This window comes from Paenibacillus sp. JJ1683 (assembly GCF_053006485.1).
Window position 1 is genome coordinate 4,094,112 of sequence record NZ_CM129820.1, and the last position, 115,343, is coordinate 4,209,454.

90 protein-coding genes and 1 pseudogene (2 of these 91 cut by a window edge) are annotated in these 115,343 nt (G+C 44.2%); 31 read left to right on the plus strand and 60 right to left on the minus strand.

Annotation, left to right across the window (positions count from 1 at the left end; genetic code table 11):
* From ACUC6J_RS17545 to ACUC6J_RS17555, 3 genes are all read left to right on the plus strand, one after another.
* A protein-coding gene (locus ACUC6J_RS17545; protein ID WP_025365518.1) for a hypothetical protein crosses the window boundary here: on the plus strand, window positions 1-86 show its end. Its footprint begins 94 nt before the window's first position; only the last 86 of its 180 coding nucleotides appear in the window; its start codon lies beyond the left edge, outside the window; the stop codon is at window positions 84-86.
* A 90-nt stretch (window positions 87-176) separates the two neighbouring features.
* Window positions 177-365: a hypothetical protein gene (locus ACUC6J_RS17550; RefSeq protein ID WP_025365519.1), complete on the plus strand. Its 189-nt coding sequence runs from the start codon at window positions 177-179 to the stop codon at window positions 363-365.
* 363 nt (window positions 366-728) lie between these two features.
* The gene (locus ACUC6J_RS17555; protein ID WP_025365520.1) at window positions 729-968 is read left to right on the plus strand and encodes a GNAT family N-acetyltransferase; all 240 of its coding nucleotides are present in this window, start codon (window positions 729-731) and stop codon (window positions 966-968) included.
* Window positions 969-1,067: 99 nt separating this feature from the next.
* On the opposite strand, the gene ACUC6J_RS17560 is transcribed toward ACUC6J_RS17555, so the two are convergent.
* The 3 genes from ACUC6J_RS17560 to ACUC6J_RS17570 all read right to left on the minus strand — a co-directional run bounded on the left by ACUC6J_RS17560 (window position 1,068) and on the right by ACUC6J_RS17570 (window position 3,502).
* Complete coding sequence (locus ACUC6J_RS17560) at window positions 1,068-2,240, minus strand: MFS transporter (protein ID WP_025365521.1); 1,173 nt, start codon at window positions 2,238-2,240, stop codon at window positions 1,068-1,070.
* Between the two features lie 78 nt (window positions 2,241-2,318).
* Window positions 2,319-2,597, minus strand: a complete 279-nt coding sequence (locus tag ACUC6J_RS17565) for an ArsR/SmtB family transcription factor (protein ID WP_016821820.1) — start codon at window positions 2,595-2,597, stop codon at window positions 2,319-2,321.
* Between the two features lie 167 nt (window positions 2,598-2,764).
* A complete protein-coding gene (locus ACUC6J_RS17570) occupies window positions 2,765-3,502 on the minus strand; it encodes an SDR family oxidoreductase (protein WP_016821821.1) in 738 nt (245 codons plus the stop codon).
* Between the two features lie 258 nt (window positions 3,503-3,760).
* Here ACUC6J_RS17570 and ACUC6J_RS17575 point away from each other — a divergent pair, with 258 nt between their 5' ends.
* The gene (locus ACUC6J_RS17575; protein ID WP_025365522.1) at window positions 3,761-4,690 is read left to right on the plus strand and encodes an AraC family transcriptional regulator; all 930 of its coding nucleotides are present in this window, start codon (window positions 3,761-3,763) and stop codon (window positions 4,688-4,690) included.
* Window positions 4,691-4,787: 97 nt separating this feature from the next.
* On the opposite strand, the gene ACUC6J_RS17580 is transcribed toward ACUC6J_RS17575, so the two are convergent.
* Entirely contained in the window at window positions 4,788-5,432 is a 645-nt protein-coding gene (locus ACUC6J_RS17580; RefSeq protein ID WP_025365523.1) for a hypothetical protein, read from the minus strand.
* Window positions 5,433-5,517: 85 nt separating this feature from the next.
* On the minus strand, window positions 5,518-6,555 hold the full coding sequence (locus ACUC6J_RS17585) for a LacI family DNA-binding transcriptional regulator (protein ID WP_016821824.1): 1,038 nt from the start codon (window positions 6,553-6,555) through the stop codon (window positions 5,518-5,520).
* A gap of 341 nt (window positions 6,556-6,896) precedes the next feature.
* On the opposite strand from ACUC6J_RS17585, the gene ACUC6J_RS17590 reads away from it, so the two are divergent.
* Window positions 6,897-7,949 carry a 2,3-butanediol dehydrogenase gene (locus ACUC6J_RS17590; RefSeq protein WP_016821825.1) on the plus strand — a complete coding sequence of 351 codons (1,053 nt, stop codon included), beginning with the start codon at window positions 6,897-6,899 and terminating at the stop codon, window positions 7,947-7,949.
* A 169-nt stretch (window positions 7,950-8,118) separates the two neighbouring features.
* Here ACUC6J_RS17590 and ACUC6J_RS17595 read toward each other — a convergent pair whose 3' ends face one another.
* A complete protein-coding gene (locus tag ACUC6J_RS17595) occupies window positions 8,119-10,113 on the minus strand; it encodes an AraC family transcriptional regulator (protein ID WP_080690745.1) in 1,995 nt (664 codons plus the stop codon).
* Window positions 10,114-10,446: 333 nt separating this feature from the next.
* Here ACUC6J_RS17595 and ACUC6J_RS17600 point away from each other — a divergent pair, with 333 nt between their 5' ends.
* Both ACUC6J_RS17600 and ACUC6J_RS17605 read left to right on the plus strand, forming a co-directional pair.
* Window positions 10,447-11,790 (plus strand): amino acid permease, encoded by a 1,344-nt coding sequence (locus ACUC6J_RS17600; RefSeq protein ID WP_016821827.1) that lies wholly within the window; start codon window positions 10,447-10,449, stop codon window positions 11,788-11,790.
* A 7-nt stretch (window positions 11,791-11,797) separates the two neighbouring features.
* The gene (locus tag ACUC6J_RS17605; protein ID WP_025365525.1) at window positions 11,798-12,967 is read left to right on the plus strand and encodes a VanZ family protein; all 1,170 of its coding nucleotides are present in this window, start codon (window positions 11,798-11,800) and stop codon (window positions 12,965-12,967) included.
* A gap of 129 nt (window positions 12,968-13,096) precedes the next feature.
* Here the strand turns inward: ACUC6J_RS17605 and ACUC6J_RS17610 are convergent, their stop codons facing one another.
* The 7 genes from ACUC6J_RS17610 to ACUC6J_RS17640 form a co-directional block, all read right to left on the minus strand.
* Window positions 13,097-13,750, minus strand: coding sequence for a nitroreductase family protein (locus ACUC6J_RS17610; protein ID WP_016821829.1), 654 nt, complete (start codon window positions 13,748-13,750; stop codon window positions 13,097-13,099).
* A gap of 50 nt (window positions 13,751-13,800) precedes the next feature.
* Window positions 13,801-14,193 (minus strand): MarR family winged helix-turn-helix transcriptional regulator, encoded by a 393-nt coding sequence (locus ACUC6J_RS17615; RefSeq protein WP_026065410.1) that lies wholly within the window; start codon window positions 14,191-14,193, stop codon window positions 13,801-13,803.
* Between the two features lie 283 nt (window positions 14,194-14,476).
* On the minus strand, window positions 14,477-15,853 hold the full coding sequence (gene gdhA / locus ACUC6J_RS17620) for an NADP-specific glutamate dehydrogenase (RefSeq protein WP_019688217.1): 1,377 nt from the start codon (window positions 15,851-15,853) through the stop codon (window positions 14,477-14,479).
* 418 nt (window positions 15,854-16,271) lie between these two features.
* Window positions 16,272-17,663 (minus strand): threonine synthase, encoded by a 1,392-nt coding sequence (gene thrC, locus ACUC6J_RS17625; protein WP_447249202.1) that lies wholly within the window; start codon window positions 17,661-17,663, stop codon window positions 16,272-16,274.
* 215 nt (window positions 17,664-17,878) lie between these two features.
* Window positions 17,879-19,222, minus strand: coding sequence for a TldD/PmbA family protein (locus ACUC6J_RS17630; protein ID WP_025365528.1), 1,344 nt, complete (start codon window positions 19,220-19,222; stop codon window positions 17,879-17,881).
* 3 nt (window positions 19,223-19,225) lie between these two features.
* On the minus strand, window positions 19,226-20,620 hold the full coding sequence (locus tag ACUC6J_RS17635) for a TldD/PmbA family protein (protein ID WP_025365529.1): 1,395 nt from the start codon (window positions 20,618-20,620) through the stop codon (window positions 19,226-19,228).
* A gap of 420 nt (window positions 20,621-21,040) precedes the next feature.
* Window positions 21,041-21,166 (minus strand): hypothetical protein, encoded by a 126-nt coding sequence (locus ACUC6J_RS17640; protein ID WP_447249203.1) that lies wholly within the window; start codon window positions 21,164-21,166, stop codon window positions 21,041-21,043.
* 248 nt (window positions 21,167-21,414) lie between these two features.
* Here ACUC6J_RS17640 and ACUC6J_RS17645 point away from each other — a divergent pair, with 248 nt between their 5' ends.
* Window positions 21,415-21,642, plus strand: a complete 228-nt coding sequence (locus ACUC6J_RS17645) for a helix-turn-helix domain-containing protein (RefSeq protein ID WP_019688222.1) — start codon at window positions 21,415-21,417, stop codon at window positions 21,640-21,642.
* Window positions 21,643-21,934: 292 nt separating this feature from the next.
* On the opposite strand, the gene ACUC6J_RS17650 is transcribed toward ACUC6J_RS17645, so the two are convergent.
* The 5 genes from ACUC6J_RS17650 to ACUC6J_RS17670 form a co-directional block, all read right to left on the minus strand.
* Window positions 21,935-22,957, minus strand: a complete 1,023-nt coding sequence (locus ACUC6J_RS17650; protein ID WP_025365531.1) for a reverse transcriptase family protein — start codon at window positions 22,955-22,957, stop codon at window positions 21,935-21,937.
* 253 nt (window positions 22,958-23,210) lie between these two features.
* Complete coding sequence (locus ACUC6J_RS17655) at window positions 23,211-25,289, minus strand: retron Eco8 family effector endonuclease (protein WP_447249204.1); 2,079 nt, start codon at window positions 25,287-25,289, stop codon at window positions 23,211-23,213.
* Window positions 25,290-25,450: 161 nt separating this feature from the next.
* Window positions 25,451-27,421 carry a UvrD-helicase domain-containing protein gene (locus ACUC6J_RS17660; RefSeq protein WP_019688225.1) on the minus strand — a complete coding sequence of 657 codons (1,971 nt, stop codon included), beginning with the start codon at window positions 27,419-27,421 and terminating at the stop codon, window positions 25,451-25,453.
* 5 nt (window positions 27,422-27,426) lie between these two features.
* A complete protein-coding gene (locus ACUC6J_RS17665) occupies window positions 27,427-29,274 on the minus strand; it encodes an ATP-dependent nuclease (RefSeq protein WP_019688226.1) in 1,848 nt (615 codons plus the stop codon).
* Window positions 29,275-29,909: 635 nt separating this feature from the next.
* On the minus strand, window positions 29,910-30,959 hold the full coding sequence (locus tag ACUC6J_RS17670) for a helix-turn-helix domain-containing protein (protein ID WP_025365534.1): 1,050 nt from the start codon (window positions 30,957-30,959) through the stop codon (window positions 29,910-29,912).
* Between the two features lie 271 nt (window positions 30,960-31,230).
* On the opposite strand from ACUC6J_RS17670, the gene ACUC6J_RS17675 reads away from it, so the two are divergent.
* On the plus strand, window positions 31,231-31,956 hold the full coding sequence (locus tag ACUC6J_RS17675; RefSeq protein ID WP_019688228.1) for a hypothetical protein: 726 nt from the start codon (window positions 31,231-31,233) through the stop codon (window positions 31,954-31,956).
* A 702-nt stretch (window positions 31,957-32,658) separates the two neighbouring features.
* On the opposite strand, the gene ACUC6J_RS17680 is transcribed toward ACUC6J_RS17675, so the two are convergent.
* Window positions 32,659-34,899 carry a right-handed parallel beta-helix repeat-containing protein gene (locus tag ACUC6J_RS17680; protein WP_025365535.1) on the minus strand — a complete coding sequence of 747 codons (2,241 nt, stop codon included), beginning with the start codon at window positions 34,897-34,899 and terminating at the stop codon, window positions 32,659-32,661.
* A 200-nt stretch (window positions 34,900-35,099) separates the two neighbouring features.
* Here ACUC6J_RS17680 and ACUC6J_RS17685 point away from each other — a divergent pair.
* A pseudogene (locus tag ACUC6J_RS17685) lies at window positions 35,100-35,351 on the plus strand (phenolic acid decarboxylase); the annotation flags it as partial.
* 171 nt (window positions 35,352-35,522) lie between these two features.
* Here the strand turns inward: ACUC6J_RS17685 and ACUC6J_RS17690 are convergent.
* Entirely contained in the window at window positions 35,523-35,690 is a 168-nt protein-coding gene (locus ACUC6J_RS17690; RefSeq protein WP_017426816.1) for a hypothetical protein, read from the minus strand.
* A gap of 594 nt (window positions 35,691-36,284) precedes the next feature.
* Here ACUC6J_RS17690 and ACUC6J_RS17695 point away from each other — a divergent pair.
* Both ACUC6J_RS17695 and ACUC6J_RS17700 read left to right on the plus strand, forming a co-directional pair.
* Entirely contained in the window at window positions 36,285-39,287 is a 3,003-nt protein-coding gene (locus ACUC6J_RS17695) for a YwqJ-related putative deaminase (RefSeq protein WP_447249205.1), read from the plus strand.
* On the plus strand, window positions 39,277-39,750 hold the full coding sequence (locus ACUC6J_RS17700) for a toxin-antitoxin system YwqK family antitoxin (protein ID WP_447249206.1): 474 nt from the start codon (window positions 39,277-39,279) through the stop codon (window positions 39,748-39,750). The genes ACUC6J_RS17695 and ACUC6J_RS17700 overlap by 11 nt, the downstream gene beginning before the upstream one ends.
* 125 nt (window positions 39,751-39,875) lie before the next feature.
* On the opposite strand, the gene nfi is transcribed toward ACUC6J_RS17700, so the two are convergent.
* Window positions 39,876-40,553, minus strand: a complete 678-nt coding sequence (nfi, locus tag ACUC6J_RS17705; RefSeq protein ID WP_447249207.1) for a deoxyribonuclease V — start codon at window positions 40,551-40,553, stop codon at window positions 39,876-39,878.
* An 816-nt stretch (window positions 40,554-41,369) separates the two neighbouring features.
* On the opposite strand from nfi, the gene ACUC6J_RS17710 reads away from it, so the two are divergent.
* Window positions 41,370-41,729 (plus strand): putative zinc-binding protein, encoded by a 360-nt coding sequence (locus ACUC6J_RS17710; protein ID WP_013311396.1) that lies wholly within the window; start codon window positions 41,370-41,372, stop codon window positions 41,727-41,729.
* A gap of 621 nt (window positions 41,730-42,350) precedes the next feature.
* Window positions 42,351-43,778, plus strand: coding sequence for a pyridoxal phosphate-dependent decarboxylase family protein (locus ACUC6J_RS17715; RefSeq protein WP_447249208.1), 1,428 nt, complete (start codon window positions 42,351-42,353; stop codon window positions 43,776-43,778).
* 275 nt (window positions 43,779-44,053) lie between these two features.
* On the opposite strand, the gene ACUC6J_RS17720 is transcribed toward ACUC6J_RS17715, so the two are convergent.
* The 4 genes from ACUC6J_RS17720 to ACUC6J_RS17735 all read right to left on the minus strand — a co-directional run bounded on the left by ACUC6J_RS17720 (window position 44,054) and on the right by ACUC6J_RS17735 (window position 48,012).
* Window positions 44,054-45,559 (minus strand): alpha/beta hydrolase family protein, encoded by a 1,506-nt coding sequence (locus ACUC6J_RS17720; protein WP_447249209.1) that lies wholly within the window; start codon window positions 45,557-45,559, stop codon window positions 44,054-44,056.
* Between the two features lie 179 nt (window positions 45,560-45,738).
* Window positions 45,739-46,263: a VOC family protein gene (locus ACUC6J_RS17725; RefSeq protein ID WP_447249210.1), complete on the minus strand. Its 525-nt coding sequence runs from the start codon at window positions 46,261-46,263 to the stop codon at window positions 45,739-45,741.
* 50 nt (window positions 46,264-46,313) lie between these two features.
* Window positions 46,314-46,940: a type 1 glutamine amidotransferase family protein gene (locus tag ACUC6J_RS17730; protein WP_447249211.1), complete on the minus strand. Its 627-nt coding sequence runs from the start codon at window positions 46,938-46,940 to the stop codon at window positions 46,314-46,316.
* A gap of 109 nt (window positions 46,941-47,049) precedes the next feature.
* Window positions 47,050-48,012 carry a helix-turn-helix transcriptional regulator gene (locus ACUC6J_RS17735; RefSeq protein ID WP_447249212.1) on the minus strand — a complete coding sequence of 321 codons (963 nt, stop codon included), beginning with the start codon at window positions 48,010-48,012 and terminating at the stop codon, window positions 47,050-47,052.
* A 324-nt stretch (window positions 48,013-48,336) separates the two neighbouring features.
* Between ACUC6J_RS17735 and ACUC6J_RS17740 the strand changes: the two genes are divergently transcribed.
* Both ACUC6J_RS17740 and ACUC6J_RS17745 read left to right on the plus strand, forming a co-directional pair.
* Window positions 48,337-51,579: an EndoU domain-containing protein gene (locus ACUC6J_RS17740; RefSeq protein ID WP_447249213.1), complete on the plus strand. Its 3,243-nt coding sequence runs from the start codon at window positions 48,337-48,339 to the stop codon at window positions 51,577-51,579.
* A gap of 18 nt (window positions 51,580-51,597) precedes the next feature.
* Entirely contained in the window at window positions 51,598-51,900 is a 303-nt protein-coding gene (locus ACUC6J_RS17745) for a hypothetical protein (RefSeq protein WP_113049977.1), read from the plus strand.
* Between the two features lie 402 nt (window positions 51,901-52,302).
* Here ACUC6J_RS17745 and ACUC6J_RS17750 read toward each other — a convergent pair whose 3' ends face one another.
* The 9 genes from ACUC6J_RS17750 to ACUC6J_RS17790 all read right to left on the minus strand — a co-directional run bounded on the left by ACUC6J_RS17750 (window position 52,303) and on the right by ACUC6J_RS17790 (window position 62,080).
* Complete coding sequence (locus tag ACUC6J_RS17750; protein WP_193191258.1) at window positions 52,303-53,184, minus strand: carbohydrate ABC transporter permease; 882 nt, start codon at window positions 53,182-53,184, stop codon at window positions 52,303-52,305.
* A gap of 56 nt (window positions 53,185-53,240) precedes the next feature.
* The gene (locus ACUC6J_RS17755; RefSeq protein ID WP_330720542.1) at window positions 53,241-54,122 is read right to left on the minus strand and encodes a carbohydrate ABC transporter permease; all 882 of its coding nucleotides are present in this window, start codon (window positions 54,120-54,122) and stop codon (window positions 53,241-53,243) included.
* Between the two features lie 26 nt (window positions 54,123-54,148).
* Window positions 54,149-55,492 carry an extracellular solute-binding protein gene (locus tag ACUC6J_RS17760; RefSeq protein ID WP_447249214.1) on the minus strand — a complete coding sequence of 448 codons (1,344 nt, stop codon included), beginning with the start codon at window positions 55,490-55,492 and terminating at the stop codon, window positions 54,149-54,151.
* A gap of 136 nt (window positions 55,493-55,628) precedes the next feature.
* Window positions 55,629-56,429: a response regulator gene (locus ACUC6J_RS17765; RefSeq protein ID WP_447249215.1), complete on the minus strand. Its 801-nt coding sequence runs from the start codon at window positions 56,427-56,429 to the stop codon at window positions 55,629-55,631.
* Between the two features lie 2 nt (window positions 56,430-56,431).
* Window positions 56,432-58,192: a cache domain-containing sensor histidine kinase gene (locus tag ACUC6J_RS17770; protein ID WP_447249216.1), complete on the minus strand. Its 1,761-nt coding sequence runs from the start codon at window positions 58,190-58,192 to the stop codon at window positions 56,432-56,434.
* Window positions 58,193-58,466: 274 nt separating this feature from the next.
* The gene (locus ACUC6J_RS17775; protein ID WP_016821892.1) at window positions 58,467-58,910 is read right to left on the minus strand and encodes a HEAT repeat domain-containing protein; all 444 of its coding nucleotides are present in this window, start codon (window positions 58,908-58,910) and stop codon (window positions 58,467-58,469) included.
* A gap of 153 nt (window positions 58,911-59,063) precedes the next feature.
* Window positions 59,064-59,405 carry a cupin domain-containing protein gene (locus tag ACUC6J_RS17780; RefSeq protein ID WP_016821893.1) on the minus strand — a complete coding sequence of 114 codons (342 nt, stop codon included), beginning with the start codon at window positions 59,403-59,405 and terminating at the stop codon, window positions 59,064-59,066.
* Between the two features lie 74 nt (window positions 59,406-59,479).
* A complete protein-coding gene (locus ACUC6J_RS17785) occupies window positions 59,480-60,730 on the minus strand; it encodes a PTS ascorbate transporter subunit IIC (RefSeq protein ID WP_025365550.1) in 1,251 nt (416 codons plus the stop codon).
* Between the two features lie 333 nt (window positions 60,731-61,063).
* Entirely contained in the window at window positions 61,064-62,080 is a 1,017-nt protein-coding gene (locus tag ACUC6J_RS17790) for a substrate-binding domain-containing protein (RefSeq protein WP_257126198.1), read from the minus strand.
* A 337-nt stretch (window positions 62,081-62,417) separates the two neighbouring features.
* Here ACUC6J_RS17790 and ACUC6J_RS17795 point away from each other — a divergent pair, with 337 nt between their 5' ends.
* Window positions 62,418-63,611: a glycoside hydrolase family 5 protein gene (locus ACUC6J_RS17795; RefSeq protein ID WP_031462009.1), complete on the plus strand. Its 1,194-nt coding sequence runs from the start codon at window positions 62,418-62,420 to the stop codon at window positions 63,609-63,611.
* A gap of 390 nt (window positions 63,612-64,001) precedes the next feature.
* Here the strand turns inward: ACUC6J_RS17795 and ACUC6J_RS17800 are convergent, their stop codons facing one another.
* Entirely contained in the window at window positions 64,002-65,432 is a 1,431-nt protein-coding gene (locus tag ACUC6J_RS17800; protein WP_318300650.1) for an aldehyde dehydrogenase family protein, read from the minus strand.
* Between the two features lie 180 nt (window positions 65,433-65,612).
* On the opposite strand from ACUC6J_RS17800, the gene ACUC6J_RS17805 reads away from it, so the two are divergent.
* Window positions 65,613-66,275, plus strand: coding sequence for a TetR/AcrR family transcriptional regulator (locus tag ACUC6J_RS17805; protein ID WP_447249217.1), 663 nt, complete (start codon window positions 65,613-65,615; stop codon window positions 66,273-66,275).
* Between the two features lie 153 nt (window positions 66,276-66,428).
* On the opposite strand, the gene ACUC6J_RS17810 is transcribed toward ACUC6J_RS17805, so the two are convergent.
* Together ACUC6J_RS17810 and ACUC6J_RS17815 are read right to left on the minus strand one after the other, a co-directional pair.
* Window positions 66,429-67,010 carry an NAD(P)H-dependent oxidoreductase gene (locus ACUC6J_RS17810; protein ID WP_447249218.1) on the minus strand — a complete coding sequence of 194 codons (582 nt, stop codon included), beginning with the start codon at window positions 67,008-67,010 and terminating at the stop codon, window positions 66,429-66,431.
* A 74-nt stretch (window positions 67,011-67,084) separates the two neighbouring features.
* Window positions 67,085-67,669, minus strand: coding sequence for a TetR/AcrR family transcriptional regulator (locus tag ACUC6J_RS17815; RefSeq protein WP_025365554.1), 585 nt, complete (start codon window positions 67,667-67,669; stop codon window positions 67,085-67,087).
* 246 nt (window positions 67,670-67,915) lie between these two features.
* Between ACUC6J_RS17815 and ACUC6J_RS17820 the strand changes: the two genes are divergently transcribed.
* On the plus strand, window positions 67,916-68,587 hold the full coding sequence (locus tag ACUC6J_RS17820) for an oxidoreductase (protein ID WP_447250305.1): 672 nt from the start codon (window positions 67,916-67,918) through the stop codon (window positions 68,585-68,587).
* 39 nt (window positions 68,588-68,626) lie between these two features.
* On the opposite strand, the gene ACUC6J_RS17825 is transcribed toward ACUC6J_RS17820, so the two are convergent.
* Window positions 68,627-69,250 (minus strand): DUF4183 domain-containing protein, encoded by a 624-nt coding sequence (locus ACUC6J_RS17825; RefSeq protein WP_447249219.1) that lies wholly within the window; start codon window positions 69,248-69,250, stop codon window positions 68,627-68,629.
* A 449-nt stretch (window positions 69,251-69,699) separates the two neighbouring features.
* Here ACUC6J_RS17825 and ACUC6J_RS17830 point away from each other — a divergent pair, with 449 nt between their 5' ends.
* A complete protein-coding gene (locus ACUC6J_RS17830; RefSeq protein ID WP_016821903.1) occupies window positions 69,700-70,113 on the plus strand; it encodes a DUF4183 domain-containing protein in 414 nt (137 codons plus the stop codon).
* 123 nt (window positions 70,114-70,236) lie between these two features.
* Here ACUC6J_RS17830 and ACUC6J_RS17835 read toward each other — a convergent pair whose 3' ends face one another.
* On the minus strand, window positions 70,237-70,974 hold the full coding sequence (locus ACUC6J_RS17835; protein WP_025365557.1) for a cyclase family protein: 738 nt from the start codon (window positions 70,972-70,974) through the stop codon (window positions 70,237-70,239).
* A 399-nt stretch (window positions 70,975-71,373) separates the two neighbouring features.
* Between ACUC6J_RS17835 and ACUC6J_RS17840 the strand changes: the two genes are divergently transcribed.
* Complete coding sequence (locus ACUC6J_RS17840) at window positions 71,374-72,657, plus strand: pectate lyase family protein (RefSeq protein ID WP_016821905.1); 1,284 nt, start codon at window positions 71,374-71,376, stop codon at window positions 72,655-72,657.
* A 145-nt stretch (window positions 72,658-72,802) separates the two neighbouring features.
* On the opposite strand, the gene ACUC6J_RS17845 is transcribed toward ACUC6J_RS17840, so the two are convergent.
* The 5 genes from ACUC6J_RS17845 to ACUC6J_RS17865 all read right to left on the minus strand — a co-directional run bounded on the left by ACUC6J_RS17845 (window position 72,803) and on the right by ACUC6J_RS17865 (window position 83,783).
* A complete protein-coding gene (locus ACUC6J_RS17845) occupies window positions 72,803-73,870 on the minus strand; it encodes an ABC transporter ATP-binding protein (protein WP_016821906.1) in 1,068 nt (355 codons plus the stop codon).
* 213 nt (window positions 73,871-74,083) lie between these two features.
* Window positions 74,084-75,463, minus strand: a complete 1,380-nt coding sequence (locus tag ACUC6J_RS17850) for a sensor histidine kinase (RefSeq protein WP_016821907.1) — start codon at window positions 75,461-75,463, stop codon at window positions 74,084-74,086.
* A 2-nt stretch (window positions 75,464-75,465) separates the two neighbouring features.
* Window positions 75,466-76,176 carry a response regulator transcription factor gene (locus ACUC6J_RS17855; RefSeq protein WP_016821908.1) on the minus strand — a complete coding sequence of 237 codons (711 nt, stop codon included), beginning with the start codon at window positions 76,174-76,176 and terminating at the stop codon, window positions 75,466-75,468.
* Window positions 76,177-76,357: 181 nt separating this feature from the next.
* Window positions 76,358-76,843: a hypothetical protein gene (locus ACUC6J_RS17860; protein WP_447249220.1), complete on the minus strand. Its 486-nt coding sequence runs from the start codon at window positions 76,841-76,843 to the stop codon at window positions 76,358-76,360.
* 157 nt (window positions 76,844-77,000) lie between these two features.
* A complete protein-coding gene (locus tag ACUC6J_RS17865; protein ID WP_447249221.1) occupies window positions 77,001-83,783 on the minus strand; it encodes a WIAG-tail domain in 6,783 nt (2,260 codons plus the stop codon).
* A gap of 189 nt (window positions 83,784-83,972) precedes the next feature.
* On the opposite strand from ACUC6J_RS17865, the gene fabV reads away from it, so the two are divergent.
* Together fabV and ACUC6J_RS17875 are read left to right on the plus strand one after the other, a co-directional pair.
* Complete coding sequence (fabV, locus tag ACUC6J_RS17870; RefSeq protein WP_447249222.1) at window positions 83,973-85,160, plus strand: enoyl-ACP reductase FabV; 1,188 nt, start codon at window positions 83,973-83,975, stop codon at window positions 85,158-85,160.
* A gap of 297 nt (window positions 85,161-85,457) precedes the next feature.
* Window positions 85,458-85,610 carry a DUF1540 domain-containing protein gene (locus ACUC6J_RS17875; RefSeq protein ID WP_017426780.1) on the plus strand — a complete coding sequence of 51 codons (153 nt, stop codon included), beginning with the start codon at window positions 85,458-85,460 and terminating at the stop codon, window positions 85,608-85,610.
* 73 nt (window positions 85,611-85,683) lie between these two features.
* Here the strand turns inward: ACUC6J_RS17875 and ACUC6J_RS17880 are convergent, their stop codons facing one another.
* Window positions 85,684-85,986: a hypothetical protein gene (locus tag ACUC6J_RS17880; RefSeq protein ID WP_447249223.1), complete on the minus strand. Its 303-nt coding sequence runs from the start codon at window positions 85,984-85,986 to the stop codon at window positions 85,684-85,686.
* Between the two features lie 93 nt (window positions 85,987-86,079).
* Window positions 86,080-86,451: a DUF4190 domain-containing protein gene (locus tag ACUC6J_RS17885; RefSeq protein WP_016818700.1), complete on the minus strand. Its 372-nt coding sequence runs from the start codon at window positions 86,449-86,451 to the stop codon at window positions 86,080-86,082.
* Between the two features lie 221 nt (window positions 86,452-86,672).
* Here ACUC6J_RS17885 and ACUC6J_RS17890 point away from each other — a divergent pair, with 221 nt between their 5' ends.
* Window positions 86,673-87,260: a hypothetical protein gene (locus ACUC6J_RS17890; protein ID WP_016818699.1), complete on the plus strand. Its 588-nt coding sequence runs from the start codon at window positions 86,673-86,675 to the stop codon at window positions 87,258-87,260.
* Window positions 87,261-87,268: 8 nt separating this feature from the next.
* Here ACUC6J_RS17890 and lpdD read toward each other — a convergent pair whose 3' ends face one another.
* The 5 genes from lpdD to ACUC6J_RS17915 all read right to left on the minus strand — a co-directional run bounded on the left by lpdD (window position 87,269) and on the right by ACUC6J_RS17915 (window position 98,154).
* Window positions 87,269-87,619, minus strand: a complete 351-nt coding sequence (gene lpdD, locus ACUC6J_RS17895) for a prenylated flavin chaperone LpdD (protein ID WP_102998994.1) — start codon at window positions 87,617-87,619, stop codon at window positions 87,269-87,271.
* A gap of 185 nt (window positions 87,620-87,804) precedes the next feature.
* Window positions 87,805-93,318 (minus strand): S8 family serine peptidase, encoded by a 5,514-nt coding sequence (locus tag ACUC6J_RS17900; RefSeq protein WP_447249224.1) that lies wholly within the window; start codon window positions 93,316-93,318, stop codon window positions 87,805-87,807.
* Window positions 93,319-93,875: 557 nt separating this feature from the next.
* Complete coding sequence (locus ACUC6J_RS17905; RefSeq protein WP_447249225.1) at window positions 93,876-95,501, minus strand: S8 family serine peptidase; 1,626 nt, start codon at window positions 95,499-95,501, stop codon at window positions 93,876-93,878.
* A gap of 515 nt (window positions 95,502-96,016) precedes the next feature.
* Window positions 96,017-97,795: a SulP family inorganic anion transporter gene (locus tag ACUC6J_RS17910; protein ID WP_447249226.1), complete on the minus strand. Its 1,779-nt coding sequence runs from the start codon at window positions 97,793-97,795 to the stop codon at window positions 96,017-96,019.
* 29 nt (window positions 97,796-97,824) lie between these two features.
* Window positions 97,825-98,154 (minus strand): ArsR/SmtB family transcription factor, encoded by a 330-nt coding sequence (locus ACUC6J_RS17915; RefSeq protein ID WP_016818694.1) that lies wholly within the window; start codon window positions 98,152-98,154, stop codon window positions 97,825-97,827.
* Window positions 98,155-98,708: 554 nt separating this feature from the next.
* On the opposite strand from ACUC6J_RS17915, the gene ACUC6J_RS17920 reads away from it, so the two are divergent.
* The 3 genes from ACUC6J_RS17920 (at window position 98,709) to ACUC6J_RS17930 (ending at window position 102,867) form a co-directional block, all read left to right on the plus strand.
* Complete coding sequence (locus tag ACUC6J_RS17920; RefSeq protein WP_017426773.1) at window positions 98,709-100,166, plus strand: RtcB family protein; 1,458 nt, start codon at window positions 98,709-98,711, stop codon at window positions 100,164-100,166.
* Window positions 100,166-101,449 carry an AAA family ATPase gene (locus tag ACUC6J_RS17925; protein WP_017426772.1) on the plus strand — a complete coding sequence of 428 codons (1,284 nt, stop codon included), beginning with the start codon at window positions 100,166-100,168 and terminating at the stop codon, window positions 101,447-101,449. The genes ACUC6J_RS17920 and ACUC6J_RS17925 overlap by 1 nt, the downstream gene beginning before the upstream one ends.
* A 257-nt stretch (window positions 101,450-101,706) precedes the next feature.
* Window positions 101,707-102,867 carry an MFS transporter gene (locus tag ACUC6J_RS17930; RefSeq protein WP_330720525.1) on the plus strand — a complete coding sequence of 387 codons (1,161 nt, stop codon included), beginning with the start codon at window positions 101,707-101,709 and terminating at the stop codon, window positions 102,865-102,867.
* Between the two features lie 83 nt (window positions 102,868-102,950).
* On the opposite strand, the gene ACUC6J_RS17935 is transcribed toward ACUC6J_RS17930, so the two are convergent.
* The 3 genes from ACUC6J_RS17935 to ACUC6J_RS17945 are packed head-to-tail and all read right to left on the minus strand — an operon-like array spanning window position 102,951 to window position 105,255.
* Entirely contained in the window at window positions 102,951-103,703 is a 753-nt protein-coding gene (locus ACUC6J_RS17935; RefSeq protein WP_447249227.1) for an amino acid ABC transporter ATP-binding protein, read from the minus strand.
* A gap of 14 nt (window positions 103,704-103,717) precedes the next feature.
* Complete coding sequence (locus tag ACUC6J_RS17940; protein WP_016818689.1) at window positions 103,718-104,386, minus strand: amino acid ABC transporter permease; 669 nt, start codon at window positions 104,384-104,386, stop codon at window positions 103,718-103,720.
* A 17-nt stretch (window positions 104,387-104,403) separates the two neighbouring features.
* Window positions 104,404-105,255, minus strand: a complete 852-nt coding sequence (locus ACUC6J_RS17945; protein ID WP_167438596.1) for an amino acid ABC transporter substrate-binding protein — start codon at window positions 105,253-105,255, stop codon at window positions 104,404-104,406.
* A gap of 279 nt (window positions 105,256-105,534) precedes the next feature.
* Between ACUC6J_RS17945 and ACUC6J_RS17950 the strand changes: the two genes are divergently transcribed.
* The gene (locus tag ACUC6J_RS17950; protein WP_025365568.1) at window positions 105,535-106,827 is read left to right on the plus strand and encodes an MFS transporter; all 1,293 of its coding nucleotides are present in this window, start codon (window positions 105,535-105,537) and stop codon (window positions 106,825-106,827) included.
* Between the two features lie 127 nt (window positions 106,828-106,954).
* On the opposite strand, the gene ACUC6J_RS17955 is transcribed toward ACUC6J_RS17950, so the two are convergent.
* Window positions 106,955-107,212: a GlsB/YeaQ/YmgE family stress response membrane protein gene (locus ACUC6J_RS17955; protein ID WP_013372531.1), complete on the minus strand. Its 258-nt coding sequence runs from the start codon at window positions 107,210-107,212 to the stop codon at window positions 106,955-106,957.
* 297 nt (window positions 107,213-107,509) lie between these two features.
* Here ACUC6J_RS17955 and ACUC6J_RS17960 point away from each other — a divergent pair, with 297 nt between their 5' ends.
* Both ACUC6J_RS17960 and ACUC6J_RS17965 read left to right on the plus strand, forming a co-directional pair.
* The gene (locus tag ACUC6J_RS17960) at window positions 107,510-107,773 is read left to right on the plus strand and encodes a YkgJ family cysteine cluster protein (RefSeq protein ID WP_174822001.1); all 264 of its coding nucleotides are present in this window, start codon (window positions 107,510-107,512) and stop codon (window positions 107,771-107,773) included.
* A gap of 35 nt (window positions 107,774-107,808) precedes the next feature.
* Window positions 107,809-108,765 (plus strand): acetylxylan esterase, encoded by a 957-nt coding sequence (locus tag ACUC6J_RS17965; RefSeq protein ID WP_447249228.1) that lies wholly within the window; start codon window positions 107,809-107,811, stop codon window positions 108,763-108,765.
* 139 nt (window positions 108,766-108,904) lie between these two features.
* Here ACUC6J_RS17965 and ACUC6J_RS17970 read toward each other — a convergent pair whose 3' ends face one another.
* Window positions 108,905-109,228 (minus strand): DUF3817 domain-containing protein, encoded by a 324-nt coding sequence (locus tag ACUC6J_RS17970; RefSeq protein WP_447249229.1) that lies wholly within the window; start codon window positions 109,226-109,228, stop codon window positions 108,905-108,907.
* 153 nt (window positions 109,229-109,381) lie between these two features.
* Here ACUC6J_RS17970 and ACUC6J_RS17975 point away from each other — a divergent pair, with 153 nt between their 5' ends.
* Window positions 109,382-110,386: an LLM class flavin-dependent oxidoreductase gene (locus ACUC6J_RS17975; RefSeq protein WP_016818684.1), complete on the plus strand. Its 1,005-nt coding sequence runs from the start codon at window positions 109,382-109,384 to the stop codon at window positions 110,384-110,386.
* Window positions 110,387-110,665: 279 nt separating this feature from the next.
* On the opposite strand, the gene ACUC6J_RS17980 is transcribed toward ACUC6J_RS17975, so the two are convergent.
* The 4 genes from ACUC6J_RS17980 to ACUC6J_RS17995 all read right to left on the minus strand — a co-directional run.
* Window positions 110,666-112,285, minus strand: a complete 1,620-nt coding sequence (locus ACUC6J_RS17980; RefSeq protein WP_019688272.1) for a cellulase family glycosylhydrolase — start codon at window positions 112,283-112,285, stop codon at window positions 110,666-110,668.
* Window positions 112,286-112,726: 441 nt separating this feature from the next.
* On the minus strand, window positions 112,727-112,978 hold the full coding sequence (locus ACUC6J_RS17985) for a hypothetical protein (RefSeq protein WP_013372537.1): 252 nt from the start codon (window positions 112,976-112,978) through the stop codon (window positions 112,727-112,729).
* Between the two features lie 164 nt (window positions 112,979-113,142).
* Entirely contained in the window at window positions 113,143-114,903 is a 1,761-nt protein-coding gene (dhaK, locus tag ACUC6J_RS17990; protein ID WP_016818682.1) for a dihydroxyacetone kinase subunit DhaK, read from the minus strand.
* 1 nt (window position 114,904) lies between these two features.
* A protein-coding gene (locus ACUC6J_RS17995) for a glycerol dehydrogenase (RefSeq protein WP_016818681.1) crosses the window boundary here: on the minus strand, window positions 114,905-115,343 show its end. Its footprint extends 695 nt past the window's final position; the window shows 439 of its 1,134 coding nt (coding positions 696-1,134); its start codon lies off the right edge, out of view — the gene reads right to left on this strand; the stop codon is at window positions 114,905-114,907.

Genomic DNA, 115,343 nt, shown 5'->3' on the forward strand with positions numbered 1-115,343 from the left:
AGGAAAGAAAAGAAAAAAACTTTATCCAAAGATGGATTTGGCGACAAAAGAATAAGAAGCTTATAGCGCAGAAGTTTAAATCCTAGGAGATACAGCAGCAGCTCTTTGTAGCAGTTTAATTTTCATAGCATAAACAAATACGTTAGATCAAACCTCATTTTTAGGGAGGCAGAGCCATGATTGAGCAGCTAGTCCCATACGATGATCTATTAAATCACAATCCATTTTTGATTGATGAAGTTCGATATAATTTGCTTCATCGAATATGTGAATCAGAAGAATCCACATGCCATAAAATATCTGATGGAAATATGATTTTCGCTCAATCACCCGGACATAAGGCAGCAAATCATCGGCAACCATAAATTAACCTATATCGAAGAACTCTTACATTATTTAGAAGGAACCAACCTATCCGGTTTATGTGGTGATGTCGAAACAGCCGAGAAGTTCGCACATGCTTACGCCGAGCGGCATACTGCTCAGGTACATACTCATATGGTTATGGAATCTTATTTCTGTCCTGAATACAACAAACCTACCGGCGTTGAGGGGATTATACGACAAGCCACTTCAGAGGACGTACAGGTAGTTGCCCAGCTTCTAGCAGGTTTTTCAAAAGATGCTTTAGGCCGTTCAGTTGATCCGACTAGTCAAATATCAGCTCCGAAGGCAGCGATCAAGACAGGGAATTTATATCTTTGGATTGTAAATAGTATGCCGTGTCCATGGCTAACATTGCTCATCGTTCTCCGAGGCATGGCCGTATTAATGCTGTTTATACTCCCCCTACCTGGCAGAAAAAAGGTTTTGCCAGCGCAATTGTATCAGGGTTATGTTCCATTTTAAAAAATGAGCAGCTAACCCCCTTGCTTTACGCAGATGTAAAAAATTCAGTTTCCAATCAAGTTTATAAAAATATCGGTTTTAAGGAAGGCGGCAAAATCACGGATATTGCGTTTGAATAAACGCTCATGCTGCATGAGAGCATATGATACTCTTTCAAATCAAAGGAGGCGCAATGTCACCTTCATCACTGGGCCTCCCTCTTCACTTACCTATACTCTTTATTCCGTAACACCCACTTGCGTGTGAACTGAGGATTTTCGTGAAAGTAAATATACAGCTACCATGGCGATAGCGACACCAGCTGCTCCAAACCAAGGGATGGAAGCCAGCGAAACCTGACCAACAACTACACCGCCAATTCCGGCTCCCGCTGCCATAGCAAGCTGCATGGTAGACTGGTTGAGACTCAGCATCACACCGGAAGATTCCGGTACGAGAGTGACCAAGTTATATTGTTGAGTAGGTCCGGTTGTCCAGGCTGCGAACGACCATAGAATCAATAAAGCAAATACTGCCATCAAAGAATGAGCGGCAAAAGGAAGTAAGAGTAAGGAAATACCGTGCAACATCATGCCCCCTAATAATGTAAAGGGTATACCCTTTTTATCCGCACTGTATCCACCAATTTTTGACCCGATTAGACTGGCAATTCCGAAGGCGAGTAATACTGAGCTTAGCATATCCTCTCCTACACCTGATACATTCAGCAAGTACGGTGAGATGTAAGTATACGCGAGTGAATAACCTCCTATCCAAAAAAAGGTAATGCCTAATCCCAAGGCAACTTCAGGCTTTTTCAGAAGTGCAAACTGCTGCAGTAAAGGGATCGGTTGATCTCCTTTCAAGCGAGGGATTGTCATAGCGATAACGATCAAGGCAATAATCCCCGCTAAAGCGATGCCGAGAAATACGGTTTTCCAGCCATATGCAGAAGAGATCATTCTCCCAAGCGGCACACCTATAATCAGCGAGGCTGTAAAACCCATAGTGACTGTAGCAATAGAACTGGCCTGCTTGCCAACTGGGGCTATTTTTGCAGCAATGCTCAGTGCAGTAACCACGACCATCCCCGCCCCGAGGGCCATCATAATACGTGCGGCAATAAACATACCAAAACCAGGCAAGACAAAGGAGAGCATATTGGCTACTGCAAATAATCCTAAGGAACTCAAGAGCAGGTTGCGTCTGTCCCATTTAGCGGTTACTGCCATCAGAATCGGCGTGCCTATCGCGTAAGCAAGAGAAAAGACGGTAATCAACTGGCCCGCTGCGGACACCGTAATCCCCATGGTTGTCGCAATCTGATCCAAAATACCTGAGATAATGTACTCAGATGTACCTACCAAAAAACTGACAATGGCCAAAATGTACACCTTCCACGTGCTCTGCATTTTAAAAAACGCCTCTTTTCTTTTAGTATTTTTATATTTTTGTATTTTTACAAATATCGAAATTAAGACTAAAAAAAATTATGTCAACAGGAACGGGGCATATTTCTGTGCTGCTTCCACATCCAAGCTGTAATAAATAAACGTCCCCTCTTTGCGGTATGTGAGCAGTCCCGATTCTGCCATTTGCTTCAAATGGTGTGATAGCGTTGAAATCGCTACACTGTTCAGCTTCTCGCCCAGTACAGAGCAGCATTGATCACTTTCCTCTTTTAGCAGAAGTGCTATCTTGAGACGAGTCGGTTCTCCAAGTGCTTTATATATTTTTACAGCTTGCTGCATCTCTGTTGTCTCTTTCACCCTGTTCGTCTCCCTTCGGTTCCAGTCTTAATTTCGATGTTTGTCGAAATTAACTTAACACAAACATTGGTAAAAGTAAACCCGCATAAAATAATCCCCTATCCATAAAGGATAGAGGACCAAACAATCTGAATGCAAAGATAAACTACGGATTTCATTTCATGGCGTTAATTCGTGCTTGCCGTGGGTCTGACAATGATTTCATTCACATCTACATCCGCAGGCTGCTCCATGGCATACACAATGGAACGAGCAATGGCATCCGGCGAAATCGAAATACGGCGGTATTCTTTCATTCCCTGCCGAGCCTCTTCATCTGAAATACTGTCGGCAAGCTCGGATTCGGTTACTCCCGGTGATACCAGCGTTACACGAATATCCCCACCAACCTCCATACGCAACCCCTCAGAAATCGCCCGGACTGCATACTTCGTTGCGCAGTATACTGCTGCAGTCGGCGTTACACTATACGCGCCAATAGAAGCAATATTGATAAACTGACCAAATCCTTGTTTTTTCATGATGGGAAGCCCGGCCGCGATCCCATGCAGAACGCCTCGTATATTAACATCAATCATGCGGTCCCATTCTTCTACTTTCAGGGCTTCCAATTTTGAAAGAGGCATCACTCCTGCATTGTTCACAATGACATCCACACGTCCAAACCGTTTTTCAGCGTACTTAATGAACGCTTCCATCTGCTCCCTTTGGGTCACATCCAGTTGCATATAATCAGCCGATCCCCCTTTTGAACGAATTTCGGAGGTAAGAGCCTCCAGTCGTTCTGTGCGTCTGGCTCCTAATACAACATGAGCCCCATGTTGAGCAAGTAAACGAGCAGTAGCTTCACCGATTCCACTGCTTGCTCCTGTAATAGCTGCAACTTTCCCTTTAATATCTAACATGCTTATTCCTCCTTTAGTTAAGAAATTATTGAAGTAGATGCTTTCCCTTTTCACATGTTTATTGAGCATTGTTTCTACATCTTTATTATGAGACGATGGTGATTGGAGATGGTAGAAGAATCAGAGCAAATTATTGCCTAATCCTCCAAAGACACTTAATATGAATTCAAATCCATATCGAAAAACAAAGCGCATCTCAAAGTAAATTTGTCCACTGAAGAGTGAAGATTACTACGGTGTAAAAAAGGGAGGGGCATAGTGAAAGCAACCGAAATTGAGAGTTCTACCACGGAAAAGCAAGCCGAATTGACCAGTCTCATAGAACAATTTACAAGTCACGACGGAGTTCACGCTACAGATATCCCTTCACTTTACTTCGTCCGAAGTTCGACTACCACCGTTCCAATTTATCAGGTCCATGAACCCGCCTTATGCATTGTGGCTCAGGGAAAAAAAGTCGTGATACTCGCAGAGGAAAGTTACTATTACGGCACATCCGACTACCTTGTGGTTTCGGTAGATTTACCAATTTCCGGGCAGGTGATACAAGCCTCAGCAGAAGCCCCGTATTTGTGCTTCCGGCTCAATTTTGATCCGCATCAAGTTTTGGATCTGATCAGGGAAGCTGCTTTTCCTACTAGCCCAATACCTGATTCCAGGCGAGGCTTGTATGTAAGTCAAACCAACTCCCTACTGCTGGATGCCGTGGTAAGGCTCGTACGTCTTTTGGAAAGACCGCAGGATATTCCGGTGTTGGCTCCATTAGTTATACGTGAGATATTGTATAGGATTTTACAGGGGAAGCAGGGAGAGTCCTTAAAACAACTGGTCATGACTGGTAGCCATTCAAACCGGATCGCAGAAGTCATAAAGCGAATTAAACAAGATTATGATAAGCCGTTGCGAATTGATGAATTGTCCCAACTGGCTAATATGAGTCCTTCGTCGCTACATCGTCATTTTAAAGAGGTTACAGCTATGAGCCCAATGCAATATCAAAAACAATTACGTCTGCAAGAGGCCCGTCGCCTGTTGTTATCTGAATCAGCAGATGCGGCAGATGTCGGTTTTCAGGTAGGCTACGAAAGTCCCTCTCAATTCAGTCGTGAATACGCTCGCTTGTTCGGCCTCCCTCCTATTCGTGACATCAAGCGCTTGCGTGTAGATCAGGATCACCTCCAATCATAATCGCAGGATGTACAAACAGCACAAAAAAGCTGCCTCGGGTAGAGAAGCAGCTTTTCATTTTATATACTTCTAGGCAAAGCTCATCACTCATTCAGCATCAGTACGGATTATCCAGCTTGGCGAACAGAGCACGAATAACATCCTTCTCTGCCGTAGTAAGCTGTTGTCCTGCCTGCCATTGTTGAATCTCTTTCTTGACTTCCTTCGGGTCTCTATAGCTGAGAGCATACCCGATGCCCCCTATACCTTGTACGCGGTTGGTTTTGTCCATATTTGCCAATGCTCGGATCATCGTAGTTTTGTCCCTTGTAAACAAATCTTCCATAAGATTATCGTATTCTTCAGTTAGCGCTCCATCCAAGCCAGCAGTGCCCTTGATCACATTCGGGAAACTTTCCGAAGGAACCAAAGCGCGCTGTTTATAGAGATAATCAATGATTTCCATGCTTTGATGTTCACTAATTTCGTTCATCTTCCCCCAATGGATACCTGCCAAATGGTCCGTAATATGACGTACTTTTGCTTCATCACTGAGGGATGAATCCTTATAAAAGGACAGTACAAGTTCCTCTTTACTTTGCTGGGTATGCTGCGTAGTGGTTGCACTGGCCGCACTTTGCTTGGGCTCCTCATTGCTTGCTCCAGACGGCGACGCAGGGTCAGCATGGGGAGTACATCCTAGGATTACAGCCAGCAATAATGTAGTACAAGCTCCAGAAACGAACACGCTACCTTTTGACATGAATCCACTCTCCTATCCATATCTATTACGCCTGCAGCCATTCATCCATGGTTATAACGGAATAGGGTTCAGAGCTAGACTTACTTTACTCGTCATGCCCAACCGTAGGCTTACGGATCACGGAGACGCTGGATTCCCTGACAATCAGGCGAGGCTCAAACTGTATACGCTCATAATCCCCCACGGTCTGTTCCTGAATTCGCTTAAGCAGCAGTTCCGCAGCCAGGCGTGCCACCTCTTCCCCCATGATAGAAACTGAGCTGATCTGCGGGGTCGTTACCGTAGCCCACAAATTGTTATCAATACCGACCACTGCAACCTCTTGCGGTACTTTTACACCCAAATCCTTAAAGCGGTTTACGATTCCTATGGCCACCATATCATTAACTGCATAAATCGCATCCGGCATATTTTTCAAGCTGTAAAAATAATCGGCTGCCCGTAGCCCGGTCTCGAAGGAAAAGTCATCGCCAAAATACACCAGTGAAGGGTCCACATGCTGGAGAGACTGCTCATAAGCAAAGTATCTCTCTTCGATTTTGTCCTTCGCCGCACCTGCATAAGCAATTCTCGTTCTTCCGATTTTAAGCAAATGCTCCATCACAAGTCTTCCCTCTTGCCGGGCCAGACTGACGATATCCGCTTTGACGTCTTCACCCAGCTTCTTGCCATAGTTAATAATAGACACGGGAACGTTCGCTTTGTTAATCAGATCAACCAACATTTTGGGATACGCCAGCGGCATAATGATGAGCCCGTCTACATGCAGCTTCTTAACCTCACGCACCGTTTCAAGCTCCATTCTGGCATTCCCGGCCGTATTGATCTGCACGACACGATAACCGTGCTGCTTGGCAGCCTGTTCTACGGACCAAGCAATCTCTGGAATGATGGCGTTCCGGATATCTGGTACAGCCAGCGCAATTTGGCGTGTCTGCCGCACCTTTAGACTCTGAGCTGAAGTGTTAGGCGTAAAGCCCATTTCTTCAATCACTTGCAAAATAAATGCCTTCGTCTTGGGGCTGATGCCCTCGCTATCGTTAATAGCCCTGGAGACAGTCGCAATACCGACCCCTGCCCGCTTGGCTACATCCTCTATGGTTACTTTCTTTTGCTCTGACACACCCAAAATCCTTTCACGCTCGGAATCGTTTTCTCTCTATGAACATAAACTCTCTAATATAGATATTATACCACAGAATGGGTCTCTAAAAATTGAATTCGTTTTCTTCTAGTCTCTTCCTCGCCTGAATAATTCGTAAAAACTCTTTTGTACAGAGCAGTAAGTCAAATATAGCGCCATAGTCACAAGTGATTATATTCACAAAAAAATCAAGTGCTTTTTGCATTAATTTGGTTTGACAATGTGTAAAAATTGTGACATATTATTTTTCGGAAACGTTTCCTTATTCATTCACTTTTATAGCAGCAATGATCATATATTCATCAAGGAGATGACAAGACATGCAAGCATTGAGATGGCATGGAGTAAAAGATTTACGTTTGGAAAACATTGAGCAACCCGCTGCTCTTCCGGGGAAAGTAAAAATTAAAGTAGAATGGTGTGGCATTTGCGGAAGTGATCTTCACGAATATGTAGCAGGACCGATCTTCATTCCTGAAAACGCTCAGCATCCACTGACTGGCGAAAAAGCTCCGATTGTGATGGGACATGAATTTTCTGGACAAGTCGTTGAAATCGGTGAAGGTGTAACCAAGATTCAGGTTGGCGACCGTGTAGTCGTAGAACCGGTTTTTGCATGTGGAGAATGTGATGCATGTAGACAAGGCAAATATAACCTTTGCGATAAAATGGGCTTCCTCGGTTTGGCAGGCGGCGGCGGTGGATTTTCTGAATATGTCGCAGCTGACGAGCACATGGTTCACAAAATTCCAGAAAGCGTATCCTTCGAGCAAGGCGCTTTGGTAGAGCCTTCGGCCGTTGCTTTGTACGCTGTACGTCAAAGCCAACTGAAAGTCGGCGACAAAGCTGTCGTGTTTGGCGCTGGTCCTATCGGATTGCTGGTTATTGAAGCGTTGAAAGCTTCGGGCGCATCTGAGATTTATGCAGTAGAGCTTTCCGAGGAGCGTAAAGCTAAAGCTGAAGAGCTGGGTGCTATTGTGCTTGATCCTAAAACTTATGATGTTGTGGAAGAACTGCACAAACGGACCAACGGTGGCGTAGATGTAGCCTATGAAGTCACTGGAGTACCTCCTGTGCTGACTCAAGCGATTGAATCCACTAAAATTAGCGGACAAATCATGATCGTCAGCATTTTTGAAAAAGAAGCTCCAATCAAACCGAACAATATCGTTATGAAGGAACGCAATCTGACTGGTATTATCGGCTACCGTGATGTATTCCCGGCTGTCATCAGCTTGATGGAAAAAGGGTATTTCCCTGCTGACAAGCTTGTGACCAAACGTATTAAGCTCGAAGAAGTAATCGAGCAAGGTTTTGAAGGTCTCCTGAAAGAAAAAAATCAGGTTAAAATCCTGGTATCTCCGAAAGCCTAATATCGAAAAAAACAGATGTCTGCCCTGTGCAGGCATCTTTTATTATAAAACCAGGTTGCACGGCAAGCGTCCATGTAAATGAAAAGACAAAACAGCGCTCTCCTACTATGGTCTCTGCCGTGAAGTAAGAATAGCGCTGTTTTATTATAATCTAGATGATTGAGTTACATTATTTCATTACATTTTTCAGAACATCATCAATCATTTGACTGTTTGCGATTGTACCTGTATACAGCCAGCTGGAATCCTTGCCAAAGTCGTATACATGGCCTTCTTTGACTGCCGGAATTCCTGCCCAGACTGGATCTTTAATAATCTCATCCTTGCTCACATTTTTGCTGTTCACGATAAAGATATAATCAGCGTTCAGCTCAGCCAATTTTTCCAGGGATAAATTGCTCCAGTTCGCCTTGGCCGTTTTGGAAATTTCCTGTACGACCTGTGGAATCTTGAATCCCAAATCCTTGTACAATACATCACCGCTGGATAAATTCTGGTTCACCACATATACGTTTTTATCCGTTACCCACAATGCCGCAGCCGTTTTTTGTCCTACCGTCTGACTGAGCTTGGCTTTCGCCTCTGCTGCTTTTTTGTCGTAATTGCTTAATGCCTGCTTCGCTTCACTGCTCTTATTCAGCACCTCACCCACGGTCAGCAGCTCTTGGCGCCAATCATTATTCATATTACTGCCCACAACGTAGGTTGGAGCAATTTTGGAGTATTGATCATATTTGTCGCCTTCCACCATGCTCGCACTGTCCATAATGATCAAGTCAGGCTTGAAGTTCAGAACCGCCTCGAACGGAAGATCTGAAGCGATGGCAGGAACATCTTTCAGTTCTTTTTGCAGGTAAGCTTGAACTGAATTTTTACCCACCGACCATTGGGCTACCGGTTTAACACCCAACGCCACCAGATGATCCTCCAGATAAGAAGCGAGCACACGCTGAGGCTGAGCCGGAACCTTCACCTCATGCCCAAGTGCATCCTTCAGCAACCTTTCCTGTGATGCTGGTTCTGCTGATGTATTATTGTTCCCTTGCGAAGCGCCATCGGTTGCCGCAGGACTGGATGCGCCTGAGCACGCGCTCAGCAGCAGGGTAAAACTAAGCAATACAATAAATGCCATGGAATGCTTTGTGTTTCTATTCATTTGTAAAATCCCTTCGTCATGGTTTTGATAATGATTATTATCCTCAATACCAGTATGCAGGGCACCACCTGTTGAATCAATGGAACATTCAGACAGGCTTGATGGATTATCCAGACGCATATCACTAACAAAAGCAGATGAATATAAGCTGTCCCGATAATGAACCGGGGATACGCCAGTATATTTTTTGAATGCCCGGCTAAAGAAATAGACATCTGAATACCCCACACTCACAGCAATATCCTGCAAAGTGGCATCCGTCTTCCGTAAAAGCTCCTTCGCCTTGTCCATCCGTAATTGAATCAAGTACGTAATCGGGCTACTATCCGTTTGTTTTTTAAATAACCGGGTCAGGTGTCGCGGACTACATTCCAATAATCCGGCCAAACGTTCCAGCGTGATGGACTCCGCATAATGAGCCTGCATAAATCGAATTGCCTGTGCCACCACGTCTCGCGTAGAAGTCCGAGTCTGCGATTCCTGCAATTGGCGCATACACTCATATGCAAAATCATAGAATCGACCCTGCGCCTGAACTTTGGATAACGCCTCTTGATCTTGCCAGGCGTCGGCCAGTAGTTGCAGCTTTTGATATAGTATAGCCGGATAGGGCGGTATGAAACCATAAACTGATGAAGGTTGGTGATACACTGTGTGTCCTGATAAAGAAGTCGCTTTATATAGTACAAGAATATATTCGATCCCGCATGATGAAGGCTTTACATTCAAGTCAAAACCTTTGCTGCCATGCAGTACATATCCTGAATGGGATGCATCCTTCCAATCATCATCCAAATGCACGCTACCCTGTAGCATAAACACAAAAGCATGCGCTGGGAGACGATATAATTGAACCAGCTCTTCCGCTTCCAGTCGAATGTGCCGGACATCCATGACACGGATCGACGAATGAAGCCATACGGACAGCAGCTTGTTCAGCTCATCAGCTTCATGCCCCTTGCTCATCCCGGAATGAGAACCTGTCTGCTTTTGCCGATCCTGCTTCACGTATCAAAGCCTCCACTTCATAAATTCATACTTGTTTCCAAACCAACCTCATTATATATCATCCTTTACTTTGGCTACCATGAAACAATTATTCCCGCGCGAAACAAGGTGAATATAACATAAAGACAGAATGATATCGATATTACAACAAATCGTCAACAATATCATTCTGCCTCTGTTTCTACATTTTTTCCTCTATCTATTTTAATCTCCCTACCAGATCCTATTTCTTTCATTTCCTAATTGGATATTTTCATGTAGTATAAGTCTAATTGAAGTAACCCTGCTTGGGCTATGCTGAAGCTGTACACTATGATGAAGGAGGATTTCATATTGAAATCAAATGAAGCAACTTTACACAAAAAGCTTCGACCACGGCATATTACCTTTATGGCTATGGGTGGAGTCATCGGGACGGGTATTTTTAAGGGTAGCACCGAAACGATTAGCTTGGCAGGACCTGGAGTTATTTTATCCTATGTCTTCGCAGGACTGCTGCTCTTGGTCGTTATGGGTGCGATTGCCGAGATGGCTACCGTCTACCCCAACATGAATATGAAGGATTTTATTCGCAAAGCTTTTGGAGAACGACTTTCTTTTATTATCGGCTGGTTGTATTGCTTCATGTGGCTGGCTGTCTGTGTCATTGAGGTCATTGCCGCGGGAAGCTTCCTGCAATATTGGCTGCCAGATGTCCCTCTATGGCTCCTCAGTTTAGCGAGTGCGGCTTTCATTATTGTCGTCAACATGCTGAGTGTCGGCGGTTTAGGGGAGCTGGAGTTTTGGCTGGCAGGCATTAAAATTGCCATGATTATTATCTTCATTGCCTTGGGTGGCTGTATACTGTTTGGGATTATCCCCACTGAAACTCCACCTTATTTAAGCAACTACGCTCAGCACGGCGGGTTTTTCCCCAATGGCTGGCTGGCAATCTTTTCGGCATTGCTGGTCGTTACCTTTTCTTACGGAGGGTCTGAGCTGATCGGATTGACGTTGACGGAGACTGAAAATCCAGAAAAGGTACTGCCTAAAGTGGTTAAAAGCTTTATTCTTCGCGTTGTTTTGTTCTATACGCTGCCTATTCTCATTATTTGTGGCTTGATTCCCTGGAACCAACTGGATGCAAGTACCAGCCCGTTTGTACAGGTATTGTCTTCTGTAGGGCTTCAAGGCTCAGCTCATGTCATGAACTTTATTCTGATCACTGCTGTACTGTCAGCCGCCAATTCGGGAATTTACGGGGCTACACGCATGCTCCATTCGCTGGCGATTAATGGAGAAGGTCCCAAGTCACTCGCTCGCCTGTCTTCAAATGGAGTTCCGGTGAACAGTCTCAAACTGTGCGCGGTCATCCTGATTGTTGGCTCCATGGTCGCATACGTCGCTCAGGACGGGCTGTTCCGTATTTTGATGGCTGTACCTGGCTTTGTCGTGCTGCTCGTCTGGAGCTGCATCTGCCTGTCCCAATTGAAACTGCGCAAATCTTATCCAGTGGAGCCTACCTTCAAGATATGGGGATTCCCTTATGTGACGGCGGTTACGGTCGGATGCCTATGGGTCATTGCCTTCCTGTTCTTGATTGACCCGCAAAATCGGATTAGCATCAGCGTATGCGTGGCTTTCATGGCATTTTTGGTCATCTGGTCTTTGGTGAAGTTCCGGAGAAAGCAGGCTTAAACAGCTCATGATTCAATCTTATCTGTTTCCCGTTTCATATGCTTTTCTGGCCTTCCCTGTTGCTGCGTTATTGTTTACACTTCCGTTCCTTATCGTGCAATATCGCAGACATGGCTATATTCACAAGGCTAGAGCGTGGCTGCTTTACTTGATGCTTTTATACTTGATGAACGCCTTCTTTTTAGTCATACTACCGCTTCCGGCATCGCGTCATAATGCAGCTTTGGCCGGGGGAGCTTTGCAGTGGATGCCCTTGCAGTTCGTGCAAGACATCATAAGAGAAACATCCGTTTCACCTGCTCATCCTTCCAGTTATTTGCATCTGCTGAAGGAGCGTGCTTTTCTGCAAGTGGTTTTTAACGTAATGATGACCATGCCTTTCGGTATGTTCTTACGTTATTACTTCCGTGCACGATGGGGCTGGTGTCTGATTCTGTCCTTCATCCTGTCTCTCTTCTTTGAGGTGACACAGCTGACAGGATTGTACGGATTTTTTGACCATGCGTATCGTGTATTTGACGTGGACGATCTGATGGCCAATACTTTGGGCGGTATGCTGGGCTTTCTGCTCGGCGAATGGTTTTCACGCTTTCTTCCCCGCTTGGAGCATCTGGACAAGCATGTGGACATTACAACCAAACGGGTGTCCTATACGAGACGAGGAGTAGCCTTCTTAGTGGATTCTATCCTTTGGACAGGGTTACTCGGCATGATGGAGTCCCTGCATGTATCTGCTGCTTTCTGGATTTCCAGCGGGATATACTTTATGGTGGTTCCTTACCTGACGAATGGACGGACTCCAGGGAAATGGCTGGTACGTATTCATCTTACAGGGAGAGGAAAACGAGTTTCCCTGTGGGAGCTCATCAAGCGGTACAGTCTCTTGTACTGGTTGTATTTTGGACTGAATTACGTACTGGGTGGACCTGTGCTGCGGTCTCAAGTGTCCCCTTGGGTAAGTGTGCTGATCGGTCTTGTGCTATTGGTGTTGAACGGATGGTTCTTTCTCCATCTGGTCATACGCCTGTTCAAGAAAGCACCGTTATTTTATGAGGAGCTTAGCCATACTTCTCACCAGATTATATGGCCCAAGCGCGATCATCCACCTCAGAATGACACTGCTGACTATGGACAGACGCCGGGAGCGAATATAGGTCAAGGATCACCCGAAGACTAAAGGACGTCATCAATTCCCGAATCAGCGTTACATCGAGCAAATAAAAACAGGCGGAGCAAAGGAATGTCCTTTGCTCCGCCTGTTTTTTATGTTGCGTATATTTTTTGGTGCGTATAGATATAACTTAACTTATTTCCACTGTGCAATTTGATCAATCGGCAAACGTGTGGACGGGTGCCCCTCGTTGATTCCTTTACCCATCGAAATGAGCATAACAGGAACATAACGATCTTTGTCCATACCAAAGGCCTCGGCAATTTGATCCTTTTCATAACCACCGATAGCGTTGGTATCGTAGCCATGAGCGCGTGCCACCAGCATAAGCTGCATAGATACCAAACCACCGTCGATCAGGACCGTTTCTCTGTTCACAACTGGATCAAGCGCAGCAAAATGGGCTGTTACTTTTTCCTGTTGCATTTCTTTAATGTCTTGTGGCATATAGCCCAGTTCTACAGCTTCTCCGAAGATTTGTTCGAAATTATCAAAGTTGTTCAGATCCCCAAACACAGCGATTACAGCAGAAGATGTCTCCACTTGACGTTGGTTGAAACGAGCCAATGGTGCCAGGGTTGCCTTACCTTCTGGGCTGTCAATCACAAGGAAACGCCAAGGTTGCAGATTAATGGATGATGGTGCACGTGTAGCTTCCGTCAAAATCTCAGTCATTTCCTCGCGGCTGATCTTCACGGACGGATCGTATACTTTTACCGAACGGCGTCCCAATGCGATTTCTTTAAAATCATTCGTTTTTACAATATTGGATGTATTCGTATTACTCATTCCAATCTCTCCTTTGTTCCTCTGTGGGTAAATGTAAAATTACAATGTTGTCAGTCCATACTGGATATATGACTATTCATCACTTGCAGCATATCAGCTAGCTGCTGCCGCTGGGTCTCGTCGAAGCTCTGTAGCAGCTGAGCTACAAACTGCGAGCGCTCCTGCTTAAAGATGACAATACGCGCACGCCCATAATCGGTCAGGCTTACCAAGGTAACCCTGTTGTCCTCTGGCTTCGTGCGTCGTGTGACCATTCCTGTCGCTTCCAGTTGCTTCAAATGACGCGTAACGGCTGCAGCGTCAATGCCAACCTCTTTTTGCAGCAGCGTTTGACTAATCTCCTCCACTTGATACAGCTTGCATAATAGCTGCAATCTGGATGCGCTGACTCCTGCACACCGCTCGAACTTGGAGCTAATCTGCTTGTTCAGTAGCAGCAGCATATCAAAAATATACTCAGCCTCGGATGGTGTCTGGGTGATATCAATCTCTCCTCCCTTTAGCATATCGCTGGGCCTCGTGATCCAACCTTTGATCCATCAATTATTGATCTATCAAGTAATATACATCCTCTTTAGCAATAAATCAAGTCCCTGAGAAAAATAAAGTGCCTCATGCCAAATAAAAGCTGAGCGACTCACACGGAGCCGCTCAGCTTCAATTTTGCTTTTATTAGCTAGGTTATTCAATCATTGTACAATGGAGAAAAGGAATTGTGACGTTGAGTTAGATAATTCCGTGAGACAGCATAGCATCAGCCACACGCACAAATCCGGCGATGTTCGCTCCGACCACCAGATTGCCTGGCACGCCGTATTCCTCAGCCGCCTTCACGCTGTTAGCATAGATATTTTTCATAATATCATGCAGCTTGGCATCCACTTCCTCAAAGGTCCATGACAGGCGCATGCTGTTCTGCGACATTTCGAGCGCCGAAACCGCTACTCCACCTGCATTGGCAGCTTTGGCTGGTCCAAACAGAACTCCGTTCTCCAAAAATACTTCAATCGCCTGTAGCGAGGACGGCATATTGGCACCTTCACCGATTGCTTTTACGCCATTGCTTACCAGCAACTGTGCTGCTTGCTCGTCGATTTCATTCTGTGTCGCACATGGCAGTGCGATGTCGCATGGGATTGACCAGATTCCAGAGCAGCCTTCTGTATAGATTGCGCCTGGACGCTCTTTCGTATACTCGCTAATCCGCAGACGATTCACTTCTTTAAGCTGCTTCACCAGCTTGAGATCAATACCGTCTGGATCATAGATATAACCATTCGAGTCACTACATGCCACGACTGTAGCACCGAGCTGCTGTGCTTTTTCAATCGCATAAATGGATACGTTCCCCGAGCCCGACACAACAACACGTTGTCCTTCAAAGGACAAACCTTGAGCTTGCAACATCTCGTTTACAAAATACACACAACCGTAGCCAGTTGCTTCCGTACGTGTGAGACTGCCTCCGTAATGAATCCCTTTACCCGTCAGGACGCCGCCTTCGTGTCCTCCGCGAATCCGCTTGTATTGCCCGAACATGTATCCGATCTCACGGCCGCCTACACCAATATCCCCTGCCGGAACGTCGGCATCTGGGCCGATATATTTATACAGCTCCGTCATAAAGCTTTGTGTAAAACGCATCACTTCGTTATCTGATTTACCTTTGGGGTCAAAATCCGAACCGCCTTTACCGCCACCGATAGGAAGACCCGTCAACGCATTTTTGAAAATTTGCTCAAAGCCCAAAAATTTGACGATACCCAGGTACACAGATGGATGGAAGCGAAGTCCACCTTTATAAGGACCAATCGCACTGTTAAACTGTACGCGGAAGCCACGGTTGACCTGTACATTGCCTGCATCGTCTACCCAAGGTACACGGAAGGTGATGACACGTTCTGGCTCCACCAGCCGTTCCAAAAGCCCCTGCTGCATATACTTAGGATGCTTAGCCAATACCGGAATTAGCGAATCCAAAATTTCTTTGACGGCCTGATGGAATTCATTCTCATGAGGATTGCGCGCGATAACCTTCTCAAAAACGGACTGCACATATTCGGCTGCTGCTTGTTGACTCTGCTCTGGACGGATCATGGTCATTATTTAATACACCCCTTTTATAATTAGCCCCTCTGTTAAATGACGGAATGACTTTTATTCTGCACCTTCGAGAGTGGAACTTTATGTATTCATAAAATTTAGTTAACTATACATGATTTTTTATATAAATACATCCAATTTCCCTATAAAAGATTTTTGTATCCTTCATTAAATAACTCTATGAACCTACCACTGCCTGTTATATTCCTAAAGCCAAATCCCTTGATTTACGGGCTTTTTTCACGATTTCTAAGGCTCTAACACCTTACTCTATGTGGCATTATAATGTGAACAAATTGAAACTAAAACATACATTATATCTGGAAAATATGGATATAAAAAAGGAGGCTAGCGCCCAGGACGCAGCCTCTTTCCCATCCGTAAGAATGTAACAACTCACCATTACGGAAATATTCTGTTACACATAAAAGGCTTCAAGCTGACACACAATTTCGGCCTCGTCATGGTCTACCACCTGCTGGTGTTGCGGCTTGGAGAACAATTGTTCAATTTGCGCCGGGAACTCTTGCTTAATGTCCACCAGACGGATCGCCTCATCGAATTTGGCCGGATGTGCTGTCGCAAAGGTCACACAGACTTCGTCCGCGCCATTATACGCCTCATACGCGGCAATACCGCAAGCCGTATGCGGATCAAGCAAATAATCGTATTCAGCTTTGTACTTTTTGATCAGCTCCAGACACTGCTCATTCGAAGCACCCAGCGCTTCAAAATCCTGCTGGACACGTTTCAAATCCTCTGCACCGATCACAATCCGTCCCTCGGTTTTGAGGTTATTCATGTATTCAGATACCTTGACTGCATCCTCTCCGAGGAAGTAGTACAGGTATCTTTCGAAATTACTTGCCACCTGAATGTCCATGGAAGGACTGTATGTGCTTTTGAAATCGCCCGGCTGGTATTCGCCTGTCTTCACGAAGCGCTCCAAAATATTATTTTCGTTCGTGGCAATGATCAGCTTATGGATAGGCAGACCCATTTTCTTCGCAAGAAAGCCGGAGAAAATATTGCCAAAGTTGCCGGATGGCACGCTGACATTGATTTTCTTCGTACCCGCAGACTCCTGCGCCCGGAAATAAGCATAGAAGTAATATACGGTCTGCGCCAAAATGCGCACAAAGTTAATCGAGTTAATCGCCCGCAGATGATGTTTGGCTTTGAAATCCAGATCGGCAAACAGGTCCTTAATTACTTTTTGACAATCGTCAAAGTTCCCTTTTACTGATAGATTCAGTACATTTTCATCGTCTACTGTCGTCATTTGCAGCTCTTGTACCTTGCTCACCTTTTGATGCGGATGCAAAATACAGATTTTGATGCCTTCCTTGCCACGCACGCCTTGAATCGCTGCTGCTCCCGTATCACCCGAGGTTGCACCCAAAATATGAATAATCTCATTCTGCTTTTTGGACACGTAGGAATAAAATTCACCCATAAATTGCAGCGCCACATCCTTGAACGCAAACGTAGGCCCATGGAACAGCTCCAAAATAGACAGGGAATCGTTGATCTTCTTCACTGGCGTAACTTCCGGATGACGGAAGCTTGCATAACTGCGCTCCACCAGCTGCTCCAAATCCTCACGAGGAATCTCATCATTGATATACAGCGCAAAAACTTCCAGCAGCAGCTCTCTGTAGCTCAATGTCGCCCATTGCTCCAGCGTAGCTGCCGACACGGTCGGAATCTGCTCTGGCACCATTAGTCCTCCATCGTCAGCTAACCCCATGAGCACAGTATCAATAAATCCCTTGGCTTCTACGCGACCTCTAGTGCTTATATATCTCATATACATCCCCCAATAAAAATTCAATTCGAACCTTTTTTCGAATATATTATTGTCTATAATACCCTGTCGCGGTGCTGTAACCAAGCCTTTTTTTCATATTTTAAAGACTTTCTCCTACTTTACCATACCCCGATGCATCAGGCATCTGTCATTGCTAGACAATCAGAACGTCAGGAACAGGTCGTAAGTCTGAAAAAAGAAGGCTGCTCCAGCCATTAGGAGCCTGAAATCGAAAGTGCAGCCAGCTTGAGCGAAGGAGATGTGCAGCTTCCTGTAAAGCGCAAATCGTTGCCAACTTCCTCTACCTGCTGCAGCACATCAAAGAAGTTACCCGATACAGTAATCTGATTGACCGCTCTGACCACCTGCCCCTGCTCAATCCAGTATCCCAGACAAGCCAGCGAAAAGTTACCAGACGCCGTATTTGTACCTGCATGCAGCCCTTGCAGCTCAACGATCATCAACCCGCGATCCGTCTTGCGAATCATGTCCTCCAATGTACACGTGCCTGGAGCCACGTACAGATTATGATACGACACTCCAATTTTACCGTTATAGCTGCCTTTGGAAGCATGAGAGGTACTCTGTACCCCAGCCTTGCGGGCCGTCTTGCGGTTATGGAAATACGTCCGCAGTTCGCCATCCTTAATGATCTCGTTGCGGCGTGTCGCACTGCCTTCCGCATCAAACGTGCTGCCTGCCGGAACGTTTTTCATTAGCGGATCATCAATCAGCGTGATATGTTCGCTTGCCACCTTTTGCCCCAGCTTCCCAGCCAAGCGTGAAAAGCCTTTATCCACCGATTCTGCTGAAAATACCGACGTATACGCAGCCAGCAATTGCGCTGCTGCATCATGACGGAAAATGACCGGATAGTTATCCGATTGGATCGTGTGCGCCCCCAGCTTGGAAACAGCCTCTTTCACAGCTTTATGCGCCACATCTACAATATCGATCTCTTCCACGCTCCGCAGCGAATAATCATGCCAGCCCCCGGTAACGGTTTCGCCATGGTCGGCTGCAATCACATACACATATGCGGTCGCCAGACTTTTGCGACGATGACAGTTCAGTCCTTTAGTATTCACAATCAGGACCTCATTTTCACGAATGCTGACCGAGCAATGCCGAGCCATCACAATCCGTGGGTCTGCGGCAAGCGCTGTACGCTCCATTTCCAGCGCCGCTTCGATCAGAATTTCAGGAACTGTGTCAGCCAACGCTACGGCATAGGCAGGCTGCTCAGGATAGCTCTCAGAGCCTGCAAACAGCTCATCCTGCTCCTCGCTCTCCAATATGTCCGCGTTACTGCGTGCTTCTTCCAATAAAAAGTCGATCACATCCGGTTCCAGCTTCTCCGTAGAGGCATAGCCCATTTTCCCGTTAATAACACCACGGAAGGAAAGTCCGCCATTCTCAACGATGGTATATTGGTCAATTTCTCCCTTCAGTACCTTTACCGAGGTAGAACGTCCATTTACATAGTAGATTTCCATATCCGCATAGCCCATTTCCCGACCTTTGGCAAACAACACTTCCTGAAATTGCTGAATATTCATCGCCTATTCCCCCTTTCGTCCACCGACGGTCATCTCGGATACGCGAATTGTCGGCTGTCCGCAGTTGACCGGAAGACTTCCGCTGACCGAGCCACACATCCCCTGACCATGATCCAGATTGTTGCCGACCATATCAATATTTTGCAAGGTTTCAATGCCTTTGCCGATCAACGTTGCGCCTTTGACCGGCTCGGCAATTTTACCGTTGCGAATCATGTACGCCTCTTCGACTGCAAAATTAAACTCGCTCGTCGAGGTGTTCACCGAACCACCGCCCAGCGATTTGGCATAGATCCCGTACTCCGTATTGGCAATGATCTCTTCACGGGTAGACTCGCCATTCGCAATGAACGTATTGTTCATACGGGATGCAGGCGCGAATTTATAGGACTGTCTTCGTCCTGATCCCGTCGTAGGTACACCCATCTGGCGCGAGCCCATGCGGTCGATCAGATATCCTTTTAAAATGCCGTTCTCGATCAATACGTTGCGCTGTGTCGGTGCACCTTCATCATCGATATTGAGCGAGCCCCACGCATTCGGAATCGTTCCATCGTCTATAGCTGTAACGAGCGGTGAAGCCACCTGCTGCCCGATCTTATTCGCAAACACGGAAGTTCCATGCGCCACCGCCGTAGATTCCAGCCCGTGTCCACACGCCTCGTGGAAAAGAACGCCACCAAAGCCATTCTCAATCACGACAGGCAGTCTGCCACTAGGCGCATATCCCGCTTTGACCATCGTGGACGCAATGCGAGCGGCGTGTCTGGCATTTTCTTCGATATTCAGGTTCTCCAGGAATTCAGTCCCTGCATACGCTCCCGGCCCACGGAACCCGGATTGTCTATGCTCCCCATCAGTCGCAATCGCGCTTATTCTCATGCGGGTATACGTACGGGTATCCTCCACCAGCAGTCCGTTGCTATTGGCGATTAAGACGTTCTGGACCGAGTTGCTAATCCCAACAGAGGTTTGCGTAATGGAAGGATCGTATTGGCTTGCCGCCTCATGCGCCCGTCTCATCATGTCGATCTTGGCGCGTTTCTGCGAACCGTCAGGGATGATCGCAATTGGATGTTGGTTAGGGATGACATGGGGATGAAGTGTAATCGTGTGTGTACCTGGTGCTCCACCGCCACGAATAGCCTTGGCAGCCGATTTGGCCAGTCTGATCAGGCTCTGTTCGCTCATATCACTGGTGTACGCATACACCGAAAAATGCTCCTTCATGATTCGAATGCCAATCCCAAAATCCCGGCCTGACAGCGCCGTATCCACGACTCCCCCAGTCATGCCCAGTTGTCCATTGGTACGGTCCTCGACGAACACCTCTGCAAAATCTCCGCCCGTCTCCAGCGCGGCTTGCAGCATATCCTGAATCTGTGTTGGATGTATCATCACGTTCCTCCTCATTTTTGCCATGTTTCATATTGTACGTCTAAGCGATCAAGATCATATGCAGGCTCATGTTTATTTCCCATAACTTTACTATACATGATGTTGGGAGTGGGTGTAACTATCTGGGCAGCGGTTTGTTTTTGGGGGGTGTGAGACTTATGCGCGGGGATGGAGGGATTGAAATGAGAAAACCCGATTAGACCGTGAAGGGTCATGTCGGGTTATTTGGGCGTTTTGATTACTGGGCGGAATGAGCAAGTACGTGCATGTAAGGCCGCTACGTGCACGGATCATTCTTCCGATCGCTGTTGCCCCCAGATTTTTTGATTATATTTTAACGGTAAAAATCCGGGGTCAAAGGCGAACGCTCTGCTTCTTCAGAACGATTCCGTCCCCTCCGCTGCTATGCTTGGGTTTGTTTCATTTTGTTTCAATCTCTAACTGATTAGTTAAAATACTTTTCTCTAAACGGATATAGTACAAAACATGGTTTAATTCAATCTCCGTTGAGTGTAAATAATAGGTTGCTTCCTTAACTGAATCCATGCTCAACGCTCCTGCTTTGGAGCGATAATGTTAAACGCATCTCCAAGTAATTTAATACAAGTTTGAATCCTCTCTGTGTATTGCTCTTCAAGTTCTACTAACTTTTCATACTCCGCTACCATGTCACTCTGAGAAGTCAAAATATTCCCCACCTTTTGGTACGTATATGAGTACCGGTTTTACAAAAATTATATGTTACGTTTATGCGTATCGTCAAGAAAAATTTGTAAAATAAGGTGGGGACCCTAATGGCAAAGAAAGTAGTTGTGAAAATAAACGAAATTACGAGAAAACACAATATCTCCTTGAGAGAACTATCACGTTTATCAGATGTTCGTCACGCCGCTCTCAGTGAACTTCAATCAGGTAAACGTGAGAGCATTAATTTTAATCATATCGAAAGAATAGCCGAAGCCATGAATATCGAAGATATTCGGGAGATTATTGATCTGGTTGAGATGGAAGAAAAGAAATAGTCATCATTTGCTGAAAGAAAGTTTTTGTGAAGCGAGACCATATAGAGGCCTAGCATCGATTGCTAGACCTTTAAACTTGATCATCAATTTGATTTGGAATAATAAGATCTCTCCCACGCAATGCATACCGAACAATATTTTCTGACCTATCGCTGACAGTGGAGAGATGGGGTCTTGTAAGATAAAAAAATGTGAGCAAAAACCGGGACAAGGCTCTTTTTGAATTTCTTGTTTCACTGTTGAGTGCGCCGTAGCATTCAAGAGCAAAAAAGTGTGACCACGAGGAAACCTATCAAATATTAGCAGCAGTCAGATCTAATATTTTCTCTATTTCGTTTATTTTATATAAAATTTTCTTGTCTGTTCTTGTTATAACCTCAGGAAGAACTCCTACGCTATCAAAAGGTAACAAACCAAGTAAAAAAGATCGATAACCTGCTAAAAAGTTATGAAGATTGGATATCTTGATCTTTATCTCAAGGTTCTTTTCGACCTCAGTTAGTAATTCTTCAAGAGTCTTGTTGGGAGAACATTGATAGTAATAAATGAGTGAAGAAATAATTGCTGTTTTTTTACGAGATAAACGAATGTTTTCACCCACTACAAAGCCATTTAAGGATATCTCAGACTTCGTTTTCCGAACCTTTTTAGGATTTAGTTGAAATCCTTGGCTCTTAAGAATTTTTGTAATTCCATTGATAAATACTCTCTTATGGATAAATAAATTATCAGATGAAAAGAGTAGATCATCAACATACCTAGTGTAATTTATACCAAACTTGCGGCAATATCTAGATATTCTGATGTCTAGGAATCTGAAATAAATATTGGAAAGGACAGGTGAAGTTACTGCACCTTGGGGTAGGAACTCATTAACAGTAACAACTTTAGTAATAAAATCTAAAATAGTTAAACTTTCATTAATACTAACATCATCAACGTAATATTTTAAAACCTCCCTTAATTCCTTTTCTTTGATAGAGTGAAAAAAATCTTTAATATCCAACTTCATATAGTAGCCGTGTTTTACATGTGGTTTAAGATAATCGTAATATGACTTCCCCTTAACATATCCGTATGCATAATTAGAAAGAGGAATGAAATCAAGAAAATTATTCTTCAGTTGTTTTTGAATCTTATATATCAAATGTTCATTATCTATACAATGAATAACTCTATCGGACTTATCCTTCTTTTTAATTATTTTCGTATAATATGCTGTAAGTAGTTGCTCTTCAGTTAGAAGGTCAACATAATGAGATACACTATCACGAAGAACCTTTTTCTCGAATTTACTTAAACTCTCAATACGCATTTAAATTCTCCTAAAAAAAGCAAGGGTAAGTACATCCCAGAACCTCGAAATTAATGCATAGGCCAATAAGCGTATACTAGCGCGACAATTAGCAGGCCTCAAACCATGGATTTTCCCTACACCCGTTACTAAGCACGTCACAAGAGATTTTTAGTTTCTTGTATAAGGGATAAAAAAACTGTCATCATGGCATCTGTAGTCAATAAATAACTACTTCAGATTTTACTACTTACCCTAGTACTTTAGAATTAGTTTATAACAATTTCTCCAGTTTCTCAATAACTTTTCCTAATTCGGGAAAGCTCGCTTGAAATAAGCTTCTATTTACAAATACATCCTCGGACTTTTCTATTTTTAATTTTCTATCGAAGAACCAATTAAGATAGTTAGTAACCCAACCGCTTGTCTTATCTCCAAAATCAAGTGTAGATTCTTTTAATTGCTTGCGTATCTCTTTTATAACTTTTAATTTTTTCACGAACTCTTGATTGTTGTTATTTCCTTCTTTCTCACTACTGAACCAATCTGTTTTCCCAAAAAAGACCAACCTAAGAAAGGTTGCTTTATGATCTTCCGTCTGTAAATCGGAGTACAGATTATCAAAATTCTCTTGGTTCCAATCATGCTCTTTAATCCATTGCAAGAAGAGGTGGTAGCTCCTCTTATTGATAATAGCACCTTCAATAGTTGTCTCTAATGGCATAAAGTTGTACTGATCATAATATTGCTGGATAAGTTCGATTAGTTCAGCTCGTTCCTCACTTTGTTCAATACAAAGTCCTGTGGAATCTACCTCAAATTTATTTGAGTTTAATCTTTGTGTTATCTCGCTTCTGACTCTAAATGTATCATTAAACTTCTTTGTATAGTGATATTTTTCACGTTTAATAATGTTTCTGTTTTTAATCACATTTAAATAAGCACTACCTGAAAGCATATATTTTTTCTTTTTAGGAGAGTAGTTCAATATCTTGTCCATATCAATCATAACTAAATAATTTATTTTAGTTTTTCTATCATTCGGATTAACTAATTTAAGTTTATCCTCCTTTCCATCAAAAGCATATATATCTATTTTATTCAATTTAGGATGCAGAATACGCAAATTGTTGTTTCTAAAAACCTCTAATTCTGTATCCCCTTCTACAAAGAAACAAACCTCTGAGAAGAATAAATTAGCTTCATTATCTGATATTAGTTTATGTTTTTTTTCCTTAAATCCATTTATTCTCGATACATAAGATTTATTAAAAAATTCTGTATTGGTTACGTGAAATATTTCGTAGTTCTCATGTTCAACGATTATGTTCTTTACAAAAGTCGGGGAGTGAGTGGCAAATATCCATTTAGTTGTTGAGAATCTCTCGTATTCTTTGATTTCTCTTGTAAATTGCTCTACTTTTTTTAAGTGAAGATGAAGTTCTGGCTCATCTATCATTATCAACGGGCTCGATAAATGTTTATTATTAAAAAGGCGTAAGATTAATTTCACATATAAGCTCATAAATGAATAAGAATTCATTCCATAAGAACCAATTTTTAAATTATGAGCTTCGTACTCAAAGCCATTACCCCCTAATTGAAGCTGTATAATCTGACTGATTTTTTCATATATATTTGACTGCTTAACTCGTATATTTGATTTTTCAATTTCTGAGATAATATCTTGAATCACTGTACTGTAATTATCTCGTCCCTCATCATCTAATTCAAAAATCCCTTCAATATTTCCTGTTATAGAGACTTTTTTTCTGAACGGAGCTATTTCTCCTATGAGCTTCCAGATGGATTCCCAATTATAAAGGTCAATATTTCTAGACTCTAAAAAAAAGACAGGGAACCTCACAGATATAAATGCTCGAAACTCATAGTCTTTTATATTCCAATTAATTGATTTATTTTGACGGTTGTATTTTAGAGTAAGCGTACACTTATCATTTTTAATATATTTATCAGCATATTTTTTTACTTTCTCTACTATATCATTCAAAGGATCCAAACCACTATGAAATTGACTGAAATTAATGTTTGAAAAAAAGTCATCTAAAAATCCATTATTGACATTGGTATTACCTTGTACTTTATCTAATAACCCTTTGAAATTATACTCTATAGAAATTTCAACTTCATCGTTGTAAGGGTTACTTTTACTAAACATTGAATCATCATAAAATTCCTTAGTTAGATTGATATAAAAAAAATGAATAATTTTCATAATATTTGATTTACCAACATTATTAATGCCTATAAAACAATTGATATTCATATTCAAGTTCAGTTCAAGAAACTCAATTGATTTGCAGTTTTTTATTGTTATTTTCTTAATAGACATCTTAACTACACCCTTTTTCTGATATCAAATGGGATGGGTTCTGATTTTAGTAAAGTCTAAAGTGATTTTTCATTCAAGCTTTTAGGCATAATCACAACTTCACCGACTTGATTTTCCATTTTTCCTCTCCGCTTGCTTCTGAGAACTTTATATTTTTTCGGCTATATTATTTCTTGGTAATGTATCCACCCTAAGTCATTTAACTTTACTTTGTTCTCCAAATAAATTTCTTCATTCAACACAATACACAGTAAATCAGTAGGTCTTGTCATAGCAACATACGCAACACGTATGTGTTTTTCAACGTGTTCCTCAATGGTGGAACTTTGTTCTCCAATCAAAAATTTAATAATACTTTCATTTGTTTTAGAAAAATAAAAAGTTTCCAAATATAAAGTGGCATTATGCGTTTGTCCTTTAACTCCATGAACACTGTCTAACTCAATTCTTAAGTCATCATATCTGTACATGTTCACTTTTTCTTCATTAACAGCTATTGTTGCAACCACAGGAGTTCCGTTCATAAATTCATCCTTATATATGTTAACTTTAAAACAGAATAGTCGATTCACAATAATGGCTAAAATGTAATTAAAACTAGCTAATATACATTTCCCTTTAGCTATTGCTAAAACTATTCTTGCAAAGTATCTATGCGTCGTTTTATATAATCTCTCATCGTTTTCACGTAAATATTTCAAAAATGATATTTTAGAGAAAAGCCTGCCTTCGTCAGTCCTAATATCATTTATTCGCAAGTACTTTAATATTGCTAAAATGAATCTATCATAATACGCCTTTATACCTTCTTTCTCAATTACCGCTTTGTCAAGCATAACTAAGTAACTCTTAAGATCAGAAAAATCTTTGTTTACATTACTCCTAATCTCTAATTTTTCGAATACTGGGAAATAACTCGTAATAGATAGCCCTTCATTTTTGTCCTTTACCATACCAACTGCTTTAAATATCGCATTATCCAGTTCATCCAGCTTATATTTGATAATCAACTTAGCAAAAGATTCAAGTACATGTGATACATCATTATCTTTATAACTGATAATCACTGGCGAAAGTAGGGTTCCTTTTTGCGATTCTCTGCCTAGCATTCCATAAGGTTTTAATGCTACAACATCTGCAACTTTTGCGATACTTTTACTCAGTCTATTACTGTTTTTTATGAATAAAGGATCTTTGGGTTCCCATGAACAGCCTTTATCATCGGATTCATAAATTGTTTGCTGCGGATCACCAAAACATTGGAAAATCATTTTTTCATTATCAAAAATTTTTTCTAAAACTTGCAACTGAAGTAGGCTAGTATCCTGCATTTCGTCTACAAATACAAACGAAAATCGCTCTGAAAAAATACTTTGTAGTTCTCTTGGAAAATCATTTACATACCTATGTGCGAGTCCTTGAAGTTCATTGTAGGAGCATATGCCTTCATTTTGAAGTTGATCAATTAATGTGATGTATTCTTTATAAGCATCCGAGTTTGGATTCTTTAAAACAGTAGTTTTTTTGTTAAAAGCGACTTTTTTTATCGTGTTATCGGTGTAATCCAATTCTAAGGATCGTAGTAAATCATCTTTTGCCTTTGCTATTTTAGAATTGTCTTTTGATTCTTTTATTTTTTTATTGAGTCTTCCATAGAGGAAACCATCTAGTTTACTTCCTGAGAATGGAGGATACAAGGACTTATATTTTTTTATTAATCGTAATTTATAATCTAAAGGTTCAAAAACTCTTGAAATTCTTCCAGAGTAGTAGTTAACAAACGCAGGATTAGCTAAAAACTTACTGATAAATGAATGTATTGTTCCAACAAAGTTTGGATAAGTGAGTAATTCATTGGCTTTATCACCTAGCCGTTCTTTAATTTCGTCAATCGCTACATTTGTATGAGTTAAAATACAAATTCCTTTATTATTTTTTAAAGGTATATGTCTTGCTAGAATTAATAACTTAGCGAGTAATACTGTAGTTTTTCCACTCCCTGGGCATGCAACTACATCTCTACTCTCCATGCACTTTATAACGTTAACTCTTGGGGCATCAAAACCATTTGGTATATTTAAAACTTTAGCTGCGTATTCAATATCTTCATCTGTTACGGTTACCATTTGCATTATCCTTAAGCTCCTGTCACATAATCTATAGCATCAACTAGGTACTTTAGATAACTGTCGCTTCTGATATCTTCTAATTCCTCCAATGTAAAGCTACGTTCATTCAAAATTTCAGAAAAGCATTGAGCAACAACCGCTTTTGAAATGTTTTTCTTCAATACTACATCTCTAACTATGTTTGAAGCTAGCATGAAGGGTTCATAGGTGCTCCATCCACTAATCTGTGTTTCAGCTTCTTTTAAATAATCACCGATTTCCTTATATGTCTTTGCCGCTCTCCCCTCTGTTAATTCCTTATCTTGATTAGCATAATCCCTTGCCATGAGAATTGAGGCGAACAGTTCTTTTTTTAAGCAACTACAAGCCAAATCGAATTCTAAAGTCCACTCATGAGATATATAAGCTTTTACATTTTGATCGCTATATTTGACTTTCTTTTCAGATTTTATTTTTTTGGGTTTTCTAGCTGGAAGCATAACAATACCACCAGACTCTTTATCGATCTTTGATACCGGCTCGTCACAATCGGTAACTATTGCAACAGGTAACTGCATAATAGGACCTAATTCTCTAATAAATATTTTTGAGTATCTCAACAATGCAGTACTCCCTACATTCACAATGGAAACTCCATTTTTAGCAAAAGATTTTCCTAATTTATCCGCTAATGTAGGAAGCAATAGGTTCTCTGCATCACCTTCGACAATCATAACTCCTTTAGCAAAGAAAAAGTTAGCTTTTGTGGAGTCTAGGAATCTTTCTAAAAATCTATAGTCTCCATTGTGTAGTTTAGTATTACCTTCAGCCAAAGAAAACGACTTGCCTTCAGCAAACAAAATTAAATTATTCAATTTGATAACTGAAGCTAATGTGACACTGTGAGTTGTTAATAGTATTTGCATCGGAGATGTGCTACTTTCACTTAATTCTTGAAGGTAATCTATCACTCTTATCTGAGCCTGTGGATGCAAGTGAGCTTCTATTTCCTCAATGAGTGCGAGGTTAATACCTTCAGTTTTTTCAATTTGTAAAAGTAATAACTCAGCCGCAATGTATAGTTGATTAAGGGATCCTAAACCTGATTTCGTAGTAACAAGCAAAAGATCAATTTTCTCTAAGATCATTTTTAGGTTAACTGCTGCAATTTCTATATTTGAACTCAACAAATTTTTGTTATCAGAGAACTTTGATAAGTAAAAATTGATTGATTTTAGAATCTTTTTTTCCTCACTAGTTAGCTCGTCATAATCAAAGTATCTCTTGATTTTTTGATTAGCCTCCTTAATGATTTCAACCAGTCTATGATCTTCCCCCGTAGAAAACTCGGGATGTGAATATAATATTTGAGATAACCGTGAGTTTCGTTTAGCAGCAAGTTCATTTTCTGCATCTCTCAATGGTTTAAGATAAATCGTTCTAAGTAAATCACGTGCTTTACTATGTAGTATTTGCCCTTCGCTATCACTTCCTGCATGCACATCGTCAATTAATATCTTTCCTTTAACATCCTTTTTGGCAGTTAGAAAAACACGAAGACTATATTGTTTATCTGAATCAATAGTAATCCACTCTAAAAAATCCTTTGCTTGGTTTACTGAAAACCCCTTAAAGATGCATTCGATTTTCAGTTCATTTGAATCAGCATGAAAATCATCTTTTTCTAGTCTAGAATATTCTCTGCTTTGTGTTAATAATACAAATTTGATTGCATCAATTACTGCCGATTTTCCTGCATCATTTTCACCAATGAGAACATTCAGACCTTTATTTAAAACGAGAACCAATCCGGGTTCACCGTTTGTTCCTTGACCAAACTTTCGAAAGTTTGTAATTCTAACTTCTAAAAGAAACATAGAAAAGCCACCCCTTTAGTAGATAGTCCACCCACTACATTAGCACTACTGTTTCGTCATTTTCCTTTTTTAAATAAAGTAGAAGACTAATAACCTATAGTGATAAGCAGACAGGAAAAAGAATTCTATATTATACCCCTGATACCTACTATGATAGGCAGTCTTCGCGAGAGACTGTAAAGCAAATACGATTTTCGTATCCAGCATTTTGTTTTTTTTATACTCTAATCTTAGAAGGCTCTTTTACGATCGAATATTAAAACGGATCATTGACCCTCCTATTCCATTATTCTGTCATCGTTTCCGTGTCTACATTGATCCGAATATCTCACTGAGAAATATCCCTTCAGCATAATACGTCCTTGCCACTGACCTTCACCCCATCGCAATATTCCAAATAATATAAAAGGACTATATGCCCATGACCAAAGAAACAACTAAGTCATATTCCTACTAAAACCTGCATAAATTTTCTTTATTTCTTACACTATAGCATATTGATGGAGATATATGGAACAAAAAGACCCTTTAGTAATACCAAGGGCCTAATATTGAATATCGCTTAGATAATATAACTTTTTAGGGAATTTCCTAATTAAATAAAATGAGGATAGCAAATCACCCTGAACAAAAAATCAAAAATTGGTTGTTTTTGTTATCTCCTTCGCTTCTCTAATATCCAACACATTCATAAGCCGTAATAGATATTGGCAATCAGGCGTAGTATGCCCACTCTCCCATTTTTGATATGTTCTTACTGCAGCCCCAATAGAGTCAGCTACTTGCTGTTGAGTTAATTTCTCTCTTTTTCTGATTGACTTTAAAGCTACATGATCAAATTCCATAAGCATTGGAGCAATATAAAGTTCATACCAAACGTCGCTACCATCATTGTCCCTTCCCCAACAATTTCTTCCCCAAATTGCGGTTTCATGATTAGCTTCGACATAAAGAGTCCCCTTTAACTTGTTGTCTACGTTTACCCATATCTTAGCTGCATTTTTAATTTTAACTCCAATCCATCTTAGGATAGGGTCACCCTTCTCATTACACGGAAATGTCCCTTCCATACTAAACCGATTCCCCGATCTGCTGATATAATCGCCGATATATTGCTCGTGAAGATCATAAATAATTGGACATAAGTTTGACTTTTCAAGCACATAGTTATAAGCCACAATTAAATGTTCTGGTGTTCGTTCCTGAATATTTAACTTTTCTGCAAGTTGTAGATAGTGAAACCAATTATATAGAAAATCTATTTGAGAGCAACGTCCTGTCTGCTTAATTGGATATTCGAAAATAGTTTCTATATCTATTTTGTAATAATAAAGGAACTTTTCAAGAGTTGAGTACAGTGTCTCTAAATCTTGTTCAAAATTGTTAAAATTCCTATTTTCTAATACACCATGTATATATTGTTGTAAATCTCCTATATTATGTGCACTTGTATCTGGCTCGTAAAAATAGATAGGAACTCGCTTAATAAAAGTATCTCTTGTTACTGGACGATATACAAATTGTCCATCTGTCTTATAAAAATGCTTTGCTGCATCCCCAATGTAAGGAAATACCTCTTGACCAATGACATCATGTCTAGAAATATAATCAGTTAGCCTATATCGCGCATCTTTATCTGTTATATATTTTTTCAAAATATCATATTCTTCCTCTTTTAACGTCATAAAAAATCCCACCCTCCTTTAGGTGAATTTTAACACGAACATTATGGGTAATTATAGATGTCACATCGTTCATGTTATATACGGATTAATAGCTTCACTTTATTGAAAAATATCTGACTAAATAAAATAAAAGACAATTTTACGAATAGTAGGACAGGTTTGTATTATAGACATGAAAAACTACAGAATTATCTTTAATATATTAAGTAAAGTAATATGTAATATTTCTCATTAAAAACCGATAATGTATATAAAATAAAGGAGACTTTTTATGAAAACTAGATTAGATTCCCATTTATTATTTAGAAAAACAATTTATGATGCTTGTTTCAAAGAACTTTCACCAGGGAAGAGTTTAATGGATAAGATATCAACAATGTTCGCAAAGGTTGCCGCTATAGCAATAATAATTGCAGTTATTTTTGAAACTTCATTTTTTTTCATTTATTCAAGCAATTTAAAATCTTATTCTTTTTGGTGTCTAATAGGGGCTTTATTTTCTTTGATCATATCTATTATCTTCATGATTAAATCTGTTACATCTTCACGTAACTACATTAAAACAAGATACCCTTTTTATATAAAACATATGGAGTACAAAAAATTAAGCTATGAAATTTCGGTACTAAAAGCTATAAGAATTAACAAACTCTCTTATTTAATTCACAAGAAAAAATTAAATAAGAATATTTTAGATACTTATATAGATTATTTCGATGAAAAAAGTGAATCTATCAAATCCAAGAACTGGTTGCCGATATCTTTCCTTGCAGTGTTTAGTTTACCTATTTGGAATGCTCTTATTAATAAGATTATCCCAAACATATTAAAACAAAAAGATTTAGTCCTTATCATTATATTTTTTGTAGCTCTACTATTATTCTTAGTTCTGATATTTGCGTTAAGAACAATATTAACATCTATTCTTTTTAAAAAAGCAGAGGAATATCGCCAACTAAATGAGTTACTGAGGATAATTAAAGAATCTATAGATTAAATTGTATTTTCTAATACACTATCCATAATTGTGTAAAGGTATTACTGAAAAAAGGCTTCTCTGTGCATTGAAAAGAACTACTCTAATTCAGATCCAGTCAAAACATGTTAGCTCATCTAAAGTAAAAACGTATAGCATCGTAAACTATATAAAATAAAATGGCTTCCTTCTAACAAATCGTCAACACAAAGCAACGTACTATGGGATAAGAAACACTCATGCCCTAGAAAATGGTTAACAACTATGGGGAGACTCAACTAATGCTATTGAGTTGGAAAAAGAGGGTCCCCCCTTCTTTACTAATTTACACCGATACATCTCTAATAATCTTCTGCACTACAAAACAACACTGTCGATTACAAATGCCTTGTATATGTAAATAAAATATGTTCCGACACTCAACCCTAAAGCCTTTTTGAATGCAGGAACATATCCAAGTTACTCTTAACCCCTTGTAAATCAATGCTTCTTATCTCGATATATTACTACCACGCACTCCACATGCCTTGAGTGTACAAAAATGATGACCCTAAGGCCTGGTCGCCCCTTGGCGGAAAATCTATCATTTTTAGATCAGAGTCTTTATGTCTTTCTTTCTTTATTTTCTACTGAAAGTGTCCCTCTTGATCCATCTGCCCCAAGGCAGTCTTGGTTTTTCTGACTTTCTGACAATCCTGTCAAACATAAAACCAGTAAAATAATTTATTGCTCAACTACCCCAAAATCATCCACATAAACATATGCTGTACCAGGATTCTTGTAAGCATACACTGTTGCCCTGGTAGCGCCTGCTCCGGTTGTAAAAGGAATGTTTACCATTGTCCAGGATGTACTGTCAGATGTTGCGGATGCATCCGTTCCTTCAAAGCCATTAACGCCAATCTGAATCCGTTCTCCTATGTCTGCCTTAACCCAGGCGGTACACATATAGCTGGTATTAGGACTTAGCCCCGTAAGTACCTGCTCGATACCATCTTCTCCGGGTCCCAATCTAACACTCTTAGAGCCGCTTCTTGGTACCGATACACTTGCAGCAGTATCTGAATATGTTGCTGCCCATGGTGAGATTATCCCTTTCTCGAAATCAGATTGCCTTACGTTATTAACATAAAGTAAGCTGACACTCTCAAAAACCGGGTCCGGAGGTGAAGAAAAATCATGCCCGGCAGTCCAGTCAGTTCCACCGAACTCATATGCTCCAATATCCGGTGCCGAACCAACATAATCATTCGTGATTCCAGATATTACAACCCCTGCATTAATAGCTGGAGAAGTAGACTGCAACCTGAAATCATATGCTGTGGGATTCACAAATAACGGATTGGTTTCTGAGGTAATATTATTTCCCTCTATATGAGTACCAGGCAGTGTAAAGGCTGTAGTAAAGATATTGTTGAAAATTCTGTCGCCGTACATATCTGACTGAAAATTACTTCCCCAATATCCTACATTTCCGTTACTGTAGGTGGTATTGTTATAAATCAGGTTAAAATTACTGGGTGTGTTCAATCTTATCCCTGTATAGTTTCCCCATACAACATTATGATGCACAATATAGCCCTTGCTACCGTTATCCAGATAGATACCAGTGCCGGAATAATTCTTTGCCAGATTATCATGGATGTAATTATGATGAATTACCGTCCCTTGCCCATCCCAGGCAAATTCATAGAGTATTCCGCAGTCTTTTGTCAGCTTTCCTGCATTGTACAGATTATTATATTGTATCTGGCTGTTTTGGGTAGGCATAAATATCAGATGACGCCCAGCGTTATATACCGTATTATGACTGATTAGATGGTTTGCCCCCAATAGATAGATTGCCGGAATATCCGCTGCCGAATAATTTGCTTCATGAATAAGATTATTAATTACCTTATTTCCTGTTCCCTCTATACTCACCAGATTACCGGAACTGTAGGTCAAAGTACTGTCTCTAAGCTCATTATTGGTACCGGACATAAATATCCCTGTACTGTATTGTCTGGTAACATCCGAATCATGACTGACATATTCCGCAATCATATTAGAAACTTTACAGTAATTAGAATTAGACATTTTAATGCTGGAGGCAAAGATATTAATTCCGGTAATATTTATGTAAGAGTGGGAACTTAAATCAAATGCATAAGTCCGCTTCTTTGCTTCTACTGTCAAAGTATTCGGATCAACTCCACCAGGTGCCCATAAATAAAGTCTGCCAGTAATGCTGTCATAATACCATTCTCCCGCACTGTCAAGATCTTCAAGATTACCAGTAATATAATAGCTGTTACCGCCTGTCGCTGCAGTATCTATTTGATCAAAGGTAATGGAGCCGTCACTTGAGCTGGTAATGGTACTTTTATAAGATTTGTAGCCTGTTCCCGGAACACTCCAAACCGTTTTGCCAACCCAGTATCCAGGTGCCTGAGTTAAGTTTCCATCCTTGATGGTTGTAGTGGAACCGGAATCAACTGTTGCATATGTTGAATTTAAGGGATCAAGTGTTGATGAATTGGGCCATCTAGCTTCAAATTGCATTTGCTTATTAACAAATATCTGATTTTTTGTTCCAAGGGAACCCCTCATTTCCGCATAATAGATGGATCCGGAGTAATTTTTCCAGCCAGTAACCGGATCGGCACCGGATACCGTTACGTTCTCTCCTGTATAAGCCTCAAAGTTTATGGGTTTTGCAGAAGTTCCGGAAGTATGAAGTGTTACTGTTTCCCGGTATGTACCACCTCGTATGATGCAGGTATCTCCGGCTTTCATGGTATCTGCTGCCTTTTGTATGGTTTTCCATGGATTTGATAGTGTACCGGTCCCAGTGATGTCATTCCCCGTTGTAGAAACATAATATACGGAATTTGCCTTTACAGTTTCCACACCCAGATTAAAAGTAAATACATAAATCATCATAATTACAACTAAAAATCTAAAGCCTGTTCTCTTATTCATAGCTTACCTCCTGGAATGAATTCTATTTTTAGATACGGCTTCTACGCCTGGGCTTAAGTTCACTGCTAGATATGTTATAATATAGAAATTTGTGTATATATAAGCCCTTAATTATTTAATCGACTTATACCGACTTAAAGTTTATGATTCTTTCGGCGAAGCTTCTCCGATACTGAACCCATCCAGCCATTTCATTGACCATGCATGGTATTATTTTCTTTCCGAAATGGGTGCATGAGCATCCAGAGATTAAAGTACGCTATCAAAATGATTTCATCCCTCTGATGGAAGAATCGCGTGAAAAGTATGAGACTTATCCGAAGCATGTAGTTCCTGAATTCGCATATATTACTTTTATTGAAAATGCAGGTGTGAACAACGAGAAGTTGATTGCCCAGGCACCTTACGCGGGCATGACAGATGATATTCGTGCGGGTAAGTTGCAAGCATAGTCAATCAAGACGAATTGAACTGAAAAGCCTGAGCCTGTGCCTCATAACGTAAGACAAATTAAAACACCTACCAACCTGGTCATACCCTGTCTACTTGACAGGGGTATGACCAGATTGGTAGGTGCCCAGCATCTTTTTTAATGTTCTCTATAACCATCTAATCTCCATTGGCTATTCTTCTTTCTCTTTTTCATCATGAAGCATCATCTCTAATACAACATATACAAACTGTGCTCCGTCCTTCATGCCCTGCCAGTACAAAGCTTCATTCTCCAATGCTTGCTTGTAATGATGCTTATCCTCCCATTCCGAGAATTCAGGTCTGTTCACAATATCCATCTCAGAAAGTCTCTTCGGTTCCTCTGGGCAGGGCATTAGGATCAATATTTACGCTAATTCCCAGTCAGGTCAACAACCAGGTTCTCAATCGTACTTTTATCGCTTCCATTATTCCCCGCAAATACATACATCATTGGTATATGTTGACCTTCCCTGCATCTGTTTTATTAAAGTAATTGAACCACAGCAAGTTGATTGCACGTCACAGAAGGGAATAACCTTATTTTGTTCAACTCCAAATCCTTACGTTCAAAAATGGTATCCGATCTCGGCACTTGCGTATTACCATATTCCTATATTAACTCATGTTACACTTCCCTCTCATCCTCCTACTTCCAAAAATAAACATAGTAAATCCCCCAACCAATGGGTCATTCTGTAAACTAAATCTTTCTTTTAACCGATAAATACATATGCTGGGTTGTTTATTAAATATCACCTCTCGTCCCTTTATAGCGTACAAACCTTGTAATACATATCTATTTTGACTCACTGTTGTACTCATCTGTAGCTTCGATAATTCAGAAGCAAATGCAAGATGACGTGCTTCACTTGGAAATACCCATCGCATCTAGAAAGGAGTCATGAACTCACTTGAGCGTATTATCAGATGGGATCGGATATGAAAGCCTACGCTTTTATGGTCCCTTTCAGCCATTACACATCGAACAACTTCAAATAACACGCACCATTAACGATCATGCCTATTTATATATCAGTGGCATGCTCTCCGAAGAACAAGGAGCTGCATGCGTCGTACAGGATATGGAGCAAGAGCCCATTGTGATTCGTCAGTTGGATGATCAGGGACAATCGCTGAGAAGATTATTTCACGGGATTGTCACGCGTATGTCCGTACATTGTGTGCGAGGCGTGTATACGTTTGAACTAGAGGCCGCTTCCCATTCATACCAGATGGATATTAAGCGTAAAAGGCGCTCCTATCAAGATATTCACCGCACCTATGATGGTCTGGTCACTGCGCTGGTTCGAAAATATCAGTACGGAGATGCCATTGATACGATAAGCAACCATGCCAAATTGGAGACATTTGTTTTACAATATGAGGAGACGGATTGGGCATTTTTAAAACGTCTTGCTTCTCGCTTTGGTTCCGTCCTTGTGCCAGAGGTAACCGCAGCTTCGCCCAAGGTTTTCTTCGGTATGCCAGAAGGCAAGCAGCATAAGGTGGAGCGGGATGTATTTTATCGAGTACGGAAAACGTTTCATGAGTTGGATGCGGAAAAGCCGGGAGAACGTGCTGGCTCGTATGTCACCTATATGATCGAAAGCCTGCAATACTATGCACTAGGCGACCTTATCACGTTACCTATTGGACAAGGCAAAGAACTGGTCGTGGTTCGAGCAGTGACAACCTTAGCAGATGGCTTACTGTACACCCGTTATGATCTTCAAGCCGAACAAGATATCCGCTATGCCCGTTATGAAAACGATCAGGCTACTGGAATTTCGCTGACAGGAACGGTACTGAAGGTACAACAGGATTTTGTACAGCTGCAACTGGATATTGACCCGAAGCAAGATCCTGCCAAAGCCTGCTGGTTTCCCGTCGCCACCCGTTATGTCGCTGAAGAACATAGTGGCTGGTACGATATGCCTGAGGTTGGGGAACAGGTGGAACTGTATCTGCCTACACACCGCGAACAAGATGCCTATGTCACGGATTCAGTGCGACAACAACGCTACATAAATGATCAGCCGAATGTGAAGATATGGCAACATGTGCAAGGTAGCGGCGTAGAAATGTCTGAGCATGAGCTGACCCTATCCACCTCCGGTGAATTTTCCATTACACTGCATGAAAGTAGCGGCATTACCATCGACAGTCCAGGGAATGTGCAGATTCAGGGTGGTCACATGAAGCTTGATGCTGGGCAGGAACTTTCGCTCGAAGCTGGAACGGCGCTGTATCTAAAAGGCGGAGCCAGCAGCATGGTACTAGATGGTGAGACGGATACCAAAGCTCCAGTGATTTATCAGGAAGGTACGGTGAAGGCACCTGTTTTCGTAGCCAACCTCCCTCCTGTGCCTGAGCCGCCACTCATGAGCATAAAAGCCTATGAAGCAGCCCAGTCAGCAGCTAGGGATTCATCTAGCAACCAAGCCTCTACCCCTAAAGCAAAAGTCACCAGTCCAGCAGAGCATCAACAGGCAAATGCCTTGATGGGTACGGTGTCCAAGCTATTAGGCTCCATTCCAGTGATGGGAAAAGTGGTTGGCGTTGTTGCAGGAGCGCTAAGTGGACCTGCGGCGATTGTTGCAGGCTCAGTGCTGCTAGCAACCGCAGCTATTCCCGTTCGTAGCAAAGGAACCCCTACTATTGGAGGCGGTAAGGGGAACGGCATTCATCCGTTGAAACACTTGGCTGGTCTAGCATTACAAGGGTTAATTACTCAGTATGAACATGAGCAAGCGAGACATGCCTACTATAGCAAATGGATTCTGGGGAAAGTGTATACGAGCGCACGTCATATAGCGCTTTCGTGCGGCCCATTGGAACTAATTCAGAACCTGCTGAAAGAGTCAAATGCCATGGCTCATGCATATCAGCAGGTTCCTGTAGATCTGAGACAACGCTGGAGAGCCAATTATGACAGCTACATGGCAGCTGAAAAAGCAAAAGTATCCTATAATTTCGATGAGTATGATAAAAAATTCATGGGTACTATGTGGGTTCTCAGCAAAAATGGAGTTACCGATCAGAAAGCTGCACAAGCTTCTCTTGCCTATAACGAAGCTATCAAAAATGGAGAAATCAAATTACATCACGAACCAGAAAATGTGGATATTTTCGTAGAACAAATTAAAGCAGCTAAAGAAGGAAAAAACTATTGGACAGGCGAAGAAATACCAAAATGGCAGGCAAATGCGATTATTGTAAGCAGCGTATTTTCTGAATTTCAGATGGTAGGAAGTTTATACGGTGCTAAATTTGGCAGGAATATAAAGATACCTTCTAAATCAATTAAAACTCCAGTGTCTATCGTTGAAGAACCAGGAATCGTAAAACCTGCGCCTTCTAAACCTATTGAACCACTCAAAAGTGGGGGAGTGCCTAAACAAAGCCGCTTGGAGGAACTAAGAGCTAAATATGGTAAACTGAGTTCTACTGAACTTCATCAACGAATTAATTTGAGGGGAGCAGTGCACGAGGAACTAGACAGGGTAAAGAAGACAGGATTAAGTAAAAATGAATTAGGTCCAGCATTAGCAGGAGTATTAGATAAGAAAACAGGGCAGTACTATTTTGATATTAATAACCCTAAAGGAGATCTACCTTCGAAACAACACAAAACAATTAACGAAAGAATTACTAATATGCCTGCAAAAATAAAGGAAGAATATATAAAGACGGCTGGAGCAGGATCTCATGCAGAAGTAAAAGCCTTGAACAGAGCTCTATTGAAAAGGCCAGATGCCCAATTATCTGATTTTATGATCTTTGTTATTTCTGCCCGAAAAATAAATAAAAAAATGCCTATAGGGACCCCTATGCCACGTTGCCCTCATTGCGAATATATAACACAGGGAACGAATTTTATACCGGAGGTTTTGAAACATAATCATGGAAAATAAAGATGAATTATATACTTTAGATTATATCAAAAAAAATGGGGTGGATTTTGAAGACCTGTGGTTTTCTTCTACTAGTGATGAAATTTTGGACAACCCTGAAGACGAGGGTGGAACCCCCTTTACAGGATTAACCTATGAATTATACGATAACGGTCAATTACGATATTTTAGTTTTTATAAAGATGGTTTTAAACATGGATTACTTCGAGAGTTTTATAATACCGGGGAGAGAAAATCTGAAGAGATTATGCATTATGGTCAGACGAAAGGAAAAAGGACTCAATGGTATGAGAATGGACAACTTAAATCGGTAAGCGAACATGAGTTGGGGGTGGAGTTAAGTTATCAGGAATGGGATGTTAAACACAATTTGATTAAGTCTAGCAAGTTACAAGAAACAAGTGAGATTTATGATTATTTATTAACTCAAAGAAAGCAGAACAGTAAAATAAGAAGAGACTGAAATAATTTCTAAAAGTAATTATCTTCTCAGAATTCCGCTTGCTATATCAGTTGATCACTCTGTACAAAATTAGCTTTATCTTGATGGGCGTATAGCCCATCAAGTACTTAGAGCTGAATGATGTATTAATATATCTTAGATAACACTTTTTTCACCAGTTGGTCAGCTTGTCGAGTTGTTTCTGGTAAGCGATAACGTGGAGAGAGCTTTAGAATCCAATTGCAGGCTGTATCTAATGAAATACGATGACCTACCGATACAAAAAGAGGTTTAATGTTTTCTTGAGTTCTTAGTACACTTCCGATGATTTCCTCACAATCCACTAATAATGAACAGGCACCTCTTTCTTGAGGTGGTTCCTGGAAATCTCCCAATAACTTCGTTTTACCACAGCCAATTGTGGGAATATCAAAGATAACTCCTAAGTGACTGGCTAATCCAAACCGTCTAGGATGAGCAATTCCTTGACCATCGCAAACTACAAGCTGAGGAAAAGTCTTTATTTGTTTAAATGCTTTAACTATAGGTGGTAGCTCCCTGAATGAAAACAATCCGGAGATATAAGGGAATTGCACAGTATCTTCAACTACTACTGATTCCACCATATTTAAAGAGTTTGCTTCTAAAATAACGATTGCCGCAACTAATAAATCACTTTGTTCACTATATGCCACGTCTACCCCAGCCACGTAATGAATTTCAGAGAATTGATCCTCTTTTGTAACTTTTTTAGATAACTCCTGTTGTAATTTTATCGCTTCCGTTTCAGTTAAATTCCAATTATGCTTTAAGACTGGTTTCATTTTGTTTTCCCCATTTTTAGAATATTAGAATTAAAATTTATGAAAAATGAAAGATGTTAAAAATGTATATATACTGCATGATCATAAGCCAACTTATACAAAGTTGAATCTTGGAACAAAAATGGTGTGTAATTATTCGAATCAACTATGATGAAAAAAGGGATGGATTATGACAACTGCTCATGAGATGGCACTCCAAAAATATGATGTCTCACGCTTCAGTGTGTATCATCCTGATATTATCAAATAAAACCAGAAATTTTCAAGAAAAACTGGGGAAATTTCCAGAAGGTTAGAATAATTACGTTAATCCGAATGGAAAGACTCAGGATATTAGCTAAGTCAGGATAAGCAATCATCTATATGGAAGGAGAAAAATACGGGATTCGCTCGATCCTTCCCGTCATACACTCCACAAATATTCTCTAGCCTATTGAACGCATTATCCTAAGATTTTATTAGGCTTACATTTTAAAAGCAGATCGTACACTGCAACAAACTAGACATAAAACAACTTAACAAGCGCTATTTTTTATTGCAAGAAATTTTAATGGTGATTAAGAATGACGATCCAGAATTATATTAAGATAAGGCGAATTCTCTATTAGAAGAAATAAGTTAAACAATGGGGATCTAGCTGATTTTATATACACACACAATTAGCCCTATAACAGATTTCACAAAAATATTGTCGTGATCACAATCACGGTTTAGGCTGTAAATTTAAGTTAAAATACAAACAATTTAAAATTTATTTTATCTAAAACCAAAGATACCCTGATGGATCACAAAGAAAAAACAAGGAAGTGTACAAAGATGAAAAGAACGGATTTACCTCTTGTCTATTCTTGTTCTGGATGTTCCTCCGCAGCACAAACCGCTAACATGATCGCTATACAAATGGATCGAGAAAAAGTCGCTGAAATGTCCTGCATAGCTGGTGTTGGTGGTGATGTCAAACCACTTGTCAGAACAGCAAAATCGGGACGTGACATCATTGCAATTGACGGCTGTCCCTTGTCCTGTTGCAAGAGTTGCTTAGCAAGACATGAAGTTCAACCCAAACACCATTTCCTGCTGTCTGACTTTGATGTACCCAAAATAATAGGAGAAGATCCTAACCCCGATCATTATAGGAATGCTTACACACAAATCTTAGAACAAATTGGACAATAATTCCCGACCGAAGTTAAGGTGTTGTGTATATATAGTAAAAGTATAGCTGGCTCATATTATGTAACAATATTATAAATTAGTTTGTACTGGTGGCTCCTAACACATCTTTAAGGGCCACCAGTATTTTTTTCTCCCGGTTGAATCAATGGATATAAAAATCCTAAACAATTTGGAGCTCTAATTGGGGTCATTTTTTAAATCATTAAGTAGCTGAGTTGCAACATTTGGCAAAGCGTTTCGAGCACTTTACTTACAAGTGACTATACATTTATTCTCTTTTTTTAATATTTTTCAGATAACTAAGATTCCCCTCCTATATTACAAACTCCCCGCCTCCTTAGCTGCTTGTAAAATTACTCGTCGTTACCATCCAAGCACGCAGCAACTATGTAGCTGCTTACCAGCCTTGATCTGGAGTACTATCTCATTCCCAACATCACATTTCCAGCATTTGCATTGAACGGGGATTTTAAATAGCCCTCTTTGCCTTTGAGAACTACTTTGCGTAATAGCGAAGAGCCTAAAAATAAACGTAATGATGAAATCGGTGAATATCACAATATGACAACAGATGTTATATTATACTTTGGTTGAAGTTAAACAAAGGAGATGGAGATGCTTATGATGAATCAAGAACCAAATCAGCAATTAGGTGAAATTATTGAGCAGTTCATACATTCATACATGGCAGAAAATAACAATATCCGCTCTCAAAAAGTAATCAACACTGCAGATGAGGATACCATAGCTCATTTAAGGGGAATTGGTTTTCCCAAAAAAGGAAGACCGATAAAAGAAGTTGTCAATGAAATGAGGAAAAACGTCTATTCTTATCAAACGTTTATGCAACACCCTCGCTTTTTCGCATTGGTTCCTAGTCCAATGTCTCTTTACTCTTGGCTAGGGGATATCATGACCAGCGCTTATAATACCCACGCCGGAAGCTGGATGCTGAGTTCGAGCGCAAGCCTTCTAGAGGGGGAAGTAATCCGGTGGATGTGTGACCAAGCAGGATATCCCGATACGGCTGGAGGCTTATTTCTGTCCGGTGGATCGTTGTCCAATTTGACCGCCTTGGCAGCTGCACGCAATGCAAAGTTATCCGAGCAGGAATATGGCATTGGAACTGCTTATGTTTCAGACCAAACTCATTCATCGGTCGCCAAAGGGTTACGCATTCTCGGATTCCGTGGTGACCAAATCAGAAAGATTCCAAGTGATACAAATTTTCGTATGGATGTTTCAGCCTTAGAAAAAAAAGTAATGGATGATCAGGCAGCTGGTATGAAGCCTTTTGCGATCATTGCCACGGCAGGCACAACCAATACAGGAAGCATTGACCCGCTAAACGAAATTGCTGACCTATGTGAAAAACATAATATTTGGTTACATGTGGATGGAGCTTACGGTGCGTCAATTTTGGCTTCTTCGAAATATAAGTCCCTTTTGAGCGGAATATCACGTTCAGATAGCATTACTTGGGATGCACATAAATGGTTAATGCAGACCTATTCCTGTAGCGTAGTTTTAGCCAAAGAAAATCAACAGCTCAGAAACTGCTTCAGCACACATCCAGAATATTTGAAAGATGCCGAGACTAATCAAGAACATATTAATTATTGGGATCTGGGCCCTGAATTAACGCGGCCTGCTCGAAGTTTGAAACTATGGGTGACACTGCAAGCTTTAGGAACTAATGCTGTCAGTGAAGCCATAGAGCATGGTGTTCAACTCGCAGAATGGGCTGAAGATGAAATCAAAAAACATAATCATTGGGAAATTGTATCCCCCGCACAGTTAGCGATTGTTAATTTTCGATATGCACCAACTGGATTATCTGAGCAAGAATTAGATTCGCTCAATAAAAGGATTTCCCAAGAAATGGTGACCAATGGATACGCTTCGGTGCTTACGACACAACTTAATGGAAAAACGGTTCTCCGAATCTGTGCAATTCACCCAGATACTACGGAACATGAAATCAGGAATACAATTCAGCTTTTATCGAATATAGCACGCTCATTGAATGAGACAAAAGCCTTTTTGTGATGAAAAATTATGAAATTAAATGCTACACTTTCTGTAAATAAATAAAAATGCTCAACATCACGCAAATAAGAGGGGCAAGCCACCCCTCTTTGGCCCACTCTTTGAAGCAGGTCAAAATATATTTTTGAAATTTTATGTGTATGATGGCTAGTTTCTCAATCGTATTGTATTCGTTCTTCTTAGACAAAGGAAAACCCCCCTTCAAGTAGCAGTTTATTTATTAAACCTGTCTACTTGAAGGGGAGCATATCAAAATCGGTTGCCTGTTCCGTAATTTATAATAGCGAGGTTACGAACTTCACCTCTGGAAAGCGGCTATCCGGTCCTTTCATTAAGATTCCGCCTTGATTTTTCAGATACATATCAAAGAAATCCAGCATGTAGGCATTGATAACGGAATTCGCTCTTTCGGGTGCAATCTTTCCTGTAATGCCCAGCATTTTAAAAATCGGAGAAATGAACTGTACGTCGGTAAAATTCAAATGCTCCGTATTTTCGATATAGAGGACTTGTCCCCCTTCGTCGACCATTTCGCGCATCCGTTCAAGCTCCAACTTTTTATCTTCCGTTACTTGATCCTCCCACTCTCTTGTTGATCCCATACGCTTAAGCTCTGCATCCGTGTAGACCCGGTTATCCATCACCATTTTTAATTTTTCGAAATAGCTTTCCGTGTTGATAAACAAAAACGGCTTTCGCAGACCCTCTCTGTCACGCAGTCGATATAGCCCTCCATCAAAGTCTATTCCAACCGCGATTCGCGGATCGTAAGAAGCGTCATAGGCCGTCGCTCCGCCGATGGAATGGCCGAACACCCCGACATGACCGAGATCAATCTTCCCTTTTAGATGACTTGGAATCTGCCCCGATTGGATGAGCTCGAATTGGTCCAGCGTAAACGCTACATCGCCGGTTAAAACTTTTCCCAACTTGTCACGATTTCCCCTTTCTGTCCGGTAATCATGGTCGGGCGAGAATAAGTCGTTGGTTGTGCTGGTCGTGATTCGACCGTCCGGAAACTCGGTTGCAAATGTATTGTAGGTGTGGTCGATCACTGCCACGATATATCCGTGACTCGCGAGATTTTCGGCTTGCGACGTGTGGAGGAACCTGGACGAGCCGTTGCCGGGATTCGCAAGGATCAGCGGGTATGAAATCTGTGCCGAAGAGACTTCGGCTCCCGAATAAGCATGACTGGATACGTACTTCAGGTGTTGAAACGTGATTCCAGGAAGGCCATAGTTCGCGGCCATATAACGTAAAATCTGAGTATCGGGAATAAAGGGAGCGTACTTGCTGGTGCTAGCTTGAGTCGGATACCAGACCTGAACCATCAATTCCCTCTTACCTGTCTCAGTTTTGCCAAATGTCTCCTCCCGGCTTGGATCGATGAAATGAAAGACTTGTGTGCCTACCTTCAACTCGCCGGTTGGCGCCGGAAAGTTGAATACGGGAAACACATAGAGGAAGCACCCTGTTACGATTAGCCCAATCACGATAAAAAGGCGGCCTAGCATCCTACGGATTCGCGAGGCAGTCCGAACGACTTTCGGCGTTATGAAAACGTTTATAAGCGAAAGCGAAAGTATCAGGATCGTAAATCCGTATAAAAATAAAAGCTGAATCCTATATCCTTCGACAAGCAAATGTATTACTAAAAAAATGGAGCTTGCTCCGCTTGTCAGGAGCAAGGCTGATCTTCGGATACGTTGATTGGTAATGAACATGAGTGCCAACAAACAAGCACTTGAAAAGAATAGCAGCATTTCAAAAATCCTCACGCCAACTCCCCCTTAACAAATAATCCTATCAATGGATTAGTATAGAGGAGCAGCTAGGTTGGTACCATTGATCTAGATGACAATTGCCTAACACTCTTGTAAGGTCGCGTGACGATGGCGCAGAAAACGGCATGTAATGTGCTGATTAATACGTTTTACCAAAAAGTGATCGCATGCATTTATTCTCCACTAAAGCTTTTGGCCCATTCAGCAACCCTACGACTGCTTTCTTCTTCGGACAAATCCTCGATCCTGGTCATAATAGACCATCTTACTCCACAAGGATCTAATATACTTGCGAATCGATCCCCTGAAACAAAGTTTGTAACGGGTTCCCTTACTTTCGCTCCTCTTGCTACTGCCTTTTCAATGATCTGATCCACATTCATAACGTAAATTCCGAAAGAATAACACGCATTATCTCCATCTGGCGGCAAAACCAATTGATATGTCGGATTCGCTGCTCCCAGCTGCAAAAAACCATTTCCAAAATCTAATTCCGCATGAACAATGATTGTATTGCCATTCTCATCAGGGTATTCAGTAATATCCTTAACCCTTGCATTGAAAACACTTTTATAGAACTCTATTGCTTCGGATGGATTTTTCACGGTAATAAACGGGGTAATAGATGTAAAGCCGTTGGGCATTCCATTCTTTGTATATTTGCCTGACACTCCCACATATTCTCTGCTTTCAGTCATTTTAACTCCTCCTTTAAATGCTCTTAACCGTTCAATATAATGCTCATACCTTATTGGATTGAATCCATCAATTCATAGTAATGTTTGGATGCACGAGTCTTATTTAGACTATACCAGGCTTCTAATGTTTTAGAAGAAAACACACCCAGAGCTTTCAAAACATGTACGGTGAATTCCAACGGAGCAGTTCCAGATGCAGTGATCAGTTTTCCATCCGTTACAGCAGACTCCATTTTGTAATACTTTTCGCCTGTGTAGGTGGGACAGGTCATTTGGAGGTATTCCATATCATTGCTTGTATGCCAACGTGAATTCAGCAGCTCTGCCTGAGCAAGTCCGATGGTAGCACCACAAATCGCTGCAACCCATATACCTTCCTCTAAACATCTCTCAACCATTTTTAAGATCGGTTGGTGAATGGTTTCTGTCCATGTATTTCCACCAGGTAGAATCAATGCATCCGTACTCTCAATACTGCACTCGTCCAATTTGATGTCAGGCAGGATTGTCAATCCACCCATGGTAGTGACAGGAGTCTTTTCCATTCCCACGGTAACTATTTTGGATGGGCCCAGCCCCTTTTTATAATATCTTCCTGAGTTCAGTTCGGCAGTTAAGTAACCGATTTCCCAGTCTGCCATGGTGTCAAATACATAAAGATATACCGTACTATTCATTCACAGGTTCTCCCTATTTTATAATTTATCAAGTGATACCAATCCTCGGTAATCCATGATTATCCTCATTATAAAAAAGCTTCACTGACATCTGCTGTCAGTGAAGCTTTTAACGTTGATAATATTCCATTAACTCCGACGCAACCGCAACAAGTTTTTCCTTCAAGCTCTGTGGTTCGATGATCTGAATGGATTTCCCGTAGGGTAGGAGTAAATGAGGGACATATGTATGAAGTGATTTTTCCTCAAGCAAAAAGATGGCTTGGTTAGCGGTTCGCTCTTTCAGATGATGCCCCAAAAACCAATGTAGACATAAGTCATCCAATGCCTCTGACCTGCCTTTGATCATTAAAGAAATTAAACCGTTCTTGCCCACTAAATCAGGTAACAGATTTTGCATAAAAAATTCACGAGCTGAAAAAGCCTCAGGACGCTTAAATAGGATTGGAGTGCGTTTGATCTGTAAAATCCGTTCTGCCCGAAAGCTACGGATCTCATTTCTTAGGTGACAAAATGCAACAGTATACCATTTGTTGTTCCAGTACACCATTCCATAGGGGTCTATCACCCTATTCTTGGGTTGTTCTTCATGGCTCGTGCGATAATCCATTTCGACAGAGAATTGGTTGGCTACAGCCTGCTCCAATTCTGCCAATATCGGCTGAAGAGAAGGATCTCCTATGCGATTTATCACTTCAAATCCGGCTAAATGACGTCTAAGTATACTTTCCTGCTCTTGATTCGAATACATTTTCAATTTTGAGGTCGCACTGCTTAATGCCTCACTCAAAGGAGATCCAGCTTCTTTTGCAAAAACAGCAGCATGAAGGAGTGCCTTTTTTTCCTCCATATCAAATAGTAAGGGTGCTCTAATAAAATTATTCAGCAAGCTATACCCGCCATGATGACCCGTGTCGGATATGATAGGCACTCCACTGGCACATAGAGCATCAATATACCGATAAACTGTTCTTATATTTATTTCTAACTTTTCGGATATTTGTTTCGCCGTCATTTTTACACCTGAATTCAGCATCCATAAAATGGCCAGCATATTATCGTTTTTTGGCATAACCTGACCCCCCCTCTCTCATTAAAGCTCAATCTTTTATAAATATCACTTTATACTCCCTCATACCACCTATTATATGCTTTTTTCCATCTTATACTTCCCTCTCATATCTTCTAATTCCAGATTTACACATAGTAAATACCATAATGAATGGGTCATTCTGTAAACTAACTCTCTCTTTTAACCGATAAATACATATGCTGGGTTGTTTATTAAATATCACCTCTCGTTTCTTAATACCAAACAACCCCCGTAATACATTACATAGATGACGTGCTTTACTTGGAAATACCCATCGCATCTAGAAAGGAGTCATGAACTCACTTGAGCGTATTATTAGATGGGATTGGATATGAAAGCCTACGCTTTTATGGTCCCTTTCAGCCATTACACATCGAACAACTTCAAATAACACGTGCCATTAACGATCATGCCTATTTACATATCAGTGGGTTGCTCTCTGAAGAACAGGGAGCAGCTTGTATTGGTCAAAATATGGATCAAGAGCCGATTGTGATTCGTCAGTTGAATGATCAGGGACAATCGCTAAGAAGGCTGTTCCATGGGATTGTTACACGTATGTCCGTACACTGTGTGCGAGGCGTGTATACGTTTGAACTGGAGGCAGCTTCCCATTCGTATCAAATGGATATCAAACGTAAAAGACGCTCCTATCAAGATATTCACCGTACTTATGATGATCTGGTCACAGCGCTGGTTCGAAAATATCAGTACGGGGATGCCATTGACACGGTAAGCAACCATGCCACACTGGAGACATTTATTTTACAATATGAGGAGACGGATTGGGCGTTTTTAAAACGTCTCGCTTCTCGCTTTGGTTCCGTACTTGTGCCAGAGGTAACCGCAGCCTCGCCCAAGGTTTTCTTCGGGATGCCAGAAGGCAAGCAGCATAAGGTGGAGCGGGATGTATTTTATCGAGTTCGGAAAACGTTTCATGAGTTGGATGCGGAAAAGCCAGGCGAACGTGCTGGCTCGTATGTCACCTATATGATTGAAAGTCTGCAATACTATGCGCTGGGCGACCTCATCACGTTACCCATTGGACAAGGCAAAGAACTGGTCGTGGTTCGAGCCGTGACAACCTTAGCAGATGGCTTACTGCGCACTCGCTATGATCTTCAGGCCGAACAAGATATCCGCTATGCCCGGTACGAAAATGATCAGGCTACTGGAATTTCGCTGACAGGAACAGTACTGAAGGTACAGCAGGATTTCGTACAGCTTCAACTAGACATTGACCCGAAGCAAGATCCTGCCAAAGCCTGCTGGTTTCCTGTAGCGACTCGATATGTCGCCGAAGAACATAGTGGCTGGTACGATATGCCTGAAATCGGGGAACAGGTAGAGTTGTATCTGCCTACCCATCGCGAACAAGATGCCTATGTCACGGATTCACTGCGACAACAACGCCATACAAATGATCAGCCGAATGTGAAGATATGGCAACATGTGCAAGGTAGCGGCCTAGAAATGTCTGAGCATGAACTAATCCTATCCACCCCCGGTGAATTTTCCATTACACTGCATGAAAGTAGCGGAATTACCATCGACAGTCCGGGGAATGTGCAGATACAGGGTGGTCATGTGAAGCTGGGTGCAGGCGAGGAACTTTCTCTCGAAGCTGGAATGGCGTTGTATTTAAAAGGCGGAGCCAGCAGCATGGTACTGGATGGTGAGACGGATACCAAAGCTCCGGTGATTTATCAGGAAGGTACGGTGAAGGCACCTGTTTTCGTAGCTGACCTCCCTCCTGTTCCAGAACCGCCATTGATGAGCATCAAAGCATACGAGGCGGCGCAAGCTCCATCGACAGCTAAGACATCTTCAAGCAGCACTCCTACCGCCAAAGTGACAAGTCCGGCTGCACATCAACAGGCTAGTTCTTTGTTGGGTACAGTGTCCAAGCTATTAGGCTCCATTCCAGTGATGGGAAAAGTGGCTGGTGTTGTAGCGGGAGCGCTGAGTGGACCTGCGGGAGGTGTAATTCTAAAAGCAACCGCAGCGATCCCCGTTCGGAGCAAAGGAACCCCTACCGTTGGAGGCAGTAAGGGGAACGGTATTCATCCATTGAAACACTTGGCTGGTTTGGCCATGCAAGGGTTGATTAGTCAGTATGAACATGAGCAAGCGAGACATGCCTACTATAGCAAATGGATTCTGGGGAAAGTGTATACAAGCGCACGTCATATAGCGCATTCCGGCAGCCAATTAGAGCTGATCCAATACTTGCTGGCAGCATCGAAAACCATGGTTCATGCCTATCAACAGGTACCTAAAAGTGTTAAAGATAGAATGCTGAGGGAATATAAAGAACAAGAAAAAGCTAGGGCTGAAGCTGCTCTTAAAGCAGAAAAAGAAGCTAGAGCTAAAGCCCTTAAAGCGAAAAAAGAAGTTGCGCCGCCAGAGCTTACAGAGGAAGAATATGAAAAAATCTGGCGGGACTATGAAAGGCACATATATACCGAAGACTTTAGACCCAAACTTAAACCAGGGAGTTATCGAGGGAAAGATGGTCTTGTACGTACAAGTGATGGTACGCCAGATCGACAATACTACAGTGAATGGAAACATAATTATCCGGGCGACTTTTTCATGCTAACTAGGAAACAAGGAGTAACCGAAGAAGAACAAAAGTGGATGTTCTATGCTATTATCACAGAAAACCCTCTTATGGTTGGTGGCCGAGGGGGGATGGACAATACTAAAGAATTAAAAGGGATACTTTCAAAACTGGGTAGAGGGAAAGGCTTTTTTAATATTTCTTCTGGAGTAAGTGCAAAAGTAAGAGTCCAGGAATTATTAGCAAGACAGCAAATAGAAGCTACAGAAAACACAGCTTCCCAAAAAATTAACCAAACTCTTGAAACCAAAGGCTACAAGCCACAACCAAATGAAAGGTTAACAACGAAAAACCAATATAAACAACAGGATCAACAGGCAAGGAAAACATTACGGGAGAGCGCCTCCAAGGCAGCTAGAGAAGAAAATAGTCAAATTCAAAAGAAGGTCATATATAATGTAACTAAGAGTACAAATGCAAGAAAAGCTTCAAATATAAAAGAATATTTAAAAAAGGAAAAAGAAATTGTTACATCGCAGGACAATATTCCACCTAGAACACATATAGTCAGTGAAAAATCATTAGACCATGCGAACATGGGTGATTTCACTAGAAATCCAAAAACAGGAGAGATATCGAAAATGAGTGGGGGTGGACATGGCCAGGATAATATAGATTTTCTTGAGAACAACGGAATTGAGTACAATATAGAAAAGACTTATTCCAATGGAGTTAGGGTTGGTAATGTACCAGGACATAAGTCTAAGGGAAAAAGATCAGGTATTGGTCAAGCATGGTTCCCAAAAGAATGGACTAAGGCAGATATAAAGAATGCCGGAGAGCATATTGCTAACATGGCTGAACACAAAGAAACAATGGATGGGATACCAATATTCGGAGAATTTAATGGTGTTAGAGTTGGCGTTATCAAAACGAATGGAGAGATAGGAACCATTTTCCCTGATAATATGCTACAACCATAATTTTAAGGAGGATATTTAATGTTTGAAGAAAAAGTTAGAGCAATCTTGGGGGCACGGGCATTGCTTGATGATAACGATCCAAGAATAGAACATAAATGGGATGAATTAATTAATTTACTGAGTGAAGATGAAAACTCAACTTTAAATTTCTTGCAGATATGCAATAAAACAGAGATTTCATATTTAAGTGAGGTTTTCGAAGAAGTGGCGTATAATTTACAGAGTAAAAAGTATATTGACATATTATATTCTTTAGATAAGAGATATCCAGACTTAGATTTAATCAGACATATTCACACCGCTGAGAGCTACATGGATTAGCTAGCTAAAGCTCGTAATACCAATTACATCAATATTTAATCATAAACATATTTCACTATATAGTACCTACTTCAACTATCACTTCGCATTTTTACGCATACGACAGCAAAATATATCACTTGAACAGTGGAAAGCTGTTACATAAAATAGGTCAATTATGAAGAAAACCATCCATAATTGACCTATTTTTTCTATAGTGCCTTTACTTTTAAACAGAACCATCAGAATGAATATAGTAAAACTAACCATCCTAAAGTGAGCTCCTTTTTCTCACAAGCAAATAGTCTGGAATTCAAAGCCAATGCCTTGTACAATAATGCCCCCTAGCATTCACCGGACAAACCAAGAGGCTTGTTCCAATGTCTACACTAGGGGGTGCTCTTCTAATCAGGGGAATTTGCTTTACCCTTTAACCGACCCGGCTGCGATTCCTTCCACAATCCGGTCACTCATAATGAGGAACACGAGCAAAATGGGCAAAATGCTGATCATCAACGTGGCTCCGATAGCTCCCCAATCGGTCGTATATTGTCCGATAAAGTTCTGAACGCCGACGGTCAGTGTTTTATTTTCGTCCGAGCTGATGAACGTATTGACGAAAATAAACTCGTTCCAGTTGTAGATCATATTAATAATAGACGTCGTTGCCATGACGGGGGTGGTCATGGGCAGCACAATCCGGAAGAACATCCGGTTGACGGAGCAGCCGTCCATAACGGCCGCTTCTTCCACTTCACGGGGCAGGGCGTAATAGAAGCCCAGCAAAATCATCATCGTGGTCGGTAGATTAAAAGCGACATACGACAGGATGATGGATACTGAAGTGTCTGTTAAGTGCAGTTTGAGAAACATACTGAACAGCGGGATCAAGGTCGAATGGACCGGAATCATGAGTCCGACCATAAAGAGCCCGAGGACCAGCTGACTTCCTTTCCAGCTCATACGTGTAATGGCAAATGTAACAAAGCTGGCGAGCAGCACGGTCAGCGCCACGGATATAACCGTAATCCATACACTATTGAAGAAATACCGCCCGATATTGCCACTGGTCCACACATTCATATAGTTTTCCCAATGCGGCTGAGACGGGAACGCGAACGGTGGAAGGTTAAACACTTCCTGATTATTTTTAAGCGAGAAAAGCATCAGCCATACCAGTGGTAAAAGCTGCGTCACCGCCAAGATGATCAACAGTATATACAAAGCGGCATAACCGACCCGAGTTAACAGTTTGCCGCGGGTAGCGACTCCAAGCGGATAGTTGGCGGCTGCCTGGGTTTTCATATCCGTTCCTCCCTCTTTCTGTCCTCTGTTACTCCTGATCTAATTGCATGAGTGTCCTATGAATACTGGATGGTATCACTAGTAGCGGTCACCTTGCGAATCACCCACGTAGCAATCAGGCAGATGAGCAGCAGGGCAAAGGCTGTAGCGCTGCCATATCCGAAATCGAAGCTGCGGAACGCCTGGTGGTACATGTACGAAGCCATCACTTCACTGGCTCCGTTCGGCCCACCGTCCGTCATGACGTAGATCAGGTCAAAATATTTGAGCGAGCCGACAATGGACAATATGATCGTCACGTTAATTACCTCACGTAGTAGAGGCAATTTGATACGAGTCGCAATCTGCCAGGCACTGGCTCCGTCGATCCGTGCAGCTTCCATCAGCGTTTCGGGAATGTTTTTCAGTCCGGCATAATAGATCAGGATATAAAAGCCTGCATATTGCCAAATAATCGGAATGAACAAGGCAAGGAGCACCAGAGACGGATTAGCTAACCACTCGGGCGGGTTGTGAACTCCGACTGACGCCAGCAAGGAATTCAGCACTCCGTTGGTCGGATGATACATTTTGAGCCACAATTGAGCGATCGCTACAGAAGACAGCAGCATGGGAATCAGATAAATTTTCCGCAGCAGGTTCGCTCCCTTGATTTTTCCTGACAAAATCATCGCAACGACCAGATAACCGATCAGACTGATACCTGAAAACAAGGCCAGCAGCAGTGAATGCCAGGCACTTTGCCAAAACGCCGCGTCTGTGAACAAATGTTGATAGTTATCCAGTCCTACGAAAGTCATAGCGCCGATTCCATTCCACTGATTCAGACCGTAATAGCCGGTCAGTACGATGGGCACATAAATCACGGCGAATAACAACAGCAGTGAAGGCAACACATAGAGAGCAATGACGATCTTATTGGACATGACCTTATCCACGGTCAGACCTCCTTAGGTGGTCAATTTCAATTTCCTTTCTCAATGGCAGCCTTATGCTGGTCGGCAAATTGCTGCGGTGTCACCGCTTTACCAAACAACGCCTGAATCATATTCAAATGCACCTGTGCCGCATTCGGCTTCATCTGAACATCAGCGAATAATGTAATGTTGCTGGCTTCGTTCAGCCCATTCAGCAGATCGACATACAGCTTGGGCAATTTTTCTTTGGAGGTATCCACTTTTGTCGCCGGAATAACGCCTGCCTGTGTGACCGATTGCTCTCCCCATTTTTCTACGAAGTATTCAACGAATGCTTTGGCTTCTGCTTTCACTTTGGAATTTTCCGAAACGAACAAGCCTACTCCAGGACCTCCTACCCAACTGTTCTCGTCGCCCTTGCCGCCTGCAACCATCGGGAATTTAAAGAAGCCGATTTGATCTTTAAACGCTTGCGGGATATCAGGATTAGTCGTAAAATTCGGCAGCTCCCAGGTAGCCATCAAATACATCGCCGCTTTGTCGTTCATAAACTCGGATTTTCCTTCATCATTGGACAAGCCGTTAAATCCTTTGTTAAAGGCATTCATATCCACCAGCGTCTGAATTTCGGATGCCGCCTGAATTAAGCCAGGGTCGTCAAACGAGCCTGAGCCATCAATTGCTTTTTTCAGCGTTTCGCTACCTGCTATACGGTCTGCCAGATACATGTACCAAAGCGAACCCGTCCAGCGATCTTTATTGCCCAATGCAATCGGTGCAACTCCATGATCTACGAGTGTTTTCACCACCTGCTTAAATTCATCAAATGTCGCAGGTACCTTCAAGTTGTATTTTTGGAATATGGCTTTGTTGTAATAAATGGGTGTTATGTTCAATTCGATCGGAAGCGCATACGTTTTGCCATCCAGCGCATAGGCATCGGTCGTTCCCGGTACGAATTTGTCCTTCAGCTTGGAACCTTGCAGCAGGTCATCCATCGGCGTAAATAATCCGCCTTTAACGTAAGGCTCCATGAAGCCCGCCGCCCAGGTGATGCCAATATCGGGCAATTCATTGGAAGCTGATAGCACTTTGAGTTTGTTTTTGTATTGTTCATTTTCCAGCACTTCCTGCTGAATGACGACATTCGGATGATCCTTTTGGTATTGATCTATAATCTGAGTTACAAGCTTGCTTTGCTGTGCCGAGCTTCCCTCTGGCCACAGGTGCATCATTTTGAGTGTAACCTTGCCCCCTGCTCCACTGGAACCGCCTTGACCATCCTTACCAACACCACAACCGGACAGCACTAGCATGAATGACAGCAGCAGGGTCAACCCAGCAATCCATTTTCGATGTGAGCGCTTACGAACTGAATACTTGTTGGACATCGTTAGACCTCCGTTATTGTAATTATATTTTTTGTAACCGTTATCATTTGTAAGTTTAGCACTGTATTTCTGCTTCCAACAGGGTACGCTCATTGGGTATAATTCCACTTTTATTGGGTTGTGAGCAGCCTATATGTCAGTCGATATTCTCCGGTCCTTTACGCATCTGCTGCCTATAGCGGCTGGGACTTACCCCCTCGGTCGCTTTGAATACTTTAATAAAATATTTATCTGTCCGGTAGCCTGAGCGCTCACCGATTTGAGCGATCGTCAGTTGGGTATGCAGCAGCAACTCCTTGGCCCGTTGGATTCGCAGCCGGTGCAGATATTCGCTGAAGGACAAACCACTTTGCTCCTTAAATAAAACACTAAAATAGCTCGCATTCAGGTGTGAATGCGCCGCAGTCTGCGCCATCGTAATGGGCTCGTGTAAATGCTCCGCCATATAGGCGAAGGCTTGCCGTACCGGATCGCTAAGCGTAGCCGTTTGGAGGTCAAGCTCCAGCAGAACAGTGTCAGCCAGCTTGTCCAGCCTCTTGTATCGCTGCCGCTCCTCTTCCAGCTGAAGCGCCTCATTTACCGCATTCAGCAGCTCCTGCTTATCAATCGGCTTGAGCAAGTAATTAACGGCTCCGAGACGAAGCGCCTGCTGGACATAATCAAATTCCGCATATCCCGAGATCACAATGATCGCCGGACGATATGACTCCCGTTCCAGAGAGCGGATTAAATCCAGCCCGCTGAATTCCGGCAAACGGACATCTGTAATCAGCAGATGAACCCTCTCCGCTTGCAGCATATGTAATGCCTCCAGGCCATTACCCGATGTCATAATCCGGTATTTCCCGGCGGCCCACTGCTCCAGTGTCTGATGTATCCCCTGACGTGTTCTTTGTTCATCGTCCACAATAACAATGGTCTTGGATGAAAAACTCATTCCTACCGCCCCCCGTATTCATCAGGAATTTCAAAAGCGACCACAGTTCCTTCCTGCACAGCACTGTGGATCAGCACGCCGTCCGTTCGATAAGATGCGCTATCATAATAGAGAGCAAGCCTGCGCTGCACATTAACCAGTCCCATACCAGTTCCCTTGCTCTGACAAGCAGATCCCTCCATCAACGCTGTACGCACAGCTGTAAGTTCCTCCTGTGTCATTCCAGGTCCGTTATCTACAACCTCGATCTTAGTCCAGCCCAACCTCGCCGAAGGAGTGATTCGAATTTCAACACGGCCATTGCCGATGCGATTTTCGACACCATGTAAGATTGCATTTTCTAAAATGGGCTGGATCAGCAGCTTAGGAAGCGGAATTCTTGCTGCCTCTGGTGGCATATGAATTTGCCAGCTCAGGCGTTCGCCCAGGCGCATCTCCATCAGTTCCAGATAACGACGGACTTGTGCTATTTCTTCTCCAAGTGTCACCCAAGAGTCATGGTGAGCCGGTTCGATCACATAACGAAACAGCCGCGACATGGACACCATCAGCCCGGCAAGTTCTTCCTCTCCCTTCTCCTGTAGCGACCAGTTAAAAGCATCCAGCGTGTTAAAAAGAAAATGCGGGTTGATCTGCGCTTGCAGTGCTTTAAGCTCGGTCTGGCTTTGTAAAGCCTCCTTCTCGCAAATGACATGGATCAATTCATTGATATCGACAATCATCGTGTTGTACTCTGCATTTAATTCCCGTAGTTCAACCGCTGCTGCCGGTTCTGGATTCAGGGCCAATGCCCCTTCCCGTGAACGACGCATGGCCTGAATCAATTGACCTATCGGTCTGGTAATCAATGTTGACAACATAAAAGACATGAACAGGAACAATACGGCACCAAGAGACGCCGAAATAATAAGTGTCGTCCGTAAAACCGTAATTCCGTCTGTGACGACGCTAACCGGAATCAGAATCAGCAGTGACCAGCCGGTCCGTTCCGATTGCTGAACTGCCTTCACATACTCGCGCGCTCCAATATGAACCGTCTGTGTCTTGCTGTGCAATACATCTAACAAATTAGTCTGATTCATAGGCTCACCCGATAGCAGCTCGCCTCCACGATCTACAAGCAGCATGGTTTCATTTGCTTCTTCATTGGTCGCTGATGTACCATTTAGCCCAAAATAACTTCGGTCCATGCGGGTAATCAGATATCCTCCGCGTGAAAACCAGCGATCCACCAGGCTCACCTGCCGAATCGCCAGCAGCGACTGGGGGTTTTCAGGATCTATGCCGATCCAGACCAGCCTGCCTTTCATCTCATTTGCTTCCCGAATGTCCGCCTGTCCGATACGGTCCTCCAGACTGCCTTCTCTAATTGGAAACAACATCTTCCCTTCGGCGGTATACAGCTCCAGCGAGCCGACGCTCGGCATATAAGCCTGATAGCTATGCATCACTTGCAGTAGCGATTGACGCTGGCCGAAAGTCACCTTGCCTCCATTGCGCTCCTCCAGCAAAATATGCTGAACAGATGGATGATTCGCCACTTGTTCTGTCAGGCTGTCCATCTGGCCGATTAATGCATCCAGTCTGCCACTTGCTTGTACTGCGGTCTGACCAATATGCCGCTCGGCGCTGTCTTTTAGCAGGTGAGAGACATTGAGGTAAATGAACGCCCCCGCCACACTCATCATAATGAGCATCACCAATATAAAGCCGATAAAAATCTGATTACGCAATGTGTTTAATGGTTGGAACCTTGAACGCATAAGCCTTCTCCCCCTGAATCATTGCAGAAAAGTTGATAATGATAGCGCTTTCTATTTTCTATTCTAGCTCATCGTTCCCCTTTGTTGGCATCTTTTTAGCAGAGATTAATGAAAACGGCCAGCACTCTTTGGATTCATTACGTTTGATAATAACACGTAATAACGATGTATATTAAAAAAGCCTTAACAAAGATAACACCTTATCCTTGTTAAGACTTCGTTTGCATTACCAATAATAATCCTCAGCATTACATTCAATGACAGGGTTCAGACATTATCTTGTGGATAACGAAGCCCATTTTTGCTCCAGCCACTGATCAAATTCAGCACCCTTGTCGCCTTCATATGCGTCATAAATATCAACTCTCATCTTGTGCAGCTTCTCGCGAAAATCGTTATAGGTATGGTCGGCTGGCAGGCTTTTTTTAATCCGCACCAGAATCTTCGTCAGCCCCTTAACAAGCTCACCCTCTTTGCGCACAGGCGGCTGTACGTTTTCTCCCCATTCCTGAAGCTTGTGGTAAGCGGCTTCCTGAACAGCATATACCATATCATTATTCATTCGGTGCGTTAGCAAGTCAATTGTCTGCTGGTTCTTCCATGCACCCAGATCATTCACCGCAGCTAGACGCGCTTTCCAATCGGAGGTTCGGTTTGCAGCCACCTTAAGCTGCTCATATACTTCTGCAAATTCCTGCTGAGTTTCGTTGTTTTCCAAAATAATCTCATCCTTTTCTAAAAATCACTACACTGCTGTTTATCACGATTGCCGTTTGTTAAATATAACATACTTGCAGGTCTTCTTCTAAAAAAGATCAGAATGAAATGTAGCGGATTCCAATTTAATAAGAGCCTTGCTTAGTAAGGAAATTTATAAGAAGTCCGCACGTGCTGGTGTAAATGCATCTAGCAGAATTCCGTCATCCTCCAGCGGGATGCAGCCATGAAGAGTGTCAGATGGAAAATGAATGCTGTCTCCTTCTTTAACAATCTGCACATCCTTGGTTTCGCCATGATCGATCATGAACTTAAAGCTTCCCTTCAATACATAAGTGACCTGTTCATGGACATGCTTATGCAACAGGATCTCCCCAGTTTGAGCTTTAGCAAACATCACTTTGACATACATCAACTGGTCACTGTGGGCCAACACTTTCCGGGTCGTATTACTGTCTACTGTGTCCATTTGAATATCTTGATCGTAATAAAACATGAATCATTCCTCCTCATTTAGAACCCAATCTATTTAAGATGAGTTATTTTTAAAGATTCATAAATCGGTTTAGCTTAAAACCAGCGGAAAATAAGCCAAAGTAATCCGGAAAGGGTAGTAAAGTCGGGATCGGCGAATGTCACTCCTTCGGCACCCAAAAAAGAAAAGAGCGGCAAGGTGAGAGCCGGCAGCAGACAGAGCAAAAATCCATTAAGACAACTGGAAATGACTGCTCCTCTAAAACCACCGCTGGAATTGCCAAATATCGCGGCTGCACCGCCAGCGAGAAAACAGGCCATGATCCCCGGTACAATAACAGGCAGTCCGATAAGCGGGAAAAGAAAGACGCAGGCAACACCTGTGAAAAAGCTGACCAAGAAGCCTACCAACGCGGAATTAGGTGATTTGTCGAACAGTACCAGAACATCTACCCCAGGGATTGCTCCAGGTGCAAACACTTGGGAGAAGCCTTTGAAAGCGGGTACAATTTCAGTCGTGAACAGCTTAACACCTGCTTTTGCGATATACAAGCCGGCAGCAAAAGTAGCTGATTGTTCGAGGATAAAGACGAGGTATTCTTTGCCGTCAGATAATTTGCTGACATAATCAGAACCAGCAACCAGTCCAGATACCAACAAAAGCACCAGCATCGTCAAGGTCGTTGCCACATTGGGATCACGCAAAAAACTGATGCGGTCATTTATTTTTACATTTTCGGTGTCATGTTCACGATTGCCCAAAACTTTTCCTAAATAGGTACCGAGAATGTAAGAAGTCATGGAAGCATGAGCAATTGTATATTCATCCGATTTGATAATATTTTTGCTGGCATTCCGGAGCAGGTAAGGAAACACCGCCATGTAGCTCCCAATGACCAAAGAACCAACGATGATTGTAGTCAGCGAACTGAGACCCAGACCTTTCATAACGGCTGTAGCGGCAAAGCTCATGAACAGAATCAAGTGAAGAGACAAATAAATGTACTTGAACTTGGTCAGGCGCGCAAGCACGATGTTAAGGATCATGGAAAAGAGTAAAATGAGTGCAGCATCCGCCCCGATCTGATCAATGGTCAGTGCCATGATAGCTTCATTACTTGGTACGACACCTTTAAGGTTGAACGCAAAAGAAAATATTTGGCTGAAGTTTGTGAGCACGCCTCCTAAAATTCCGCCGCCGACCTTGATCATGGTGAAGCCCATGAAAGAAAGGGTGGTTCCCGTTATGATCTCGGATACTTTCTTCCTCTGGAATACGAGACCGAGTAATGTCACAATCGCAATAATGATGGATGGCTCCCTGATAATGCTCATAAACATTTCCATAGTGATCTCCGACCTTCTTTTATCATATTTTTCATTCTTACTAAATCGATTTAGTAATGCTTGAAAAAAATTTCCCTTCCGGGAATGTAAAAAGAAGTAGAACTGCCTTTTGTGAATTTTAGTACAAGTTAAATCATAAATTTCCGTTTAGGGTTCACTCCTCCCCTCTTTTAAGTTACAGTCATCACTACAGTCATCACTACACTCAGCAACATACATACATGAAAGGGTATTCATGACTCGAATCATAAGATCATTATAGCTCTTTATTTTCTTTTTACAATAGAATCCATAAAAACGTTTTCAAAAAGAAGAAATACTTATTCCAACTATTCAGTTTAACTTTTGGACAGATTCTCTGTGGTTAATGACCGGATTCAAACGGATGATTTCTGAGGGCTGCTCCTGCTCTTTTTGATCGATTTTATCGAGCAGTAGCCTCGCACTTCTTTTCCCCATTTCAAAACTCGGCTGGGAAACGGTAGTGATCGGCGGATTATAAAAAGATGCAAAGGATACATCATCTATCCCAATCAAGGAAAAATCGTTAGGTATGGTCAGATGATTATTTTTGGCATAGATCAGCACCTGCTCCAAAATCATGTCATTCGTAGCAAGGATTGCGGTAGGCGGGTTCTCCATATGAAATAGTTGTCTAATAAGATCAGGCATTTCATCCAGCCTGCCGCTTTTGATATAGTTTTCATGCACGGATATATCATGTTTGCCGAGTGTATTCCTATAGCCGGATAGCCGCTCACTTCGTGTAGTAATCGCTTTTTTGCCTAGAGGAAACGTGATGATGCCAATGTTTTTGTGACCATGCTCAATCAGTGCTTCAATCGCAAGCTCGCTAGCTTTTTCATTATTCAACAGCACCGTGTCTACGCTGATTTCATCAATTTTTCGGTCCACAAACACGAACGGATAGCCATTTTTGACAAGGGAAACATATAATTTTTTGTTCTCTTCTGTAGGAAAAATAATAAGTCCATCCACTTGCCGAGCAATCATCGACTGGACGTACTTTTTCTCTTTGAGGGAATCATCATCGGTATTGCAGACAATGACCTGGACATTTTCCAGTTGGCATTCATCTTCAATCGCGCGCACAATCTCTGTTGTAAATCTCGACAAAATAGTTGAAGAAATAACCCCCACAATAAAAGTCTTCTTTTGCTTGAGACTGCGCGCCACCTCATTGGGAATATAACTGAGCTCCTCAATCGCTTGCTCAATCTTCTTCTTGGTGCTTTCACTCATATAGTTGTATCTTTTATTCAGAAACTGCGAAACTGTGCTCTTCGACACCCCTGCACGTTCTGCGACTTCTTTCATCGTTGTTACCATGATTCCCCCCCTTTCTATATTTGCGTATTAGGCATGTGCTCATTTTCACTATATCTGTACTCTGCAACCTGTATGTAATGTGAATTTCCTTTATTATATACCTTCTTTTACAGGAGGAAAATATAATAAATATGAGTTGAAACGTGCCTTCACCCCATACCCCTACCCCATAAATGCTGGACTCCTAACCTAAATATACCTTGTTGCAAATCTAATAATTTCGAACAAAATCTTAAAAATATACGAATTTTATGAACTTGTTTGATGGAAGATTTGAACATAAAATGAAAATGTAATCGGTTACAATATCATTTATATAAAGGAGGAAGCAAGAATCATGAAGAAAAAAGGGTTCAAAAAAACATTTTTCGTCATTGCCTCCCTCGTCATGGGCCTTACACTGTATGGGTACACTCCACCTTCGGCAGATGCAGCCAGCGTGAAAGGATATTATCACACCCAAGGAAACAAGATTGTAGATGAATCCGGGAAAGAGGCCGCATTTAACGGTCTGAACTGGTTCGGCCTGGAAACCCCTAATTACACCTTGCATGGACTGTGGAGCCGCTCAATGGACGACATGCTGGATCAGGTGAAAAAGGAAGGCTATAATCTCATCCGTCTGCCTTACAGCAATCAGTTATTTGATTCCAGCTCCCGTGCTGACAGTATTGATTACTACAAAAATCCTGATCTGGTCGGATTGACTCCGATTCAAATTATGGACAAGCTGATCGAAAAAGCTGGACAACGCGGTATTCAGATTATCCTTGACCGTCACCGCCCAGGCTCAGGTGGACAATCCGAGCTATGGTATACCTCTCAGTACCCTGAGTCCCGCTGGATCAGCGACTGGAAGATGTTAGCTGAACGTTATAAAAACAATCCTACCGTCATCGGTGCAGATTTACACAACGAGCCACACGGTCAGGCAAGCTGGGGAACAGGCGATGTCTCCACAGACTGGCGTCTCGCGGCGCAGCGTGCAGGGAATGCCATTCTGTCCGTGAATCCAAATTGGCTGATTCTCGTAGAAGGTGTGGACCATAATGTACAAGGCAACAACAGCCAATATTGGTGGGGCGGCAACCTGACAGGTGTGGCTAATTATCCTGTCGTACTGGACGTGCCGAACCGTGTCGTATATTCACCACATGACTATGGTCCTGGTGTGTCTTCGCAGCCATGGTTCAACGACTCGACCTTCCCGTCCAACCTGCCAGCAATCTGGGATCAAACCTGGGGCTACATCAGTAAGCAAAACATAGCTCCAGTGCTGGTTGGTGAATTCGGCGGTCGCAATGTCGATTCGTCTTCCCCTGAGGGTAAATGGCAAAATGCACTCGTAGACTATATTGGTGCCAACAACCTGTACTTTACGTATTGGTCCCTGAATCCGAATAGCGGCGACACAGGCGGTCTGCTGCTGGATGACTGGGTTACCTGGAATCGTCCAAAGCAGGATATGCTGAGCCGGATTATGAAGCCTGTCGTTTTCGTAGTGGAGCAAGCTAAAGCAGCAGCCGAATAGGCACAGGACTTCAATCCGTTTATTAAAAAAGCTAATTTCCCTCCTTCAGTCCAGTTTGTGCTGGAACTACGAAAAGGTGGAGAAACGGATGAAAACAGGGCAACGCTATCGAATAGAAACCCAGCACAGTTTGTTTTTTATCCCTATGCATTATTGGGGCCCTGCTGGTCTAGTGATCGGAATTGTTTTAATCGTTGCATCTATATTTGTATAACGTGGATTGGAAGACACGAGCGATTCCAAACACCGCAATGCGAGCCAGTCACTCCCATTGCGGTGTTTTTCTTTTTGAAGGTCAATCTAACCTTTTCGTTGCACTCGTCATTTGAGGATCAGCGAAGCGAGCTGATGCCGAGTTGTTAAGGGGAGAGGATCTAGCACTGTGTTTGATTATTTAGCCGAGTCATAGCCTGTTATGGTTTTCGTCTCCAAACATTCCTCCAGCCCATGTAATCCGTATTCTCTGCCGAGACCCGATTGCTTGAATCCCCCAAACGGTGCCTTCATTTCAAAACCTGCCCCGTTAATGAGTACAACACCAGCAGCAATTTGGGTTGCCATTTCATTGGCTTTCTCAATGTCCGAGGAACTCACGTAGGCACCGAGACCATAATCTGTATTGTTAGCCATTTCGATGGCTTCCTCTTCCGTCTCGTAAGTTAAAATTGATAAGACGGGACCGAAGATTTCTTCCTTGGCGATCGTCATGTCTTCTGTCACCTGAGCGAAAACCGTTGGTTTAACAAAATATCCTTGTTCCATCCCCTCTGGATGCCCCAGACCTCCGATGACCAGTTCAGCACCCTCATCAATACCAGACTGAATATATCGCTGAACTTGATTGTATTGCTTCTCTGTTATGATTGGGCCAAGTTCTGTGCCTTCTTCCCAGGGATTACCGACTTTGATGCGTTTCACAGTTTCTTTAGCTATCTGTTTCACTTCTTCCAGCCGTTGCTTGGGAACCAAAAGGCGGGTCCCTGCAACGCAAGCTTGCCCATTATTGTTATAACACTGTCTTACAGCGGTCGGAATTGCCGTGGAAAAATCGGCGTCATCTAAGATGATATTCGGCGATTTGCCGCCTAGTTCCAGCGTGACCCGCTTCATCGAATCTACAGCACCTCTCCGAATTTCTTTCCCTGTTCGAGTGGAACCAGTGAAGGTGATCATTGCAATATCCGGATTGCGGGTCAGTTCGAATCCAACCGTTTGGCCAAGACCATGAACTACATTAATAACACCAGTTGGAATATCAGCCTCATGGAAACATTCAGTGATCAGATGTGCCTGAATTGCGCTAAGTTCACTTGGCTTGATTACCACTGGACAGCCGGCAGCTATGGCAGAAGCAAGCTTTGCAGTAATCTGAGAGTAGGTTGCATTCCAGGGAGTAATAATTCCAATAACTCCAATTGGCTCTGCTACTACTTTCGCTTTCCCGATATACTTAACGAAATTGAATTCCTCAAGTGCTTCTTTCGTGTCCAAAAAATTCATAGCTGCCAGTTTAACTCGGCCAATGGCAGCGGGCTTCGGAGCACCATATTCATTGATATTAGCCTCCATCAGTACTTCTAATTTTCTCATAACTGCGTCATGTAGTCTTTGCAGTATTTGACTGCGCTCTTCCACTGAAGTTCGTGAGAAAGTCTTAAAGGCTTTTTTTGCTGCCGCGATTGCTCGTTTGGCATCCTCTTCGTTCCCTAAAGTGACACGTCCGATGATTTCCCTAGTTGAAGGATTAATAAGTTCTTGTACCTCTGTGCCATAAGGCTTTACAAATTCCCCGTTGATATAAACTCGATTAATTGTTCTCATTTAAATAACTCCTTTTGAATTCATTTAGGAGATGTCCCCTTCGTGCTCTTGCTAAAAAGAATGATAGCACACAGCAAAAACAAAGTAAACAAAATACATATAAATTGTCTATATTGTATAAATCGTTTATATCCTATTGGAAACGTGTATAATAGAAGGAACAGATAAGGGGGAGCGTAAATGTCAATGGAGAATCAGCAAGATAAAGCAAAAAACAAGCTGCTGAAAAAACTGATTCCGTCCCTCATGAAGGACGGGTTTCAACAAATGAGGATGGACGATATTGCTAAATTCATGGATGTTAGCAGAGCAACGATGTACAAGAATTTTTCTTCAAAAGAAGAAGTCATCGAAGGCGTCGTTCGCATTTTTGTTGACTATATAGAACAGCTAGAGGATCGTACCAATGAGGATGACGATCGATCATTCGGGGTTTGGTTTCAGCAATTGTTTGAACAATCGGTATCGTTAGTTGGCAAAATATCTGATGTGTTTCTGAAGGATTTACAAATGGTATTTCCAGAATTGTACGAAGTTTTGAAGACTGCATTGGATAAAAGGGAACAGCAGACCCTTAAATTTTATCAAGATGGGAAGGACAAAGGGGTTTTTAATCCGATTAATGAGAAGTTCATTTTACTTCAAGACGATATTTTGCTCCGGGAAATCATGAATGTGAAGTATTTGCTTTATAACCAAATAACCATTCAACAAGCCCTCAATGATTATTATTATTTTAAAAAAATTCAATTGTTCAAACCGGAAAAGATGTCCTTAGTGGACGACTCACGAATTCACCCCGTCATTGAACATTTTGTCGAGAAATTCAATCGTGCTTTATAAGTCAAGGGGCTGTCCCTAACTACTATGGCTTAACGGCAACCACCATGAATGAAAATGAACTGGGCCTGTGAATCTGTATGTTCCATACTGGAACTGTAGGTCACAGGCCGTTACTTTTGGTTAGGACAAACACGCTGGTCCCAAACCGGCAACCTAGTTCATGCTTCGACCTAGCTGCTCGACCTTGCTCAGCCATTCGTTATGCTGTTGATCTGTCCTCTTATTCATAAGATCAATGGTCGTAGAACGCACTGGCTTGACACCGCATAAATGTAGTGTGGAATCCTTCATCATCCGATGCCCAGGCTGTCCCTGGAAAAATCGATAGTACCAGTGCGGACCGTCCATCGTTGTAATGAGGCGGGCTGTTCTTCCTTTTAGAAGCTTGTCAGGCAGGGGTTTTCCTTTTTGATACTTAAACGCAAACCCCGGCATAAAGGTACGGTCAATGAATCCTTTCATTAATGCAGGCAAGCTGCCCCACCAGATTGGAAAGACAAAAACGAGATGTTCTGCCCATTTAATCGACTCCTGTGCTTGGATCAAATCAGGTTCCAACGGCAATTTATTACGATATCCACCTAATAGATTTGGATTAAAGTCCAACGCGGATAGCTGCAACAAACGAACCTCTGCTCCTGCAGCCTTCGCTCCTTTTACATAGGATTGAGCCAGCGCTTCTCCATAACTACCATCGACCGGATTCCCTTGAATCACCAATATTTTTTTAGACATATAAGCCACTTCCTACCCTCATATTATGACTTTAGTTAGAAAACACTAACTTTATATTTAAAAAGAAAAGGTCATTACTGACCTTTACTTAATAAAGCAGTTAAACGTTGTTTGACCTCTGCTGCCAATGGAGCCAGTTGCTGTGGAAGTTCCCCTTCCAGGCTGGACACGGACAAGCGTGTAATGGCTCCAATGATGAGCACACCGGATAGCTGAACATCCTGCTTCGGCAGTTCACCTTGTTGAATCCCCTGTTCGATGAATTCAGTTAACGCCTCCAGCGGCTGACGCACATTCTGGCTCTGGCTTGCTTCAACATACAGCTCATGATGCTGTGATAGTAGAAGCAATCCATACTGGTCCTCATCATGCATATTCAGCACTTCATCCACCAGTTGATGGAAACGGCTGACGAAGCTCCCACTCTGCTTGCGATAGAAGTCAATTAAGGTGGTGTAGCTATTACAATATTGCCCGAATACCTCCAAGGCCATTGCATCTTTACTCTTAAAATGCTTATAAATCGCGGCATCCGTCACACCGGCAGCCTCTCCAATTTCTTTGACTGAAATCCCGTCAATCCCTTTGATTGCAAATAAGCACATCGCTGCCTGTAGAATATCTTTCTTTTTGCTGTCTACATGTGTTTTCTTGTTCATAAAATTATAGTAAGTGAAAACTAACTAAAACGCAAGTCATATTTATGCATGCTCATCCTGTCTATGTGCTTAATTTAAAATCCATCGTAATAAACCTAAAATACCATATTTTTATAAGTGAATGTTCATGAATACGTTAAATGATACGTGTATTGCCTCATTTTATTCCCATAAAATACATATGTAACCGAAATAAGGCGAGCGTTCTGAACCGTTAATAAAAAGGAGTGAACCCAATAGAGCTTACTGTTTCAACCACTTCAAATACGCGATGTAGAGCTAAAAAATCGGATTATGATGTCTCCCATGGGTACCGTCTCAGCGGCAGAAGACGGAAAAGCAACCGATTGGCATACGCTGCATTACGGCGCTAGGACGTTAGGACAAGTGGGGCTAATCATGCTTGAAGTGCATGCAGTCACCCAGCAGGGAAATGATTCAGGCAGCCTTGGCATATGGAGCGACGAGCACATTTCCCCGCTGCAAAAAGTGGTGCAAGCCATTCATGACCAAGGCTCTAAAGCCGGTCTCCAGCTTTGGCATGTCGGACGCAAGGGCTCGTTGCCTCAAGAAACAGCTGTATCCGCCTCTGGTTTGCCTCACCGCGAACGGGCGACCTCCGCACTGTCTTTAGAAGAATTCCATAATCTTGTGCTTGCCTTCAGAGATGCCGCTGTACGGGCTTCGCAAGCTGGAATAGATGTCATTGAATTTCGTCAGACTGCTGGTATAGCTACCGCAGCCGTAGGCTTGATTACTCACGGTATTCAAGCCGAGGATATTTTGCGTAATGGTCGGGCGGATCTGGTTGCGGTAGGCCGGGCACTGCTGCGTAATCCATTCTGGCCCAGACAGGCAGCCGAACAACTCGGTGTTCGTATTGAAGGACCTGCACCCTATAACCATTTTTGGTTTTAAAATAATGCCCATCACTTGAAGTATTTATCGCGAGCGATGTCATGCACTGTATCGCACACTAAATTGAACAATTTCCACAATAATAGGTGTGCCGGAGGAAATTGTCTCCCCTTCGCCGAGGTGAATCGTCAGCGATGAAGGTGTCAAGCTGAACAACGTTCTTTCTTGTAACATTCCGTTAATATACAGATTAGCATAACTATTGCTTCCGACATGAAACCTCTGAGAAGCTCCCTGCACACCATCTACAGAAAATTGATCCGCCATAATCGTGACTGAAGATTCAATCGGATCAGGAGTAAAATAAAAATACCGCTCAGCCATAGGGACAATTTCAATATTGGAGATGTCAGGTGCCGGACCGGTTGGACCCGTTATACCTTGGGCTCCAGTAGGACCGGTTACGCCCTGTGCTCCGGTAGGACCGGGTGCACCTGTTGCGCCTGCACTACCTTGAGCTCCAGCTGGACCGGGCACTCCCGGTGCTCCCGGTGCTCCCTGTGTTCCTGCAGGGCCCTGTATTCCTGGTACTCCTGGTACTCCTGGCACTCCCGGCACTCCTGGCACTCCTGGCACTCCCGGCACTCCTGGCACTCCTGGCACTCCGGCTTCACCTGGAAGACCTGCTGAACAGGGCATACCTTGCTTTCCTGTATGCTCCATCCTCTTCCGTTTAGCAGGAGTATTTCTGAAGCGCCGTTGTACAATAATTAGCTTTGGATGCTTTTGGGCATGCAATCCCGTTTTTGTTTTACCTTTGAATGGATACCTGGGCTTACACTTTTTTCGTTTGTTGATCTTGCAATGTACTGTTCTCTTTCCTTGCCTTCTTAGTGATGCATCACGTCTCCTCATACCAGCCGTACACACCTCCTCCTCTCATGCTTATGTATTGTATGCACATCTCCCATTAGGGTCTTAGGCATTTGTAATATGCAGATTCCAAGTATTCGCTTTCATTTTTTGTGCAGTAAAATAGGGCCTTCTCCATTTACCCTATTATTAATAGAAAGGTTCATATGCCGTTTCCGAATAGGTTGAAAAATCATTTATTGATTAAGAGCCAGCGAATGGCTCATACCACATACCAGTAAAGAAAGGAGATGAGAACTATGCCAATCATAAAACCTGTATTTACAGCAGTAGCCACGGCTCCAGTGTCAACGGGGGGTGCTATAACCACGACCATAACCCCAGCAACTACCCGTTTTTTTGCAACCATTACAGCCGGGATGATCGGAGCAACAGAAACAACTGTTCCTGCTGCCAGCTTCGTAGATGACGCCGATGCTCCCGTGGTTGCTTTACCGGCATTAACAGCCACAGATTCTTCTAATTATTATATTAACGGAGTCATTCAGCAGAGCTCCTTATTCACCCTCACCACAGCAAGTCTGGTCATTGCCTCCGTAGATATTACACCAGGTGTCCCGGTTGTTATAGAAATAGCAGATTTTAGCGGTACAACCTCTACTATCACCACTCAGCCTACCATCTCGGCCCCTACTGTAACGATTATCACATAAGGCGTTTCAATGATTTTGAACCAAGCCGGACTGAATGGTCATTCACGCTGTACACTACCCCGTATACGCTAGAAAAAGACCGATTCAGATGTCGATATCTGAATCGGTCTTTTAAACTCAAGATTAAGGCAAAATAGCAAAGGAGCGCACCGGAAAACCGGGTGAATCCTGAATGCTCGGAACGATATTATAAATGATTGCGCCCGTCGGAGGCAGCTTGTCCAAATTTGTCAGCACCTCAACTTGATATCGATCCTGCTCCAATATGTAATATTCCCCTACCAGTTTGCCCGCTTTTCGATAAGCTACAGAGGAGTCCGTATCCAGTGTTTCATGCCCGATAGCAGCAACATTCCGTTCTTCTACCAAAAAGCGCAGCGCATCCAGCGACCAGCCTGGGCAGTGTGCATCTCCGGCATTGTCCTTGTTCGAGAAGGCATCTGGATTAGGCCAGCGCTTGCTCCAATCACTGCGAAAGGCGGCAAAGGACTGTTCGGCAATGCGTCCGTGCTCTTTTTCGAAATCCAGAATATCCGCGACCGTAAGCTCATAGTCGGAATTGGCTGTAACGGCTGCTGAACGGTCAATGACAACCAGCGGTAAAACCAGTTCCTTCAACGAAAGCTCATGTAAATAACGTTTCCCCTTCACAAAATGAACGGGAGCGTCAATATGAGTTCCATACTGCCCTGGAAAGCAGTATTGTTTTACAAAAAAGCCATCGTCGTGGGTAAACAAGGTATCCACCTGAACGTTATCGAAAACTGGAAAATGGGGAATTTCAGGATAAAAGGCATGGGACAAGTCCACCCACTCTTTTTGCTTCAACAACTTCAATACATTTGCTAAATCCTCTGCCATGATGCCGATTCCTCCTCAGCTTTATTACAAGCATTGTACCTGAGGGTACTACAAAAATCCATAATTCTCCTGTCATTTTTCATCACTTTTTGGCTTGGAATCGTTAACATTATCAGAAAAACTATTTTATCTTTATTCACTGAAATAACTCCATATAATCATATATACAATTCCCATTTCCTATGATTGTTAACGTTTTCATTTATATATATGCATTTTGATTGGAAAAAGAAGGTCTCTATTGAATTATTTAAAAATTCGACAAAAATTTTAGTATGTAACTTTTATTATATTAACAAATACTGGTACACAAAGTATGATAGAACATGTAGAAACTACAGGAGCACCCGGGACTCCCTCGTTCGTCTACTCCATTTATCCAATATACGGAGGTATTTTATGAAAAAGAGATGTTCACTCGGAATCGCAGCCGTGTTATTGTTCGCTACTCTGGCTCCTATGGGTGCACCTGCTCATGCAGCAAGCGATATTGGCAAGGAGACACTTGGCAGCAAAAACGGTTGGGCCGCCTTTTCTACAGGCACGACAGGTGGAGCTACTGCTACTTCCTCCAATACTTTCACCGTAACGAACCGCAAACAACTTGTCGATGCGTTAGGCAAAAGCAGCAACACTACACCTAAAATTATTTATGTCAAAGGTACAATCAATGCCAATGTCGATGACAATAATAAAGCGCTAGGATTGAACGATTACAAAGACCCTAAGTATGATTTCAATGCGTATCTCAAGGCGTATGATCCGTCGACATGGGGTAAAAAGGTTCCTTCTGGTACATTGGAAGACGCACGTAAGGCATCACAGAAGAATCAAGCTAGTCGTATCGTTATTGAAATCCCATCCAATACAACGATTGTCGGTCTGGGCAACAATGCTATCATTAATGGTGCAAACTTCCAACTGAAAAAGGGTACAGACAACGTCATTATCCGTAATATTGAGTTTCAGGATGCCTACGATTATTTCCCGCAGTGGGACCCAACTGACGGCAGTACAGGCAACTGGAATTCAGAATATGACAGCATTACCATTAACGGAGCTACGCATGTATGGGTGGATCACAATACGTTCAATGACGGGGCTCACCCCGATAGCGGAAACGGCACCTTCTACGGTCAAGAATACCAACATCATGATGGACTGCTCGATGTGATTAACCAGGGTGATCTGGTTACCGTTTCATACAATCACTTTTACGATCATGACAAAACATCCATTATCGGCAACAGCGACAGCAAAACAGCAGATGAAGGGGCTTTACGTGTAACCCTGCATCACAATTATTACGAGAATACAGTACAACGCACACCGCGCGTACGTTATGGACAAGTCCATCTCTATAACAATTACTATACAGGTGATGTAAAACGCTCTGAATACCCTACGCTGTATATATGGGGCGCAGGCAAATCCTCCAAAATCTTTGCTGAAAACAATGTCATTGACGTTGCGGGACTATCCGCAGCCAAAATTGTGACTGTTTTTGGTGGGACTGCCTTGTCAGATACTGGCACACTTCTGAATGGACAGGCCGTAAACGCAGGCTCCAGCGCGGGTCTTAGCTCCTCTGTAGGCTGGAAGCCATCCTTGAACGATAAAATTTCCCCATCCGCCAGCGTGAAGGCAGAGGTCACTTCCCAAGCCGGTTCCGGCAAGCTGTAAGCGCTACCGTATAATACAAATCACCACAGACTCATGCAACCTGTGGTGTTACACCAAAAAAGCTGTTCCTCCGTAATATTATTCCATACGGAGGAAACAGCCTTTTTTTATTTATCATCTGTTTATTTATAAATTATATATTGCTTTAACTGCCGTATTGTTCAACTAAAACCGGCTTTTCAAATGCGTTATCCAGCTTGCGAAGTTTAGCCTTCACCGCTTCTGGTGGCTCAACTGCAGGTGCATCTGGATGAAGCAACCATGATTTCACAAAGTGTGTATCAGACAATTGATAGAGCGGAGGCTCTTTCTCAAAGTCAATTTTCATGGCATAAGAACTGCGGGCTGCAAACGCATCCCCTACAGGTGGGTGAAGCAGATCCGGTGGTGTTCCCGGGATCGCAGCCAGCTTCTGACCATGGCTGTCCAAACTAGGCATGGAAGCAAGGAGTCCCCATGTATATGGATGTTTTGGGTTATAGAAAATTTCATTAACCGTACCTGTTTCCACGATTTGCCCTGCATACATAACAGCAACGCGATCCGCCATCTTCGCCACAACACCGAGGTCATGAGTAATAAAGATGATAGAAGTATCAATCTTTTTCTGAAGATCCTTCATCAGTTCCAAAATTTGAGCTTGAATGGTTACGTCCAGCGCAGTCGTCGGCTCATCGGCAATCAGAAGTTTCGGATTAGCAGCCAATGCCATCGCAATGACGACACGTTGACGCATACCGCCACTAAATTCATGCGGATATTGGTTAAAACGCTGTTCAGGATGCGGAATACCTACCAGATTCAGCAACTCAATACCCCGCTTGCGAGCAGCGTCCTTGGATATCTTTTCATGCTTGAAAAGCACTTCCGTGATCTGCTTACCGACTTTCATCGTCGGGTTAAGTGAAGTCATTGGGTCCTGAGAAATCAGGCCAATTTCCTTACCACGAATTTTTTGCATCTGCTTTTCCGTTTTATTAATCAGCTCTTGTCCGTCAAACATAATTTGACCCTTTTGATAAATGCCTGGAGGGGTCGGGATCAGCTTCATAACAGCTTGTGAGGTTACGCTTTTGCCTGAGCCGGATTCACCGACAATCGCCAGCGTCTCTCCTTTATTGACATGAAAGTTTACGCCACGAATGGCCTGCACTAGTCCCTGACGGGTCTTGAAAGATATCGTTAAGTCCTTCACTTCCAAAAGGCGGTTCATCTCATCACTCTTTCATTTATTATTCATCACTATTATTGACCACTATCTAAAAAAACGACGTTCATGAGTCAAGGTATATACGAATAATTTTACTCATTTTAGTACCTGCCAGTCAAGCAATATCTAAAATATCACCAAAAACCTTTCATGATATGTCATGTTAGTGGTATATACAAGCAAAAAAATGATCATTTTTAACCATTTTTGCCTCATTTATAACATGTGTTGAATGTAACTGAAGCGTGCACCACCTAATGGCGATCGTGTACAAAGTAGTTCTCCATTCAGTCGGGAGGCTATTTGACGGCAGATGGCCAATCCTAGTCCCGTGACGCCATTTGATCCTGTATAGAATCTTCCAAACACCTCGGCTGCTTCAGACTCGGTTAGTCCTCTCCCATCATCATCTACATGCATAACCCACACAACCTCCGCCGTTGTCCCCGTCTCCAAATGAATGACAACCTCCGTAGAGGTGTGTCGAACTGCATTTTGCAGCAAATTCAATATCATGCGAAATAATTGCTCAGCCGGAACGGCCACATGCAGACCCTCTCCCTCCACTCGAAGCGAGATAGAGCGTTCACTGGCCATCGGCATCAATAGATGAACAGCGTCCTCCGCCATACTTCTCAGATCAATCAGAGAGACAGGCCATTCCTCATTCAACGCCTCCAGCCTCGATAGCTGAAGCAACTTTTCCACCATATCAATTAATCGCTGGGATTGCACTTTAATGATGCTCAGTCCCTCGTCCTGGGATACTACTTGATCCTGAATGGCATATACATAACCTTGAATGGACATTAACGGTGTCCTTAGCTCGTGTGATACATTTTGCAGAAATTCAATTTGGCTGTGGTGGTGCTGCTGAATGCGGGCGGACATGGAATGAAAGGTGCCTATTAGTTCGCCAATTTCGCTTTTGTCCGCCTGCGGAAACTCACTATCCTGTGGCTGATTCGGCTCATAGTTGCCTACCGCCTCTTTCAATCGTTTGAGTGGACGCACCAGACGTGAAACAATCATCAGACCAATAACGAGAATCACCAGAAAACTCGCTACGATCGATAGCAACGTAGTTCTCATTAACGGTACATATAGGGCTCTCAAAGAAGATAAGGGTGAGTATACAAAGATGCGGAAAGGTTGTCCGGGCAATTCTTCATTCGTAAACAACACCTTTTTACCTTGAAGCACCGCAACGCCTTCATGTGTAGTAACCAGATCGTGGGCAGAGGGATGAACCGATGCAAAAAATCCTTGGCGGGTCAAAAGCAAATGCTCGATCTTTTTGCCTTCCATCCCAGAGACGCTGGAGTCGATGATGCGGTTATCCGTGCTTAAAATAAAGTAATCGGCAGATAAAAGCACACCCTTGATAACATAGTTAAATTCGGCATTATCCAGTCGATCAAAGCCTCCGTCACTCATAATGTGGACGGCTTTGCGTGCCTGCTCATGAAGCTTGGATTTGGCCTGATTCACCAGAATGTCATCGATGAGCCTAATAAATAAGACCACCGTAATACAGACAGTAATCAGCATGGCAATGGACAGGGACAGCAGAATTTTGGCTCTCATCGTACGCATGGCTACATCTCCTGAACCGTTGCTTTATATCCAAATCCCCATACCGTGTTAATAACAAGCGTGGAGTGGTATTCTGCCAACTTTTTGCGAATACGTTTGACCAGATCATCTACGACTCTCACATCACCTATAAAGTCATAGCTCCACACCTGCTGAATCAAATGCTCTCTGCCAAAAGGCCGTTCCAGATGATTCGCAAGAAACAGCAACAGATCGAATTCACGTGAGGTCAAATTTAACGTTTGTCCGTCTACTGTAACTTTACGAAAGTCAGCAAAAATGCACAGATTGCCTGCATGGCAAAGATTTGTGCTCTCTGCTGCTTGCTTGTCATCAGATGCAGACGTGCCCGCCTTGCTCAGTCTCAGCATCGCTTTGACCCTTCCCACCAGCTCTCTTGGATTAAAGGGCTTGGTCAAAAAATCACTGCATCCCAATTCCAGCCCGTGGATACGGTCACTTTCCTCTCCGCGGGCGGAGATCATAATGATCGGCATTTCTGTAAACTCACGAAGCTGAGTCAATAGAGAAAGCCCGTCAATGCCCGGCATCATAATATCAAGCACGAGGCAATCTGGACGGTTTGTTCGGATATGCTCTACCAATGTTTTCCCACTGGAAAAGGAAGTTACCTCGTAGGACTCTTTTTTCAAATATTCAGATATTAATTGCAAAATGAACACATCGTCATCCACTACTACTATTTTTGTCATGGCCTTAACCCCTTGCCGTTGTTCTGGATGCTAGCATCCTTTCTTTAAGCTTAACAGAAGCCCAGCAGAATAGACAAAAGACGGGTATACCGTTCCCGGTCCCGTCTTTTCTTATCATGAATCGCTGCTGTATATGCCAGGTGAACTGAAAGCTAACTACACTTCTACCTTATTTTCTACCTTATTTCTTAGTTGTTACTACTTTAGCTGCTGCCTTTGGAGCAGTTTTGGCTGGGACTGCTTTTTTTACTGGAACTTTATGGGTTACTTTTTTAGCTACGACATGTTGTGCACGAGTTTTATGTGCTGCTACCTTGTGTTGAACAGCGTTATGTTTTTTCACATGATGTTTAACTGTGCGGTGTTTTGTTTTCACTGCTTTTGCTTTGTGGCCTGCCACTTTTTTCGCAATGGCTTTTTTGGCAGGAGCTTTTTTTGCTTTGGTTGTTGCTTTATGAGCTGTTGCAGCTTTTTTAATAGGTGCTTTCACCACAGGTGTTTTCGTTGCAGGTGCTTTGCTAGCAGGAGTCGTAACCGCAGGAGTTTTGATGGCTGGTGCAGTGGTGGCTGGAGTTGTGGTTGCTGTAGCGGCGAATGCGCTGCTTGCTCCTCCCAGTACGCTTACTACGGTCAATACGGCTGCTGCATTTTTAGTCCATTTTTTCATGATTGAATCACCTCTCCTTTAAAGTATCTTTAGCTTATCAGGAGAATTCGGGATAATTGTGGAGCAAATATGTGAAAAGTATATGAAAAAGCGTGCAGCTCTGTATCTGGAAAATACATGAGTCTGCACGCTATAAGTGTTGCAACCATCATCTCCACTAACCGATGGCAATCCAGGAAATAATACCGTAGTTATGCGCGGTTTCACTCCACTTGGTTACAACGATCACCGCTCCATTAGTCGTCTGGGATTTCAGTGTTGCATGAAAGAGAGGATGGTTCGTCATCGCTACCAACGTGTAGTCCGGGTTCACAAATGGCTCCCCAAATACAATGGTTACTTCCGTCTCTCCTTCGCTTCCTTTTAAAAGAAACGGCGCTCTGCCAAACTGCTGTAATGCAGGCTGGTTCGCACAAGTACGAACCGGGGTGATGCTCAAATGCTCAGGTGTCACTGCATTCAGTTCCAGCTCACGTGAGCCAACGGAACCTTCTGCCAGATGATGACCTTCGATGCTCTGCTCTGCCACATGATGACTTTGTACCGCAGCAGCCTGTAGATGCTCTGGACCTACAGCTTCTGGGCTTAGCACCTCACTGTTGACGACCTGATCCTGCAGATGGCCGCGGGATATACTGTTTGCCTGAAGTTTGTCGCCACTGATCCCTTCCTCCGGTAAAAGCCCCGAGAGATGAATATCTGTGGATAATTGATCCAGTGTCACCGAGCCGGGCTTTATGTGGTGCGAATCAATGACTTCCTTTGCAATATGCTGACCTTCAATTGCCTCCTCAGCCACATGGCGGGACTCCACCGTTCCATCTGCGAGTTTGCCGGACGTCACTGCTCCATCCTGTATAGCTTGCTCTGACACCGCCTGCCAGCCGATATGCTGTGACTGAATAGCTCCTGCTTGCAAATGCTCAGATTGAACAGAATCCGGTGAAATGTGACGGGACTGCACAGCCCCCTCTGCCAGTGCTGACTCTTGAATCGCCCCATCGGACAAATGCTGGGAGTGCACGGCATGCTCTGTCAAATGTACGGAGCTTACGCTAGCTTCCGCCAGATTCGAAGCACGCACCGCGCGAAGCGCAAGCTTCTCAGCGTTCACGCTACCTGCCTGGAGCGCGTGAACAGATACACTCCCTGGCGCAATATGCTGGATCGTCACTGCCGAAGGCTGCAAGTGGGCTGAGGTGATAGATTCCGGCGCCAGATGGCTCGACTGGATAGTCTCTTCTGCCAAATGATGGGCTTGCACGGCTTCGTCCGTAATGTGCCATGGCTGTACGGAATGTGGAGATATTTTGGCAGCTGTCACAACCTCATCTGCCAGTTTGTCGGACGTAACGGACTCATCCTGTAAGGCATCGGTCGATATCGACTGGGACGCCAGATGCTCGCCCTGAATGGTTCCAGTGTGCAGATGGTGCGACTGGATCGATTCCGGGGCAATATGCACGGACTTCACTGCACCTTTTGCCAGCGCTGTATCCTGTACTGCGCCAGTTGCCAAATGCAGGGTGTGTACCGAATGTGCGGACAAATGCGAAGGACCCACGCTGCCTTCCGCAAGATTCGCCCCTTGTACCGAGTGGACCGCCAACTTCTCCGAGGTGACGCTTTCCGCTTGTAGCGCACGACTAGACACACTATCCGAGGCCAGATGGCTCGCAAGCACAGTCGAAGACTGTAAGTGGGCTGAGGTGACGGACTCTGGCGCCAGATGGCTCGACTGAACGATCTCTTCTGCCAAATGATTGGCTTGCACGGCTTCATCCGTAATGTGCCATGGCTGGACGGAATGTGGAGATATTTTGGCAGCTGTCACGACCTCATCTGCCAATTTATCAGACGTAACGGACTCATCCTGTAAGGCATCGGTTGATATCGACTGAGATGCCAGATGCTCTCCCCGAATGGTTCCAGTAAGCAGATGGTGCGACTGGACCGATTCCGGGGCGATGTGTACCGACTTCACTGCCCCCTCGGCTAGCGCTGTATCCTGTACTGCACCGTCTGCCAGATGCTGGGTGTGTACCGAATGTGCAGACAGATGTGACGGGCCGACGCTGCCTTCCGCAAGATTCGTTCCTTGCACCGAGTGGGATGCCAGCTTCTCTGAGGTGACGCTTTCCGCTTGTAGCGCACGACTAGACACACTATCCGGAGCCAGATGGCTCGCAAGCACCGCCGAAGACTGCAAGTGGGCTGAGGTAACAGATTCCGGTGACAGATGGCTCGACTGGATGGTCTCTTGTGCCAAATGATTGGCTTGCACGGCTTCGTCCGCAATGTGCCACGGCTGTACCGAGTGAGCCGACAGCTTGGCGGCAGTCACACCCTCATCCGCCAATTTATCAGACGTAACGGACTCATCCTGTAAGGCATCGGTCGATATCGACTGGGATGCCAGATGCTCGCTCTGAATGGTTCCAGTTTGCAGATGATGCGGCTGGATCGATTCCGGGACAATGTGTACCGACTTCACTGCCCCCTCGGCTAGCGCTGTATCCTGGACTGCGCCGACTGCCAAATGCTGAGTTTGTACCGACTGTGCGGACAAATGCGAAGGACCGACGCTATCTTCCGCAAGATTCGTCCCTTGCACCGAGCGTGCTGCCAGCTTTTCCGAAGTGACGCTTTCCGCTTGTAGCGCAAGGCCAGATACACTTTCTGGTGCCAAATGGCTCGCAAGTATCACCGAAGACTGTAAGTGAGCTGAGGTGACAGATTCCGACGCCAGATGGCTCGACTGAACAGCCTCTTCTGCCAAATGATTAGCTTGCACCGCTTCATCTGTAATGTGCCACGGCTGTATGGAGTGAGCCGACAGCTTGGCGGCAGTCACACCCTCATCCGCCAATTTATCAGACGTAACGGACTCATCCTGTAAAATATCAGTCGATATCGACTGGGATGCCAGATGCTCGCCCTGAATGCTTCCAGTGTGCAAATGGTGCGACTGGATCGATTCTGGAGCGATATGCACAGATTTCACTGCTCCCTCTGCCAACGCTCTATCCTGTACCGCTCCGGCTACCAGATGCCGGCTGTGTACGGACTGTGCCGACAAATGTGACGGGCCGATGCTGCCTTCCGCAAGATTCGTCCCTTGTACCGAGCGCGCTGCCAGCTTTTCCGAGGTGACGCTTTCCGCCTGTAGTGCACGACCGGATACACTATCTGGCGCCAAATGGCTCGTAAGCACTGAGGAAGCCTGCAAATGGCGAGAAGTAACGGATTCCGAGGCCAGATGGCTTGACTGGATGGCTTCTGTCGCCAAATGATTTCCTTGCACCGCTTCATCTGTAATGTGCCACGGCTGTACCGAGTTGACCGACAACTTGGCGGCAGTCACACCCTCATCCGCCAATTTATCAGACGTAACGGACTCATCCTGCAAAGCATCGGTCGATATGGCCTGGGATGCGATATGCTCGCCCTGAATGCTTCCAGTGTGCAGGTGATGCGGCTGGATGGACCCCGCGGTAATGTGTACCGACTTCACTGCTCCCTTTGCCAGCGTTGTATCCTGTACTGCACCTGTTGCCAGGTGCCGGGCGTGTACCGACTGTGCAGACAAATGTGACGGGCCGACGCTGTCTTCCGCAAGATTCGTTCCTTGCACTGAGTGGGCTGCCAACTTATCCGAGGTGACGCTTTCCGCTTGTAGCGCACGGCCGGACACACTATCCGGGGCCAGATGGCTCGTGAGCACTGACGAAGACTGCAAGTGGGCTGAGGTTACACTTTCCGGCGCTAGATGGTTCGACTGGATGGACTCTTCTGCCAAATGATTTCCTTGCACCGCTTCGTCTGTAATGTGCCACGACTGTACCGAGTGGGCCGACAGTTTGGCGGCAGTCACACCCTCATCCGCCAATTTATCAGACGTAACGGACGCATCCTGCAAAGCATCGGTCGATATGGCCTGGGATGCGATATGCTCACCCTGAATGGCTTCAGTGTGTAGATGGTGCGGCTGGATCGATTCCGGGGCAATGTGCACGGACTTCACTGCTCCCTCTGCCAGCACTCTATCCTGTACCGCTCCAGCTGCCAAATGCCGCGTGTGTACGGACTGCACAGATAGATGTGAAGGGCCGATACTGCCTTCTGCAAGGTTCATTCCTTGTACCGAGCGGGCTGCAAGCTTTTCTGAGGTAACACTTTCCGCTTGAAGCGCACGACCGGACACACTATCCGGGGCCAAATGTCTCGTAAGCACCGAGGAGGCCTGTAGGTGCACCGAGGTGACCGCTCCAGATGCCAGGTGGGTCGAGTCCACAACTGCCACAGCCAAGTGGTTGCTTTGTACAGCTTCATCCATAATATGCCCGGACTGCACTGCATGGGCTGACAGCTTAGTGGAGGTTACACTTTCCTCTGACAGTTTAGCAGAGGTAACCGCTTCATCCTGTATGGCCGGAGTCGCTATAGCTTGCAATGCAATATGTTCTCCCTGAATGATCCCGCTTTGCAAGTGCTCGGATTGGATGGATTCTGCTGCAAGATGCTCAGACTTCACAGCATTCTGGGCTAATATCGTGTCCTCTACTGCTCCTGCGGCCAAATGTCTGGTGTGTACGGCCTGTGCAGCCAAATGTCCGGGTCCCACGCTGTTTTCCGCCAGGTTGGAAGCCTGCACAGCCCGAGCCGCTAACTTCTCGGAAGTGACGCTTTCCGACTGAAGGGCATGGCCGGACACACTATCCGGGGCGAGATGTTTGGTTTGGATCGAAGCAGACTGCAAATGGTTGGAGGTGACGGATTCCGGAGCAAGATGATTCGCCTCCACTGCCTCAACAGCCAGATGGTTGCTTAGCACCGCTTTATCTGTAATATGCCATGGCTGCACAGAACGAGCAGACAGCTTGGAGGAAGTGACACTGCCCTCAGCTAACTTAGGCGCAGTAATTGCCAAATCATTAATTTTATCCGTAGCCACACTTTCCGGCGATAGTTTCAACGAAGTAACGGCATGATCCTGCAAATGGTGGGAGTATACCGCACCGCTGGCCAAATGCGCGGTTTGAACAGCGCCTTCGCCTAGTATGTCTGCGGTAACGGACTGTTCTTGCAACGCCGCGGTTCCGACACTATCTTCCCCAAGATGCTTGCTCTGTACAGAGCTCTGGGCCAAATGAGTTGAATCCACCGCTTGAGCCTGTAACGCCTTTCCGCCCACACTATTGTCGGCAAGGTGGTTTTCACGGATGACTCCCGTTGCAATGTGTACGTGGGTAATGGCTTGAGACGCAATTTTATTTCCGGTTACCGCCCCTGTGCTAATTTTAGTTTCTATAACCGCCTCGTCAGCGATTTTGTCAGACTTAATAGCGCTCGAAGCAATGTGATTTTCCTTGATAGCCTGATTCGCCACATGGTGATCCAGAACTGCACCCTTCCCTATTTTCTCGCTTGTCACAGCCCCGGAATGCAAATGTTGCTCCATAACCGCCTCTGATGCGATATGATCCTTCCGAATAATTTCGGATTGAAGATGCACGGAAGAGACTGCCTCTGGAGAAATCTGGGGTCCTTGTATGGCTGCTGTTGCAATATGTCTGGTAAGTACCGCCTCATCGGCAATTTTGTGCGGGAGAATACTCTGATCCGATATTTTGGATGAAGTGACGGATTGATCGACAATTTGCAATGAGCCTACAGACTGATCTGCCAGTTTATTGGACTGAATACTCCGATCCGCGATATGCCGTGCTGTCACTTGGCCCGTTCCAAGCTGCTCTTCCCCGATGGAGCCGGGACTGAGATGCTTTCTTTCAATCGCTCCTGCCTGAATGTGCGTACTGGTGACTGCCTCAGACTCCAGATGACGTCCGCTGACAACGCCTTCCTCCAATTGTTCTCGGCCTACAATACCGTTGGATAGCTGCTTGCGATTAATCGAACCCGGAGCTAGATGCCGGGCAAGAACGGCATGCTCGGTCAGGTGTGCGCTCTCAATGCTGCCTGCCTGGATTTTAGCTCCATCCACAGCCCCATCCCGCAGTTTGGAGGTGGTCACAGACTGATCACCCAGCTTGGAGCTATCAACAGCTTCATTCGCCAAATTGTTCGATTGAATCGTACCACTGCGAATTTTATCTGAGGTAACCGACTGATCTTGAAGCATATCTGAAGACACGATCCATTGCTTGAAGTGACGACTCTCAATCGAGCCATTGGCAATATGATCGCCGCTAATAATTTTATCCGCCAGCTTTTCTGGAGTGATGCTGCCATCCCGAAGTTTTTCACCACTAATAGAGCGATCCTGCAATTTACTGCCTGCCACTGATGCGTCCGACAGATGCTCGACCGTAATGGAGTCGGGAGCAATCTTCGAAGCAGTCACAGCACCGTCAGCTATTTTAATGGTATGAACAGCATAATCTGCTAAAGATTCCGTTTGAATACTCTCTTGTTTCAGCTTGCTGGAATCTATGGAAGCGGGAGCGATCTTCTCACCCGTCACAGCGAGATCACTCAAATCGTCTGTATAGATGAAAGCATTGTTTACATGTGGAGCCTTCTTATTGTTCAAAATTTCTTCCACATCAATTGGATCTGGTTCTGGTTCTGGCTCTGGTTCAGGTTCAGGTTCCGGCTCCGGTTCTGGATCTAGTTCTAGCTCTGGTTCTAGCTCTGGCAGTGGAGGTTCTTCCATCAAAGCTGGAGTCTCCTCTACATCTGCAACCTCAATCTCTTTCTCTTGCAGAGCCTCGACTTCAGGCTCGACAACTGTCTGTAGCTCCGACTCCTCTGTAGTTGGGGGAGGCGGAGAAGCAACTTGATGAAGTCTTGCTTCTGTCTCCCTCTCCGCAGGCAGTGGCTTTGAGCGTTGTATCATACTTAACTCATTCATATCCGGGTCAATTACACGATAGAGCGGCTTTTTGTTTCTGTTGGTTTTGCGGCTCTTGTTCTTCAAGCAGCTCTCTCCCTTCTCATGTTTATCGTTACAGCATCATATGCAGACTCTTAGGCACTTGCCACCCTGTACAGGGATTCACTTTTGGGTAAAAAGGATACTTACTGAAATCCACGTTTGAAAAAAAATTGTTAAAAGTTAAAATAGTAAGGGTGAAGATTGCTACAAGAAGAGAGGAATTACAATAACATGATTATCAAACCAAGAACACGTGGCTTTATCTGCACCACTGCTCATCCGGTGGGCTGTGCCCAACATGTTCAGGAGCAAATTGACTATGTACAAGCCCGTCCTGCTATCCACGGACCTCGTAATGTGCTTGTGATCGGGGCATCTGCCGGATATGGGTTGGCTTCTCGAATTACGGCCGCTTTCGGTGCGCGTGCCAATACAATTGGTGTATATCGTCCTAGCAATGCTACGGCTACACGCACAGCATCAGCAGGCTGGTACAATTCTGCTGCATTTGAAAAAGCCGCTCAGGAAGCTGGGCTTAAATCTTTAAGCGTGACAGGAGACGCCTTCTCGGATGAAGTCAAAGCCAAAACGGTGGAAGCCATTCGTGAAGAACTGGGACAAGTCGATCTGGTGGTTTACAGTGTTGCTTCAGGTCGCCGTACCCATCCCCGCACAGGCGAAACGTCTAATTCCGTGCTCAAACCGATTGGTGAGCCCTACACGAATAAGACCGTTAACTTCCACACCGGTGAAGTCAGCAGCGTGACGCTCGAACCGGCTACAGAAGAAGAAGTCCAGGGGACTATAGAGGTTATGGGCGGTGAGGATTGGAAATTGTGGATTGACGCTTTGCGTGCAGGCGGTGTACTCGCTGATAACGCCACTACCTTCTCTTTTTCGTATATCGGTTCAGATATTACCCAAGCCATCTACAGAGAAGGCAGTATCGGAAGCGCAAAAGATCATCTGGAGGCGACAGCACGCCAACTGAACGACCAGCTGAAAACCACAGGTGGACGCGCCTTCGTCGCAGTCACCAAAGGACTCGTTACCCAATCCAGCTCGGCCATCCCTGTCGTTCCTCTGTATATTTCCGCTTTGTATAAGGTGATGAAGGAAAAAGGGCTGCATGAGGGGTGCATAGAACAGAGCTACCGCCTATTTGCCGAGCGTCTGTACGCCCCAGAAACTACTGTAGATGAAGAGGGTCGCATTCGCATTGATGATTGGGAATTGCGCGAGGATGTGCAGGCAGAAGTTGCGAACATATGGGAGGAACTGACGACCCAAAATATCTATGAATTATCCGATCTTGAAGGATATCGTCGCGAATTTTTCCAGCTGTTCGGCTTTGAATTCGAAGGTGTAGAGTATGATGCTGATATTGATCCCATCGTAAATATTCCTAACGTGCGCTAAGTCTTTTAGTGCCGCCATTCGTTTAGAAAAACATAAAAAAGCTGTCTCCGGCAGAAGAACATTTCGTTCTGCATAGGGACAGCTTTTGTTTTTTAATTAAAAGGAACTCTTGTGTCTATTTGGCTCTGCAACATGACGCAAACATTGCAATTTTAAAATTGTTTTGATATTGTACAAGTAGGCATAGCAAAATCCCTCTTCTTACCAAGAGGGTACACACAGCTGGACAAGTCCTACCTTGACTGACTGTGATTGTATTTGCTCAGCCCATCACATTCCTATAAGGAGGTGAACAATATGGCAAAAGACGTTCTGTGCGAAGTCAACTCATGCACGTACTGGGCTCAGGATAATAAATGCAGCGCAAGCTCCATTTATATCGTAAGCAACAAGCCTGCGAACACTCACACGTCCGAAGAAACAGACTGCAAAACCTTTGAAGCAAAGTAGTCCTTAGTTTTCAAGCCAAACCACAGCTTTATCATGAAGGAGCCCCTGCCAGGGTTCCTTCTTTCTTATGATTCTAACAAGAATGATAATTATTATCAAGTTCTTTTTGAGCTATATTATAGAAAATACTACCCGTTCCTATACATTCACTTCCTTGAAGTTTTTCGACTTCGCTTAAGACAAAAAAAGAAGCGTCACCCTGAACGAGTCGCTTCTTGTGCTTGACCTTTTGTAATTGTTCCTGCTTGGTCGGCTTCATTCGCGTGTGCTGTGAAATCTCGCCATAATGATCATTCGTTTTGCGGCTCTGTGCCGCGCAATAGATCCCGGCGCGTTTCGCCTTGCTTAACGCTTTTTGTGTTTGAGTACGTGCCATACAGCTTCACTCTCCTTGATTGGACTCCCTCTATCATAGCATCCAATAGGCAAATCGTGAATGGTTAGTCTGACTCAAGCATTCTTTAATTCATTAAATGTCTGAAAAAATATCCGAGTCGCCACTGGAAGCCGCCACAACAAAAACAATAACCAAGAAAATGATAATCAGTGCATAAATTAGTGTGCCGATAATACTACATACCAGTCCAGCAATAGCCATGCCTCTGCCTTGCTCACCATGACGATTAATTTCCTTCAGGGAAAGACTGGACAAAATAATACCTACAATTCCGATGATCAACCCAAGATAGGGAATGACAACAGATAAAATCCCGAGCACCATCGACGCAACAGCTTTACTATTTGTAGGTGGAACTACTGGGGGCTGGTTAAATGGGGCGTTATAATCGTTCGGCTCCTGAAAGGGATCGGAAGATCGAGGCTCCTTGTACAAGTCACTCATCTGTTTAATTCAACTCCAATAATTATAATAGCAATATATAAGTTCTAGGGTACCACAATCTTACAAATCAGGACAGTACTTATTTCAATTTTTCAAATTAGAACGTTAAAAAGTAGCAACATAGCATCTTAGCACTTTTTGAGATAACCGGGCATACAGTATTGTACCTATTACAGATAAATTGCGCTCCATGAGAGCATCCTGCCAAGGAGGACGGAGCTATGTTATATCGTGGAACATCCCGCAGAAAGGGCTCGCCTCACCAACGTTTACATGCAGAGACACTTCGGAAAATATCCGCCGCCATGCTGCCATTTTACAAAGCTATTGCAACCCGACGTGCTTTTGCCGTCCAATGGTCACGAGCTGTCGTTCAGGGTAATTTGGATCGGATGAAATCCCTTCTCTGCTCAGTAGCGCCATTTGCCGCCAAGCAAGGCTTAGGCACGAATGGGATCGGCTACTTTGTTTCCTTTTTAGCTCAGCCACCAATGCTTTATTATACGAACGGTACGACGATTCCACCCGGGATGGTGCAGTTTACATTTGAACCGAAGGTTCATCGCGCCATTGCCAAAGCCGTTTTTCCGCTGTATCGCGAATTGGCACGCAATGAATGCTTTGCTTCTGCCTTAGCCAAAGCGATCAACAGGCAAGACCAGCGTGCAGTTCAGGTAATGATCCGTAGTTTAATTCCATCCTCTGCGCTAAAATCTGTAGACATTGAGGATAATGGATTTGCATTGCTCTTTAAGTATCCCTTTAGTAAATATCCCTATCGCAATCTACTCTTTCAGGAGTTCACTTAAAAAGGTCGCTACAAGCGTACTTGCTTAAGTTCTTCAATGAGCTCTTTTCCCATTTGTATAGCCATGTCTGTCAACATTCGGATTTCGTCCTTGGTTGCATGATCCAAATGCGTCCCGCAGCAAATGGCGAAGTTACCCGCAAACTCTTTACGCAAGCGAACTGCAATTTCTTCAGTAATATAAAATTCCTTGTGATTTTGCAATTGCACGGTTTGAATCGGCTCAAGCCTAGCCCCTGCTGTAATCGTCCCCAAGTGAGGCTGATCACCGCCTGATATGAGCACAACGATATCTTCTCCCATAAAATAGGCATCGAGTACAAGACGGATACGTCCGCTTTCTTTTTCCAAATGAATCATATGATCCTCTCCTGCTAAAAAATATTATTGTGAAACGATTCACTTTATAGAGTACTATTCATTGTATCGCTTCCTGAACTGTTGGACAAATTAAAAAAGGCCCACAGCAGCCTCTATTAACAGTGGCTTGCTGTGGGCCTGCATTGCATTCTAAAAAATCTTCTATCCCCTGCTCTTACTTGCTGTTAACGGATCGTGATGGTGTGCACTGCCTTACCGTTTGCGCCGTCATTATCCGTCACTGTTAGCTCCACGGTATACGTTCCGGCTGTGGTGAATTTATGCTTCACTTTCGAACCAACCGCCGTATCGCCATCGCCAAAATTCCAACTGTAGCTGACGATCTCACCATCTGCATCACGGGAGGCTTTGGCGTTAAATTGTACATTTTTGTTCTTCTTGGCTGAGTCATTCGCCTGGATAATAGCTACCGGCTTTTCATTCGATGTAGGTGGATTCGGACCAGGGCCCTCTCCTCCACCATGGGTTACATACAATCTTCCCGGCGCCTCCGTTTCCACTTCATTCCCCGCTGCATCCCTTACCCGGATCACGATGACTCCGCCTTCCAGGTTCAGAGAAGATGAAGTGAGATAAATACCTTCATAGTGACCTGATGAAGTTTCATTTAATGGAATTTCATTACGGGCCAAAGTGGACAGGTTAAAGGGCAACTCCACATGGAAGGATGCCTCCAAACCAGATGCACTGTCAAAAGATACCCGTACCGGCTGCCCTGGAGTGATACGTACATCCTCAGCAGGACTAATATTTTCAAGTTTCGGCAGCGCTGTATCGACATACACCGAGCGTGTAACACTCGTTTCGTTTTCGGCAAGATCTTTGGCCGTTACCGTAATTTGGTTTTCACCTTCGTTGATAAGCAAACGTTTGTTAAAGCTGCCGTCGCTTCCGAATTCAGCAGGCTCGCCGTTAATCGTCAATTCACTGAGGAACTCGTCATACACCGTACCGGTTACACTGACCACACCTGCGTTCGTACGTGCTCCCTCACCAGGCGAAGTCAGGATCAGACCCGGTTTAGTCTGATCGAGCGTTACAACCACCGGCTCGGAACGATCCGTTACTTTGCCGTATACCGCCGCTTGAACACTTAGCGGATTAGCACCTGGCTGAAGATCGACCGCCAAACTGAATTGACGATCCTTCACTTTCGTTGTGCCAGCCAACTCTTTGCCGTTAAAGAGCTGAATATCAGCCCCTTCTGCCGGAGAAGTTCCTGTTACGGTAATCGTATCCTCCTGCGTATACGTTGCCTTCGTAGGAGTTGTAATCGTTGGAGCGTTGACCGGATATCTGACGATCGCCCGGATCATGTAGTTCCCTTCCTCTTCAGGGGATTGGCTCCATGTGCCGCTTACACCTTGCCAGCTACGAAGCGCATTGGGGCTGTTTTCATCTGTAGCAAGGCCCGGCGACTGTGTGCCTACCGCAGACTGTGTATATACAATATAGAAATCGCCTTGAACCGTCACCGGCTCTGGAAGCTGTACCGTCGTCCATTGTGTCTCATCCCGTACAGCTGTTCCGTCGAATGGACCAGCCAATAGACGTCCAGGTGCTCCTGCTGCACCAGAGGCGTCATAGACAGAATATTGGAATGCTGTTCCTCCCGGATTCGGGAAAGCAGAGTTCCAGAACAACAGTGATGCTCCTGTCACCTGTGCCACTTCCGACTCAGGTGTCATTCTCACTGCCCATGAATTGCCTGCCGCGTTAAAGGCTCTGGCATTTTCTCCTGTACCGTCATCATAGGCGATGCCTCCTTGAAAACCGATGAAAGGCTTCAACGTGACATTCGCTTCTACACTGCCGTTTGGAGGAGCCGTAACGGAAATACTGTCACTATAGTAATTTTCGGCTGCGATGGACAATGTGTATGTTCCTTCCAGCACGTCCAGCGTAAATTCTCCAGCCTCATTCGTCTCTACAGGAGCAATACGTGCATCCTCCAGCACCAATACTTTCGCTTTTTGGATCGGTTCACCAGATTGCTTGTCGGTGATGACCCCGTGAATCGTACCATGTGGGACAGCCTGGAGACTAAAGTTTGCTCTGATGACTTTGTTATTTTCAATCGTAACTGCCTTCGTCTGAGGCACGTAACCGTAGGCTTCGGCCTTCAGCGTATAGTCACCCGCTACATGAGTGAAGCTGTATTTGCCCGTGGTTGGGTCTGTTTTCACCGAACGTCCGGTTTCCAGTACCGTAACCGTAGCACTAGCTGGAAGACTGTCGAGACCGACACGTCCACGATCCACTGATGCTTCTGCCGGCTTCACTTTTTCCTGAAATTCACTCTTTTCAGTGCTTGTAATTTTGTACAGTGGGAATTGTTCTTCTGCTTTTTCCAGCTTGATATTGGACTCAGGTACGATATCCTTGGTCACTGTCGAAGCTGGAACACCTAGCACACGGAAATCGTCAATATACCAGCCATTCTTGTTCACACTGTTATCCGATTTCAAGCGGAAGCGAACTTGAATCTCATTGCCGGTATAGCTGTCCAGATTGTAATAAACAGGTGCCCATTTTTTACCACTTGTATTATGCGAGAACTTACCCAGCTCACTCCACGTGTCGCCATTGTTTTTGGACACTTCTACATATCCGTAATCATAGCCGCCTTCAATTTCAAACCAGTGGTTGAAGGTCAGTGTTGCGTTGCGTATACCATTCAAATTAATTTTTGGAGAAACCAGTGAAAAATCAGCACCGTTCTCATAGTTGCTATCGAGATCGGTGGCCCACACATTCGGTTTGGACACTGCGCTTTCCGGTCCTACTTCCTTAGGAATGCCGCGTTCCCACTCATCCTTGGTCCCGGAATGAGTCCAACCATTGTCTGAACTGCCATCAAAATGATCGCTATACAGCGTATCCGGCACGTCCACTCTTAATGAAGCCTCGTTCGACTTGACACCTTCGTTACCGCTATAATCCTCGGCCGCCACTGCATAATGATAGGTCGCACCACCGACAGTGATCGTATCCGTGTAGGTCAGCCCAGAGGTTGTACCGATGGAAGTATAATTTTTACCGGACTGGGTTGAACGATACACCTTGTACTGCTTCACATCTTCATCAGAGGAAGCACCCCAGGCGAGTGTAACGTTGCCCACAGTATCTGCTTCAGCAGTCAAATGACCAGGGGCAGCAGGTGCAACGCTGTCTGGTTCCTGAATGGAGAGATCGTCAATATACCAGCCATCTTTCACGATTGTATTGTCACTAGTAAAGTTGAACAGGAGGTATACCTTTTGACCCGCAAACGCTCGCAAATCAAGATATTGTGTTTTCCAGCCATTGCTGGTGCCAGTAAACGATAATACCTGCTCAAACGCATTCTGATTGTTTGTGGTCGCTACAAACACTTTGCCGAAATCAGAATTGTTTTCAAGATCGTACCAATGCTTGAAGCTGACCAGTGCCCCTTTGGAACTCTCAGTCAGATCAATTGGAGGGGCCACAAAATAACTGTTGGAGTTGGTCTGGTATTGGCCTTCGAGATTGGTCGCGATGACCTTTGTACCCGAATGTGCGCCTTTAGGGCCGCTTGTCGGGGTTCCCCATTTCCAAACACTACCCTGACCCCCGATATTAATACCGGCAATGTCTTTTTCAAAGTCTTGTGTGTAGCCTGGTTTAACACCTTTGGAGACATTCACCTTATATACTTCCGTTTCAAAACCATTATTACCGAAATCATTTACACGGATATAGTATTCCAAACCTTTGCTATCCACCAAAAAGGTTGGAATGGACGCTTGATATGTACCATCTTTGCTGTCTCCAGAGGTCCGCTCCAACGGAATATACACATAGTTTGACGAACCCGCTGTTTTGGCAAAGGCCTCAACGGCTGTTACGCCGACATCGTCCGTTACATGTGCAGTCAAAGGGATATCAATACCCTCAAATGCAGCTGCAGGCGGTGTATGCTCAAGAACAGGCGCTTCCAGATCGTCGCCACCCGTTACGACTTTACCGGATACAGAGCCCAGACCCTGCATGACAGATCCGACTGCATCAAGTGCATTAATGACGCCATGTCCATACCCATTGTTTGGCGAAGTAGGATATGTACTATCTGTCCGAGGGGTAGCTGTGTTTTCCAGAATTTCCTCCAGCTGATCCACGGTAAGAGAATGATTCGCTTGCAGCAATAAAGCAGCAAGACCCGCAACATGAGGACCCGCCATGGAAGTACCGTTATATCCACCTTTATAACCGCCACCAGCTACAGATGATCGGATATTTACTCCCGGTGCGGAGACTTCGGGCTTGATCTCACCGTAAGGTGAGGGTCCCAGCAATGAAAAGCTTCCCAGTTTATCATTGATATCGGTTGCCCCCGTGGCAAAGGATTCCGGATAGTTGGCCGGATTGGCTACCGATCCAGGTCCGCCCGGATTGGAGAGGGAGGTATTCCCTGCGGAGAATTCGGGGAAGATTTGAGCATCCCGCCAGGCCTGAACTACAGGCCGGAACCATTCATCAAGACCCGGTCCGCCTCCCCACGAGTTGTTCACTACGTCTGGAGCAAGCTCGGGATGAAGATTACCTTGGGCATCTTTTGGCGCAAGCAGCCATTGACCACCGTCCAGTATAATCGCATCCGTCGTTTCCGGATTAAAAATCCGCACCGCAATCCACTTCGCACCGGGGGCAACGCCCACTCGGTTCGTTCCATTTTCCTCGGAGCCAACCATCGTGCCCATCGTATGCGTACCATGGGAATCGTCTTCCTGATCGACCGGAAGCGCCGCATGACTATGCGGATCATACCAGCTCAATTCTGGATTCACGACATTGCCTGCCGCATCCAGACCACGCCATTTGCGATGCAGGGCCGGATGCGTGTAGTCAACGCCTGTATCGAGGTTGGCGACCACGATTCCGGTTCCGTCGATTCCTTTTTCCCACACTTGTGGTGCGTTAATATGGGATATGTTCCATTCCACTGTGGACGGGTCCACAGCGTTCTTGCCTGTATTACCGGGCAATGCCGATGTTTTGCCATCGCCCTTTTCCGGTTCTACAGCTTTCTGGGCTGTGTCAGACTTTGCCGTTCCTGCTGTTGCTGCCGTTGCGGTTCCAGCCGCTTTGGTGCCTGTGTCCTCTGGCTGCTTATCAACCGTTACCTTTTGCAGATAACGTGTTTCATTCGGTACAATTTTATCGACCTCAGGCAGCTTCGAGATATGATCCAGCACCTCCTTGGTGCTCGTGACAGCCAAAGCATTGACTATAAAATAGCTTTTATATTCCTTTACTCCGCCGCTCTCCGATTCCTTATCCAAATAACTTTCAAGCCCGTATTGGGTTCTGGAAGCCGTTTCACGTAGAGAGCTGATCACATGGCTGCGCACAGCCATTTTGGCAGCGGAAGGTGTTATTTTCTCAAGTGAAGCCTTTTGAAGAGCATTTTTGGAAACCTTGTTCGTATCTACCTGTTCTTTTAATTTGACCAAATAGGTAACATAGTTGTTCTCCTCAAACTGTTTGGTCAGCTTCGCGGATACCTTCGCGGTCGTGACCTTGTGCGAGGCTGATTTCAGCTCCAGCTTGGAGCCATCCGGGGTGTTTTTCGCCAAAGCGGGTTGAACAAATGAAAAGGCCATAAGCAAAGAGAGTCCAATAGATAACGGTTTCTTGAAACGTCTAGGTTTAATCAATTACTTCTCCACTCCTTTTACTAGGTTTAATGATTCTGGAATAACCTGTACAAGAGTCAGACCTCATGCCTTGCACATCAAACACGCGGGTTGCGCAATACGATGTGTTAGCCACCACCTCCTTCATAGATTATAGAGAGGCTCAAAAAGATATTTGGCTGTTCATAGATGGCAGTACTTCATAGATGGCAGTACTTCATAGGTGAGTTTACAATCCCAATAGAGAAGCGATGAAATTCAGTAGATACCTAGGAGAAAAAGCAGAAGCATTTCGAAGGAAAAAAACATGTTATATCATTACATTTTATATTAAAAATTGATATAAAATCATATATTATGGATAGTATAAAGTTATCAAAACAGATATACAAGTCATTTTTTTGCAATTTTCTTGAAATTCTATGACTTTTATATTCATTTATGTAGGAAAACCCCTTTTTAGCAGCTACGCCATAGTGCAACACACGGTTAGCAGGTGCATGCATCCTTGTACGAGCCGCCCAAAGGGATTTTCGGGGATCTTTCTTAAACCTGTATGATTATGATTATGATTATTTTTAGTTAAGTACGGAGTTCACCGCAGCAAGCGCATCGATCAGACCATTTCCATAGCCGTTGTTGGGTGAAGTCGGATACTGACTGTCTGTCAGCGGTGTTGCGGTTTTCGAAATAACATCCTCCAATTGATCCACAGTTAATGATGGTTTAGCCTGAAGCAGTAATGCCGCTAATCCAGCCGTATGCGGACCTGCTATAGAGGTACCGTTCCAGCCTCCCTCATAAACTCCTCCCGGTACAGAGGAACGAATGTTTACACCAGGAGCCGAAATTTCTGGCTTCACTTCGCCATAAGGAGAAGGACCACGCAACGAGAAGCTTGCCAGCTTGTTATTGATATCCGTGGCTCCTGTGGCATAGGCTTCTGGCAAGTTAGCCGGATTGGCCACAGACCCAGGTCCGCCGGGATTCGATAGTGTTGTATTGCCTGCGGAGAACTCAGGAAAAATTTGTGCTGCTCTCCACGCCTTGGTCACTGGGCGATACCATTCGTCCAGGCCAGGTCCACCGCCCCAAGAATTATTCACCACATCCAGTGCAAGCTCAGGGTGCTTTTTGCCGTTTTTATCTACAGGTGCAAGAATCCACTGCCCACCATCCAGCAAGATGGAATCTGTGGTATCTGGATTGAATACTCGTACGGCAATCCACTTGGCCCCTGGAGCAACACCGATTTGATTCGTACCGTTGCTGTCTGAGCCAACGCTTGTCCCCATCGTATGTGTACCATGTCCATGGGAATCTGTTGGCAGCGATGCTCCATTAACCGCATCATACCAGCTCAGCTCTGGATTGACGACTTGACCGGAAGCATTCAGCCCGCGCCATTTTCTTTTCAATGCCGGGTGAGTATATTCAACACCTGTATCCAGATTGGCAACGACAATGCCTTTGCCATCAATACCTTTGGCCCACACCTGTGGTGCTTTAATCTTAGAAATATTCCACTCCACACGACTTGGCGTTACTGCATCTTTATACACGGATTCTTGCACCGATTTTTGTGCATTTTCTTCCGTCACAGCCGGGTCAACAGCAGTTTGATCTGCCACTGCTTGGCCTGCTGTTGATTGCTCCCCTATCGGCTGGGTATCCTTATCGATTTCTACCTTTTGCAACTCGCGCTTTTCATCTGGTAAAATTTTGTCGATCTCAGGTAGGGTGGCGAGATTTTCCATGACCTCTTTGGTACTGGTTACCGCAAATGCGTTTACGATAAAGTAACTCTTATATTTTTTGACGTTTCCGTTATTGACTTCCTTCTTTAAGTATTCTTCCACGGATTGTTGAGTTTTTTCTGCGGTATCCATGAGAGAGTTTACAACCGTTGTACGTACAGATAGCTTAGCAGCAGCGGGGGAAATCTGCTCGGCAGAAGCCTTCTGAAAAGCGTGCTTGGCAACAGACTCCGTGTCTACTTGATCTTTTAATTTAACCAGATAGGTGACATACTCGCTGGCGCTGAATTGCTGGTTCAGCTTGGCTGAAACCTTGGCGGAAATCGACGATGCTCCTGCTGAGGAGGTTGTGCTGGAATCTGCATACACCGGAGAAATCAGAGAAAAAGCAAGAATAGCGGTAAAACCGACCGACAGTGTCTTTTTGATATTTTTCCACTTAATCAATACTTTTCATCTCCCTTTACTTGGTTTTTGTGATTCTCAAAGACAACCTTCCGACAGCAGCGTCAAAAGCTCACAAATAGCCTCTGGTACTCACCTCCTTTAAAAATATAGATTCTGGGGTGAAATCCATAGGTCATATTCTAAGGTGAATAACCTTTGGTGCAGACCGCAAGGAACGACATTCAATTCAGAACTGTGGACAAGTCTGGAAGAAAGTAAGTGAAAAAAATGAAGAAAAGGGTAGGGTAAGATACTAGAAGTGATCGAGGAGGTTGATAAGCATATTATTAAAATACAATTTAAAACAAAAGAATGAATCATTTGGTATCTTTTGAATCTAGTATAGTGTCATAAAAACAGATATTCAAGCATTTTTTTGAATTTTATTCCTTTTTTTCTTGAAGAAGTGAAAAACCTCTTCTATAATCCGCAACCAAATGCACCGAGAAAACTCGCATTTGTTTCGAAAATAAAAGAGGTTTTAGGAGGCAATCAGCAGCAAATGTAGAAGAATGCTATCTGCCGCTATTTACAGGTATGGGAACCGAAACGGCTTCTGGAAAGGAAGATTTGGTTTCCTGGGTTCTGCGACACAGGCTCGTACATTCTCGAAAAGCCATCTGCCTGCATCCCCTGCATCGCTCCTGATTCACCATTGCAAGAGCTGCCGTAAGGGCCTCTCCTGTATGTTCGAAAAAATGATTTTGTCCGATCATGTCGTAGCATCCGGTTTTCCGCAGTAACTCCAGCGGTTGGGGCTGGAGTCCGGACACAAGCACTGTCCCACCAGACTTCCGGTACTTGTGAATTAATGCGGTAAAGTTAGCTTCTCCCGTCATATCCATAAAAGGGACCTTTCCCATTCGCAATAACAAAATCCCTTGCAGGTGGCCAGTCTGTCCCCCTACACCTGAGTTCTCCAACGTCGAAGCTGCGCCGAAAAATAGGGGGCCTTCCACATTGTAAATAGCCACCTGCGGACAATCGTGCTGCTCTGTAACCATATGTGCGCCTACTTTTTCATGCTTCACAGAAGGGTCAGGTAGCACCTTATCGACTGAAAGTGTACTGCTCATACGTTTGACGAACAATACAATTGCCAGAATCAGACCTACCTCTACAGCCGTTGTCAGTGTCGTAAAAACCGTCAGCAAAAAGGTGACGACCAGCACAATAGAATCCGCTGTCCGTGTTTTGAGAATGTGCGCAAAATGCTTGCGCTCACTCATATTCCAGGCGACTACCATCAATACCGGTGCCATACTAGCCAACGGAATATTAGATGCATAAGGTGCAAAAAGCACCAGAATGAGGAGCACCACGATCCCATGCACAATGCCTGACATCGGAGAAACCGCGTTGTTGCGGATATTGGTGGCCGTACGGGCAATGGCACCTGTCGCAGGAATGCCGCCAAACAGTGGTGTCAGCAAATTAGCAATCCCTTGTCCAACCAATTCGCGATTGCTGTTATGCCGGGTTCCCGTCATCCCGTCAGCTACTACCGCTGAAAGCAGCGATTCAATAGCACCCAGCATCGCTATAACAAGTGCTGGCGGCAACAGCTTCACGATCAATTCCCACGTCATCACAGGAATATGCAGCTCAGGCAATGATGCCGGAATTGCTCCATAAGCAGAGCCAATCGTAGCCACCTGCCCTGGAAAAAGCAAAGCTGCCACCAACGTTGACAAGAGCAGGCCGACCAGTGATCCAGGTATCTTGGGCCATTTTTTAGGCACTAGAATAAGCGCAGCAAGACAGATACAAGCTGTCAGGATACTATACACATTGAGTGAAGGAAGTCGATGGACGAGCTCTGCCATCGAAGGCAGAAAAGTTTCATGTCGCTCTACCCCACGCAAACCGAGAAAGTTAGCAATCTGACCACTGAAGATCGTCACGGCAATCCCGGCTGTAAAGCCAATGGTTACGGGCTTGGGAATGAACTTGATCAATGCCCCCAGCCTTAAAACACCCATAAAAATGAGTATGATGCCTGCCATAAACCCTGCTATAAGCAAATTCTCATAGCCGTATTGCATGACAATAGCCAGCAAAATTGGAATAAACGCACCTGTAGGTCCTCCGATCTGAAATTTGGACCCACCCAGCAGTGAAATCAAAATCCCCGCTACAATGGTTGTGTACAGACCATATTCCGGCTTTACCCCCGATGCAATGGCGAACGCCATACCGAGCGGGATGGCCACAATCGCTACAATGCTTCCAGAAATTAGATCCTTTCGTAAAGCCCCTGCGTTATAGCCTTCGAACCTTCCTATCCACTTCATTCCTGTAACCCTTCTTTTCTGTAGTAGCATTACTTCTCGTTACGTATTCCTTCCAGCAACGAGATAGCTTCGACTAAATGATTGTCAAAAATCTGCCGCGCCACTGCTAGCAGCTCCGTTAAGAGCGGATCACGTAGTGAATACACGACCGTTGTGCCTTCCTTGAAGCTGTTCACCAAATTTTTAGCCCGTAAGACAGCCAATTGCTGCGATACGGCAGAACCTTCGGAACCGAGCGCAGTCTGCAACTCGTTCACATTCCGTTCCCCTTCACTCAGCACCTCCAAAATGCGGATGCGCAGAGGGTGAGCCAATGCTTTGAAAAAGTCAGCCTTAAACTTCTGGAGATCTCCTTCCATGCCTGCGCCGTCCTCCTCACAGATTGTTTTCATAACGATCAACAATATCTGAATATTTGAATATTCAGTACAATAACAGTTTTGGGTCAATTGAACTATGATGTTACTCACACTTCACCATGCGTATAGTCACATTTTTCCACACTTTTATCTTTCAGGGTTGACAGCTTCCACAGGTTTCCATTAACATAACAATTAACTTTAAGAAAAGGGGGCCGACAGACATGACAAAGCTTTACACGATAATGACAATCAGTCAGCATGATACAATCACATATTCGAAATTTCGTCTCATCGGCCCCGTTCGGGCGACATGATGGGTATGTCACGCTGTCTGACGGCGTGATGAACCAGGCTTTTTTATTTTTATATGCTATTGAAAGAACAGGTTATTTATGTTTTTATGATGTACTGTATGATGTACTGATCATAAAATGTAATGACACTTTCGGTGCACGAAGCCGTAGACGACAAGTCTGCGGTTTTTTTGTTTTTTTCGAATCTTTTTATAGGATGTTATAAATTTACATGAAGAAGGGAACTACCCATTTATTATGAATATACAACCTACGACCAACTCATCTTTTCATGAAGGACCATACAGCCACCTGATGAAGCTTCCGGCAGGGGATCTGACCGTGTACGCTTCGCAGCAACTCTTCTCCTCACTGGATTACAAAGTGTTCGAGATGGCTAATAACAATTTACAAATTCCAGGTATCCGCTATATGGGATATACACCAGATGTACATGTAGGCGTCGGAACCTGCATCGGTACAACTGCGGTATGGGGAATGGAAGACGGCTATGTATCTCCCTCCATCGTTGGCAGCGATATTGGCTGCGGCATGCGCGTACACCTGACCAATCTGCACAAGGATGCTTTGAAGGAAATCAAGCTGCGCCGCAAGCTGGTTAAGACAATCGACAAATACTTGCCGATGGAAGCCCACCAACGCGGACATTATTCGGATATACGACTGGAGCATATTGTACGTAAGGGTTTGCATGGCTTACCTAATAAATATATTCCAGATAGCTACACTCCTAAGAAATCTACCTCACTGACTCATGTAGAGCACAGTAAGTTCTCCTTTGACGAGGAAGTGCTGAATCTCGTCGAAGACCGTACTTGGCACCGGGCTCATCGGCAGCTCGGCACGTTGGGTGGAGGCAATCATTTTGTCGAAATTCAGGCGATTGAAATTGCGGAAGAAAATAGAGAAGTCGCTGAAGCTTGGGGGATGTTCGACGGTCAGGTGGCTGTGATGATTCATTCCGGATCACGTGCTTGGGGTGGAGCAGTCAGTCAGTCCAGTTCATCTGCCATCGCAAAAGCGATGAGCCGTCTCGGTCTCGGCACCTCCGACCCGAGACTCGTATTCGCACCGCTGGATCATCCCGAGGCAGCACATTATGTGGATATGATGTATTCAGCGCTGAATTATGCTGTGGTGAACCGACATCTGATTGCATACTCCGTGCGAGAAGCCTTCCGCGATGTCTTTGGTACAAAGTGCGAGTTGCGTACGCTGTACGATCTGATGCACAATTATGCTTGGGAGGAATCACATCCGGATCACGGCAGTGTATTTGTGCATCGTAAGGGTGCGACGCGCGCTCTTCCAGCAGGACACCCTGACAATCCGCGGCCTTATCAGGCGACAGGGCATCCAGCCCTGATCCCCGGCTCAATGGGGACTGCCTCTTATATTATGGTAGGTTTACCGGGCGGTCAGGATAACTTTCACTCCATTTGTCATGGAGCGGGCCGTATTCGCTCGCGTTCTGCGACCAAGCGGCTTGTAAGTGTAGACGATTTTGCAGGTGCCCTGGGTGTAGGGACAGACGACGAAATTGTGGTCAACCAGGCATCTCTGGAAAGTATTATCGACGAATCTCCACAAGCCTACAAAAATGTAGATGATATTATTGAAAGTGTTACCGGGGCAGGACTCGCAGCCGTTGTAGCCAAATGTAGACCGCTGGCCGCCCTGAAAGGAGCAAAATAATGTTGAGTATAGACATCCCAGCTATTTATGAATTTGACGAACGAACAGATGGACGCATTACCGGTTATGCCGCTTATGCCCGTCTGATCGACGGTATTAGTGAAGCACTCTATAACCGCTATGGCGTAAAATATGAGCTGTATGCCAGTGATGATCCCAATATTGAATATTGGGATCTGCTGGAGGAGGATATTCGTTCAGGCAGCCCTGATCTGGAGCATGTGGCACGGGTCTTCGATCGTTTGGAGGAACGCACCATTCAATATGACGATGACGGGCCAACGCCTGAATATGGTGTGCATCTGTCGATGCGCAATAATGTATTTGCCTATCCCAAGTGGGGGATCGCACTGGCACGAGTTCCCTTTTTCCGTGAAAATGGCGTATACAATGAAGATTACGTATTTGCCATAGGCGATCAGGAGCTGCAAAGCTTCCTCGCAGGCGTACGCGGTCGTGAACGCAAGCAAAATATGAAGCGTGTCACTGTCTTTACCGATACAAGCCGTGGACTCTCTCGGCAAGCAGAACCGATAACCCGCGCCATTACACGGGATGACGTGATTTTGAAGGCGGAAATCAAGCGGGATATCTTCCGATCACTTGATCAGTTTTTTGAAGCAGATCGTACCTTCTATCAGACTTATAACATTCCTTACAAGCGTGGGATTCTGCTATACGGCCATCCGGGCAACGGTAAAACAACTCTTGTGAAATCAATTGCCAGCAGTGTACCGGGTCCGGCTGCTTACTGGCAAATTACAGAATATACAACCAGCGAATCGGTCAAAGAGGTGTTCGAGGCAGCTACTCGCCTGGCTCCGATGGTGCTGGTCATTGAGGACATTGATTCTATGCCTCAGGAGGTTCGTTCCTTTTTCCTGAATACGCTCGACGGCGCTACATCCAAGGAGGGCATCTTCCTGATCGGAACGACCAATTATCCCGAGAAAATCGATCCGGGTCTGATGAACCGGGCGGGCCGCTTCGATCGAGCTTATGAAATCAGTTTGCCTGATGAAGCGCTGCGACTGGCGTATCTTAAACTGCGTAACTTCCTTGTTTTTGCAGGTGAGACAGGTACACAGAAGGCGGCAGCGATGACGGACGGCTTCTCCCTGGCTCAGCTCGGAGAACTGTATGTCAGTACCGCTCTGGAATGGCATGAGCAAGGAAAAGCCGATATTGAGCTGATTATTAAAGGCATGCGAGGCGAGCTTGATAAAAGCCGCAAGCAGGACTGGCTAAAAAATGTCTCCGAAGGAAGAGTTGGGTTTTTCTAATCCATCCTTTTATTGTTTATTATGAAATTTATGTTACGATGATAAACAATAAAGTACCGAAAGGGTGACCTTAAGCCAATGATCTACTAATCCTATTTCCAAAGAAAAAACGTAATCTTACGAATTTTCTGGATAGGATTAGTGTAGGCTTTTGGGTATTAACGATAAGAGCATTGCTTCTTTGACGGGAGCAGTGTATCTTCTTGTTCGTATGTCTGCCTCCTATCCAGAACTAATGGATAAGGAGGTTTTTTTGTATGAAAAGAATACTCGTAATTCTCATGATTAATATATTCATTGTTATGGTCGGCGTTGGTTTGATTACCCCTATTCTTCCGGAATTGATCATTGAATTTGGTGCCAGTGGGCGAGCAATCGGTTTATTGGTAGCAGCCTATGGAATAACGCAATTCTTGCTCTCTCCCATAACTGGACAGCTGTCTGATCGATATGGGAGAAAAGTTTTTATCGTCGTAGGTGTTATTATTTTTGCTGTAGCTAAATTTATGTTTGCTATTGGGGATGAGCTGTGGATGCTGTACACCTCAAGACTTCTGGAAGGAGTTGCAGCAGCCCTGATTATTCCACCCATGATGGCATATGTAGCTGATATTACAACAACCGAAGAACGTGCCAAAGGAAATAGCCTGCTAGCGGCAGCGATGTCATTTGGATTTGTCATTGGTCCAGGACTTGGCGGCCTTCTTGCAGGATATGGAACGAGAGTGCCGCTGTATACAGCAACAGGTACAGCTATGATTGCAGTTATTTTTTCAATCGTTTATTTACCTGAAAGCTTATCAAAAGAACAAATGAAGGCAGCACGGGCAACAACTCATCGAAGGGAATCTATTTTCAAACAATATGCAAGATCATTAAAGTCAAAATATGCGATGTTCTTTGTCATTGTCCTGGTGATGACTTTTGGACTCGCTAACTTTGAATCCGTTCTTGGCTTATATGTAACGGATCGCTTCCAATTCTCACCGCAACATATTTCAATCCTTCTAACGGCAGGTGCTGTGATCGGTGTCGGTATGCAGGCATTAGTTGTTGCTAAAATGATCAAGCAGTTTGGTGAAAAAAGGTTGATCAAAGGCTCGCTTCTCTTCACCTCTGCTGCTTATATTTTATTTCTCTTCGCCAAAGACTTTTGGAGTATCTTTCTTGTGACCTCCCTTATTTTCTTTGCCACAGCTATGCTTCGTCCAGCTCTTAATACACAATTGTCGAAGATGGCAGGAAATGAGCAAGGATATGTAGCTGGTATGAACAATGCCTATATGAGTGTGGGGAATATTTTGGGTCCTACTCTAGCGGGATTTTTATTTGATGCGAATATGTTCGCTCCATTCCTAACAGGCTGTTGTATTCTTTTGATTACCTTTCTGATTACATTAAAAATTAAAGTGAAATAAAAGAGGACTACTGATAGATAAAAGGTAGCTACTGGCCTGGGCGTTATTTTTAACCCCCGGCTGTAGCTGCCTTTCTGTTCAGTTTATTCAGTTTCCCCACTCAGTCGATTCAAAAACTGGATGGCCCGTGGACTGGTCGGCTGCTCCAGCACCTGATGTGGCGTACCCTGTTCAATGATTACGCCCTGATCCATCAGGATTACATGATCCGCAACCTCTGCCGCAAATTTCATTTCATGGGTGACAATAACCATCGTCATTCCTTCGGCAGCCAATTGCTTTATGACCTTGAGCACCTCACCTACCAACTCGGGATCAAGAGCAGAGGTGGGCTCGTCGAACAAAAGCACCTCAGGTTCGACCGCCATTGCCCGGGCAATACCGACCCGTTGTTGCTGTCCTCCCGACAATTGATGCGGATAGGATTCCGCTTTATCAGCCAACCCTACCTTCTTCAGCAGCTCCAAAGCACGTTTGCCCGCTTCGTCCTTGCTTTTTTTCTGAACCGTGACTTGCCCCTCCATCACATTTTGTATCGCAGTCATATGCGGGAAGAGGTTGTAGGATTGAAATACCATCCCTGTCCGCTTACGCAGCGCCAAAATGTTTTCTTGTCGAGGCTTCGTTCCTTTCGCAAAATTCAGGGCAATATCACCTACCTGAATTTCTCCCTGATCGGGAACTTCCAGCAAATTCAAGCAGCGTAAAAGCGTTGTTTTACCAGAACCGGAAGGACCGATAATCACAAGCACTTTTCCCTTATCGAGCGTCACGCCAATCCCCTTAAGCACTTCCAGCGAGCCGAACGACTTGTGTATATTCCGAATTTGGATCACCGGTACAATCTCCTTTATCTAATGGAAAAACGGCTGAGACGCTTTTCCAAATCATTTTGCAGCACAGTCAATATCGTGCTAAATAGCAGGTAAATAACTCCAGCCTCGGTATATACTAATAGCGGTTCGTAGGTGGTAGCTACAATCTGATTAGCCGTTCTGAACATTTCCACGTAGGTGATGGTGGCAGCCAGTGAGGTATCCTTTACCAAGCTGATGAATGAGTTGGCAAGCGGGGGTACGGATACACGGGAAGCTTGAGGAAGCACGATCCGCCGCAGCACTTGCCAGCGTGTCATCCCCAAGGAATATCCCGCCTCCCATTGACCCTCTTGAATGGAAATAATAGCGGCACGCATAATTTCAGAACTGTAGGCCCCCACGCTAAGCGTAAAGCCGATCACTGAAGCAATAAACGGGTCCAGTGTAATACCAACAGAAGGTAAACCGTAGAAAATAATATACAATTGCACCAGCAATGGAGTTCCTCGAATCACCCATACATAGAAGCCGAAGATCAGCTTGAGTATTCTCCATTTGGACAACCGGGCGAGTGCAGTGATTAGCGCCAGCACAAGTCCCAGAGCAAATGAGATCAGTGTGAGCGGAATCGTAAAAGAAACCCCTGCTTTTAGCAGAGGCAATAATGAATCCATAATAATTTGTATTTGGCGATCATCCATTGTACAGACATCCTTTATTATTTGGACACATCGGCTCCAAAATATTTTTCGGAAATTTTCAGATACGTACCGTCAGCCTTCATATCAGCCAACGCTTTGTTGACTTCCTTGATCAAATCTTCGCTCCCTTTATTAAATACTGCTGCGCTGTGTGAAGCATCCGAAGATTCGTCCACCTTTTTGATTGGAGCATCAGGCTTTTGCTTTTTCAGATCCAGATAGGATAATCCGTCGTTGACGGTCGCATCTACCCGTTTGGAAGTGAGGAGGTCAATAGCTTGGTTGAATCCTTCGGTTGCTACAATTTCCGCCCCGTTGCTTTTTGCGATTTGAGTCAGGTTGCTAGTCAGGGATTGCCCAGCCTTTTTACCTTTTAGATCAGCAAATTTTTGGATGTCCGTATTATCTTCACTCACGATCAGAACCGCCTTGGAGACAATGTACGGATCGGAGAAATCATATTTTTGCTTACGCTCATCTGTAATGGACACTTCATTGAATACTGCGTCAAACCGCTTGGAGTTCAAGCCTGCAAATATTCCGTCCCATTGTGTCTCGATAAATTCCGGTTGCACACCCAGCCGCTTACTTACTTCGGTTGCAATATCGACGTCAAAGCCTGTCAATTTGCCAGCAGCATCATGGTACGTAAACGGAGCATAGGTACCTTCCGTACCAATTCTCAGCTTGCCGCTCGCTTTTACAGATTCAAGGGTAGCTGCAGCCGTTGTATCTGCTTTTCCATTATTAGAACCGTTCCCTCCGGTAGATGCATCATTCGTGCTAGCGCCTTTATCATTGTTGCCGCAAGCCGAAACCAGCAATGCCATCACGATGAGTACAATCGGTAAAAAACTAAATTTTTTCATGTTATCCACACTCTTTCCCTTTTTCTTGATAACCTAGCACAGGCTGGTCATTGAATAGTACATCATTCATTTTCGCACGTCAATGCTTTTATCCAATAATCCCTATCCAAAAGGTAAGTTATATTTTTTTATCATCTAATGCTATTCTAGGTTGACTCCATCATAGGCTGGCTATTCATCTTCACTCCCCTCGCAGCAACTTTTTGTGTACCATTACATAAGAGATTTCGTATAATAGGTTTTAATATACAGATTAGAAATATTTACCGGAGTGTGATCATGGATACCCAAAATACAACTTTATCCCCTGAAGGAAGGCACTCGGCCTGGGCTACCTTTACTTCACCTTTAAAACAATCCAAAGCGTTCACCCTCTTATGGCTTGGACATTGGATCGCGATGTTAGGAAGCTCCGTCACGACAGTCATTTTGCCACTGGTTATCTATTCTCTGACAGGCTCGACCACCATCATGGGATTGGCGATGACGGTTTATATGCTGCCAAATGTACTTATTCTTCCTTTTGCAGGAATGATCGTGGACAGAATTGACCGAATTCGCCTCCTTCTGTTCACGAATGTCGCCCGCTTTGGTCTGATGTTCGTTGCTTCGGTGCTGATGTTTACGGACGGGATGAAGTTGCCGTTCCTATTCGTTGGCCTTGCGTTGTACGGATTGATGGATGGTATCTTTAATCCGGCTTATTCAGCCTTACGTGCACAAGTGTTTACACCGGACATCCGCAATGCTGCCAATGCGCTAAGTCAAATCAGCATACAAGCTGTTCGTCTACTCGGTCCTCCGCTAGGAGGCTTTATTGTATCCTTTTCCTCTCCCGGTGTCGGCTTTGGACTGGATTCTATCGCTTACCTGGTATCATTTGCCTGTTTTTGGATGCTAAGTGCTCATTTGGCCTCCATCATCGGCAAACGTCAGACCGGTTCAGAACAGGAAGATCAGGGTGGACAACATTTTCTCAAGGATTTTATAGCAGGTTTTGCTATTCTTAAAAGCCATCCTTGGCTATGGATTACGATACTCGCCTTTTCTTTCATTAATATCTGTTATTCAGGTATTATCGCTGTGCTCATCCCATGGCTGTTCAAGGTGCATCATGGCTATAATCCAGTCGTATACGGCATCGCAATGGCAAGTAGTGGCATTGGTGCCATGTTGGGAGCCTTTGTGTATGGATCACGCAAGCATTGGAAACACCGCGGTCTGCTCGCTTACTTAGGAGCTTTTGTCAGCGGTCTTGCCTTACTGCTGTTGTCCATAGTCACCTGGATGCCAGGATTGATTATGAGCATGATGCTCGAAGGATTTGGTATTATGATTTTTGCGATCATCTGGGAGACAAGCCTGCAGGAATTAGTTCCCGCTGAATCCTTTGGACGTGTAGCCAGTCTGGATTTGATGTTTTCCTTCGCACTGCTTCCTGTCGGCTATCTGGCCGTAGGTGCCGTGGCGGACAAGCTTGGCGGTATCCTCACCATTGGTATGTTTGCAACCATCGGCATGTGTATCGTGCTGGGCGTGCTAATTGTTCCTCATATCAGACGATTTCAATAGAAACTATGTAACTTTATCTCAAAAAAAAGCTGCTCCCACAGGTTCATTTGTGAACCTTGCGGAAGCAGCTTTTTTCCATTTTTAACTCGCGCCCCATCGGGACGGGTCTATTCAATAATTCGTAAAGTTAGCCTCTGCTCCGTCCAACGGAACGGAAGATCAAGCTCACAATCACGACTAGCACAATCGCACCAATTAATGCAGGAACGATGTAGAACGATCCGATTTCAGGACCCCAGTCTCCCAGAATCAAGCTACCCAACCATCCACCGATAAAACCAGCGATGATGTTACCAATCACACCACCCGGAACATCACGACCTGCGATAATTCCTGCCAACCAACCAATAATACCACCAACAATCAATGCCCATAACCAACTCATTTTGCGTCACCTCGTTTTAGTTTTTATCGTTGTGTTCTATTATTAACCACTCGAACTTCTTTTGAACACACAGAGACCAAATGGTTAATATTACCACTCAATGGTACGCTGATTTGGGGGCTTGATACCATCCTACGTGCCTCCCAGATTATTTATGCTCTTTGTGTGAAAAGTGTGTCTCCTATCCGTTTATCCTTGTATTCCTGCTTTTTTTGTGCCATCCTCACATTATGGCTTCACTGAAGTCACTTCATGCATAGGTTACAAAAATAACAGATTATTAAGGAGTGACCCCCTCTGGAGTGTCGAGTAGGATGTGCTGCATGTTGCATTGCCATTACGATTTCTTCCCCTATTCCCGGCATGCCAGACGGAAAACCCGCTGGTGTTCCTTGCCCTCAACTCACGCCTGATTACCGCTGCCAATTATTTGGAAAACCTGAGCGTCCTGCTGTATGCAGTGGCTTTCATGCGGATAAGGATACATGCGGAGACACTAATGAAAGAGCATTTGAACTGCTGAGCGAGCTGGAGAAATCCACTTTACCGAGTAATGCCTAAGAGAACTCATTCTATATGAAGGAGAATTTTTGATTATGAATGTTATTGAAAAAAGAATTGCCGAATTGAAGCAGTACGTTCCCGATCTTACCACCCCTAAAGATATGAATTTATTTTGGGACAAAACACTGAAAGAAGTTCACGCCAAACCTGTACGTGCATTCAAAACGCCCGTAGAAACACCGTATCCTCATATGATGGCCTATCGGGTCACTTTTGAGGGGAGCGATGATACGCCTCTGCATGCCTGGTATGTACGCCCCCGATTTGCTGGAGATCAGAAGCTGCCATGCATCGTTCTGTTTCATGGCTACACAGGCGGAAAGGGCTATCCTGAAGATTACTCATCTTGGCTAATGCTTGGTTTTGCTGTATTGGCGGTAGATGTTCGTGGTCAGGGAGGAGAAACGGGGGACCGTCGGAATGACCCTCACGGAACCGTTAAAGGCTGGGTCACGAAAGGAATATTGGACAAGGATACCTGCTACTACAAAACGATTACAACCGATGCCCTTAGAGCCGTAGACTGGGCGGCGGAGCAAGCCGACGTCGATTCGGCTAAAATCGCAATCAGTGGCGCCAGCCAGGGAGGTGGACTTGCATTAATGGTGGCTGCGCTCAGCGATAAAGTTGCTACGACGGTAGCGGATATTCCTAATATGTGTCATATGGATTTTGGCATGATGAATTCTACCAGTTCACTGACAGAAGCTGCCGAATTCGCAAACCGCTTCCCCGAGCATTTGGAGCAGGTACTACATACATTGAGTTATTTTGACGTGATGAATCTAGCTCATCGCATTCGTATCCCTGTCATGGTATCTGTAGGGTTGAAGGATACAGTGTGTATGCCAGAGACGATTTTCGCTGCTTACAACCGCATTGAATCACCAAAGACGATTGAAATTTATCCGTTCACGGGACATTGGGTTGAAGGTTTCCACAGACGCAAGACGGCTGAATTTTTAGTTCAAACCTTAGCATTACATTGAGTTAACGGTTTCCTCCGATGCAGTAGAAAGAACACCACGCATCCATCTGCGTAATGTTCTTTCTACTGCATCGGAGCCAATCTCGCTTCCATAGACAAGCTCCTCGACAGTTCACAGCGAAGCACCTCTCCTGTAAAGTTTACGATGCAGTTCTCTGTTCTGCTGTCGAATCCCCTGTCCATTTCCGCACCCAAACAAAATCCATAATCATTAGACCAAACGGAATGAAGGATGCAAACATAATGAAAAGAGGCCGCCGTAAAGACCAATGCAGTGCGGTTTTTCCATAGATTAAAGCGACGAGGAGCAACAGAAAGCTCACCCGGTATATGTTACCAATCACCATAACCGCCTGGGTCATGCCCGCAGCTTGCAGCGGCTGGTGGGTGAATAGTATCGCCAAATACGCTATAGCTTGAATCCAGAGCATGAACCGGACACGCCCTAAAGGTGTTCTTAACACAAATGTAATCCCCTCTCCATGAGCAGAGATGTTCTCTCATCCCTTATGCATCCTTTATTATAACGAAAAGATGCCCAAACTCCAACCTATCCAGTTTTGAATTTTGACCAAATGGGTTGTGTTTGATACAGTTGTGTAAGAGGTGATTGTAAAATGCTTAAACTGGGTATACTGGACCAGTCTCATATTCCTGAAGGCGGTTCTGCTCAAGATGCATTGTCTAATACAACAGATTTAGCGCGTGAAGCTGATCAACTGGGGTACAGCCGTTATTGGGTATCCGAGCATCATGCGTCCAAAACACTAGCACACTCCAGTCCCGAGGTATTGATTGCCCATTTGGCTGCTCACACATCGCGGATTCGTGTGGGTTCAGGCGGCATTATGCTGCCACACTATAGCGCCTATAAAGTAGCTGAAAACTTCCGGTTACTGGAGGCGCTCCACCCTGGACGCATTGACTTGGGAATAGGACGTGCTCCAGGCGGCTTGCCGCTGGCTACTCGCGCATTGCAGGAAGGGAAATACCAAGCTGTCGAACAATATCCACAGCAGATTCTAGATTTAATCGACTATTTCCATGATTCGGTGCCTGACAATCATCGGTTTGCTGGCCTTCATGCCTCCCCGATGATATCAACCGTTCCTGAATTATGGTTGCTTGGCTCCAGCGGGGAGAGCGCCAGATTGGCCGCGATGATGGGTGCCTCCTACGCCTTTGCCCAATTTTTCGGTACTCCGGGCGGCGTAGAAGCTACCGCGCGTTACCACGAGCAATTCATGCCTTCGATTTTAGGAGATAAGCCTCACTCCATGGCGGCAGTTACGGTAGCCTGCGCTGAAACTGAAGAGGAAGCTGAGCAGCTGGCATCCAGTGCTAGTTTGTATTTCCTTTTACTCATGCAGGGTAAAGAAATGAATTCTCTTCCATCGGTGAAAACAGCCATGTCCTATCCCTATACAGAATTTGATCGTGAACGGCTGCGCCAGTCTGCAGCATGGCGTGTTGTTGGTACTCCTGAGCAGTGCAAGGAACAGCTGCTAAGACTGGCTGAGCAGTATCGTACCGATGAATTACTGGTCGTTTCTTCCATTCATGACTTCAATAAACGTGTTCAGTCCTACCGTCTGCTGGCCAAAGCTTTTAATTTGGTATAAACACAGATGAACAGAGGCTAATTTTCATTAACATTAAAACCCCCGCCTGCCTATAAAGGCAACAGCGGGGGTTTGTTGTAATATAGATACCACAAAAGTCGAATGTCATATGGTACTTTAGTAGTATATCCATCGGAACTAAAGTATAAGTTGTTTACTTCTAAAGTTCCATCATCCATATACCAAAGGCGCATAAGCTATACTTCATTTCTTCAAAAGAGTGCAACCAAAAGTCCCATCTCTTTACTCACTCCAGCCAAGTTTGTCATGGCTGAATTTCTAGGGTTCTATACCCCATACCAGCTTACCTTGCTGATATACGGTGCCATGGTCCCAGTCTGCGAATGCTGTTTGGGTAGCACCATAGGAGTAATCGTTGGTCTCATCAAAGTTGCTCCAATTTGCAGCATGAATACGGGATTGAATTTCCCCGGTTTCGCCGCCGGGCTGAATCGTTCCTGCTCCATCTGTGAAAGAAATTTCTACATATTTATCTGCCTTGACCTTCGGCTTTGGCAATGTTACAAAAGTCGCTTTTACCTTTTCGTTGCCAATCTTGGCCCAGTCTACAAAAAACTGCTGAGCTTGTTTGCTCTCATCTGTATAATAGTAGCGAATTTTCAGATCACTCAGCTTCACAGCTGTTTTACCCGTATTTTTGATATTAAATTGAGGTCGGATCGCATTATCCTTGGCATTCGTATCATCGGTGCGATATTGAAGCACGATCCCTTCATTATTACCGCCTGGTGTACTTCCACTGTGATCGTTACCATTGTTTCCACCGCTATTTCCACCATCGTTACTACCGCCATTGTTGCCGTTTCCGCCGGTATTTCCGCCGTTACTTCCTCCTCCACCATAACTGCTGGAGCCTTCCAGAATTGCCTGTTTTACGAATTTGCCGGAAGCTGTTAATTGTGAATCAGGCCATCCACCCTTGCGATCGGCGCCAGGCAACAGCGCAGCCGAGGTCTCATTTTTGTCAGCAAGCGACCAATTGGCCCAACTGATTTTACGGCTAGCCAGAAAGTCAGTCCATACTTTGGATTCATTCAGGAAAGGGCCACCGTTACCCGAAGCGTCGCTTGTCCCCCACTCGGTAGCAAAAATGCCTACACCCTTGTTCAGTGCATAATCAACCCGATCGCGCAAATATTGTCCATGTGTTCCCGCATAGAAATGCACGGTATACATTGTATTTTTGTCTGGAAGTGGATGGTCTGCTGCATCATGTACATCCTGACTCCAGGTACCTGTTCCTACAATAATAATATTATCCGGGTCCTTAGCTCGAATAACCTGAGATACCTCGGATGCATAAGGTCGAATTTGATTGTTCCAGTTCACATTCCCATTCGGCTCATTAGCAAGTTCATAGATTACGTTAGGCAAATGACCATACTTAGTGGAAAATTCATTAAAGAAAGCTTTGGCTTCATTTTTATGAATGTTCGGATCGCCATCTGAGAGAATGTGCCAGTCAATAATGACGTACAGACCCAATTTCTGTGCTGCCTCAATGGCTTCCTTCACTTTATTTTTCAATGAAGGATTGGCAATATAACCGTTTTCTTCAGTGTACAACGCAACTCGAAACACGGAAATGCCCCAATCGTCCCGCAACCATTTCATAGTGTCCTGATTCACCAGATCTCCAAACCATTGCACGCCATGAGAACTAATGCCCTTGAGCTGTACAGGCTGTCCATTTTTATCCACCAGTTTACCGCTCTTTACTGAAAGTTGTCCGTAACGTTCCACAGGGGTCGTCCCGGCCGCCTCTGCTGTTGACGCATTCCAGTTAAACCCATTCGTTAACGTTAATAGCAACACTGCTGTTAGCAGTACTGCTACTCTTTTTGCGATCCTTGGCAGGATCCATTGCCTGTTCATCATTTACACATTCCTTCCTTTTAATAAAATAGATGAGACTTATCAGTACGTTGTTCTCCGCTTTTTCGCCCCTTCCTTCATACAATAAAAGGATCAGGTCCAACCTTCGATGTCACTTACCTGTATATGGATGTTACTACTATTATAGTTAGTTACATGTTACATTTCGACTTTATGTCAGAAAATGAATAAGAAGTCACGGTTTTGGGATATGTACCCCTTAGTTGGCTACTGTAGAGTACTGAAGGGACAAAAGTCTCATTTAGCTATTGAAAAATTTGGCCAATTTTGGCTGGTTAACAGGTTAAAAAGAGTCTTAATTGCAACTCTTTAACTTAAAAAAAGACTGCTTCCCGATGCCTAGGCTCGGTACAGCAGTCTTATCATGATCTTGTATATGATCGGATAATGTTAACAATATCGTCTTAACGTATGATGTCCTTATTACCCCTTAGCGGCAGCTTGAGGTTCTTGGGTTGCCTGATCTTCGTTCATATCGCCGCCATCCGTCGCTTGATCTGTCAGTACAGTCTCAGATGAGTTACCCATTACCTTGTCTATAAGTTGTAGCCAAGGTTCTTCACTGCCTCCACAACTCTCAATATCACCGAGCAGGGACTCTAGCGTGGTTCCTTCTTCTGGCAAATCAATAACTAAACTGTCTTCGTCAACTTGGATGGTGCAGCAGGTTTTCATTGTAAATCCCTCGCTTAATTCTTATTTGAGCATGCAAGTATGCTTGCTCAGATGGGATGAACTCCCACGGATCCAGGGATAAGCCTTTTGAATCCGTCTGAAATTATAAACCTAATACATCCCAATTGCAATGAACAAACCTTGAATTTTTAAGAATTAGCGAATTAGTTCAAACATTCAGCAAGCTCCGTAAAAATCACTCCAAGCGCATAAGCCCCCGCGTCTGGATAACCAAGGCTTCTCTCTCCGACCGCTCCAGCACGTCCCATACGCGCCACGATGTTTTCTGTCTTTTTGGCCCCTAGGACAGCGGCTTGAGCACCTCGCACAAAGGCTTCCTTCACGTCAACATTTGATTTCGCGCTCTCTACCCAGCTATCCGCACATGGCACTAATGCATCAATAAGCGTTTTATCACCCACGACGGCTCCTCTACCGAAAGAACGTTCACCTGTCGATTGTATGCCTTGCACCGCAGCCTGCATCATATCTGCGAATTCGGCAATGGTCAGTTCGCTTCGTTCACCCGCAGATCGTGCTGCCGCGCGAAATGCTGAGCCCCAGATCGGACCCGAAGCCCCACCGCAGTATTCCATGATGACGAGCGAGCATGAATGGAGAAAGCTTCCCATCGTCAAGGAATCTTGGTGTAGGATGTCGCTCCATTCCCGTTTCAGCTGACGGAACCCCTTGGCAACACTCATGCCAAAGTCGCCATCGCCTGCATGAGAATCAAGATCGCAGAAAGGCACCTCATTCTTGATGATAACCTCACTCATTTTGTCAACCAGGTATATCAGATTGTTCAACGTAATCTTGTTATCCTCAATAACTGCAAAAGCAGGGGCAGTTTCCACCTCGAAAGATACTTGCCGATTTTCGTCTGCTACAGTTGATAGATCTGTGAACACGACTTGATCAGCAGGTCCAGACACCTTGAACGCAGGCGTGTTGCTTTCATGGGAAAGTAAGGTTTGCAGTTCGTCGTCCAGCTTCATGATTGAAACTGAGATGCCCGCCATATCGATACTTGTCATATAATTGTTGACGAAAGCTCGATTGATCTTGATTCCCTTCGCTGCTAGTTCGCGAGTGACCGCATAATTGAAAAGATACAGTTCTTGCAGAGGCGTACCGCCAAAACCATTGATCAGCAGTGCAATTTCTCCGCTGAATCCGTTTTCGATCTGCATGTCTCGAAGGAGGTCGGTTACCATTCTGCGTGCCAGCGTATCCGCATCTGTCAGCTTCTCGCGTCTGATTCCAGGCTCGCCGTGAATACCAACGCCGTATTCGATTTCATCAGGCCCGAGCTCAAACGTTGGCGAGCCCTTCGCCGGCACGGTGCACGACGTCAATGCAAATCCGATACTGCGTACATTCGCAGCGGCTTTCTCCGCCACTGCTTTGACTTCTGCCAAACTACGCCCCTCTTCTGCCGCTGCACCCGCGATCTTATGCACAAGTACCGTGCCCGCTACACCGCGCCGTCCGACCGTATATAGACTGTCTTCTACAGCGATGTCGTCTTCGACCTTTACATAGTCCACTTCCAAACCATCTTCAGCAGCCAGATGAGCGCCGTTTCTAAAGTTCATGATATCGCCGCTGTAGTTTTTGATAATCAGCAGTGTGCCTTTTTTCCCAGCTGTTGCTCGGATGGCCTGATACACTTGAATTTGCGAAGGAGAGGCAAAAACATCACCGCAGACCGCCGCATCGAGCATCCCCTTGCCGACAAAGCCGGCGTGAGCGGGCTCGTGTCCGCTGCCACCACCGCTGATGAGCGTTACTTTCTCCGTGTTCAGTTCCTTTTTCTTGAGCACTTTATATTTTGGTAGAAATTCCAACTCGGGATGCGCGAGCGCGATACCACTGCACATCTCAAGAACCAAATTTTCCGTACGGTTGATGACCTTTTTCATGCTATTTTACCTCCGCTTTGTACTGGCTGCCGATCCGGTCGGCCGCGGCAATTGCCGCTGCAACTTGCTCTACCGTGATCGGAAACGGCATGGCATGAATCGATTCCTCCTCAATGCAGGCTTTAGCAGCTACTTCCATGAGTTCTTCCTGGCTGATATGATCGACACCGATATCGGCCAAGCAGACCGGCAAACCGATGGTTAAACAGAAATCCAGTACCTGATGTAATTCTTCCGTCGGTGCGTTTTCGAGCACCAGCTGTGCGATCGTACCGAACGCGACTTTTTCTCCATGGTAATAGTGATGCGTGCCTTCCAGAATGGTGAGTCCATCATGAATCGCATGGGCCGCAGCAAGTCCGCCGCTTTCGAAGCCAAGACCTGAGAGTAAAATATTAGTTTCAATGATATTTTCGAGTGCTTGTGTAACATGATTTTCA

Bases quoted from the DNA above. Each gene is read 5' to 3' on its own strand.
- ACUC6J_RS17550 (WP_025365519.1), top strand. From the start codon at position 177: ATGATTGAGCAGCTAGTCCCATACGATGATCTATTAAATCACAATCCA.
- ACUC6J_RS17555 (WP_025365520.1), top strand. From the start codon at position 729: ATGGCTAACATTGCTCATCGTTCTCCGAGGCATGGCCGTATTAATGCT.
- ACUC6J_RS17560 (WP_025365521.1), bottom strand. From the start codon at position 2,240: ATGCAGAGCACGTGGAAGGTGTACATTTTGGCCATTGTCAGTTTTTTG.
- ACUC6J_RS17570 (WP_016821821.1), bottom strand. From the start codon at position 3,502: ATGTTAGATATTAAAGGGAAAGTTGCAGCTATTACAGGAGCAAGCAGT.
- ACUC6J_RS17580 (WP_025365523.1), bottom strand. From the start codon at position 5,432: ATGTCAAAAGGTAGCGTGTTCGTTTCTGGAGCTTGTACTACATTATTG.
- ACUC6J_RS17590 (WP_016821825.1), top strand. From the start codon at position 6,897: ATGCAAGCATTGAGATGGCATGGAGTAAAAGATTTACGTTTGGAAAAC.
- ACUC6J_RS17605 (WP_025365525.1), top strand. From the start codon at position 11,798: ATGATTCAATCTTATCTGTTTCCCGTTTCATATGCTTTTCTGGCCTTC.
- ACUC6J_RS17610 (WP_016821829.1), bottom strand. From the start codon at position 13,750: ATGAGTAATACGAATACATCCAATATTGTAAAAACGAATGATTTTAAA.
- ACUC6J_RS17615 (WP_026065410.1), bottom strand. From the start codon at position 14,193: ATGCTGCTGCTACTGAACAAGCAGATTAGCTCCAAGTTCGAGCGGTGT.
- gdhA (WP_019688217.1), bottom strand. From the start codon at position 15,853: ATGACCATGATCCGTCCAGAGCAGAGTCAACAAGCAGCAGCCGAATAT.
- thrC (WP_447249202.1), bottom strand. From the start codon at position 17,663: ATGAGATATATAAGCACTAGAGGTCGCGTAGAAGCCAAGGGATTTATT.
- ACUC6J_RS17630 (WP_025365528.1), bottom strand. From the start codon at position 19,222: ATGAATATTCAGCAATTTCAGGAAGTGTTGTTTGCCAAAGGTCGGGAA.
- ACUC6J_RS17635 (WP_025365529.1), bottom strand. From the start codon at position 20,620: ATGATACATCCAACACAGATTCAGGATATGCTGCAAGCCGCGCTGGAG.
- ACUC6J_RS17640 (WP_447249203.1), bottom strand. From the start codon at position 21,166: ATGGATTCAGTTAAGGAAGCAACCTATTATTTACACTCAACGGAGATT.
- ACUC6J_RS17645 (WP_019688222.1), top strand. From the start codon at position 21,415: ATGGCAAAGAAAGTAGTTGTGAAAATAAACGAAATTACGAGAAAACAC.
- ACUC6J_RS17650 (WP_025365531.1), bottom strand. From the start codon at position 22,957: ATGCGTATTGAGAGTTTAAGTAAATTCGAGAAAAAGGTTCTTCGTGAT.
- ACUC6J_RS17655 (WP_447249204.1), bottom strand. From the start codon at position 25,289: ATGTCTATTAAGAAAATAACAATAAAAAACTGCAAATCAATTGAGTTT.
- ACUC6J_RS17660 (WP_019688225.1), bottom strand. From the start codon at position 27,421: ATGCAAATGGTAACCGTAACAGATGAAGATATTGAATACGCAGCTAAA.
- ACUC6J_RS17665 (WP_019688226.1), bottom strand. From the start codon at position 29,274: ATGTTTCTTTTAGAAGTTAGAATTACAAACTTTCGAAAGTTTGGTCAA.
- ACUC6J_RS17670 (WP_025365534.1), bottom strand. From the start codon at position 30,959: ATGACGTTAAAAGAGGAAGAATATGATATTTTGAAAAAATATATAACA.
- ACUC6J_RS17675 (WP_019688228.1), top strand. From the start codon at position 31,231: ATGAAAACTAGATTAGATTCCCATTTATTATTTAGAAAAACAATTTAT.
- ACUC6J_RS17680 (WP_025365535.1), bottom strand. From the start codon at position 34,899: ATGAATAAGAGAACAGGCTTTAGATTTTTAGTTGTAATTATGATGATT.
- ACUC6J_RS17690 (WP_017426816.1), bottom strand. From the start codon at position 35,690: ATGGATATTGTGAACAGACCTGAATTCTCGGAATGGGAGGATAAGCAT.
- ACUC6J_RS17700 (WP_447249206.1), top strand. From the start codon at position 39,277: ATGGAAAATAAAGATGAATTATATACTTTAGATTATATCAAAAAAAAT.
- nfi (WP_447249207.1), bottom strand. From the start codon at position 40,553: ATGAAACCAGTCTTAAAGCATAATTGGAATTTAACTGAAACGGAAGCG.
- ACUC6J_RS17710 (WP_013311396.1), top strand. From the start codon at position 41,370: ATGAAAAGAACGGATTTACCTCTTGTCTATTCTTGTTCTGGATGTTCC.
- ACUC6J_RS17715 (WP_447249208.1), top strand. From the start codon at position 42,351: ATGATGAATCAAGAACCAAATCAGCAATTAGGTGAAATTATTGAGCAG.
- ACUC6J_RS17725 (WP_447249210.1), bottom strand. From the start codon at position 46,263: ATGACTGAAAGCAGAGAATATGTGGGAGTGTCAGGCAAATATACAAAG.
- ACUC6J_RS17730 (WP_447249211.1), bottom strand. From the start codon at position 46,940: ATGAATAGTACGGTATATCTTTATGTATTTGACACCATGGCAGACTGG.
- ACUC6J_RS17735 (WP_447249212.1), bottom strand. From the start codon at position 48,012: ATGCCAAAAAACGATAATATGCTGGCCATTTTATGGATGCTGAATTCA.
- ACUC6J_RS17745 (WP_113049977.1), top strand. From the start codon at position 51,598: ATGTTTGAAGAAAAAGTTAGAGCAATCTTGGGGGCACGGGCATTGCTT.
- ACUC6J_RS17750 (WP_193191258.1), bottom strand. From the start codon at position 53,184: ATGAAAACCCAGGCAGCCGCCAACTATCCGCTTGGAGTCGCTACCCGC.
- ACUC6J_RS17760 (WP_447249214.1), bottom strand. From the start codon at position 55,492: ATGTCCAACAAGTATTCAGTTCGTAAGCGCTCACATCGAAAATGGATT.
- ACUC6J_RS17765 (WP_447249215.1), bottom strand. From the start codon at position 56,429: ATGAGTTTTTCATCCAAGACCATTGTTATTGTGGACGATGAACAAAGA.
- ACUC6J_RS17770 (WP_447249216.1), bottom strand. From the start codon at position 58,192: ATGCGTTCAAGGTTCCAACCATTAAACACATTGCGTAATCAGATTTTT.
- ACUC6J_RS17780 (WP_016821893.1), bottom strand. From the start codon at position 59,405: ATGTTTTATTACGATCAAGATATTCAAATGGACACAGTAGACAGTAAT.
- ACUC6J_RS17785 (WP_025365550.1), bottom strand. From the start codon at position 60,730: ATGGAAATGTTTATGAGCATTATCAGGGAGCCATCCATCATTATTGCG.
- ACUC6J_RS17790 (WP_257126198.1), bottom strand. From the start codon at position 62,080: ATGGTAACAACGATGAAAGAAGTCGCAGAACGTGCAGGGGTGTCGAAG.
- ACUC6J_RS17795 (WP_031462009.1), top strand. From the start codon at position 62,418: ATGAAGAAAAAAGGGTTCAAAAAAACATTTTTCGTCATTGCCTCCCTC.
- ACUC6J_RS17800 (WP_318300650.1), bottom strand. From the start codon at position 65,432: ATGAGAACAATTAATCGAGTTTATATCAACGGGGAATTTGTAAAGCCT.
- ACUC6J_RS17805 (WP_447249217.1), top strand. From the start codon at position 65,613: ATGTCAATGGAGAATCAGCAAGATAAAGCAAAAAACAAGCTGCTGAAA.
- ACUC6J_RS17810 (WP_447249218.1), bottom strand. From the start codon at position 67,010: ATGTCTAAAAAAATATTGGTGATTCAAGGGAATCCGGTCGATGGTAGT.
- ACUC6J_RS17815 (WP_025365554.1), bottom strand. From the start codon at position 67,669: ATGAACAAGAAAACACATGTAGACAGCAAAAAGAAAGATATTCTACAG.
- ACUC6J_RS17825 (WP_447249219.1), bottom strand. From the start codon at position 69,250: ATGGAGCATACAGGAAAGCAAGGTATGCCCTGTTCAGCAGGTCTTCCA.
- ACUC6J_RS17830 (WP_016821903.1), top strand. From the start codon at position 69,700: ATGCCAATCATAAAACCTGTATTTACAGCAGTAGCCACGGCTCCAGTG.
- ACUC6J_RS17835 (WP_025365557.1), bottom strand. From the start codon at position 70,974: ATGGCAGAGGATTTAGCAAATGTATTGAAGTTGTTGAAGCAAAAAGAG.
- ACUC6J_RS17840 (WP_016821905.1), top strand. From the start codon at position 71,374: ATGAAAAAGAGATGTTCACTCGGAATCGCAGCCGTGTTATTGTTCGCT.
- ACUC6J_RS17845 (WP_016821906.1), bottom strand. From the start codon at position 73,870: ATGAACCGCCTTTTGGAAGTGAAGGACTTAACGATATCTTTCAAGACC.
- ACUC6J_RS17850 (WP_016821907.1), bottom strand. From the start codon at position 75,463: ATGCGTACGATGAGAGCCAAAATTCTGCTGTCCCTGTCCATTGCCATG.
- ACUC6J_RS17855 (WP_016821908.1), bottom strand. From the start codon at position 76,176: ATGACAAAAATAGTAGTAGTGGATGACGATGTGTTCATTTTGCAATTA.
- ACUC6J_RS17860 (WP_447249220.1), bottom strand. From the start codon at position 76,843: ATGAAAAAATGGACTAAAAATGCAGCAGCCGTATTGACCGTAGTAAGC.
- fabV (WP_447249222.1), top strand. From the start codon at position 83,973: ATGATTATCAAACCAAGAACACGTGGCTTTATCTGCACCACTGCTCAT.
- ACUC6J_RS17875 (WP_017426780.1), top strand. From the start codon at position 85,458: ATGGCAAAAGACGTTCTGTGCGAAGTCAACTCATGCACGTACTGGGCT.
- ACUC6J_RS17880 (WP_447249223.1), bottom strand. From the start codon at position 85,986: ATGGCACGTACTCAAACACAAAAAGCGTTAAGCAAGGCGAAACGCGCC.
- ACUC6J_RS17885 (WP_016818700.1), bottom strand. From the start codon at position 86,451: ATGAGTGACTTGTACAAGGAGCCTCGATCTTCCGATCCCTTTCAGGAG.
- ACUC6J_RS17890 (WP_016818699.1), top strand. From the start codon at position 86,673: ATGTTATATCGTGGAACATCCCGCAGAAAGGGCTCGCCTCACCAACGT.
- lpdD (WP_102998994.1), bottom strand. From the start codon at position 87,619: ATGATTCATTTGGAAAAAGAAAGCGGACGTATCCGTCTTGTACTCGAT.
- ACUC6J_RS17910 (WP_447249226.1), bottom strand. From the start codon at position 97,795: ATGAAGTGGATAGGAAGGTTCGAAGGCTATAACGCAGGGGCTTTACGA.
- ACUC6J_RS17915 (WP_016818694.1), bottom strand. From the start codon at position 98,154: ATGGAAGGAGATCTCCAGAAGTTTAAGGCTGACTTTTTCAAAGCATTG.
- ACUC6J_RS17920 (WP_017426773.1), top strand. From the start codon at position 98,709: ATGAATATACAACCTACGACCAACTCATCTTTTCATGAAGGACCATAC.
- ACUC6J_RS17925 (WP_017426772.1), top strand. From the start codon at position 100,166: ATGTTGAGTATAGACATCCCAGCTATTTATGAATTTGACGAACGAACA.
- ACUC6J_RS17930 (WP_330720525.1), top strand. From the start codon at position 101,707: ATGAAAAGAATACTCGTAATTCTCATGATTAATATATTCATTGTTATG.
- ACUC6J_RS17940 (WP_016818689.1), bottom strand. From the start codon at position 104,386: ATGGATGATCGCCAAATACAAATTATTATGGATTCATTATTGCCTCTG.
- ACUC6J_RS17945 (WP_167438596.1), bottom strand. From the start codon at position 105,255: ATGAAAAAATTTAGTTTTTTACCGATTGTACTCATCGTGATGGCATTG.
- ACUC6J_RS17950 (WP_025365568.1), top strand. From the start codon at position 105,535: ATGGATACCCAAAATACAACTTTATCCCCTGAAGGAAGGCACTCGGCC.
- ACUC6J_RS17955 (WP_013372531.1), bottom strand. From the start codon at position 107,212: ATGAGTTGGTTATGGGCATTGATTGTTGGTGGTATTATTGGTTGGTTG.
- ACUC6J_RS17965 (WP_447249228.1), top strand. From the start codon at position 107,809: ATGAATGTTATTGAAAAAAGAATTGCCGAATTGAAGCAGTACGTTCCC.
- ACUC6J_RS17975 (WP_016818684.1), top strand. From the start codon at position 109,382: ATGCTTAAACTGGGTATACTGGACCAGTCTCATATTCCTGAAGGCGGT.
- ACUC6J_RS17980 (WP_019688272.1), bottom strand. From the start codon at position 112,285: ATGATGAACAGGCAATGGATCCTGCCAAGGATCGCAAAAAGAGTAGCA.
- ACUC6J_RS17985 (WP_013372537.1), bottom strand. From the start codon at position 112,978: ATGAAAACCTGCTGCACCATCCAAGTTGACGAAGACAGTTTAGTTATT.
- dhaK (WP_016818682.1), bottom strand. From the start codon at position 114,903: ATGAAAAAGGTCATCAACCGTACGGAAAATTTGGTTCTTGAGATGTGC.